Source organism: Janthinobacterium sp. HH106 (genome assembly GCF_001758725.1).
GTDB lineage: Bacteria > Pseudomonadota > Gammaproteobacteria > Burkholderiales > Burkholderiaceae_D > Janthinobacterium.
Map to the genome: position 1 here is coordinate 57228 of NZ_LRIC01000030.1, position 113417 is coordinate 170644.

Genomic DNA, 113417 nt, shown 5'->3' on the forward strand with positions numbered 1-113417 from the left:
AGCAATGAAACCTTACTTATTACGAGAGGCGCTCGCCATGGCGGCGCGCCCGACCCCAAGGCACTAAGGAAGCACATGCCCATTAACGAGAGGCGTTCGCTGTGGCGGCGCGCCAAACCCTACCTGGCGGTGTTCGATCCGCCGCTGATGATCATCATCCTGATGCTGCTGTGCACCAGCCTGCTGACCCTGTATTCGGCCAGCATCGGCATCCCCGGCAAGATCGAGGACCATCTGCGCAACATCATGCTGTGCTTTTTCGTCATGTGGGTGGCGGCCAACGTCACGCCGCAGATGATGATGCGCATCGCCGTGCCGGCGTACACGGTATCGGTGATCTTGCTGGTGGCCGTGGCGCTGTTCGGCACCATCAAGCTCGGTGCGCGGCGCTGGCTGCATATCGGCGTGATCGACATCCAGCCGTCCGAATTCCTGAAGATCGCCACGCCGCTGATGCTGGCCTGGTTCTTCCAGCATAATGCGGGCGCCCTGCGCTGGAAATCGTTCCTGATGGCGGCCGTGCTGCTGCTGGTGCCCGTCTACCTGATCGCGCGCCAGCCCGACCTGGGCACGGCGCTGCTGGTGGTGGCGGCCGGCTTTACCGTCATCTTCCTGGCCGGCCTGTCGTGGAAGGTGCTGGCCGGCTTGCTGATCACCTTTGTTTCCTGCCTGCCGATCGCCTGGTCGCACCTGCATGATTACCAGCGCGACCGCGTGATGATGCTGATCGACCCGACCAAGGACCCGCTGGGCAAGGGCTTCCATATCATCCAGTCCATCATCGCCATCGGTTCCGGCGGCATGACGGGCAAGGGCTGGACGCACGGCACGCAGGCTCACCTGGAATTCGTTCCGGAGCGCACCACCGACTTCATCTTCGCCGTGTATTCGGAGGAGTTCGGCCTGGTCGGTAATCTGATTTTGATGCTGATGTATTTATTGCTGGTGGGACGGGGGATGATGATCGCCGCCAACGCCCCCAGTTTTTTCACTCGCCTGCTGGCAGGAGCGATAACTATGATTTTCTTTACGTATGCGTTTGTCAACATGGGCATGGTCAGCGGCATCGTGCCGGTGGTCGGCGTTCCCCTTCCATTCCTCAGCTATGGCGGCACCGCGCTGCTGACCCTGGGCGTGGCCACCGGCATCCTGATGAGCATTCAGCGCCACCGCAAGCTGGTGCAGACCTGATGCGGGCGCCTATCGATACCTTCGCCATGCGCGGGCTGAGCCTTGCCGCCTTGCTGACCCTGGCCGCCTGCGGCACCGCGCCGCAAAAGCCCGCGTCGAACAACGTGCCGCTGCCGTCGGGCGGCAAGGTCAAGGTGCCCGTGCGCCAGGATCCCACCTTGCCGGTCTTGCCGGCGGCCGGCTCCGGGCGCGGCGGCTACTACAAGGATGACGGCCCGGGCGACAATCCGCCGGCCAACCTGCGCGACGTGCCCGACGCGGAAGTGCGCAACGAGCCGTATTCGACGCGCTCGAACCGCCCGTATGTCGTCTTCGGCAAGACGTACACGCCGATCACCGACAACGAGCCGTTCAAGCAAAAGGGCACGGGCACTTGGTATGGCAAGAAATTCCATGGCCAGCGCACCTCGTCGGGCGAAATCTACGATATGTACAAGATGACGGCGGCCCATCCGACCTTGCCGATCCCATCGTATGCGCGCGTGACGAGCATCGACAGCGGCGAGCAGGTGATCGTGCGCATCAACGACCGCGGCCCGTTCCACGCCACGCGCGTGATCGACGTGTCCTACACGGCGGCGCTGAAACTGGGCTTTCTCGGCAAGGGCAGCCACCAGGTGGTCGTCGAACGCCTGCTGCCGGCCGATATCGATGCCATCCTGGCGGCCCGCGCGGCGCCCAAGCCGGTGCCGTCGGTGGTGGCCATTTCCATCGATACGCCGGCCGACAGCGAACCGGAAATGCGCGCCGTGGTGCAGCCTGAAATCACCGCGCTGTCAGCGGTCGATGCCACCGTGGCCGCACCCGCGCCAGCGGCGCTGGCCACCGGCTTCTATCTGCAGCTGGGCGCCTATTCGCGTGCGGACAATGCGGAAGCGGGCCGCGCGCAACTGGCGCCGTATGCGCAAACGCTGGGCAATCTTGATGTGGTGCCGGCCGGCCCGTTGTTCCGCCTGTACGGCGGACCGTTCACGAGTCGCACCGATGCGGCGCGCGCGGCGGCCAGCCTGCCGGCGTCGGCGGGTGTCAAACCGATCGTCATTGAGAAATGAGCGTAGGTCGGATTAGCGTGCAAGCGCGTAATCCGACACCATGGTTGGCGTCGCTGGCGTTGTCGGATTACGCGCAAGCGCTAATCCGACCTACCTGGCTGAATCACAGTGAGCATCGCAGGTTGCCTATGTCGGACGCGCAGTAGGTTTGGTCCGGCGCTTATTTACAGGAGCGCAGTTCCTGCTCGTCGAACTGCTTCGTGATCTCGGCCAGCCGCGCGCGCGTGGCGGCGTCGAGGTCGCGGAACTGGTAGGCGAATTGCTTGCTGGCGCTGTAGCGCGGCGCGACGCGGGCGCTGTGCACGCCCTGTTTGTTGAGCGATGCCAGTTGGCTTTGCGCGCTCGTTTCCGACTTGAATACGCCCAGTGAAATGCCCCAGCGCAGCGGGCTGTTTTCGTTCATGATGAAGTAATTCGTCACGCCCAGCTGCTTCAATTCGCCGGCCTTGCGGTCGGCGCCTTCCTTGCTGCCCTGCGGCGGGATATACACCATGTAGCTGGAAATGTCCTGGCCGGCGACGTTCCGGCGCGACTGGCGGTCGCCCAGGCTCAGCGCGGCCACTTGCGCTTCGAAGCGGCGGCCATCGGCCAGCAGGAAATTGCCCACTTCCGTGCACGCATACGATGGCGGCGGCGCCGGGGTTTCTGCGGGGACCGGCGCAGGCGCTGTGGCCACGGCCGGTGCGGTCGCCTGCTCCTGCGTCAGCAAGGTGAGCTTGCCCGCCTGCAGCTGGTTTTTCAGGCGCGCCGGTTCGCGCGTCTCGCTGCGAAAACTGCCCAGATAACCCTGGCCGATGGCCAGCACCAGCAGGTTGACGCCGGCCAGCAGCCAGAAGACGAATTTCAGCATACGTGGTTTCCTTGTGTTCCTGCGGCCCCGGCGCGCGCGGCCGCCTGCAGGCCGATCATAACGATATTGTCGACCAGGTGCAGCGGCACCGCCAGCGCCAGGGCCGGTGCGATGCGCAGTGCGGCGCCGCCCGACAACAGGCAGGCGCTGGCGCCGTGCATGCGCACGGCCCGTTCGATGGCGCCCGCCTGCGCCGCCAGGCAGCCGGAGAGGATGGCGTCGTCCGTATTGTCGGCAAAGCCGGCCGGCAGCACGGCATCGCTGGCGATGTGCGGCAGCTGCGCCGTGTTGCGCGCCAGCGAACTGGCCATCAGTCCCAGTCCCGGCAAGATCATCCCGCCGAGGAAAACGCCGTCGGCCGTGATGGCGTCGATGGTGGTGGCGGTGCCGCAATTGGCGACGATGACGGCCTGGCCAGGCGCCAGCGCGTGCGCGCCGATGGCGGCGGCAAAGCGGTCGCAGCCCAGCTGCGACGGCGCGCGGTAGCCGTTCGTCAGTCCGGCCAGCTGCGGCAGCGAGACAAAGTCACGCGGCGCGACCGGCAGCATGGCGCGCAGGCGCGTGCCGATGACGGCGCCCGCCACGTTCGACAGCAGCGCTTCGCTGATGGCAAGAGTCGCCCAGTGCGCGGCCAGGGTGTCGATCTGTGCATGCGCGACGGCGCCGCTGGCCAGCCAGCCGCCGGGGGCGCTGTCGGCGGCCACGAGCGCCCATTTGATGCGCGTATTGCCGGCGTCGATCAGCAGCAGCATGCGCTCACTCCCCGGCCAGGCGCAAGGACACGTCGCCCGACATGACTTCCTGCAGGCCGCCGTCGGTGCGCAGCAGCAAACGGCCCAGCTGATCGACGCCGGCCGCCACGCCTTGCTGCAGCAGCTGGCCGTTGTCGAGGATTTTCACGTGCTGGCCCTGCCACGCGTGCAGCAGGTTCCAGCGTTCCGCAAACGGCGCAAAGCCCGTGTCGTCGAATTCGGCCAGCACGCCGGCCAGGCGGCTCAGCAGCGCCGCCACCAGGGTGTTGCGCTCCATCTGCGCCAGCCAGGGCACGGCCGAGACGCTGCGGCCGATCTGCCGTTCCAGCGCATCGGGCATCAAGAGATTGATGCCGCAGCCGATGACGGCCCACACGCCGCCGCTATCGTCGCCCTGTGCCTGCTGCGTCTCGACGAGGATGCCGGCCAGCTTGTGGCCATCCTTGAGCAGGTCGTTCGGCCATTTCAGTTGCACCGGCACGCCCAGCGCCGTCATGCTTTCGGCCAGCGCCACGCCGACGGCCAGCGGCAGGCCGACCAGCTGGTGCAGCGGCCCCTTGAAGCGCCAGGCCAGCGAGAACATCAGGCTGGCGTCCGCCTGCGACACCCACGGCCGTCCGGCGCGCCCGCGTCCGGCCGTCTGCTGGCCGGCGATGCGCAGGGTCGGGCCGGCCAGGCTGGCGCAGCGCGCCAGCAGGTCGGCGTTGGTCGATCCCGTTTCATCGACCACTTCGATGGCCACGTGCGAGGCGCCGGTGGCGCAATGGGCGGCGATGGCCGCGCTGTTCAAGTCTGAGTGCTTCGTCATGTTGGTCAGTTCAGTTGCGCGCCTTGTGCGGCGCATTCGCGAAGGCCCGGTCGTAGACGGCATTGGGCAATGCGCGCAGCAGCTTGGCGACGACGCCCATCTGCCACGGGATCACGCGGTAGCTGTCGCCGTCGGCGATGGCGCGCGCGGCGCGCACGGCGAATTTTTCGGCCGGCATCAGGAAGGGCATGCGGTAGGCGTTGTGGCGCGTCATCGGCGTGTCGATGTAGCCGGGCGTGATGGTGACGACCTTGATGCCCGCCGGTTTCAATTCCAGGCGCAGCGATTCGCAGTAGCTGATGACGGCCGCCTTCGAGGCGCTGTAGGCTTCGGCGCCGGGCAGGCCGCGGATGCCGGCCACGCTGCCGATGCCCACCAGGCGTCCGCTGCCCTGGCTTTTCATTGTGGAGATAAAAGGCGCGAAAGTGGCGACGGTGGCCGTGACGTTGATGGCGATGAGGCGCGCGAAGGCGTCGAGGTCTTCCGCGTGTTCGCTCAGAGTGCCATAGGACACGCCGGCGCTGGCGATGACGACGTCGATGCCGCCGGCGTGGGCGATGAAGTCCTGTGCTGCGCCTTTCAGTGCGGCGTGGTCGCACACGTCGACGGCGTAGGCGCGGTGGCGTTCAGGGTGGGGCAGGGAAGCGATCAGTTGCTGCAGCGCGTCGCCGCGGCGGGCCAGCAAGCCCAGTTGGGCACCCCGGCGCGCGTACTGCAGCGCCAGGGCGGCACCCAGTCCGCTCGACGCGCCCGTGATGAAAACGCGATGCATCAGGCGATGCCCGGGCGCGCCAGGGAAGTGGCCATGCTTATTTCTTTTCCGCTTTGGCTTTCGCGACCAGCACGTCCATCACGGTGAGCGCCTGGGCGTTCAGCTGCTCTTCGTTCTTGGCCGACTTGCTGCCCTGATCGGCTTGCGAAGGCGAGGTGATGTAGCGGCCGTCGATGGCGATCATGGGCCAGAACGTCACGTTATAGCCCTGCATCATGGCGTCCGCGCGGCGCACGCGGGCCGAGACGCCCATCGAACGGTAGGTGTCGATAAACTTCTGGCGGTCCACGCCCTGCTTGGCGATGAAGTCGAAGACGGCGTCGTCGGTATTCAGGCGGTTGCGTTCCACGTGCATGGCGTGGAAGACGCTGGTGTGCAGCTTGTCGACCAGGCCCATGGCTTGCAGGGTGAAGAACAGCCGCTGTTGCGGCGCCACGCTCTCGTCGCGCGACACGTGCACGCGCTTGAAGACGATGTTGTCGCCCTGTTTCTTGACCCAGGCGGCCAGTTGCGGCTCGAGCACGTTGCAATGCGGGCAGTAATAGGCGAAGAATTCCGTCACTTCGATTTTCTTGCCCGATTCCGTCGCCTGCGGCGTGGGCAGGGTTTCGTATTCGACGCCGTTCTTCGGCTCGGCCGGCGAGGCCGATGCGCCCATGGCGGCGGTGCACAGTGCGGCGGCGATCAGGATGTTTTTCAGAAAACGCATGCTGGTTCCTTATTTTTGGTTGCGGACGACGGCGACATCGATGCCGTTTTCAGACAGTTTGGTGCGCGCGCGGTTCATCGCTTCGAGCTGGTTGAACGGCCCGACGCGCACGCGGTGCAGCACGCCGGCATCGGTGCTGCGGTCGCTGATGGCCGCTTCGAAGCCGAGCAGCGCCAGTTTGCCGCGCGTGCTTTCGGCGTCCGACATGTCATGGAAGGCGCCGGCCTGCAGATAATAAATCCATTTGTCGCTGGCTGCATCGGCCTTGGCTTCTTTCACGTCGGCCTTCGCTTGCGGTGCTGGCGCCGCTGGTGCGGCCGCCGGCGTTTTCGGCGCCGGCTTGTCCTTCAAGGTACCGATCAATTCCTGCAGCGCGTCCGGCGGCGGTGCCTTCGGCTGCTGCGCGGGTGCTGGCGCCGGCGCCGGTGCGGCTGGCTGCGTCGGCGTGACGATCTCGCGCGGCTCCTTGGAGAAGTCGCGCGCCGCTTCCTTGGCCGCTTCCTTGTTGCCGTACATCGGCTTGTTCGGGTCGGCGATCTGGCCGGCCGTCGGTTCGGCCGATTTGCCGGCCTTGCCCGATTTGTCGGTGAAGGGCGAGGCGCCCTTGGTGATCACCAGGGCGACCACCACGGCGATGCCCAGGCCGATGACCAGGCCGATGATGATGCCGACCAGGGTATTGCCCTGCTGGCGCCGGGTCGAAGAGAAGCGGGAAGCATGATTCATTGACGGTTTGACCTTCGCGATTACATTTTGTTTGGCGCGGACACGCCGATCAGTGCCAGGCCGTTGCGCAGCACCTGGCGCGCGGCGACGACGAGGGCCAGGCGGGCCATCTTGACGGCGTCGTCCTCGACCAGCACTTTTTCGGCAAAGTAGAAGCTGTGCAGGTTGGCGGCCAGCTCGCGCAGGTAGAAGGCGACCTGGTGCGGTCCCAGTTCCGCTTGCGCGCGCGCCAGCATTTCCGGGTAGGCGGCCAGGGTTGCCAGCAGGGTCGCTTCGGTCGGTGCCGTCAGGGCGGACAGGTCGACCCCGGCGATAGTGTTTTCATCGCCGCCCCAGTTTTCCAGGATGCGGCAGATGCGCGCATGCGCGTACTGCACGTAATACACGGGGTTTTCATCGGTGGTTTTCAGCGCCACGTCGACGTCGAAGACGAATTCCGTGTCGGCCTTGCGCGAGATCAGGAAGAAGCGCACGGCGTCGCGGCCCTTGGCGATGTCGCCGCCGCCCGACCATTCGATCAGGTCGCGCACGGTCACGTAGGAGCCGGCGCGTTTCGAAATCTTGACTTCTTCGCCGTCCTTCATGACGGTGACCATCTTGTGCAGCACGTAGTCGGGGTAGCCTTGCGGGATGCCCATGTCGACGGCCTGCAGGCCGGCGCGCACGCGCGCGATGGTGCCGTGGTGGTCGCTGCCCTGGATATTGATGGCCTGCACGAAGCCGCGCTGCCATTTCACCAGGTGATACGCGACGTCGGGCACGAAATACGTGTAGGTGCCGTCCGTCTTGCGCATGACTCTGTCCTTGTCATCGCCGAAGTCGGTCGTGCGCAGCCACAGCGCGCCATCCTGCTCGTAGGTGTGGCCCGCCTTGATCAAGGTTTCCACCGCGCTGTTGACCTTGCCGTCCGCGTACAGCGACGATTCCAGGTAGTAATTGTCGAACTTCACGCCAAACGCCTGCAAGTCGATGTCCTGCTCGTTGCGCAGGTAGGTGACGGCGAACGGGCGGATCGAATCGATGTCTTCCACATTGCCGTTGGCCGTCGCTGGCAAGCCGTCGCTGGCCGCAACCGTCTTGCCGGCCTTGAAGTCGCTGGCGATGTCGGCGATGTAGTCGCCGTTGTAGGCGGACTCGGGCCATTCGGCGTCGCCGGGCTTGAAGCCGCGCGCGCGCGCCTGCACGGAGTTGGCCAGGGTCTGGATCTGCACGCCCGCGTCGTTGTAATAGAACTCGCGCGTCACCTGGTAGCCTTGCGCGTCGAACAGCGAGGACAGGGCGTCGCCCAGGGCCGCCTGGCGGCCATGGCCCACGTGCAGCGGACCGGTCGGGTTGGCCGAGACGAATTCCAGGATGACTTGCTTGCCGGCGCCTGCCGTGCTGCGGCCATAGCGATCGCTTTCGCCCAGGATGGTCTTGATGACGGCCTGCTTGGCGGCGGCGGAGACGCGCACGTTGATGAAGCCGGGACCGGCGATTTCCACTGCTTCGACCAGGCCCTTGCCGGCCGGGTTGGCCAGCACGGCCGTCACGATGGTTTGCGCCAGTTCGCGCGGGTTCTGTTTCAGCTGCTTGGCCAGTTGCATGGCGATATTGCAGGCGACGTCGCCATGCGATGCATCGCGTGGTCGCTCGAGCACCACGGTAGGCTCAAGCGAAGTGCCGGCCAGGACGGGAGCGAGGGCGGCCTGGAACAGGGCGATGATTTCTTGTTTCTGTTGGGCGAGCATGAGCAGGATGGCGGTGGAACCGCGTTAAGAATGAATAGAATGAATCGAAAAGCAAAACGGACGGCCATGACATCGCCGCCCAGACTGCGTTAATTATACTGGTTTGCTGCCGGGAACAATACGCTAGCCGGCAGTGTCCCCGTGCTGGCGCGTTTCACGATATTATCAGGACAGCATGCCCATGTTGGTGCGCGAAAACATCAGCATGGCGCATTCTGCTTGTATATATGCAGTTTTTTGCCGCAATTTACATGTATCGCTGCAATCGCTTGGGTCAGAGGACGCCACAAACGCTACAATCGACCCTTTATTGATGACGCGCGGCCGCGACTTTGCCTCCATGCAGCCCGCCGCGCGCAGCCACACCGGATAACTATGAACAAGCGCCCCACGCTGAAATTGAAAACCAAGCCGGCGCCAGGCCAGGCGCCTGCCGCACCGAAATTGCGTCCCAGCTACCATCCCGACCTGAAACCGGTCTTGCAGCCAGGCTTCCAACCCGATTTGCGCGCCGACTCGCTGGCGTTTTGCCTGCTGGGCGCGGCCAATGCCGTGGCGCAAGTGCGCACGGGCACGGCCCTGCCGCAGGCGCTGGCCAAGGTGTTTGCGCAATCGAACGCCAGCCCGCAGGCGCGCGGCGCCATCCAGGATATTTCCTACCGCACCATGCGTCAGCTGGGCCGCAGCGAAACGCTGGTCGGACTGATGACGTCGAAGGCGCCGGAGCCGCCGATGCTCGCAGCCCTGCTGTGCTGCGCGCTGTCCTTGATGTCGGCCGAGCCGGGCGAGCAGCCGTACGAAGAATTCACGGTGGTCGACCAGGCTGTCACGGTGGCCACCTCGCACCCTGACCTGGCGCACGCCAAGGGCATGGTCAACGCCGTCTTGCGCCGCTTCTTGCGCGAGCGCAAGTCCTTGCTGGAAGCGGCCTTGCAGCAACCTTTGGCGCAATGGAATTATCCGCAGTGGTGGATCGATTCGCTGCGCCTGGCTTACCCGCGCGACTGGCAAGCCATTTTGACGGCCGGCAATGCCGTGCCGCCATTGACCTTGCGCGTGAACCGCCGCAAGAGCACGGTCGAAGCCTACCTGGCCGTGTTGCAGGAAGCGGGTATCGCCGCGCGCCAGGTGGGACCGTTCGCCGTGCGACTGGACAAGCCGATCGGCGTGGCGCTGATCCCCGGCTTCGAGCAAGGTGTCGTCTCCGTGCAGGATGCTGGCGCGCAACTGGCCGCGCCGCTGCTGGATTTGCAGGACGGCATGCGCGTGCTCGATGCCTGTGCGGCGCCGGGCGGCAAGACGTGCCATATCCTGGAACTGGCCGACGTGCACGTGACGGCCATCGATGCGGACGCCAAGCGCCTGCCGCGCATCGCGGAAAACCTCGAGCGCCTGGGCCTGGACGCGACCTTGAAGGCGCAGGACGCGCAATCGAGCGCATGGTGGGACGGCCAGCAGTACGACCGCATCCTGGCCGATGTGCCGTGCACGGCCTCGGGCATCGTGCGCCGCCATCCCGATATCCGCTGGTTGCGCCGCAAGGGCGACGCGTTCCAACTTGCAACACTTTCATCCAAAATTCTGGACAACCTGTGGCAGATGCTGCGCCCCGATGGTAAATTGCTGTTCGTGACATGTTCGTTGTGGCCGCAAGAGTCCGAGGCACAGGCGGCGGCATTTGCGGTGCGCAATAATGCGACCCGATTGACAGCGCCTGGCCAGCTGTTGCCGACTGGCAGCGCGGAGCAGGACCACGACGGTTTGTTCTATGCGCTATTCCAAAAAAATGCGGCTTGAGCGATTCGTCGAACCTTTTCTCACGGACACTACCGGCACACTTGTGACAACACGACTCTTCCGACTCCTGGCCCTGCTGCTGATGCTGGCATGTACCATGCCACGCGCGCATGCCGCCGATATGGTCGAGATCACCCGTGCCTACATCGAGGCCAGCGAAGAGGGCTACAAGCTGGCCGCCACGTATTCCTTCGAGCTCAATCATGACCTCGACGATGCCGTGCAGCATGGCGTGCCGCTGTATTTCACGACGGAAATCGAACTGACCCGGCCCCGCTGGTACTGGTTCGATGAAAAAGCCATCGTGGCGCGCCAGACCAGCAAGCTGTCGTACAACGTGCTCACACGCCAGTACCATGTGTCGGGCGGCGGCTTGCAGCAAAGCTTTCCCACGCTCGACGATGCGCTGTTCCTGATCCGCCGTCCCAGCCGCTGGCTGGTGGCGCGGCGCGGCGAGCTGAAAGTGGGGCAGACGTATAACGTCACCTTGCGCATGGGCATGGACCGCGATTACCTGCCCAAGCCGATACAGGTCAATGCCTTCAATAACAGCGACTGGCGCCTGGCTTCGAATAAAAAAACCTTCTTGTATACGGCGGAGTAGTGAGTCAAGCATTGCGCTATCTGCTGGTGGTGGGCGGCGGCATAGTCAGTATCCTGCTGTTCCTGCTGGCATCGGCTTCCGATAATTCCGGCTTTTTCGACCGTTACTACACCTGGCTGCTGGGCCTGAACGCGGCCGTGGCCGTGTCCCTGCTGGCGCTGGTGGGCATTTCCCTGGGGCGCCTGTACGCGCGCTACAAGAGCGGCAAGTTCGGCTCCAAGCTGATGACGCGCCTGGTGATGCTGTTCGCCGCCGTCGGCATCCTGCCGGGCCTGGTGATTTTCCTTGTCTCTGTGCAATTTGTCTCCCACTCGATCGAATCCTGGTTCAACGTCAAGATCGAAGCGGCGCTGGAATCGGGGATTGAGCTGGGCCGTGCCGGCCTCGATGCGGCCCTGGTCGAGCTCGACCACCGGGGCCACAAGGCCGTCGAAGAAATGGGCGCCGACCCGGTGGCCGGCCCGGCCGTGCTGACCAGCCTGCTGCGCGAAGAGGGCATGCAAAATGCCATGCTCGTCAGCGGCGACGGCGTGCTGCTGGCCAGCGCCGGGCCGCACAGCGCGGCCGACTTGCCGACGCCGGCCATGCTGGTGCAGGCAGCCTTGCCGGCCGGCTATGCCTCCGCCGAAGGGGGACTGGAATTGCACGACGACGGCACGGAGTCGGGCGGCGGCGGTTTCCGCTCGGGCTTGCCGGCGTCGCTGGAAACGGCGGCCAGCCTGCGCCTGCGCGTGCTGGTGGCCGTGCCGGGACCGTCCGTCTCGCCCCGCTACCTGCAACTGCTGCAATCGGTGCCGCCCAAGCTGGCGACGAATGGCGAGGTGCTGCGCGCCGCCTACAGCGAGTACAAGGAACGTTTCGTCGCGCGCGTGGGACTGCGCAAGATGTACATGGAAATCCTCACCTTGACTTTGCTGCTGGCTATCTTTGGCGCCATCGGCAGTGCTTTCCTGATCGCGGGCAACCTGGCCCAGCCCCTGCTGCTGCTGGCCGAGGGCACGCGCGCCGTGGCCGAGGGCGACCTGTCGCCGCGCCCCATCGTCGCCACCAAGGATGAACTGGGTACCTTGACGCAATCGTTCAACATCATGACGCGCCAGCTGCTCGATGCGCGCACGGCCGTGGAAAGCAACCGCGCCGCGCTGCAAAACGCCAAGGCCCACCTGGAATCGGTACTGGCGAATATGTCGGCCGGCGTGATGGTGCTCGATGGCGACTTTAAACTGGTGACCTGCAATGAATCGGTCGAGCGCATCCTCCAGCATTCCGGGATGAGCATGGTGGGCCAGCCGCTGGCGCAGATTGCTGGAATGGAAGAATTTGGCGGCGCCATCATCAGCGCCTTCACGGCGCAAAGCGCGCAATCGGCGTCGGGCCGCAACCAGCAGCGCCTGCATTGGCAGCGCCAGATCGAGATTCCGCGCCGTCTGGGCAGCAGTGCCGACGAGCATGACATCACCTTGCTGGCGCGCGGCTCGCGCCTGCCGCTGGAGTCGGGCAGCGGCTACATCGTCGTGTTCGATGATATTTCCGACGTCATTTCCGCGCAGCGCTCGATCGCCTGGGGCGAGGTGGCGCGCCGCCTGGCGCATGAAATCAAGAATCCGCTCACGCCGATCCAGCTGTCGGCCGAACGCCTGCAGATGAAGCTCGAAGGCAAGCTGGAGCAGCCCGATGCAGACCTGCTCAGCCGCGCCACCACCACCATCGTCAAGCAGGTCGATGCGATGAAGCGCATGGTCGACGACTTCCGCGACTATGCGCGCACGCCGCCGGCCGTGCTCGTGCCCCTGCGCCTGAACGAGCTGATCGAAGAGATCCTGAACCTGTACCTGCGCGGCGACGATGGCGACATCATCCACCCGCTGCTGGCGCCGAATCTGCCGATGGTGATGGGCGATCCGACCCAGTTGCGCCAGGTGATCCATAACCTGCTGCAGAACGCGCAGGACGCCATGGCCGACCTGCCGCCGGATTCGCCGCATCCGCGGATTGACGTAAGGACGGAAGCAATTCATTATCGCAGTGCGGACGGCGGCGTGAATATCGCCGTGCGGCTGGCCATCACCGACAATGGTCCTGGTTTTGCGCCAAAAATCTTGGCGCGCGCCTTCGAGCCGTATGTGACCTCGAAAGCCCGCGGCACGGGATTGGGCCTGGCGATGGTCAAGAAAATTATCGATGAACACGGCGGACGCATCGATATCGAGAACCGGGTCGACGGCAATGGCGCTTCGGTGGTCATTTTGCTGTTAAAGTTAGCTCCCGACACTCCTGCCCAGGAATTCCTGGCGTGAGGGTCTGGTTTAGTATTTAAAACACTAATAAAATCATAGTTGTCCGCCGTGTACATCTTGTGCGCGACGGCCGGCGAAATGAGGAAGGCAAGACACGAATGGCAAACATACTCGTAGTGGATGATGAAATGGGTATCCGTGAGTTGCTCTCGGAAATTCTGGGCGACGAAGGACATGCTATCCAGCTGGCCGAAAATGCGCAGCAGGCGCGCGAAGCGCGTGCCGCCGGTGCGCCGGATCTGGTATTGCTGGATATCTGGATGCCCGACACCGATGGCGTCACCTTGCTCAAGGAGTGGCAGCGCGATGGCTTGCTGACCATGCCGGTGATCATGATGTCGGGCCACGCCACCATCGATACGGCGGTCGAGGCGACGCGCATCGGCGCCATGAATTTCCTGGAAAAACCGATTGCCTTGCAAAAACTGCTGAAAGCGGTCCAGCAAGGCTTGACGCGGGCACAGGAAACCGTGCGCGCGCCGAGCGTGGCGCCGCGTCCCGCGGCACCCGTGGTGACCGAGGAAAGCAGCCATTCCGTGCCCAGCTTTGGCGGCAGCGCGCCGCAACAGCTGATGGTGCGTCCAGGCATCGCCGTACCGGCGGTGGCCGAAGGCCATGGCTACAACCTGTCGTTCGACTTGCCGCTGCGCGAGGCGCGCGATGCGTTCGAGCGCATGTATTTCGAACACCACCTGGGCCGCGAAGGCGGCAGCATGACCCGCGTGGCAGAAAAAACGGGCCTCGAACGCACCCATTTGTACCGCAAACTGAAACAGCTGGGCGTCGAACCGGGCAAGCTGGCCAAGAAAGGCCTGTGACGTCAGCCGTACGGCGTCCGACGCCGCTGACCCTGGTCAGCGGTGCTTGCGCGGCCGGGCGCGAGGCGGCCATCGCGCAAGCCTTGCAGCCTGACCAGCCGGCCGCCGTGATCCTCGAGGGTCTCGCTGACGGCAACGCCATCCTGGCCGACCTGGCCGAACAAATTTCTCCTTCTCCATCGTTTCCACTGCAACTGTTGCGTATTGCGCCCGGCTGCCTGTGCTGCAGCGGCAATCTCGTATTGCGTGTAACATTAAATCGTCTGCTGCGCCATCCACCCGCGCGCCTGTTCATCAGCCTGGCCGACGCCTCGCATATCGAACAGCTGCGCACCTGGCTGACGGCCAGTCCCTACGATGTCCTGCTGGTGCTGGAACCGGACCTGCTTGTTTCCTGAACGCGGCTTTCTGACGGTATTACCGCAGTCGCAGTTTGCATCTCGTTACAACTCTGTAGCCCGCAGGGTGGCCCGGCCGCTTGAAATGGCGGCGTGGGGACCCCACCTCTGTCCTGAAACCGCAAGAGTTTCTCTTGCTTGAGCGAAGGATGCAAAATGAACCTGATCTATAACAGCGAACAATACAGCGTCGTGGAATTCGGCGTCGATGGCGACCTGGAAGCCCTGCGCTTCGGCGGCTATGAAATCGTCGACAAGGGCGGCAAACGCGAGACTTTCATCGCGGGAGTCCTCGCGCAAAACTTCCGCCGCGACGTCACGGAATTGATCGCCAGCGAACCGAGCATGGAAGAGATCGATGAATTTTTGGGCAGCTATGATTCCCTCATGAGCCAGCCGGTCCTGTTGCACTGATTCTGGCTGTCTGATGGCCATCGCCACCATACCAATCCGCAAGGCGGCGTGGTATGGTGGGCATGTTATCCCGCTGCAAACAGACCATGTGCCAACTTCTCGGAATGAATTGCAATGTCCCCACGGATATTGTCTTTAGTTTTACCGGCTTCGCCATGCGCGGCGGCCATACCGATACCCACCATGACGGCTGGGGCATCGCCTTTTTCGAGGGCGCCGGCGTGCGCCATTTCGTCGATCACCAGGCAGCCATCGCCTCGCCCGTGGCCGAACTGATCAAGCGCTACCCCATCAAGTCGCGCAATGTCATCGCGCACATCCGCAAGGCCACGCAAGGCCAGGTGGCGCTGGAAAACTGCCACCCGTTCGTGCGCGAACTGTGGGGCCGCTACTGGGTCTTTGCCCACAATGGCGATTTGAAGGAGTTCAACCCCGTGCTGACGGGTAGCTACCGCCCCGTCGGCTGCACGGACAGCGAACTGGCTTTCTGCTACCTGCTGCAGGAGCTGCACGCGCGCTTCGGCGACGCCCCGCCGGCCTTGCCGCAACTGCATGCCGCGCTGGCGGAGCTGTTGCCAGGCATCGCTGCCCACGGCACGTTCAACATGATGCTGTCGAGCGGCGAGGCGTTGTTTGCCCATTGCTCGACCAGTTTGCACTATCTGGTGCGACAACATCCGTTTCCAACTGCTAAACTCTCCGATGAAGACCTGAGCGTGGACTTTTCCCAGGTGACGACGCCCCAGGACAGAGTGGCCGTGATCGTTACCCAGCCGCTGACGACGAATGAACAATGGACGGCGTTTGCGCCCGGCGAATTGAAATTATTTGTCGATGGGATGGTGCAAGACACGCCAGTGGCCTGATTTTTGACGACAATAGCCTTGATTACTGCCAAAATACCCACAGCGCGGGCGAAATTCAGCTAAAGTATTGTCAATAGTGAACCTTGATGCGGGCGCCGCGCGGCCGGTGTCACTCGACGTGATTGATGAAGAGTTAATGATCGATATTTCCAGCAACGACATCACCCCGAAACCCTTGCGCGTGCGCGAGTTCTATCTGGGGCGACAACCTATCCTCGACCGCAACCAGGCCCTGTTCGGCTATGAGTTGCTATTTCGCAACGCTCCGGTCGGTCCCGCCAACATTACCAGCGACCTGTCCGCCACGGCCTCCGTGATCGCCCACGCTTCCCAGCTGGGCATGGAAAAAGTCATCGGTGACGCGCTCGGTTTCGTCAACGTCGACGCCGACGTGATCATGAGCGACATCTTCGTTTTCCTGCCGCGCGAAAAAGTCGTGCTGGAAATCGTCGAATCGATGCCCGTCACGCCGGAAGTGCGCGCGCGCATCAGCGAACTGGTGGGCCACGGCTTTACTTTCGCGCTGGAAAACGTCGTCTCCGATACGGCGCAAGTGCAGGAACTGTTGCCGTTGGTGCAATACGTCAAGATGGACATGAGCACGGTCGACCCGAAAGTGCTGGCAGCGCTGGCGCCCCGTTTCAAGCAGGAAAACAAGAAACTGGTGGCGGAGAAGGTCGAGACGCGCGAAGAATTCAAGTCGGGCCTGGACCTGGGCTTCGATTATTTCCAGGGTTATTACTTTGCCAAGCCCGCCATCATGACGGGCAAGAAGCTGTCGCCATCGCAACTGGCCGTCATGGAACTGATGACACTGGTGACCTCCGATGCCGACAACATGGACATCGAGCGCGCCATCAAGCGCGACGTGTCGCTGGCCCTGAACCTGTTGCGCCTGGTCAATACGCCGGCCGTGGGTGCGCGCCAGCGCATCGATTCGCTGAGCCAGGCCGTGACCGTGCTGGGCCGCCGCCAGCTGCAGCGCTGGCTGCAAATCATGCTGTACGCGGAGCCAAGCAAGCGTGGCCATAGTATGACGCCGCTGCTGATGCTGGCGACCACGCGCGGCCGTTTGCTCGAATTGCTCGCGCATAAACTGCGCCCGAACCATGCCCATTCGGCCGATATCGCCTTTACGGTCGGCATCATGTCGCTGATGGATACCCTGTTCGGCGTGCCGATGTCGGAAATCCTCAGCCAGATCGAAGTGATCGACGAAGTGGCCGAAGCGCTGCTGTCGCGCGAAGGCTTCTACGGCGACCTGCTGCGCCTGGCCGAATGCATCGAACGCATCGAAGACATGGAAGGCGAGATCGTGCCGACCTTGCGCGACCTGGCCATGTCGCCGGACGACCTGGTGGAACTGGAAATGGCGGCCTATGAATGGAGCGATAACGTAGTGCGTTATGCGCTGTAAGTTGGATTAGGTGGGGCCGCCGAGGCCCAAAGGGCCGTAATCCGACACAACATTGTTGGCACTGACCGGTGTTGTCGGATTACGCGCAAGCGCTAATCCGACCTACCCGCTGTAACGTCCCGGATTTCCACTTTTAAAAAACCCTGCACGGCATGCCGTGGCAGGGTTTTTTTACGCCGGTAGCTGCGCTACGCGGCAGCGCCGGGCCAGTGCTTGTGCAGTTCGGGGTCGGTGCGCAGCTCCCACAGGGCCAGCACGGCGACGGCGATACCGACGATCAGCTCGTTCCACATGACGACGCGCTGATCTGCCAGCCGCAGCACCCACGGCGAGGCGGCGACCCAGACGCCCACCAGCAGGTTGACGACGACGGCCCAGAAATAGGTCTTGTACAGATCGAAGGCGGCCAGCACGGCGATGACCAGGCCCGAGACAAAGGCGTTGATCATCTGCGGCGAGCCTTCGGGATAGGAAAAGGCCCAGGGCGAGACGAGCAGCCACAGGCCCAGCAACAGGATCACTTGGTCCTGCCAGCGTTTCAGTTTGAAGTTGGTTGCCATATTACCTCCTTGCCGGTTGGGGAACGGGCCGGAGCGGGCATGCAGCATGCCGGCCGGCATACTGCGTTAGTGCGCTGCGGCGCGCGAAAAGTTCCGCGCGCCGCAGCGCAAGGCGATGGTGCTTACGACAAGTTGGGCGCCAGCCAGCGTTCCACGTCCTCGATCTTGGCGCCACGGCGCTTGGCCATGTCTTCCACCTGGTCCATGCCGATCTTGCCGACGACGAAGTATTTCGACTCCGGATGGGCGAAATAGAAGCCGGAGACGGCCGCGCCTGGGAACATGGCATACGATTCCGTCAGCTGCATGCCGATTTCCTCGGCCTGCATGACCTCGAACATCTCTTTCTTGACCGTGTGCTCGGGGCAGGCAGGGTAGCCGGGCGCCGGGCGGATGCCCACGTATTTCTCGGCGATCATGTCGTCGTTGCCCAAGTGTTCATCGGGCACGTAGCCCCACAAATCCTTGCGCACGCGTTCGTGCAGGTACTCGGCAAACGCCTCGGCCAGGCGGTCCGCCAGGGATTTGAGCATGATGGACGAGTAATCGTCGTGCGCATCCTCGAAGCGCTTTTCATACTTTTCGATGCCCAGGCCGGACGTGACGGCAAACATGCCGATGTAATCCTTCACGCCAGACGCCTTCGGCGCAATGAAGTCGGCCAGGCACTGGTTCGGACGCTGCACGCCGTCGACCACGGGTTTGACGCCTTGCTGGCGCATGCCGTAATACGTGAACGCCACCGTACTGCGCGTATCATCGGTGTACACCTCGATATCGTCGTCATTGACGCTGTTTGCTGGCAGCAAGGACACGACGCCGTTGGCCGTCAGCCAGCGTCCGTCGATGAGTTTTTTCAGCAAGGCCTGGCCTTCTGCGTACACCTTGGTGGCCGCGTCGCCCACCACTTCATCCGTCAAGATGGCGGGGAAGGGGCCGGCCAGGTCCCAGGTCTGGAAGAATGGGCCCCAGTCGATGTAGTTGGCCAGGGTGGCCAGGTCGACATTTTTAAACACGCGGCGGCCGATGAACTTCGGCTTTACGGGCGTGCAGGCGCCGTCGAACGGCACGACCATCTTGTTGGCGCGCGCCTGCGCCAGCGGCAGGATGGGCAGGGCCTTCTTGTTGGCGTGCTGCTCGCGGATGCGCGCATAGTCGAGTTCGATGTCTTCCACGTATTTGTCGCGCTGTTCCGGCGTCAGCAGCGATTGCGCCACGGACACGGAACGCGAAGCGTCCGGCACGTAGATCACGGGGCCTTCGTAGTTGTGCGCGATTTTCACGGCCGTGTGGGCGCGACTGGTGGTGGCGCCGCCGATCAAGAGGGGAATCTTGAGCATGCGGAAGTGTTCGTCGCGCTGCATTTCCTTGGCGACATACGCCATTTCTTCCAGCGACGGCGTGATCAGGCCCGACAGACCGATGATGTCGGCGTTTTCCACCTTGGCGCGGGCCAGGATTTCCGAGCACGGCACCATCACGCCCATGTTGACCACTTCGAAGTTATTGCATTGCAAGACTACCGTGACGATATTCTTGCCGATGTCATGCACGTCGCCTTTCACGGTCGCCATGATGATCTTGCCCTTCGGCTTGGCGACGATGCCCGTGCGCTGCTCTTCGAGCAGCTTTTCTTCCTCGATAAATGGAATCAGATGGGCCACGGCCTGCTTCATCACGCGCGCCGATTTCACCACTTGCGGCAGGAACATCTTGCCTTGGCCAAACAGGTCGCCTACCACGTCCATGCCGGCCATCAGCGGTCCCTCGATCACGTGGATGGGGCGCCCGCCATTGTGCAGCAGTTCCTGGCGCGCCTCTTCCGTGTCTTCCACGATGAATTGCGTGATGCCATGCACGAGCGCGTGCGACAGGCGTTCCTGTACCGTGCCTTCGCGCCAGGCCAGGGTTTGCGCTTCGGCCTTGCCGCCCGCCTTCAGGGTGCCGGCAAATTCGATCATGCGCTCGGTCGAGTCTTCGCGGCGGTTCAGCACCACGTCTTCCACGCGCTCGCGCAATTCCGGGTCCAGGTTGTCGTACACGCCCACCATGCCGGCGTTGACGATGCCCATGGTCATGCCGGCCTTGATGGCGTGGTACAGGAAGACGGTATGGATGGCTTCGCGGGCGGGATCGTTGCCGCGGAAACTGAAGGACACGTTCGACACGCCGCCCGAGATCTTCGCGTACGGCAAGTTTTCCTTGATCCAGCGCGTAGCGTTGATGAAATCGACGGCGTAGTTGTTGTGCTCTTCGATGCCGGTGGCCACGGCAAAGATGTTCGGGTCGAAAATGATGTCTTCCGGCGGGAAGTCCAGCGCATCGATCAGCAAATGATAGGCGCGCGAACAAATCTCGATCTTGCGCTCGAAGGTGTCGGCTTGCCCTTTTTCATCGAAAGCCATGACGATGACGGCCGCGCCGTAGCGGCGGCACAGTTTCGCCTGGCGCAGGAATTCTTCCTCGCCTTCTTTCATGGAAATCGAGTTGACGATGGCCTTGCCCTGCACGCATTTGAGGCCCGCTTCGATGACCGACCATTTCGACGAGTCGACCATGATGGGCACACGCGAAATATCGGGTTCCGAGGCGATCAGGTTCAGGAAACGCGTCATGGCGGCCAGCGAATCGAGCATCGCCTCATCCATATTGATGTCGATCACTTGCGCGCCGTTTTCCACCTGCTGGCGCGCCACGGACAAGGCTTCGTCGTATTGCTCGTTGAGAATCATGCGCGCGAACGCCTTGGAACCCGTGACGTTGGTGCGCTCGCCCACGTTGACGAACAGCGACTCGTCATTGACGACGAACGGTTCCAGGCCCGCCAGGCGCAAGTCGTGCGACGGGGCCGGCACGGTGCGCGGTGTATTTTTCGACAGCAACTCGCCGATGGCGGCGATGTGCTCGGGCGTGGTGCCGCAGCAGCCGCCCGCCATGTTCAAAAAGCCCGCGTCGGCAAATTCGCGCAGCAGGGCGGATGTGTCGGCTGGCAACTCGTCGAAGCCTGTGTCGCTCATGGGATTGGGCAAGCCCGCGTTCGGGTAGATGCAAACAAACGTGTCGGCGATCTTGGCCAGTTCTTCCGCATACGGGCGCATCAGGGCGGCGCCCAGCGCGCAGTTCAGGCCGATGGTCAGCGGTTTCGCGTGGCGCACGGAATTCCAGAAGGCGGGTACGGTCTGGCCCGACAAAATGCGGCCCGAGGCGTCCGTGACGGTGCCCGAAATCATCAAGGGCAGGCGCACGACGGTCGGATTCTGTTCGTAGAACAGGTCGATGGCGAACAGGGCCGCCTTGCAGTTCAAGGTATCGAAAATGGTTTCCACCAGCAGCACGTCGGCGCCCCCTTCCACCAGGCCCTGCGTCTGCTGCAGGTAGGCGGCCACCAGCTGGTCGAAACTGACGTTGCGCGCGGCCGGGTCGTTGACGTCGGGCGAGATCGATGCCGTCTTTGGCGTCGGTCCCAGGGCGCCCGCGACGAAGCGCGGCTTGTCCGGGGTGGAATACTTGTCGCAGGCGGCACGCGCCAGTTTCGCCGCCTGGACGTTCATTTCATAGGCCAGGTGGGCCATGTGGTAATCGTCTTGCGCGATCGTCGTGGCGCCGAAGGTATTCGTTTCGATCAGGTCGGCGCCCGCCGCCAGGTAGCGCTCGTGGATTTCCTGGATGATGTGCGGCTGCGTGAGGGTCAGCAGCTCATTGTTGCCCTTGACGAACAGTTCGCGCGCGCCGCTGTCGGCCGGCGCGGCGAAATCGATGAAGCGGCCGGCGGGACCGCCACGGTACGCTTCTTCGTCGAGCTTGTACTGCTGGATGATCGTGCCCATGGCGCCGTCGAGGATCATGATCCGCTGCGCCAGGATGGCGCGCAAGGTGGCTTCGGTCGGGGACATGGCGGGGATCACGGTATCGTTCATTTCATGCTTTCAATAGGCAAACGGGCGGCGGCGCGGCGACAAGACAGTACGAGGCGGTTGCGGGCCAGCAGGATCAGCTGACGGAGTGTGCCCGCCGGGTAGGGCAGGCAGAAGGTGGCAATCGCCTGAATCACCGGGTCTAAAATTATACGGCATCAGGCTGCTTTGGTTTTAAGCAAAAGCGGCCGTTCGCCTCGCGGCAGGCTTGCTTGCAACAGATCGGCTTGCGCCGCGCCTGATTCTGAAATGACATTCCTGAAAATCTTACTCAAAGTGTTAATTCTTCCGCCAAAATTGCCAGGAAGATATGTCCTCCAGGCTGTGGAAAAATTTCCACATTATTGGCGCCATAGCAGCCTGTTTTAATGGATTGTATGGCAATAGCTGCAAAGGAAAATAATTTTGATTCAAGGCCATGTAGGTGGGGGCGAATAATTCTTAGATAAATATTTCCAGACGAATACTTTATTATTATCAAAACCAATTGAATCAAAAGCATTAATAGTTGTCTTTGGGAATCGAATTAACCGATAATATGGGTTCTTAGAAATCACATTCTCACCAAAAGTCACCAATATGTCACATTTCTCTCGTGTCCTCCCCGGCATCGCGCTGCACCAACATGGTTGCCATCCATGAAAAACCATCTGCTTGTTGCATTGTTTCTTGTGCTGGGCCTGTCCGCTTGCGGCGGTGGCGGCGGTGGTGACACGGCGGTGGCGACCACGTCGGGCAATCCTGCCGTGGTTCCTGCCGTAACGGCCGTCTCGGCGGCGAATGTCGCCGTGGGCGGCAGGCTGGTGGTGACGGGCACGAATCTGAGCCGCGTGACGGCTTTCCAGGTAGGCGGCGTGAACGTTGCCGCCAGTGCCAGCAGCGACACCAGCGTGACCCTGGCCATGCCGGGCACCCCTGTGACGGGCGCCTTGAGCCTCGTCAGCGCCAGCGGCACGGCGACCACCAGTTATAACGTCAATGTGTACTTGCCGCTGAGCGTGAGCAGCATCGCGCCAGCGACGGGCGGCGTCGGTTCCAGCGTGACGATCGCGGGCGGCGGCATGGGCGCCGTGACGGCGGTGCAGTTCGGCAGTGGCGCGGCGGCAACGCCGCAAAGCCAGACAGCCGGCAGCGTGACGGTAGTGGTGCCTGCGGGCGCAGCGACAGGCGCGCTGACGGTGCGCGGTCCGTACAACGATGTGATTAGCAGCGACACGTACACGGTCCTGGCCAGCGTGGCAGTGACGTCGATCACGTCGGCCGTCAACGGCGCGACCTTGTCGGTGACGCTGCAGGGCAGCAATCTGGACCAGGTCAGCTCGGCAACGGTGGGCAGTACGCCAGCCGTCATCGTCAGCGCCAGTAGCAGCCAGCTGCTGCTGTCTGCGCCAGCGTCGGCAACGGGCAACGTGATGCTGTCGGCCGCTTCGCGCATCGCCGTGAATGCGGGCACGGTGTCGGCCTTTACCTTGGGCAGCATTGATTTCGCGCAGGTACTGAACTTGAATTCCAGCGATGCCGCCTTGCGTTTGACGCGCGGCAAGCCGGCCGCCGTGCGCGTCTCCGTGCTGGCCACGCAAACAGGCCAGACCAGCCCGACCGTGATCTTGAATGCGACGGCCGCCAATGGCGGCAACCTGGGCAGCATCACCATGAGCGGCCCATCGGTCTTGCCGACGGTGAAAAGCGATTACAGTTTCAACGGCAATTTCAGCGCCGTCCTGCCAGCTGGCTGGATCTTGCCCGGCGTGCGCGTGCGCGTGACGGCAGTGGGCAATGACGGCGTGCAAGTGAGCCAGGAAGCGGCGCCCGTGGTGGGCAGCGCAGCGAAAATTCACCTGGTGCTGGTACCACTGAGCACCGATGATGGTGTGGCGCAATTGCCGGACGCCGAGGTGATCCGTGCTGCACTGACGCGCGTGTATCCGTATGCGGCGGAAAATATCAGCATCACCACGCGCACGGCGCTGAGCCTGCCAGGCAGCAGCACGGCCGACAGCTGGTGGAGCGATGCCTTGGACAAGCTGGAAAACCAGCGCGCGCTGGAAGACCGCGGCGCCTATTATTATGGTTTCGTGCCGAGAATGTCTTCCACGCGCACCGCCGGCCTGGCCTACATCAACCCGACGGGCAGCAGCAATGCCTTCACGGCGGCCATCGGCCTCGATGCCAGGTTCAACAGCATTGCCTCCGTCGATCCCTTTGGCAATAGCTGGCCTGAATGGCTGACCACGCTTGTGCATGAGCTGGGCCATAACCACTCGCTGCAGCACGTCGCCTGCGGCGGTCCAGCCAGTGCGGCCACCGACTACCCGTATCCGAATGGCGAACTGGGCCCGCAACCGCTGTACAACAGCGACTATGCGGGCAGCATTGGCCAGTTGAGCAAGGCCGTGTATGGCGCTACGCCGATGAAGGACGTGATGAGCTATTGCAGCGGTGCCTGGTTCTCCGACTACAGCTATGTGCGGGTACAGCAATTCCTGGAAAGGCGCAGCACGCAGGTGACGGGCAGCAATGTGCTGGCCGCCAGCATGTCCGTGGCCGAGAACGGCTATCTGACCATTTCCGGCCGCATCACGCCGGCCGGTGTGGGGCTGCGTCCCGCCGTTGCCTCGTCTGCGCGCATCGGCCCCGCTGCCGGCGGCAGCGGCCATGCATATACCCTGCGCGTGCTGACGGCGTCGGGACAGACTATCGACTTGCCTTTTGATGGCGTTTCCGTGGCTGATCATGGCGGCAACGCCATGAGCCATTTCCGCGTCAGCTTCGCCAACCCGGGCGACATCAGCGACGTGCAAGTGCTGCAAAATGGCAAGGCTCTAGCCAAGCTGGAGCGCTCTGCGCGCCGCAGCAGGGCCGCCGCCAACGATGCCACGTTCGATGCGACACAAAGTGGCGGCAAGCTGGCGCTGGTCTGGAATGCCGATGCGGAACCCTACGCCGCCGTGCTGCACGTGGCCGCCGATGGCCGCAAGACGGTGGTCGCCAGTGACTTGACGGGTGGCAAAGCCAGCGTCGACGTCAGCGCCTTGCCGGCCGGCGGCCGTTTCGAGGTCAGCCTGTCGTCGTCCGTGGGCGCACGCCTGATGAGGGTGCAGCGCCGCTAAGCCAGCGGGCTCGATGCAACGAGGGCTTGCCGCGGCAAGCCCTTTTTGTGTGTGTGGAATATGCACAGATCCTGTACCTGGCGAGGGCTGCCGTTTCACCTCCCACCTGCCTAGAATGGGGCTTCATCCACTTGCGGAGCATCCCATGCCCATTCTGAACCTGCGTTTGTCCACCACGCCCGATGCGCGCCAGTCGGCCGCCATCGCCGCCACCTTGAGCACCTTGACGGCGCAGTTGCTGCACAAGGCGCCCGAACTGACGTCGGTGGCGATCAGCCATCTTGACGCGGCGCACTGGTTTGTCGGCGGGCCATCCCTGCAGGTGCAGGGCAAGGCCAGCTTTTTCCTCGATATCCTGATCAGCGATGAAACGAATACGGCGGCGGAAAAGGCCGCGTATATCGCCGCCGTGTTCGCCGCCATGCATGAGCATCTCGGCGCCTTGCATGACGTCAGCTACATCCACGTGCACGATGCGCGCCAGGCGGCCTGGGGCTACGGCGGCTTGACGCAGCAGTTCCGCGCCGTGCGCAAGGCGCTGCAGCCGGCCTGATCAATCCCAGCGGTGATTTTGATAGTGTTGCACGGCAAAATCGACGAAGACCCTGACCTTCGGCGACAGCTGGCGGCTGTGCGGATACAGCGCGTACAAGGTGCGTGGGCGCAAGGTGTAGCCGGGCAAGACTTCCACCAGCTGGCCGCTGCGCAGCGCGTCGCGCACGATGAAGCCGGCCGCGCCGGCAATGCCCATGCCGCCCACGGCAGCCTCGCGCAGGGCCACGCTGGTATTGGCTTGCAGGCTGCCGCGCACGGCTACCTTGTGCACGGCACCGCCCGCATCCGTGAACGACCACTCGGCCGGCTTCTCGCCGGAGCTGTACATCAGGCAATTGTGCTGTGCCAGGTCTTGCGGCGTGGCCGGATGGCCATGGCGGGCCAGGTAGGCGGGCGAGGCGACGGCCAAGGTGCGGCTGCTGCCCAGCTGGCGCGCCACCAGGGTGGAGTCGGGCAAGCCGCGCGCCAGGCGCAGCGCCACGTCGAAGCCATCGTCGATCAGGTCGACGATGCGGTCATTGCAGACGAGATCGATGTGGATGTGCGGGTAGTGGCGCGTAAAGTCGGGCAGCCAGGCGGCCAGTTCCAGGGTGCCGAAGGCCATCGGCGCATTGATGCGCAGGCTGCCGGACGGCTGCGCCTGGTGCATGGCGACGGCGCGGTCGGCCGCATCGAGGGCGTCGAGGATGTCGCGGCTGGCCAGATAGTATTCCTGGCCGGCAGCCGTCAGGGCGAAGCGGCGCGTGGTGCGGTTGAGCAATTGGGCGCCCAGCTGGCTTTCCAGCTGGCGGATCTGGCGCGACACGATGGAGTGGGAAATGCCGAGCGCGGCGCCGGCGGCCGTGAAACTGCCCAGTTCCACGACGCGGCGCAAGGCGCGCAGGGCGGTCAGCTGGTCCATGGGCGCTTGCCGCCGGTATCGATGGCTTAATTAAACGAAACGCTTGCCTTCGAGGGGGAATCCCTTGATGAACTCGGCTGCGGGCAGGCGCTTGCCGCCCGGTTTTTGCAGTTCCGTCAGGCGCAGCGAGCCATTGCCGCAGGCCACGACGATGCCATGCTGGGCGTCGGCCGCCAGCACCTGGCCCGGCGCTTCCTTGCTGTCCGCGTCGAGTACCTCGGCGGCCCAGATCTTGATGGTGACGCCATCGACCTGGCCGCAGGCGCCGGGAAACGGATTGAAGGCGCGGATTTTCAGGCCCAGTTCCAGCGCCGGCAAGCTGAAATCGAGCGCCGCTTCTTCCTTGGCGATCTTTGCCGCATAGGTGACGCCCGCTTCCGGCTGCGGCACCGCTTCCAGCGGCTGCTGTTGCATCTTGCGCAGGGTCTCGACGATCATCTTGCCGCCGAGGGTGGCCAATTTGTCGTGCAGGGTGGCGGTGGAGTCGCCCGCCTCGATGGGCGTGCGCTCGATGGCCAGCATGGGGCCCGTATCGAGGCCTTCTTCCATCTGCATGATGGTCACGCCCGTTTCATCGTCGCCGGCCTCGATGGCGCGGTGGATCGGCGCGGCGCCGCGCCAGCGCGGCAGCAATGAACCGTGGATATTGATGCAGGGTTTGATGTCGAGCGTACTGCGCGGCAAGATCAAGCCGTAGGCCGCCACCACCATCACATCGTAATCGGTGGCCAGCAGGCGCTCGTGGGCCGCTTTTGCCTCGGCGGCGCGCTGCGGGTCCTTGCTGTCCATGCGCAAGGACAGCGGCTGCAGCACCTCGATGCCGTGCTGCTGCGCGTACTGCTTGACGGCCGAGGCGTGCAGCTGCATGCCGCGTCCGGCAGGACGGTCGGGCTGGGTCAGCACCAGCGGAATCTCGAATCCCGCTTCGTGCAAGTCTTTCAGGGCCGTGGCGGCGAATTCAGGCGTGCCTGCGAAGATCACTTTCATAGCGTTCCTTGACGTGAGGTGCGCAGGCCCGGGCCGGAGGCGCCAGGCTGGCGTGGTGTTACGACTATTGTTGCTTAGTCTATCAGCAGCGGCTTAGAAACGACGGTTCTGTGCGCGCAAGCTCGCTTCGCGCTCGAGACCGCGTATTTCCTTGATCATCTTGGTCTTGATGCGGTTGCGCTTGAGCGGCGACAGGTATTCGACGAATACCTTGCCCAGCAAGTGATCCATCTCATGCTGGATGCAGACGGCCAGCAAGCCATCGGCTTCCAGCTCGTACTGCTTGCCGTGGCGGTCCAGGGCGCGCACCTTGATGCGGGCCGGACGCTCGACGCCGTCATACACGCCGGGCACGGACAGACAGCCTTCGTCGTAGACCTGCTTTTCTTCGCTGGCCCAGGTGATTTCCGGGTTGATGAATACTTGCAGCTGGTTTTTTTCTTCGGTGGTGTCGATCACCATCATCTGGATATGCTCGTCCACTTGCGACGCGGCCAGGCCGACGCCCGGGGCGTCGTACATGGTTTCGGCCATGTCGTCGATCAGGGTTTGCAGGCGTGCGTCAAATTCGGTGACGGGCTTGGCGATCGTGTGCAGGCGAGGATCGGGGTAACGCAGGATATTTAATATGGACATACGGATTCGACTGGTTAAGGTGGGCGCCGGTGCGCCGGATTATTCATGCCTGGGCCATGCGAACGATGGCAGGGCTATTTTATTTTTGAGTACGCTACGGTTGGGCGCGTGTGGCGCAACGGCGCGGCAGATGCGTTTGCCAGTGCGCTATTCGTTTGCTGCAAAGGGAAATTTTATCACAGACGCCCATGGCCCTGTGGACGGCGGGCCGTTTTGCGGCGTCATTGCACGCATCCTTGCGCGCGTCGGTATCGCGTGCGCGCCATGGCGCTAGCATGGGATGCCACAGTACATAACGAGGTTGTCATGCATGCACTTGCAACGATGGCGGACACGGCCACGGAACTGGCGGGCTGGCTGCGCCTCCAGCATCTGCCCGGTGTGGGGCCGGTGGCGGCGCGCGCCTTGCTGGCCCGCTTCGGCTTGCCGCCGCAAATCTTTGCCACGCCGTTCGACATCCTGCGCGAGGTGGTGCCGGCCAGCGTGGCGCGCGCCATCGTGCAGCCGCCCAAGCCGGTGGCCAACAGCCAGCTGGCGCTGACCCTGCAATGGCTGCAGCGGCCCGGCAATACCGTGCTGACCCTGGCCGATGCCGCGTATCCGCCCCTGCTGCTGGAAATCGCCGATCCGCCGCTGTTGTTATATGTGCGGGGACGGGCGGAACTGCTGTCGCGTCCGGGCGTGGCCATCATCGGCAGCCGCAATGCCAGCGCGCAAGGCATGCAGAACGCGGCCGCCTTTGCGCAAGCGCTGAGCGCGGCAGGCTTGACCATCATTTCAGGGCTGGCGCTCGGCATCGACACGCACGCGCACGAGGGCGGCTTGCGCGGCGCGGGCGCCACCGTCGCCGTGATCGGCACGGGCGCCGATTTGGTGTATCCACGCCGCAACGTTGATCTGGCGCAAAGAATTGCCGAACAGGGCTGCATCGTCAGCGAGTACGCGCTAGGGCTGCCTGCAATGCCGGGGAATTTTCCGCGCCGCAACCGCCTGATCAGCGGCCTGGCGCGCGGCGTGCTGGTGATCGAGGCGGCGGCCCAGTCGGGTTCCCTGATCACGGCGCGCCTGGCGGGCGAGCAGGGGCGCGACGTGTATGCCTTGCCCGGCTCCATCCATGCGACTTTGGCCAAGGGTTGCCATGCACTCATCAAGCAGGGTGCCAAGCTGGTCGAATCGGCCGATGACGTGCTGCAAGAGCTGCAGTGGCTGGGCGGCGTCCCCGGAGTGCCGGCCGCGGTGGAGGACGAACCGCCGCTGCTGGCCGCGCTGGGCCACGATCCCCACGACGCCGATACCCTGGCCGCGCGCAGCGGCCTGGCCATGGGCGCGCTGATGGGGCAATTGCTGGCGCTGGAGCTGGCGGGCCTGGTGGAACGCTTGCCGGGAGGACTGTTTCAACGCTGCAAATGACAGCTTGTCACTTGTGTGGCGGCCTTGCCGCACGGGCGCGCTTTGTCTGCGCGCACCCTTGTGTCTTAGCGAGCTTAGCTGCTAGAGTAGAGCCATGTTCGATATCCTGGTGTACCTCTACGAGACTTACTATCGCCCCGATGCCTGCCCCGAGCCGGCAGTCCTGGCGCGCAAACTGTCGGCCGTCGGTTTCGACGACGTGGAGATTTCCGAAGCGCTCGTGTGGCTGACGGACTTGAACGCCATGGCCGGCGCCGAACAAACCCTGACGGCCAGTTCCACGGGCACGCGCTTCTACGTGCAGCAGGAAAGCGACGTGCTGGGCACGGCCGCCATCGGCTTCATCCAGTTCCTGGAAAGCGCCAAGGTGCTGTCGCCGCTGCAGCGCGAAATCGTCATCGAACGGGCGCTGGCGCTCGACGAGGCGCCCGTGTCGCTGGGCAAGCTGAAAGTCATCGTGCTGATGCTGTTGTGGAGCCAGGGCAAGGAACCGGACGCCTTGATGTTCGACGATTTATTCGTCGACGACGAAGACCTGCCTCCCCGCCTGCTACACTAATATAATACAGCGCTTGCTGGCTGCTCCTCCAGCCGTCGGCCTGACACCCCGGCGCCGCTGCCGCGCCATCCCCTTTAAGATGCACAGCACCGGCGCGCACGCCAGTCCATTGTGTTTGCGCCTGCGCATTCTTGCTTGCAGATAACTTGCCGAATTCTTCAATAGGCGCTTATCATTGGCCGCTTGACAAGACCACAAGTCACAAGGCCTTGCGCAGACAAAAGCGTCGGCGCCTGGCAATGCACTGTATGATGCGCATGCTGAAACTATCCTAGAGCATTTTTCGAGACCAAAAAATATGACAAAAACCCTCATCATCGCCGAGAAGCCTTCTGTCGCGAACGATATCGCGAAGACGCTTGGCGGCTTCACCAAGCACGATGAGTACTTTGAATCGGATGAATACGTCCTGTCGTCGGCGGTCGGCCACTTGCTGGAGATCGCCGTACCGGAAGAATTCGACGTGAAGCGCGGCAAATGGAGTTTCGCGCACTTGCCGATGATTCCACCGTATTTCGCGCTCAATCCCATCCCGAAGACGGAAGCGCGCCTCAAAGTATTAAACAAGCTGATCAAACGTAAAGACGTTTCCACCCTCATCAACGCATGCGATGCGGGGCGCGAAGGCGAGCTGATTTTCCGTCTGATCGCGCAAAACGCCAAGGCCAAGCAACCGGTCAAGCGCCTGTGGCTGCAGTCGATGACGCCGGGTGCCATCCGCGACGGTTTTGCGCACCTGCGCAGCGACGAAGAAATGCTGCCGCTGGCCGACGCGGCCCGCTGCCGTTCGGAAGCCGATTGGTTGATCGGCATCAATGGCACGCGCGCCATGACAGCGTTTAATTCGAAAGAAGGCGGTTTTTACCTGACCACCGTGGGCCGCGTGCAAACGCCGACCCTGTCCATCGTGGTCGAACGCGAAGACAAGATCAAGAAATTCGTGCCGCGCGACTTCTGGGAAGTGCGCGCCGAATTCGTCTGCGCGGCCGGCATCTATGAAGGCCGCTGGCTCGACACGAAGTTCAAGAAGGACGAGAACGACCCCGAGAAGCGCGCAGAGCGCCTGTGGAGCAAGACGGCTGCCGACTCGATCGCCACCGCCTGCCGCGGCCGCCAAGGCATCGTCACGGAAGAATCGAAACCGACCACCTCGATGGCGCCGGGCCTGTTCGACCTGACCAGTCTGCAGCGCGAAGCGAACTCGCGTTTCGGCTTCTCCGCCAAGAATACCCTGGGCCTGGCACAGGCGCTGTATGAAAAGCACAAGGTCTTGACGTATCCGCGTACCGATTCGCGTCACCTGCCGGAAGACTACATGCCGACCGTGCTGCAGGCGCTGGAAACGGTCAAGGAAAACAGCAACTACCACCAGTTCGCCAAGCAGATCATCGACAAGGGCTGGGTCAAGCCGAACAAGCGCATCTTCGACAACACGAAAATCTCGGATCACTTCGCGATCATCCCGACGACGATCGCGCCAAAGAATTTGTCCGAGCCGGAACAGAAGTTGTACGACCTGGTCACGCGCCGCTTCATGGCCGTGTTCTTCCCGCCTGCGGAATTCCAGGTCACCACGCGCTATACGGAAGTGTCCGGCCATCAGTTCAAGACTGAAGGCAAGGTCATGACCAATCCGGGCTGGCTGGCCATCTACGGCAAGGAAGCGTCGACGGACGCCGACAAGGAAAGCAATGGCAACGGCAACCTGGTGCCCGTCGCCAAGGGCGAGAAAGTGCAGACGGAAAGCGTCAGCGCCAACGGCCTGGTGACGAAACCGCCCGCGCGCTTCACGGAAGCGACCTTGCTGTCGGCCATGGAAGGCGCCGGCAAGCTGATCGACGACGACGAGCTGCGCGACGCGATGGCCGGCAAGGGTCTTGGCACCCCGGCGACGCGCGCGGCCACCATCGAGGGCTTGCTGACGGAACGCTACCTGATCCGCGAAGGTCGCGAACTGATCCCGACGGCCAAGGCATCGCAGCTGATGACTTTGCTCAAAGGCCTGGGCGTCAATGAATTGACGGCGCCTGAGCTGACGGGCGAGTGGGAATACAAGCTGTCGCAGATGGAAAAAGGCAAGATTTCGCGTGAAGAATTCATGCGCGAAATCGCGCAGATGACGCAAATCATCGTCAAACGCGCCAAGGAATACGACAACGACACGATTCCCGGCGACTACGCGACCCTGGAAACGCCATGCCCGAATTGCGGCGGCGTGGTGAAGGAAAACTACCGCCGTTTCGCCTGCACCAAGTGCGAATTCTCGATGAGCAAGACGCCGGGTTCGCGCCAGTTTGAAATCGCCGAAGTGGAGCAATTGCTGAAGGACCGCACCATCGGCCCGCTGCAAGGCTTCCGCTCGAAGATGGGCCGTCCGTTCGCCGCCATCCTGCGCATCGTGCGTGATGAAGAGATCAAGAATTTCAAGCTGGAATTCGATTTCGGCCAGAACGACGAGAGCGAAGATGGCGAAGGCGTCGATTTCACGGGCCAGACGCCCGTGGGACCGTGCCCCAAGTGCAATGCCGGCGTGTACGAAATGGGCCTGGCCTATGTGTGCGAACACAGCGTAGCCAAGCCGAAGACGTGCGATTTCCGCAGCGGTCGCATCATCTTGCAGCAGGAAATCTTGCCGGAACAAATGGCAAAACTGCTCAACGATGGCAAGACGGACTTGCTGCCGGGCTTCGTATCGCAGCGCACGCGCCGTCCGTTCAAGGCTTTCCTCGTGCGGGGCAAGGATGGCAAAGTGAGCTTCGAGTTTGAAGAGCGCAAGGCCAAGCCGGGTGCGAAGACAAAGGCTGCCGAGGTCGAAGGCGAAGAAGGCGCGGCGCCAGCGAAGAAAACGGCCGTCAAGAAAGCGGCAGCCGTCAAAAAGGCACCGGCCAAGAAGGCCACGGCCGTGAAAAAGCCGGCCGCCAAGAAGGCGCCGGCGAAGAAGGCGGCAACGGCCGAGTAATCGGACGCCAGCCAGGCAAAAGCCAGGGATTTCCCTGGCTTTTTTTATGTCCCGAGGCTGGCTTAGTCCAGGTAGTCGGAGTACTCGCGCTGCGCGTAATTCTGCAGGTTGGCCCACGGCTGCGCCTTGCTGACGGTCGGCTGCAGCTTGACGTCGACCCGGCGATAGAAGGTATTCGCGCGGTCGCCGCTTTCGATGATCAGGGGAATCTGCTTTTGTTCATCCCACAGGATGCGCTGGAACACGCCGTTCTTTTCCACTTCGCGCCAGCGCGCCCCCGTCACGTTCGATGCCTGTTTCGACAGCGGCATGGCGGCCACCAGTTTCGGGTCCAGCAGATAAAAACTGTTTTCCCAGGAACCGTCGAAATTGACGTTTTCGTACTCGGCCTTGGGAATCGAGACGACGATCTTGTCGTGCGCATCGATGTATTCCACGCGCACGGTGTTCTTTTCCAGCATCACGTGGCGCGGGATCAGCACGGGATTGAAGTGCTTGTGTTCATGCTGCGTGGCCGCAGTCGACGTTTTCAGGGCCACCTTGGTGTTGTCGCCATGCTTGTGGCCCGCATGCGCGTCCGTCGACGGCGCCAGCACGCGCTCGACCCACACGTGGCCGGGGCGGCGCAGCATCTTTTCTTCGTAGCGGCTTTCGCGCGTCACGCCTTCCGGCGTCAGGACGCGGCTGTAATAGGTGATGCCCAGGTCCAGGTCGGCAGGAGCAGCAGCGGTGGGGGCGGCTTGGGTGCTGGCGGCAAAGCCGGCGGCGAGGAGGACGGCGATCAGGGACGATTTCATGGTGGTGCCTTTACGTGCAGAGGGGCGGAGGGCATACGCCATCCGCCCCGGTGGGGTTGCCGTGTTGATGTGGATCAGAAGCCGAAGGCCGCCTTCAGCAAATCAAATACCTTGGTGTTGTCCAGGGTGCCCTTGAAGGTCTTCGCGCCGGCGCCCGTGGCCAGCAGCTTGACGTCGCCGCCGCCATGGGTTTCGCTGGCCAGGCGCACGCCTGTTTCTTGCAGGTAGTTGTCTTTCAGCGCCGTGGCGCTGTCGACGTTGCTGCGCAAGTCAGGGCGGTTCGGGCCATTGCCGAATACCAAAGTGGTGTAGGTGTTGCCATCGGCATCCTTGCTTGGCTGGTTATCCTTGTAGCCGCGGTTGATGTCGAGGATATTGTTGCCGCGCTTGCCGTAGCCGTTGAAGGCCAGCGTGTGGTCATGGTCGGCCGTGACGACGATCAGGGTATTGGCCAGGGTCGGGTCGGTTTCCTTGATCTTGGCGATGGCCGCCTTGATGGCGTCGTCGAAGGCGATGGTGTCCGTCAGCGCGCGCTTGGCATTGATGCCGTGCAAGGCGTGGTCGATGCGGCCGCCTTCGACCATCAGGAAGTAGCCGTTCGTGTTTTTCGACAGCAAGTCGATGGCTTTCAGCGTCATTTCCGACAGGCTAGGCTGGGTCGCGCCTTCGCCCAGCGGCGGCGTGGCCGTACGGTCCAGTTCATATTCGAGGTGGCTGCGGGTGCTGTACAGGCCGATGAATTTCTTGCCGCTCGGCGCGGCCGCCATTTCCGCTTTCGTCGCGGCCACGGTGTAGCCCTTGGCGGCAAACTCCGTCAGCAGGTTGCGGCCATCGGCGCGGCCGTATTTGTTGCTCGTCGACCAAGGCGTGAAGTGGTTGCGGCCGCCACCCATCAGCACGTCGACGCCATCGCCGAGGGCTGCGTTGTAGCCGGCGCCGCCTGGCGCCGTTTGCGCGGCGATCGCGTATTGCGCATTGCGGTTGCAGATGTGCGAGAACGTCGTCGCCGGCGTGGCGTGCGTCAGTTCCGTGGTAGTGATGGCACCCACGGCCTTGCCCTTGGCTTTCGCCAGTTCCAGGATGGTCGGCACGGTCTTGCCGCCGGCCGGGCAATTGTCCACGCCCAGGTTGCCGTTGGCATCGCGGCCGGGTTCCTTGGCGATCGTGTCTTGCGCCATCGAGATGACTTCATTGTTCATCTTGACGCCGGTCATGTAGGCGGCCATCGATGGCGCGCTGTCCGTCGTTTGCGCATCGTTCGAGAACGTCTTGATGCGCGCCGTGCGTTCCAGCGTATCCATGGTCAGGCTGCCGTCTTCCTTGTACTGGTAGATGCGCGCGGCCGTCACGACGGACGGGCCCATGCCGTCGCCGAGGAAGAAGATGACGTTCTTCGCGTCGGCGGCGTAGGCGCTGGCGACGCTGGCGGCCACGAGCGTGGTCAGCAAGGAGAGTTTCAGGGCGGGTTTCAATGCGAGTTTCATATGCTTGTCCAATTCTTGTCTCTTGGGGATTACAGACCGCCGGCGGTCTTGACCAGGCCGAATACTTTGGTGTTGTCGATGGTGCCCAGGAAGGTTTCCGAACCCTTGCCGATGGCGCCCAGGAAGACGTCGGTGCCGCCGTGGGTTTCATTGCCTGCCGTGGTGCGGATCACCGCTTCCTGGTGATAGGTATTGGCGCTGGTGACGGTTTCATCGAGGCTGGCCATGGCGGCGCGGCTCGACTGCGTGCGGTTTTCGCCATTGCCGAAGCCGATGATCGAATACGGTGCGCCGTCCAGGTCTTTCTCGACCGCGCCGGTGACGTAGTTCTTCACCACGCCCAGCACGCCAGGGTTGCCGGCAGCCGTCTTGCCCGTGCGCTTGGCGTAGCCGTTCAGCACCAGGGTATGGTCATGGTCGGCCGTGACGACGATCAGGGTATTGGCCAGGGTCGGATCGGTGAGCTTGGCTTTTTCGATGGCGGCCTTGATGGCGTTGTCGAACGCGACTGTGTCTTGCAGCGCTTTCTTGGCGGTTGTTTCGTGCAGCGCATGGTCGATGCGGCCGCCTTCGACCATCAGGAAGTAACCCTTCTTGTTCTTCGCCAGCACGTCCATGGCTTTGGTGGTCATTTCCGCCAGGCTAGGCTCCTTGGCCGCATCGCGGTCCAGGTCGTAGCTCATGTGGCTGGAAGTGAACACGCCGAACAAACGGTCCGTCTTGGCCGGATCGACGGCCTTGAAGTCGGTGGCGTTGTTGGCGACCGTGTAACTCTTCGCTTTCAGTTCGGCCACCAGGTCGCGGTCGTCGGAACGCTTGCCGCCATCCTTGAACGGTTTGAAGAATTGCGCGCCGCCACCGAGGACCACTTCCAGGCCGGTGGTGCCCAGTGCGCTGTTGTAGCCCGTGCCGCCCGGCACCAGGGCCGCGGCGATATCGTTTTCCAGGTCGCGGTGGCAGATGTGCGCGTAGGTCGCGGCCGGCGTGGCGTGCGTCACGCGCGCCGTGCTGACGACGCCGGCGGCAAAGCCCTTGGCCTTGGCCAGTTCCAGCAAGGTGGTGGCGGGCGTGCCGTTGCCGGTGCCGCATTTATTGACCAGCTTGTTGCCGTTCGCATCCGTGCCCGGATCGATGGCGACCGTGTTGGCCGACATCGAGATGACTTCATTGTTCATCTTGACGCCGGTCATGTAGGCGGCCATCGATGGCGCGCTGTCGGTCACTTGCGCGTCGTTCGAGAACGTCTTGACGAAGGCCGTTTCCGGCAGGGTGTCCATGGTCAGCGAACCGTCTTCGCCCACCGAATAGATGCGCGCGGCCGTCATGGTGGTCAGGCCCATGCCATCGCCGAGGAAGAAGATGACGTTTTTCGGCGGCGCTTCAGCCACTACCTCTTCTTTTTTTGCATCGCTGCCGCAGGCGGCCAGCATCAGGGTGATGGCGACGCTGCAGCCAGCGACGGAAATTTTTCTGCGTGTCATGTGGTTCATCCGGCTAGGTTTGAAAGAGCTAGCAAGATAGCAATCCAATGTGACACCCTCATGACGCTGTGACATGTTTTGTGACGGCGCCACACCGCCGCAGCGGCGTGGCTTTCGCGCACGTCTACGCCGGAAAAATACGCCGTACCGTGCCCGCCATCGGTAGATTGCATCGAAATGAGCAACAAACTATTGCGTTTTAACTAGTTTTTCTACCGAATCAAGCAACGTAAGATGCCGTCATCCCAATCATTTTGTGAAGGCAGATCATGTTCTCCAAATCCATCAGCAGCGTTCTTGTTTCCACCCTGTTTGCCGCCGGCGCCGCCTCGGCCGCCGCCAGCGCCCCCTTGACCCTGGAAGTCTTCAACCCGGGCGAAGCGGCGATTTTCCCCGTCGCTTCCGTGCTGGTGGCGGGCAAGCATGACGCCGTGCTGATCGATGCGCAGTTTTCGCGCGCCGAAGCGCAAAAGCTGGTGGAGAAGATCCGCGCCAGCGGCAAGAAACTGACGACCGTGTACATCAGCCACAGCGACCCCGATTTTTACTTTGGCCTCGATGTGATCAAGGCAGCTTTCCCGAAGGCAAAGATCGTCGCCACGCCGGAAACGGTGGCCGAGATCCGCCGCAAGGCTGACGCCAAGGTCGCCTACTGGGGGCCTATCCTGAAAGACAATGCGCCGCACGGCATCGTCATTCCCGAAGCCTTGAAAGGCAAGCGCATCAGCCTGGAAGGCCAGTCGCTCGATATCGCCGGCCCGACGCCAGCGCGCACCTATGTGTGGATTCCATCAATCAAGGCCGTCGTCGGCGGAGTCGTGCTGTTTGGTAACTTGCACGTGTGGACGGCCGATACGCAAAGCCTGCAATCGCGCCAGGACTGGCTCAAGACCCTCGACGGCATCGCGGCGCTGCAGCCCGTCACCGTCGTGCCTGGCCACTTCAAGGTCGGTTCGCCCCTGACGCCCGACAGCATCGGCTTTACGCGCGACTACCTGGTGACGTTTGAAGCGGAAACGGCCAAGGCCGCCAACTCGGCCGCCCTGATCGCCGCCATGAAACAGCACTACCCGCAACTCGGCCTCGATGGCGCGCTGGAAACGAGCGCCAAGGTGGCCAAGGGTGAAATGAAATGGTAAGCGGAAAGGCCGGCATGCCCACATTGCACTACATTTTCGACCCCCTGTGCGGCTGGTGCTACGGAGCGGCGCCGCTGGTCGAGGCGGCGCGCGCCGTGCCCGGCCTGACGGTGGCGTTCCACGGCGGCGGCATGATGACGGGCAGCAATCGCCGCCAGATCACGCCCGCCTGGCGCGGCTATGTGCTGCCGCACGACCGGCGCATCGAGCAATTGTCGGGCCAGCCTTTCGGCGACGCCTATATCAACGGCTTGCTGAACGACACGACGGCCATGATGGATTCCGAACCGCCGATCACGGCCATCCTGGCGGCTGAATCGCTGGCCGGCAAGGGCCTGGACATGCTGCAGCGCGTGCAGCGCGCCCATTACATGGACGGCTTGCGCATCGCCGACGTGCCCGTGCTGGTGTCCTTGGCGCAAGAGCTGGGCATGGACGGGGCCGCATTCGGGGCGGAATATGCCCGGCAGGCGGGCGCTGCCACGCAACAGCACATCGACGCCAGCCGGGCCTTGCTGGCGCAGGTGGGCGGGCAGGGCTTTCCCACGTTCGTGCTCGACGATGGCAGCGGCAAGCTGTCCGTGATCGATATCGGCGGCTTCCTGGGCCAGCCTGCGAAGTTGCAGGCGGAACTCGGTGGCGTGTGCGATGCTCACGGCTGTGCATTGTAAATAGCTATCAGTTCGATAAAATCAATTAGCTTTTCCTTTGTTGTTGACCTCGTTACACTAGGTTTCATCAGTCAACAACGAAGGAAAAGCAGTCATGAGCCAACAGCCGCCATTCAGTACCGCCTCGGGCATCCCCGTCGCCGACAACCAGAATTCCATCAGCGCCGGTCCCCGTGGCCCGCTGCTGCTGCAAGACTTCCATCTGATCGAAAAACTCCAGCATTTCAACCGCGAGCGCATCCCCGAGCGCGTCGTGCACGCCAAAGGCTCGGGCGCTTACGGCACCTTTACCGTCACGCACGACATTTCGCGCTATACCAAGGCCAAGCTGTTCAGTGAAGTGGGCAAGCAGACGGCCACCTTCGCCCGTTTCTCCACCGTCGGCGGCGAACGCGGCAGTGCGGATACGGAACGCGACCCGCGCGGCTTCGCCGTGCGTTTTTATACGGAAGAGGGTAACTGGGACCTGGTCGGCAACAACACGCCGATGTTCTTCATCAAGGACCCGATCAAGTTCCCCGATTTCGTCCACACGCAAAAGCGCGATCCGCAAAGCAATCTGAAATCGGCCGAGATGATGTTCGACTTCTGGAGCCATGCGCCGGAAAGCCTGCACCAGGTCACCATGCTGTTCTCGGACCGCGGCACGCCGGACGGCTACCGCCACATGGACGGCTTCGGCAGCCACACGTATAGCCTGATCAATGCGGACGGCCAGCGCGTGTTCGTGAAATGGCACTTCAAGACGCGCCAGGGCATCAAGAATTTGCCTGCGGCGGAAGCGGGCCGCCTGGCCGGTGCCGATCCCGACTACGCCCAGCGCGACCTGTTCGGCGCCATCGAACGCGGCGATTTCCCCCAGTGGGAAGTCAAGCTGCAGGTGGCGACGCAGGAGCAGCTCGATGCCTGGGAGCAGCGCACGGGCTGGAACCCGTTCGACCTGACGAAGGTGTGGCCGCACGCGGACTTCCCGCTGTTGCCCGTCGGTATTTTCGAGCTGAACCGCAACCCGGACAATTACCACGCGGAAGTCGAGCAAGCCGCCTTTTCGCCGGCCAACGCCGTGCCCGGCATGGGATACTCGCCGGACAAGATGCTGCAAGGCCGCTTGTTCGCCTACCACGACGCCCAGCTGTACCGCGTCGGCACGAACCACCAGCATTTGCCCGTGAATGCGGCCCGTTGCCCCTTCCATAACCAGCAGCGCGATGGCGGCATGGCGATTCACAATGGCGGCGCGGCGCAGAATTACGCGAACGTGGCGGCGGCAGGCACGCAGCCGCAAGGGCTGGGCCATGGCGAAGGGGAGCTGGCGCTGGCTGGCGGCGCGGCCCGCTACGATGGGCGCGGCGTGGAAGACGATTACACGCAAGCCGGCAATCTGTTTCGCTTGATGTCGGCCCAGGCCAGGCAAAACCTGTTCGACAACCTGGCCGGCCCCCTGAGTCAGGTGCGGCCGGAAACCTTGCAGCGTCAGCTCGCTCACTTCGACCAGGCCGACCCAGCCTACGGCGCCGGCGTGCGGGCCGCCTTGCAGGCCCGCGGCGTGGCACTGTAATTGTGTGTGGCAGGCGGAATAAGCTGGTTCCGCCTGTTTGATGCAGCACAAATGAGAGCTTATTAGAGTTGGATGCTAAATATTGCCGTATGGACATATTTGCCTTCCATGCGTAGACTTGTCGGTCTGATGATCGCGCCGCCTTCCTGGCGGCGTCCTGACTAGAAAGTCTTGCAATATGAATATGGCGAAGCTGTGCGTGCATGGGGATGACCCCACGCTCAAATCCATCCTCGAAGTCTTGCCTACCGATCCGGAGCGGCAATGGCGCAAGGGCGAGGCGAAGGGCGCGAATCGCGTGCATCTCGATTCCGGCTTCGACGTGCTGATCGCACAGGCGCCCAAATCGCAAGTGTTGCCCTCGCGCATACGCAGCTACCTGGCCGAATGCCGTTCGCGCGGCGTGACGTTCACCATGCCGCGCATCGTGGCCGAGCTGCAACTGGAGCTGAATGGCGACGACACGGTCGACGCGCCGCTCGACTTGAGCCTGGCCGACATGCAGCACCTGACGGAAATGGGCATCAGCCTGAGCCTGGTGACGCGCTGCGCCGCAGCCTGATTCCCGTGTGACACGCAAAAAAATGGCCGCCCATCAACGGGCGGCCATTTTTCGTCATGGTTCGTCGAGCTCGACGGTGACCATATTGTCATCGGGCTTGCGGTCGATCAGTTTGTTGTCCGGATCGATGCCCGCCTTGCCGGGGCGGCTGCCGACGATGACGGTGTAGCTCGCTTCACGGGCCGTCATGCGCAGGCGTTCGCGCAGCAGCGGATGGCCATTCGCGTCGTCGACGCCGATCTCGATCCAGTCATGCAGCGGTGCGTCGTGTTCCTCGCCCTGTTCGCCGGCCGTCAATTTGCTTGCCTGCACCTTCATGGTGACGGCGTACTTGCCATCGCTGCGTTTCGTGGCCGTGGCCGACAGGGCGCGGTTGTCGAACAGCACGATTTTCTCGAACAGGTCGTCGATCAGGTAAGCCTGCTCGGGCGGCGTGACCTGGCGCAAGCCCTGGACAAGTGCCGTCACGCTCGCATACGGCGGGCCTTTCTGGCCGTAGGTCTTGAGCAGCTCGCGCAGCACGCCGTTGACCTTGTCCTCGCCGATGATGTCTTGCAGCAAGTACATGGCCAGGCTGCCCTTGTGATAGTGGATGTAGGCCTGGTTTTCATTCTCGGCCAGCGGCAATTCCTTCTTGCGCTCTTCGCTGCGACCCATCAGGTATTGATTCAGGTCATAGCGCAGGAAACGGCGCATCTTGGCCGGTCCCACGGTCTTCTTCATCACCATCAGGGCCGAATATTCGGCCAGGGTTTCGCTGAGCACGGTGGCGCCCCGCGTATTGCCGCCCACCAGTTGATGCGCCCACCACTGGTGCGCCACTTCATGCGCCGTGATGTAGAACGGATAGTCGATGTCCTTCGGGTTCTTGTCGTCCACCTTGGCAATAAAACCCAGGCCTTCCGAGTACGGTATCGTGTTCGGGAACGATTGCGCAAACGTGGCGTAGCGGGGGAATTCGACGATGCGCAGGATCTTGTGCTGGTAGGGGCCGAAGTTCTTCGTGTAGTACTCGAGCGCTTCCTTGCTGCCGCGCACGAAACGCTCGAGGTTGTATTCATGGCCAGGATGGTAATACACGTCGATGGCCACGTCTTGCCAGCGCTCGTGCTTGACGGCGTAGCGGGCCGACTGGAACGCGTAGAAGTTCAGGATCGGCTGGTCCATCGTGTAATGGAAGTAATGGCGGCCCTTGGCGATCCAGTCGTTGTCCAGCATGCCCGGCGCGATGGCCGTCTGGCCGTCGACGGTGCTGACGGTGGCGTCAAAGTTGATGCGGTCGGCGTCGTTGCTGACGTAATTGTCGGCCAATCCCTTCGCATCATCGCGCGGCAAGGCCCGTTCGCGCGCGGGCAAGCCGTGTTTCTTGCGGTCGCGCGGGTCCGTCAATTCCTGCTGCGGCTGGTAACCGATGTGCGGCAGCACGGCATTCGTGAAGAAAGTGCCGTTGGCCACCACGGGCGTATCCTGGCCCAGGCCGAAGATGCCGCGCGGCGCATAGCGGATGTCGAAATCGAGGCCCAGGGTGGCGCCCGGCGCCAGCGGCGCGGCCAGGCGGTAGCTGTAAAAGCCCAGCTTGCCGTCATCGAGGCCGGGATGCACGCGCGTATCGAAACGCAGGCGCATGGTGGCCGTCGGGTCTTGTTGCACAAAAATGTGGCTGATCGGCAGGCTGGTCTTGTTTTGCAGCAGATAGCGGCCCGTGACGGCCAAGGTGCGCTGCGCCGGGTAGATGGCCACGTCGAGTTTCACGTCGGTGATTCTCGGCTGCGGCGTGGCGGCAAACTTGCGGTACTGGCGCTCGATGCTGGCGCGGTCCGCATCGCGGGAAAATTCGGACTGGTAATCGTTGGCCACGTGGAACACGTAAAACAGCACGCCGCCGGCGCCGACGAAGATCAGGGCGCCGCCGGCAAAGCTGGCCAGCACGCCATGCGTGAGGCCGTGGCGCGCCAGGCGCAGGCGGATGCGCCAGCTGTCCTGCGCGCCGCGGGGCCAGAACAGCAGCGACAGCACCGTCAGCATGACGGCCGCGCCGCTCCAGTACAGCAAGTACCAGCGCTCGCGCAACACAAAGTGGCCGGCGCCGTTCATGGCCGAATACACGACCTCCGGCGTGCTGCCGTACAGCAGCAGCGGGTCGCCGAGGCCCAGCGAGGAAAAGCTGATGCTGGCGATGTGGTACAGAATCATGGCGAAATACGCCAGGTATTTCTGATTGATCAGCACTTGCACGAAGATGGCCAGCACGGCGACCAGCGCATAGTAGGGCAGGTGCGACAGGAACAGCGATTCCACGTACAGGCCGGGGTCGAGGCGGTAATAGCCCTTGAAGACCTGGATCGACATGCCGCACAGCATGATGACCAGGCTTAGCAAGGCTTGCAGGCCGACCAGCGCACACAGTTTCGACAGCAGGGGCAGCCAGTTCGGCACGGGCAGGGCGTCGAGCATCAGATGCGTGCCCGCTTCCCGTTCGCGCCACACCAGCTCGCCCGCGTAGAAGGTGGTAATGATCAGCATGAACAGGGCGAACGAGGCGCTGACCATGTCCAGCACCTTTTCCGTCACGGGATAGGTATTCGTGCCGTAGATGGAGCCCATGTCCAGCGCGCCCGCATACATGGTCAGCACGCCGGCCAGCACGATGACGACGAAATAGATGTTCTTGATGGTCTCGCGCAGGTTCAGCCAGCTCATCTTGAGGAGCAGGACGGCCAGGTTGCGCTGCGCGAAGTCCGGCGTTTCCTGCGTGGACAGCGAAGCGTTCGACAGGCGCTGCGGCGCCTCGCCCTCGCTGCGGCGCCGGGCGGCGCCCGCGTCCGTCGTCGCGTGGAACTGGAAGCGCCAGTAGCCGAGCAGCAAGGCCACGAGGGCGAAGCCGGACCAGATGGCGCGGTTCAGCAGGTACACGCCTTCCAGCGTTACCAGGCGCGTGTTGCGTTCCGCGTTCGGCCAGTATTCCGTCAGGCGTATCAGCGCCGTGGTGCCGAAAGGATCGATCAGGGCGGCCAGGGTCTTGTAGTCGAGGTCGCGCGCCAGCGACGGCGCCACCAGGTAGCCGATCAGCATGACTACCGAGCTGATGTACACGGGCAGCATGCGCCGCGTCAGGGCCGCGATGACGAAGAAGATGGCGCCGAAGATGAACAGGTTGGGCAGCAGGGTAAAGACGTAGGGCATCAGGTAGGCCAGCGCCCGTTGCGGCCCCAGCCGTTCGGGATCGATGCCGGGCAGCCAGGCGCCCAGCCAGGCACCGATCACGATGCTGGAAAACACCACCGCCAGCACCAGGTAGGCGCCGAGGAAGCGGCCGAAGACGTACTGGTATTTTTTGATCGGTGCGCTGAAGAAGAAATGCTGCATGCCGTATTCGAAATCCTGCTGCACCGAGCGGCCCATCATGGCGGCCACCACCACGGCGCCGAAGCAGCCCAGCAGGCTGCACGTGAACGCCAGCGAACGGGGGGCGTTGATCAGGAACTTGCCGCCGAAACTGATGCTCGCTTCCTTGAAGACGCCGCCGGCGGCCGCCATCCACAGCATGGCCAGCGCCAGGAACATGGCGAAATACACCCAGGTCGACAGCAGCTTGAGCCGCTGTCGTGCTTCAAAGCGGGCGATGGCAAACATGGCCGCCCCCTCAGTCGCATTGCGGGGCGACGCGGTGGCGCCCGGCAATGGTGGCGAAATACAGGTCTTCCAGGTCGCCGATGGCTTCCTCGAAGCCGTCGCCCGGGTCGTCGTCGCTGTAGACGTGGATCAGGGTGCGGCCCGACAGCAAGCGCGTGGAAATGACGGCGTGGCGCTGCTGGAAGCTGGCCAGTTCTTTCTTTTCGACGAAGCGCGCCCAGATCTTGCAGCTGACTTCATCGATCAGTTCCTGGGTCTTGCCGCACAGCAGCAAATGGCCCTTGTTGATGATGGCCATGTTGGCGCACAGGTCGGCCACGTCGGACACGATGTGGGTCGACAGGATCACCGTCTTGTCTTCGCCGATGTCGGACAGCAGATTGTGGAAGCGGACTCTCTCCTGCGGGTCGAGGCCGGCCGTCGGCTCGTCGACGATGATCAGTTTCGGGTCGCCCAGCAGGGCTTGCGCGATGCCGAAGCGCTGGCGCATGCCGCCGGAAAAGCCGCCCAGGCGCTGGTGGCGCACGTCGAACAGATTGGTTTGCTGCAATAGCCCATCGACGACTTCGCGCCGGCGCGCCCGCTGCGACAAGCCTTTTAACATGGCGAAGTGGTCGAGCAGCTCGTAGGCCGTCACTTTCGGGTACAGGCCGAAGTCCTGCGGCAGGTAGCCCAGCATGCGGCGGATCTCGTCCTTGTCGTCGAGCACGTCGTAGTCGCCGAAGAAGATGGAGCCGGAATCGCATTCCTGCAAGGTGGCCAGGGTGCGCATCAGGGTCGATTTGCCGGCGCCGTTCGGGCCCAGCAAGCCGAACATCCCGGGCGGTATCGTCAGCGAAACGTTGTCCAGCGCCACCACGCCATTCGCGTAGGTCTTCGACAATTTACGGATCTGCAATTCCATACAACTCCTAACTCATGTGTTGCTGCCCGATGCGACAGGGCTACTCTATGCTGGCATTGTATTGAATTTAGGACGCACTGGGCAGTTGCATGCGATACACGGCATTTTCGCGTGCCCAGAGTGCAGTTGGCGAGGGCGGATGGCGGGCCGGTCCTGGTCTTGTCGGCCGCGCCACGAGAGTGTCAGTTACGGAACAAAACCGATTCCCGGTTAAACCACCAGCGGCACAGCATCAGCAGCGCGCCGGCGATCACCGTCGTCGAGGCCAGGATCACGCCGAACATGCGGTAATCCATGGTGCCTTTCACCAGTTCCTTCATGGCCAGCGACACGTTCGTCAGCGGCACCATGGCCCACATCCAGTTCAGCTCGACGCCGGGCAGCATGGCCGTCACCGTGGGCAGGATGACAAACAGCATCAGCGGCGTGATCATGCCGGCCGCCTCCTTGTAGCTCTTCGCGTAGATCGAGATCGACAGCAGCAGCGAGGCGAAGATGGCGGCCGTCGGCACCAGCATCAGGGTCACCATGGCCAGGTCGGGCAAGCCGATACTGTGCACGAGGATGGCCATGTGGCCTTCCAGCGAGCTGCCGAAGATGGCCAGCAGGACGCCCATGCTGCCCACCATCAGCACGGCGGAGGTCATGCCCACCGTAAACAGCACGAGGAACTTGGCCAGCACGATGGCGCTGCGCGGCACGGGCGCCAGCAGCAGGGTTTCCAGCGTGCCCCGTTCCTTTTCGCCGGCGCCCAGGTCGATGGCCGGATACATGGCTGCCGTCAGGCACACCATCAGCAGCAGATACGGCACCATGCCGCCGATGATGGCGCCCATCTGTTCGCGCTCGTTGGCCGTCGATTGCTTGTCGAGCACGATGGGATTGAGCGCATAGGCCAGCTGGGCAGGGCTCAGGTTCAGGGCGGACAAGGCTCCTTCGCGCAGGCTGGCGTTGTAGGCGTCGACGATTTCGCGCACGCGCTGGTGCGTCACGTCCACCGAGCTGGCGCTGTTGTAGTGCAGGGTCACCTTGGCTTGCGCCTGCTGCTTCAGCGCTTGTTCAAAATGCGGCGGGATGACGACGGCAAACTTGATGGTATCGTCGCCGATGGCGCGGCGGATGTCCGCCTCGCTGGCCAGCGGTACTTCGCGCAGGTTGTGCTGCTGCGCAAACCGCGCGCTCAGGCCCGGCGAATGGTCCTTGCCGAACAGCGCGTAGCGCAGTTCCGCCGTCTTGGCGTTCTTGAACATATTGCTGGAAACATAAGCGAAGCCGCCAAAGATCAGCGGCATGGCAAAGATGGGGATGAGGATGGTGAAAATCAGCGTCTTGCGGTCGCGCGTGAGTTCCAGCAACTCTTTCAGATAAATGGTCCACATGGCTCAGGCTCCCTGGTTGATGACGCTGACAAAGGCGTCGTACAGATCGGTACTGCCGCCCATGTGGCGCAGTTCGTCGACCGTGCCATGGAAGGCGGTGGTGCCGCGGTTGATGATGCAGACGCGGTCGCACAGCTTTTCCACCTCGTGCAGGTGGTGCGTGGAAAAGATCAGCGGCACGCGCAGCGCCTTGTAGCTGGCGATGAAGTCGAGCAGGATCTTGGCCGACATCACGTCCAGGCCCGTGGTCGGCTCGTCGAGGATGACCACTTGCGGCTCGTGCACGACGGTGCGGGCGATCGCGCACTTCTGTTTCATGCCCGTCGACAATTGATCGGCCCGCTTGCCGCCGTATTCCTCCATGTGCAGCAGGGAAAACAGTTCGTCGCAGCGGCGTTTCAGCTTGTCGGCCGGCATGCCATGCAGGCGGCCAAAGTATTCCACGTTCTCGCGCGCCGTCAGCCGGCCGTACAAACCCGTCGAGCCGGACAAAAAACCGATGCTCTGGCGCGCCACCAGCGGCTGGCGCAGCACGTCGACGCCATTGACGAGGGCGCTGCCCGCGTCCGCCTGCAAGGCCGTCGACAGCAGGCGCAGGGTGGTCGTCTTGCCGGCGCCATTCGGGCCCAGCAAGCCCAGCACTTCGCCGGGGGCGCAGCTGAAACTGACGTCGCGCACGGCGTGGAACCAGCCCTCATGTTCGCGCGGATCGCTCACGTGCACGCCCTTGCCCTTGTGGGGCGGCATGCGGAAACGTTTTGCCAGGTGCTTGACCTCTATCATGTGTTTCATCCATTCAACGGTGAACAACGAGAGTAGCATGCAAAAAATGTAACTTGCAAGGTGGAAATATCGTTTGGTCTATTGAAAAAAACAGCATCTTCATGCAAGCTGGCCCGGTGGCGCCGGCGGACGGCGCGGGAGAGCGTAATGCAAACGATCGATCAGGCGATGCAGGACAAGGTATTGGCCGTGGCGCGCGCTGGCATGACCAGTGCCGAAGCCATCGGTTTCTTCCGCGTCAGCCTGGGGCTGTACTATCTGGCTGGCCTGATGACGGAGCAAACCCTCGATTTCAAGCAGATCGACGCGAAGTACAACCGTTTTATTTACCACTCGCTAGGCGGCGGGCACAGCATCGCCAGCGTGCTGCAATTCATGAGCGGCGAGAAAGTCTTGCGCGTGCTGCAATCGGAGCGTTTTCGCGCCGCGTTTGCCCAGCATTGCCCGGACATTCCCGTCGACAGTATTTCTTTCCTGGTTTCACTGAACCTGGGCGTGGCGAAAAGCCTGTCCGGGCTCGATGCCGTCGGCCCCGTGGTGGACTGGATCGAGCAGGAAAAAGCGCGCACAGGTCAATAAAGCCCCGTTCGGCCCGCGCGCGGCGTGGGGACGGCTGGCCCTGATCGTCCTATAATTCATGTTTTCCCTTACATGAATAGCTCACGATGACCGCGAACCGCCACTTTGACCCCCTGGATCGTTTGATTGTTGGCGCCGACAAGGCCTTGCGCGTCATCGCGGGCGTGGCTTCGGCCTCGCGCCCCACGCCGGCCGCGCATGCGCCCGATGCGGAGCTGAGCCCGGCCGAGCAGCGTCACAGCGCCGGCTTGATGCGCGTCAACCATGTGGGCGAAGTGTGCGCGCAAGCCTTGTACAACTCGCAGGCGCGCTATGCGCACAGCCCGGCCATCCGCGCCCAGTTCGACGAGGCGGGACGCGAAGAGGAAGACCACCTGGCCTGGACGGCGCAGCGCCTGACGGAGCTGGGCTCGCGTCTGAGCCTGCTCAATCCCTTGTGGTATGCGGGTTCGTTTGCGCTGGGCACCATCGCCGCGCGCATGGGCGACGGCCGCAGCCTGGGTTTTGTGGTGGAAACGGAACGCCAGGTGGAAGCGCACCTGGCCAGCCACCTGCAGGAATTGCCGCCGCAGGATGCCAAGTCGCGCGCCATCGTCAAGCAGATGGCCATCGACGAGGTGGAACACGGCGCCGCCGCCCAGCGATTGGGCGCCATCGATACGCCAGCGCCCGTGAAGGCGTTGATGGGCCTGATGGGGAAGGTCATGACCAAGACGGCGTATTACTTGTAGGTCGGATTAGCGCGGCAATGCCGCGCGTAATCCGACACATTGTTGGCGTTACGGGTGTCGTCGGATTACGCGCTCACGCGCTAATCCGACCTACTCCTCGATGATTTCGAAGGAATGCGTAATTTCCGCAGTTTTCGCCAGCATGATCGACGCCGAGCAATATTTGTCATGCGACAATGAAACGGCCCGTTCCACGGCCGTCGGTTTCAGGGCCTTGCCCCGTACCGTGAAGTGGAAGTGGATCTTGGTAAAGACTTTCGGATCGGTGTCGGCGCGCTCGGCCTTCAGGGTCACTTCGCAGCCGTTGACGGCTTCGCGGCCCCGTTTCAGGATCAGCACCACGTCATAGGCGGTGCAGCCGCCCGTGCCCAGCAAGACCATTTCCATGGGGCGTGGCGCCAGGTTGTGGCCGCCGCCATCGGGCGCGCCATCCATGGTCACCAGGTGGCCGGAACCGGTTTCTGCCCGAAAACTCATGCCCGACGGGCCATTCCAGCTGACTTTGCATTCCATCGTACTCTCCGAAAATTGTAAGCGTTTTGTATTGTAATAGAGGAATGCTCATCCATGTGCCGGCCGCCAGCCCGCAGCCGGGCTGTATTGCGGCTTGACGCGGCAGGGCAAAGCCGCTTATACTTGTCGGCTTTCCGTTCGCTCAGGAAAAGTAAATAAGGCAGAGTCCGCACAGCAACATCGGCGGAACCACCATTTGAGCGTGTAATCTATTAGGAAGTCAACATGAAAACATTTTCCGCTAAAGGACATGAAGTCCAGCGCGATTGGTTCGTGGTTGACGCGACGGACAAAGTCCTCGGACGTGTTGCCAGCGAAGTGGCACTCCGACTGCGCGGCAAACACAAACCAGAATTTACTCCTCACGTCGATACCGGCGACTTCATCGTCGTCATCAACGCAGGCAAACTGCGTGTGACCGGTACCAAAGCTACTGAGAAAATTTACTACCGTCACTCTGGCTATCCAGGCGGCATCTACGAAACCAACTTCCAGAAAATGCAACAGCGTTTTCCAGGTCGCGCGCTTGAGAAAGCGGTCAAGGGCATGCTGCCTAAAGGCCCACTCGGCTACGCAATGATCAAGAAGCTGAAAGTGTACGCGGAAGGTTCCCATCCGCACGCTGCTCAGCAACCTAAAGCACTTGTTCTCTAAGGAACTGACATGATCGGTAATTACAATTATGGAACCGGCCGTCGCAAAAGTGCAGTGGCTCGGGTTTTTATCAAAGTTGGCACAGGCTTGATCGTTGTTAACGGCAAACCAGCAAACGAATACTTTTCGCGCGAAACGGGTCTGATGGTCATCCGTCAACCTCTGGAACTGACCGGCAATGTCGAGCGTTTCGACATCAAAGTCAACGTCCATGGCGGCGGTGAGTCGGGCCAGGCTGGTGCAGTTCGTCACGGCATCACCCGCGCTCTGATCGACTACGATGCAGCGTTGAAACCGGAACTGGCGAAAGCCGGCTTCGTGACCCGCGATGCACGTGAAGTCGAGCGTAAAAAAGTTGGTCTGCGCAAAGCACGTCGCGCAAAGCAATTCTCGAAGCGTTAATTTCTACGCTACAGCACCTTGCGGGGTGCTGGTCGAAAAGCCGCTGGACTTCGGTCCCGCGGCTTTTTTGCATTTCAGCGTGACTCTGCGTTGCGCTGTAAAATACGCGGAAAACCCGCAGGGGGAGCGTTTCCCTTCATCTTTATGCAATCTATACACAAGGAAAGAACATGATCAAAGTTGGCATCGTCGGCGGCACTGGATACACGGGCGTGGAGTTGCTGCGCTTGCTCGCTACCCATCCAGATGTCGAGTTGACGGCGATTACCTCGCGCAAGGAAGATGGCTTGCCCGTTGCCGACATGTATCCTTCCCTGCGTGGCCACGTCAAGCTGGCGTTTTCCTCGCCGGACAAGGCGAACCTGGAGCAGTGCGACGTGGTCTTCTTCGCGACCCCGCATGGTGTTGCGATGGCGCAAGCTCCAGCCCTGCTGGCCGCCGGCGTGAAAGTCATCGACCTGGCCGCTGACTTCCGCCTGAAAGACCAGGCCAAGTTCGAGCAGTGGTACAAGATTCCCCACACGGCCCCCGAGCTGATAGCCGAGGCCGTGTATGGCTTGCCGGAACTGAACCGCGAAGACATCAAGCAGGCCAGGCTGATCGCCAACCCCGGTTGCTACCCGACCACCATGCAGCTGGGCTTTTACCCGCTGCTCAAGGCGGGTCTGGTCAATGCGGGCGGCTTGATCGCCGACTGCAAGTCGGGCGTGTCCGGCGCCGGCCGCAAGGCGGAAATCGGCATCCTGTTCTCGGAAAGCAGCGACAGCTTCAAGGCCTATGGCGTGGCAGGCCACCGACACCTGCCGGAAACGACGGCGCAACTGCAGCGTTTCACGGATGAGAAAGTGGCGCTGACCTTCACGCCGCATCTGGTGCCGATGATCCGCGGCATGCATTCGACCCTGTACGCGCAGCTGAACAAGGATGTCAGCAATGAAGAATTGCAAGCCTTGTTCGAAACGCAATACAAGGACGAGCCTTTCGTCGACGTGATGCCATTCGGCTCGCACCCGGAAACCCGTTCCACGCGCGGCTCGAACATGCTGCGCCTGGCCTTGCACCGCCCTGAAGGCGGCAATACCGTCATCGTGCTGGTGGTGCAGGATAACCTGGTCAAGGGCGCTTCGGGCCAGGCCGTGCAGTGCATGAACTTGATGTTTGGCTTGAAAGAAACGGCAGGTTTGCAACATATCGCCTTGCTGCCGTAAAAATAGGCAGCCGTGCTTGCGCGGGTCCGGCGCCTTTTTGCCGGACCTGTGCTAAATTGGACTGCCACGTATACCAACAGGATGACGTTCATGTTCGAGCGCAACGCGAAAAACCCCATCGACACCCTGATTGGCGCTTCCACGCGGATCGAAGGCGACTTGCTGTTTTGCGGCGGCTTGCGCATCGATGGCCATGTGCGCGGCAACGTCACGGGCGAGGCGGGCGAGCCCACGCATATAGTGCTGGGCGAGGCAGGGCGCATCGATGGCGAGGTGCGCTGCTCGAGCCTGGTTGTCAGCGGCGAGATCAATGGCCCTGTGTATGTGTCCGAAATGCTTGAAATCCAGCCCAAAGCCCGCATTGTAGGAGAGGTCTATTACAAGGTGCTGGAAATGCACAGCGGCGCATTGGTGCAGGGCAAGCTCAGCCGCCACGACAGCGCCGACCCCGTGCTGCACCTGGCCGTATCGGAAATGTGAGCAGGAACAACACCGGCCAACCGCCTCTGCGGCCGCCGCAGCGCGAGTTGTGCCAACAGTCTATAATGAGGCTATGTTTTCTGAGGAGTCTGAAATGAATGCAGTCGCTGAAATGCAAGATGTGATCCCTTCGCCTATCATCTTTACCGATAGCGCCGCTGAAAAAGTCGCGCAGCTGATCGAAGAAGAAGGCAATCCCGACCTGAAATTGCGCGTCTTCGTGCAGGGCGGCGGCTGTTCCGGCTTCCAGTATGGCTTCACCTTTGACGAAATCGTCAACGAAGATGACACCACCATGGTCAAGAACGGCGTCCAGCTGTTGATCGACTCCATGAGCTACCAGTACCTGGTCGGCGCGGAAATCGACTACAAGGATGACCTGGAAGGCGCGCAGTTCGTGATCAAGAATCCGACGGCTACCTCCACCTGCGGTTGCGGTTCGTCGTTCTCGGTATAAGCTGGCACACCTGAGAAAACGTCCATGGCGGCGTTGCATTGCCTCGCCGTACTCTTCGTACTGTCTTTGGCAATGCGCCTTGCCCTGAACGTTTTTCAGGCGCGCCAGTTTACAGGCGCAATATAAAAATAGCGGATCATCGATCCGCTATTTGTGTTTCTGCGCCCGCTTAGCGCGGGTAGAGCGCGCCCAGCACCCGCAAGCCCTGCGCACCCGTCACGGCCGGCAAGTTGCCCGGCTTGCGCTGAGTAAAGCGCCAGGCCAGCCAGGCAAACGCCAGTGCCTCGACCTGGCTGGGCGCCACGCCCAAGGCCTCCGTCGACTCCACCGCCATGCCCGGCAATTCCCGGGCCAGCGCCGCCATCAGGCTGGCGTTCTGCGCGCCGCCGCCGCACACATACACGGTTTCCGCCTGCGCTCCGTCGCGCGCGATGGCCTGCGCCAGGCTGACGGCCGTCAGCTGCGTCAAGGTCGCCTGCACGTCGGCGGCTTGGGCGCCACAGTGATTCGCCAGCTTGCCTTGCAGCCAATCCGCGTGGAACAGGTCGCGGCCCGTGCTTTTCGGCGCCGGCAAGTCAAAATAGGGATCGTCGAGCAAATCCGCCAGCAGGGCAGGCAAGACTTTGCCCGTGGCGGCCCAGGCGCCGTTGGCATCATACGGCTGGCCCAGATGCCGCAAGGCCCAGCCGTCCATCAGCGCATTGCCGGGACCCGTGTCGTAGCCCGTTACCGCGCCGTCCGCGTGCAGCACGCTGATATTGCTGATGCCGCCGATATTGGCCAGCACGCGCGTGTGGCCGGGCAAGTTGAAAATGGCCTGGTGAAAAGCGGGCACCAGCGGCGCGCCCTGGCCGCCGGCCGCCACGTCGCGGCTGCGCAAGTCGGCGATGACGTCGATGCCCGTCAGTTCCGCCAGCAGGGCCGGGTTGTTCAACTGGCGCGTAAAGCCCAGCTCGGGGCGGTGGCGGATGGTCTGGCCATGCGCGCCGATGGCGGCGATGGCGTCCGGGCCGATGCCCGCGTCGCTCAACAGCAGGGCGACGCAGTCGGCGTAGTGGCGCACGAGCTGATTGGCCGCCAGCGCTTCGCGTTCGATTTCATTCTGGCCGGCACTTTGCAAGGCCATCAGGTCGGCGCGCAGGCTGGCGGGAAAGGGAATGTAGGCGTCGCCCAGGCTGCGCGTGCCGCCATCGTCGGAAAAGTCGACCAGCGCGCCATCGACGCCATCGAGGCTGGTGCCAGACATCAGACCGATATACAGCATGGGGGTTGTCCTTGAATGCATAAGTGATGGGGTGCATTGTGCCGCATTTGTGCCGTGCGCACGCGGGAAAAAACAAAGGCACCGGCCATCTGCATGGGCGGTGCCTTTATGGGTTGCCCGAAGGCAGTGTTGCAATGTCGTTTAACGCGACGCCAGTGCCGTGTCGTTCGGACGCAGCAGGGTGAAGCGGTGCATCATGTCGGCGGAGACCATGCGGAAGCGGCTCAGCTCGGCAGCCGTCAATGGCGCCTGGGCTTGTACGTTCAGCTTGCTTGGATCTTGTGCCACGCCGCCGACGCGGAATTCATAGTGCAAATGGGCGCCCGTGGACCAGCCGGTGGTGCCGACGTAGCCGATCACATCGCCCTGGCTGACTTTTTGACCTTTTTTCAGGCCCGAAGCGAAGCGGCTCATGTGGGCGTAGGCGGTGCTGTAGTTGGCCCAGTGTTTCAGGACAACAACATTGCCATAGCCGTTCTGGCTGCCGACGGAATCGACCACGCCATCACCGGAAGCGCGGATGGGCGTGCCCGTTGCTGCGGCGAAATCGATGCCCTTGTGCGCTTTCCAGTTGCCGGAAATCGGGTGCACGCGCATGGAGAAGCCGGACGAGATGCGGGAAAATTCGAGGGGGGATTTCAGGAAGGCTTTTTTGAGGGACTTGCCGTCGAAGCTGTAGTAACCGCCGCCTTGCTTGCTGGCTGGGTCTTCGAACCAAACGGACTGGTAAGTCGTGCCGCGGTTGGTGAATTCACCGGCCAGGATGCGGCCCGCTCGGACAAATTCGCCATCTTGCCAGAATGTTTCGTAGACAACATTAAACGAGTCGCCGCGTTTCAGGTCGGAGCGGAAGTCGATATTGGTCGAGAACATTTCCACGATTTGCGCGGAAATCGAGTCTGGCAGGCGGGTACCGTCCAGGCTGGAGTCGGTGGCGGCGAACAGGGTGGAAGTAATCTTGCGCGCGTGCATTTCAACGCGGCGTTCCAGCTGGGCTGCCACTTCCGTGGCCACGAACTTGTCGCCCTTGCGGGTAATCAGGATGTTCTTGACCGATTTGTCGGTGCCGTCGACGAGGGTGGCGCGCATCCAGTTGAGGTCGCCGTTTTCGGTCGTTTGCGCTTGCACGCGCTTGCCCGATTTCAGCAACATCACGCCGCGCGCGATCTTGTCGGTTTTGATGAAATTGGCGGCCGCCGGATCATCCACGCCGAGACGGGTCAGCAGGGTGGCGAGGGTATCGCCAGCGCGGACTTTTTCTTCGTGGGTGAAATTCTGGTCTACCTGTTCCATCGCGGAAATTTGCGAGGCGAGATCAGGCATTTCCAGGTTCTGGGCGATGGACGTGACCGGCAAGTCCGATGCGTCGGGCGCCATGGGCGACACAGCGACCGCGCCGAAGGCGGCCACGGCGAGCAGCACCGCGGATGCGCCAATAATGCGCGCCTTGCGTGTCGTCGTCAGCTGTGTGTACAAGCGTGAGCCTGTGATTTTATGTATAGGGTTCATGCAATCAGTTAAAATTTGCCCTTGAACGTGACCTGAACTAGTGCTCTTTGTTATTGTTATTTTGGTTCGTTTTCATACGGCAAGATTGATGGGATCGAGCATTATAGCAAACTCCGCAAACCTACCACCATTTTGAGATTTATAGTCAAATTTTATGGAAATCAACACCACCGCATCGCCTACAAAGGCTAACGCCGCTCAGACCGCGCTTCCACTGTCGGACAGAGTACAAGAAGCCCTCGCGATTACCAAGCGTGGCGTCGACGAACTCTTGATCGAAAGCGAATTTGCGCAAAAATTAGCGCGCTCCGAGAAAACTGGTGTTCCACTGCGCATCAAACTGGGCCTGGACCCGACTGCACCCGACTTGCATCTGGGCCACACTGTCGTGCTGAACAAGATGCGCCAGCTGCAAAACCTCGGCCATCAAGTCATTTTCCTCATCGGCGATTTTACTTCCATGATCGGCGACCCTTCGGGCCGCAACGTCACGCGCCCGCCGCTGACCAAGGAACAGATCGAGATTAACGCGATGACGTATTTCGCGCAAGCATCTTTAGTGTTGGATGCCAGCAAGACGGAAATCCGTTATAACTCCGAGTGGTGCGATCCGCTGGGCGCGCGCGGCATCATCCAGCTCGCTTCCCACTACACGGTGGCGCGCATGATCGAGCGCGACGACTTCACCAAGCGCTTCCAGGGCGGCATTCCGATTTCCGTGCATGAATTCCTGTACCCGCTGATGCAAGGCTACGACTCGGTGGCCCTGAAATCGGACCTGGAACTGGGCGGCACGGACCAGAAGTTCAACCTGCTGGTGGGCCGCGAACTGCAAAAGCAGTACGGACAGGAGCAGCAGTGTATTTTGACCATGCCGCTGCTGGAAGGTTTGGATGGCGTGGAAAAAATGTCCAAGTCGAAGAATAACTACATCGGCATCACGGAACCGGGCAACACCATGTTCGCCAAGCTGATGAGTATTTCCGACGTCATGATGTGGCGCTACTACGAGCTGCTGTCGTGGCGCTCGATCGCCGAACTGGCCCAGCTGAAGCGCGAAGTCGAGGAAGGGCGCAATCCGCGCGACGCCAAGGTTGCGCTGGCGCAAGAAATCGTCGCCCGTTTCCACTCGCAGCAGGCGGCCGAAGATGCGCTGGCCGACTTCGTCAACCGCTCGAAGGGCGGCATTCCCGACGATATCCCGGCAGTAACCCTGGCCGGCGCCCCGCTGGGCATCCCGCAATTGCTGAAACAGGCGGGCCTGTGCCCGTCGACATCGGAAGCCATGCGCAAGATCGACCAGGGCGGCGTGCGTATCGACGGCACCGTCATCAGCGACAAGGGCCTGCAAGTGGCGGCCGGCGAATTCGTGTTGCAAGTTGGCAAGCGCAGTTTCGCGCGCGTCACCTTGACGGCATGATCGCGCTGCTGCAGAGAGTCACGCAGGCGAAAGTCGACGTCGGCGGCGCCACCGTCGGCGCCATCGACGCCGGCCTGATGGTGCTCGTGTGCGCGGAGCGGGGCGATACGGAAAAGGAAGCGGACGCCCTGCTGACCAAACTGCTCGGCTATCGCGTGTTTGCCGACGAAGCGGGCAAGATGAACCGCAGCGTGACGGACGTGGCCGGCGGCTTGCTGCTGGTGCCGCAGTTCACCCTGGCGGCCGATACCAAGTCCGGCACGCGCCCGTCGTTTACGCCGGCGGCCGCGCCGCAGGACGGCTTGCGCCTGTTCACGCATTTCGTGGACCAGGCGCGCGGCCGCCATGCGACCGTGCAAACGGGGCAGTTCGGTGCCGACATGCAGGTGTCGCTCACCAATGACGGCCCCGTCACATTCTGGCTGCAGGTGAACGCTAAATAAGCGTCAAACAATAACTATAAAGAGGAGCAAGCGATGAAATTGTGGAGCGAGACGTTTCGTGATGGCGGCCTGATGCCGGCCGACTATGCCTTTGCCGAGATCGATCCGGCCAGCCGCGTGCGCCTCGCCGGCAACCGCAATCCCCATCTGGCCTGGGACGAGGTGCCCAACGGCACCGAGTCGCTGGCCCTGTTCTGCATCGATCCCGATGCGCCGCAAGACGCCCGCCTGGCCAACCGCGACGACCAGTCCCTGCCGCTGACGGCGCTGCGCGGCGACTTTTATCACTGGAGTTTGCTCGACGTGCCGCCCGCCATGCGTTCTATTGCCGCCGGCGAATTTTCCAGCGGCATCACGCCGCGCGGCAAGGCTGCAGGTACTGGACTGCGCCAGGGCATCAACGACTACACGGGCTGGTTTGCCGGCGATGCCGCCATGGCCGGCGATTATTACGGCTATGATGGCCCGTGCCCGCCGTGGAATGACGAGCGCATCCACCACTATATTTTCCGCCTGTATGCGCTCGACGTGCCGCGCCTGGAGCTGCCCGAGCGTTTTACGGGGCAGCAAGCCCATGCCGCGCTCTACGGCCACATCCTCGACGAAGTCCAGCTCGTCGTCGCCTACTCGCTCAATCCCGAGTTGGCACTTACCCTGAAGAAATAACGCATGAGCACCACGATTTTATTGATACGCCATGGCGAAACGGCCTGGAATGCGGGCCGCCGCCTGCAGGGCCATATCGACATCGCCCTGAACGAGGCGGGCCTGGCGCAAGCGGCCGCGCTGGGGCAGGCGCTGGCCGACGAAGCACTGGCCGCCATCATCGCCAGCGATCTGCAGCGCGCGCAGCAGACGGCGCAAGCCGTTGCTCAGTTGAAAGATTTGCCCGTGCAGACCGACCCCTTGCTGCGCGAGCGCTGCTATGGCGCTTTCGAAGGCTTGCTGTATGCGGATATCGCCGCGCGCTATCCGCACGAGTATGCGCAATGGCAATCGCGCCAGATCGACGCCGTGATGCCGTCGGGCGAGCGCGACGCGGAGAGCTTCCGCCAGTTTTACGCACGCGCGAATGGCGCCATCGCCCGCTGGGCCGAACGCTATGACGGCCAGACGATCGCCATCGTGGCGCACGGCGGCGTGCTCGAGTGCGCTTACCGCGAGGCGGTCGGCATGACGCTCGACAGTCCGCGCGACTTCCAGGTCAAAAATGCCAGCGTCAACCGCTTCTCGTATGCGGACGGCAAGCTGCATTTAGTGCACTGGGGAAATATCGAGCACCTGAGCGCGCCCGCGATGGACGAGCTGGGGTAAGAGTGCCCTAAGCGGCGCCATCCTCACTCTGACGCACTGATCCAAAAAAATAGTGCTTATTAAATAGGCAGGGAATCGGTTAAAATAGCAGGTTCCTCCGTCCATTCCAGGTTCTTCAGTGCAAATCGGCCCTCACATTCTGCGCAACAATGTTTTCGTCGCTCCCATGGCGGGCGTGACGGATCGGCCTTTCCGCCAGTTGTGCAAGCAGCTGGGTGCCGGCTATGCCGTGTCGGAGATGGCGGCGTCGAATCCGCGCCTGTGGGCAACGGAAAAAAGCGCGCGCCGCACGGATCACGACGGCGAAATGGAGCCGAAAGCCGTGCAGATCGCCGGCGCCGATCCGCAAGACCTGGCCGACTGCGCCAGGTTCAACGTGGACAGGGGCGCGCAGATCATCGACATCAACATGGGGTGCCCCGTCAAAAAGGTGTGCAACAGCTGGTGCGGTTCGGCCCTGCTGCAAGATGAAAGCCTGGTCGAAAAGATCCTGCACGCCGTCGTCAACGCCGTCGACGTGCCGGTCACCCTGAAGTTTCGCACGGGCTGGAACCGTTCCAACAAGAATGCCCTGACCATCGCCCGCATCGCCGAGCAAGCGGGCATCCAGATGCTGACCCTGCACGGCCGTACGCGTGCCGATGGCTACAAGGGCGATGCCGAATATGAAACGATTGCCGCCGTGAAAGCATCGGTGGGCATTCCCGTGGTGGCCAACGGCGACATTACCAGTCCGGAAAAGGCCCGTTTTGTGCTGGATCAAACGGGCGCCGATGCCGTCATGATCGGCCGCGCGGCGCAGGGCCGGCCGTGGATTTGCCGCGAGATCGACCATTTCCTGCGCACCGGCACCTTGTTGCCGGCGCCGTATGTGGATGAAGTGCGGACCTTGATGGACGAGCATTTGCGCGCCCATTATGCGTTTTATGGCGAGTTTCTCGGCGTGCGCACGGCGCGCAAGCACATCGGCTGGTATGTCAAGGATCTGGAAGGCGGCGAAGCGTTCCGCCAGGAAATGAACTTGCTGGAGTCGACGGATGCGCAGTTGCTGGCCGTCGATCAATTTTTTGAGTCGCAATGGAAATTTGGCGAACGGTTACAATATCGCCTCGCCGAATCCAGTGAAAGTGGCCTGATCGATACGATCAAACCTGCGGCCACGGCAGCATGAGCAGATAGCAACAAGCAGGGTAAATCAGTTAGCAGCAGTACAAGGGCGAACGCCTATACAGAGCGTCATGCAATATTAATTACAACATCGAGGCAAGAGGGCAGCACGCGGACCGCATGAGCGGCGCGGCGCCGGATGGCCAGGTGTTCAGCCGGTTGAAGCATAAAAATGAGCAAAGAAAGCATTCAGGAAGTCGTACAGAAAAGTCTAGAAGATTACTTCAATGACCTGGGCGAACAGCAAGCATCGAATATCTACGACATGGTCGTGCTGACCGTGGAAAAGCCCATCCTGGAAGTCGTGATGACACGCGCCGATGGCAACCAGTCGCACGCCGCGCAGATGCTGGGCATCAACCGCAATACCCTGCGCAAGAAATTGCAGGAGCACGGTTTGCTGTAATGCCGGCATGCAAGTGACGCCAAGATTTGAATCCGCCGCAGCGGGCCCGGCCTGATAGCTGATTGCTGCGCCATTCGCCAAGAACACTTAACCACCTAGCCACAGCCATGATCAAACAAGCTCTCCTCTCCGTTTCCGACAAGACCGGCGTTCTCGACTTCGCCCGCGCCCTGTCCGCCCTCGGAGTCAACCTCCTGTCCACCGGCGGCACCGCCAAATTGCTGGCAGACAACGGTGTTCCTGTCACGGAAGTTGCCGATTACACGGGTTTCCCGGAGATGCTCGATGGCCGTGTGAAGACCCTGCACCCGAAAGTGCACGGCGGTATCCTGGCGCGCCGCGATTTCCCTGAGCACATGTCGAAACTGGTCGAGCACGACATGCCGACCATCGACATGGTGGTGGTCAACCTGTACCCGTTCCAGGGCACGGTCGCCAAGGCCGATTGCACGCTGGAAGACGCGATCGAAAACATCGATATCGGCGGCCCGACCATGCTGCGTTCGGCGGCCAAGAACCACAAGGATGTGGTCGTCATCTGCGACCCGACCGACTACGACGCGGTGCTGGCGGAAATGCGCTCGGCCGACGGCCAGGCCGGCGACGTCAGCTATGACACCAAGTTCATGCTGGCGAAAAAAGTCTTTGCGCACACGGCGCAATACGACGGCGCCATCACCAACTACCTGACGAGCCTGGGCCCGACGAAGGTGCACGCCGAGCGCGGCGCCTATCCGCAAATCCTGAACGTTGCATTTGAGAAAGTGCAAGACATGCGCTACGGCGAGAACCCGCACCAGAGCGCCGCCTTCTACCGTGACCTCGTCGCCACCGATGGCGCGCTGGCCAACTACCGCCAGTTGCAGGGCAAGGAATTGTCGTACAACAACATCGCCGATGCCGATGCGGCCTGGGAATGCGTGAAGAGCATGGGCGGCTTCGAGCAAAGCGCCGCCTGCGTCATCGTCAAGCATGCGAACCCGTGCGGCGTGGCCTTGGGCAAGAACGCAGCGGAAGCGTACGCGCGCGCCCTGCAGACGGACCCGACCTCGGCATTCGGCGGCATCATCGCCTTCAACACGGAACTCGACGGCGCCACCGCCGGCGAAATCGCCAAGCTGTTCGTGGAAGTGCTGATCGCCCCGTCGTTCTCCGCCGAAGCGAAACAAATTCTGTCGAGCAAGCAAAACGTGCGCATGCTGGAAATTCCGCTGGGCAGCGGCGTGCACGCCATGGACTTCAAGCGCGTCGGTGGCGGCTTGCTGGTGCAATCGCCGGACGCGAAAAACGTCGGCATCGGCGACTTGCGCGTGGTGAGCAAGCTGCAGCCGACGCCGCAGCAACTGGCCGACCTGATGTTCGCCTGGAAAGTGGCGAAATTCGTCAAGTCGAACGCCATCGTTTTCTGCGGCAATAACATGACCCTGGGCGTGGGCGCAGGCCAGATGAGCCGTATCGACTCGGCCCGCATCGCTTCCATCAAGGCGCAAAACGCGGGCCTGTCGCTGACCGGTTCCGTGGTGGCGTCGGACGCCTTCTTCCCGTTCCGCGACGGCCTCGACGTTGTCGTCGACGCGGGCGCGACCTGCGTGATCCACCCGGGCGGCTCCATGCGCGACCAGGAAGTGATCGATGCGGCGGACGAGCGCGGCGTCGTCATGTTGTATACCGGAACGCGTCACTTCCGTCATTGATAGTGAAGAGAGTAGGTCGGATTAGCGGGGCCGAAGGCCGCGCGTAATCCGACAAGCGCAGTTGGCGACGCATGTCGGATTACGCGTACCGCTAATCCGACCTACAGCTCTCGATAAGGTACTCAGCGGCAGGCACCGGTTATTCACCGGTGCCTGCCGTATTCATTATAGAATCTGGCGATGATTATTCTTGGCATCGATCCTGGCCTGCGCACGACCGGCTTTGGGGTCATTGAAAAACACGGCAACAAGCTGCGCTATATCGCGTCGGGCACCGTCAAGACGGGTTCCGAAGGGGAATTGCCGCCGCGCCTGAAGATCATCCTGCGGGGCGTGAGCGAAATCGTCGGCACCTACCAGCCCGATTGCGCGGCCATCGAAAAAGTGTTTGTCAACGTCAACCCCCAATCGACCTTGCTGCTGGGCCAGGCACGGGGCGCGGCCATTTGCGCGCTGGTCCACGCCGACCTGTCGGTGGCCGAATACACGGCCCTGCAAGTGAAACAGGCCGTCACGGGCCACGGCAAGGCGGCCAAGGAGCAGGTGCAGGACATGGTTTCCCGGCTGCTGTCGCTGCCCGGCTTGCCCGGTACGGATGCGGCCGATGCGCTGGGCGTGGCCATTTGCCACGCCAACAGCATCGATGCGCTGGCCATGCTCGGCGCGCTGGCGCCGCAATTGCAGGGCTTGCGCATGAAGCGCGGCCGCCTCGTTGGATAAAGCATCAATCTGAAATTTAACATTAGGAACACGCGATGATAGGCCGTCTCTCCGGTATTTTGCTTGAAAAAAATCCGCCACAATTGCTGGTCGATTGCCAGGGCGTCGGCTATGAAGTCGACGTGCCGATGAGCACCTTTTACAACCTGCCCCACGTGGGCGAAAAAGTCGTACTGTTCACGCACCAGGCCATCCGCGAAGATGCGCACCTGCTGTTTGGCTTCGGCAATGCGGCCGAGCGGGCCGTGTTCCGCCAGTTGATCAAGATCACGGGCGTGGGCGCGCGCATGGCCTTGTCGATTCTCTCGGGCATGACGATTGCCGACCTGGCCCAAGCCATTACCTTGCAGGATTCCGGCCGCCTGGTGAAAGTGCCTGGCATCGGCAAGAAGACGGCCGAACGGCTGCTGCTGGAATTGAAGGGCAAGCTGGGGGCCGATATCGGCGCCGGCGGCGCGCACGCGGCGCCCGATGCCCAATCGGACATCCTCAATGCGCTGGTCGCGCTCGGCTATTCCGACAAGGAAGCGCTGGCCGCCGTGAAAAACGTGCCGGCCGGCAGCGGCGTGTCGGACGGCATCAAACTGGCGCTGAAAGCGCTGTCGAAAGGCTGATAGGGCATGAGCATCCAGACCGACAGCTTCACGGAACAGCGCATCATCGACGCGGCGCCCATCTCGCACAACGAAGAGGCGATCGAACGGGCCTTGCGCCCGAAGCAGCTCGACGAGTACGTGGGACAGGAAAAGATCCGCGACCAGCTGGAAATTTTTATTACGGCCGCGCGCCAGCGCAAGGAAGCGCTCGACCATACCTTGCTGTTCGGCCCGCCTGGCTTGGGCAAGACGACCCTGGCGCACATCATCGCGCGCGAAATGGGCGTCAATCTGCGCCAGACCTCCGGCCCCGTGCTCGAGCGCCCGGGCGACCTGGCGGCAATCCTGACGAACCTGGAAGCGAACGACGTCCTGTTCATCGATGAAATCCACCGCCTGTCCCCCGTCGTCGAAGAGATTTTATATCCGGCCCTTGAGGATTATCAAATCGATATCATGATCGGCGAAGGCCCGGCCGCCCGCTCCGTCAAGCTCGATCTGCAGCCGTTTACATTAGTGGGCGCCACCACGCGCGCCGGCATGCTGACCAATCCGCTGCGCGACCGCTTCGGCATCGTCGCCCGGCTGGAGTTCTACAACACGGGTGAGCTGACGAAGATCGTCACGCGCAGCGCGGCCCTGCTGAAAGCGCCGATCGACCCGGAAGGCGCGCATGAGATTGCCCAGCGCGCGCGCGGCACGCCGCGCATCGCCAACCGCCTGCTGCGCCGCGTGCGCGATTTCGCCGAGGTCAAAAGCAATGGCGAGATCACCAAGGTGGTGGCCGACCGCGCGCTGGCCATGCTCGACGTCGATTCCGCCGGCTTCGACGTGATGGACCGCAAGCTGCTCGAAGCCGTGCTGTTCAAGTTCGGCGGCGGCCCCGTCGGCATCGGCAATCTGGCCGCCGCCATCGGCGAAGCGGCCGATACCATCGAAGACGTGCTGGAACCGTACCTGATACAGCAAGGTTTCTTGCAGCGCACGCCGCGTGGCCGTGTCGCCACGCCGGCCGCCTACCTGCACTTCGGCGTCAGCGCGCCGCGCATGGGCCCGGGCGGCGAAGCGTGGGAACTGTGATGGCGGAAGGCAGCCAGCAGGCCATGCCCGGCATGCAGATCTGGATCGACGCCGATGCCTGTCCCGTGGTCATCAAGGAGATTTTGTACAGAGTCGCCGACCGGCTGGAATTGCCGCTTACTCTGGTCGCCAACCAGGGCTTGCGCGTGCCGCCCTCGCGTTTCATCCGCACCGTGCAAGTGCCGTCCGGCGCCGACGTGGCCGACCAGGAAATCGTGCGGCTGCTCAATCCCGGCGACCTCGTCATCACGGGCGACATCCCGCTGGCGGCCGACGTGCTGGCCAAGGGCGGTTTCGCGCTGAACCCGCGCGGCGAGCTTTATACGAAAGACAATATCGCCCAGCAATTGACGATGCGCGCCTTCATGGAAGAATTGCGCAGCGGCGGCGTCGACACGGGCGGCCCGGCCGCCTTCAGCCAGTCGGACCGGCAGCAGTTTGCCAACAGCCTGGACCGGCATCTGAGCAAGCATCACCGCAAGCCGGCACCAGCGCAATAAGCTGTGGACGAAAAAACTGTGGACGAAAAAAAACCGGCGCAAGCCGGTTTTTTGTGCGCGTAAAACTTAACGCATGACTTTGCGCGTGCCCACGACTTCCACCGTCACGCGGCGGTTCTTGGCGCGGCCGGCGGCACTCGTGTTGTCGGCCACGGGCTGGGTTTCTCCCTTGCCTTCCGTGTAGACGCGGCTCGTCTCGACACCCTGCGCCACCAGATAAGCCTTGACGGCTTCGGCGCGGCGCAAGGAGAGCTTCTGGTTGTAGGCATCCGGACCGACGGCATCCGTATGGCCGACTGTGACGATGACTTCCAGGTCCATGCCCGTCAGTTGACCGAGCAGCTGGTCCAGTGCCGCCTTGCCTTGCGGCTTGAGCGTCGATTGATCGAAATCAAACAGCGCTTCGGAAGCAAACGACACTTTTTCCGACACGGGGGCTGGCGCCGGCTTGGCCTCGATCACCGGTGCCGGCATGGCGACGACGGGGGCGACTTCGGGCGCCGGCTGGTAGGCGGGCGTGGCGCTGGCCGGACGGCCCAGTTTATACACGAGGCTGACGGAATACAGGTCCGCATCGCCGCGGTTGCCGACGGCGTCGTTCAGGCGATAACGCTCGACTTCGCCACGCAGGGCCAGCGCTTCGCTGAACTTGTATTCGAGGCCCAGGCCCAGCTTGGCGTTGAGCTTGCGCTCGCTGGCATGGGTATTGGTCGAACCCAGCAGGCGGTTGCCGCTGAACTCCGTGTTGGCCTTCGTGTAATGCATGCCGACACGGCCCAGCAACGACAGGCGCTGCGACAGCGGCAGCTGGCCCAGCAAGTCCAGGTTCACGCCGCGAAAAACCGCTTGTCCGTTCAGTACGCCGTTGCCGCTGGTGGTCGACTTGAAATCGAACTTGCCCAGGTCAAAGTAACCGGCTTCCAGGGCGAAATATTGGTTCAGTTGGCGGCCGACAAACAGTTTATAGCCGGTGTCGCGCTGGTCCTTGCTGAAACCGGTGACGGTTTCGCCGTTGGCGGCCAGGCTGGCGCGCAGGCGCGGCTCGTCAATGGTGGCGCGCGACTGGCCCGCGCCCGCGCCGATGTACCAGGCGCTGTTGGCCCAGTCCGGGTTGATGAAGGTGTTGTCCTGCGCCTGCGCCGATTGGGCCGCCAGCAAGGCGCCGGCCATTACGCTCAGGGCGCCCAGTGTGTGTGCGATAGTCATGGTCATGTCCCGATTATTTGGTGATCTGATTGTTGCGCAGGGTAACGGCGGCGGCCGTCAGCACGCGGCCATTGAGCAGGGTCGTATTGTCGCCCACCGTGATGGCGGCCGACTGGCCCAGGATATTGCCCTTGAAGATGCTGTTGGCGGCCAGGGTGGTCGGGCCGACGGGCAGCCAGCTGACGTTGTCGGCCGTGGCGCCATTGTTCAGGGCAACCACCGAGTTGACGGTCGAGTTCAAGGTCAGGGCCGTGCGGAAGATGTACACGCCAGGACCGTTCAGGGTCAGGGTGCCCGTGATGCTGATGGCGCCCGCATAGCAATACACGCCGGGACCGAAGGTTTGGCCGCCGAGGTCGATGCCGCCGGCAAAGCTGACGTCGCACGTACGGCTGTTGCCATCCGTGATTGCCGCTTGCAAATCCGTCATGGCGCCGGCCAGGATGGCGCCCGACTTGTAGTTGGTAAAGCCTGCCGCCTGGGTCGGATCGACCGTTTGCGAAGGTGAGCCGACGTCGCCCGTGATCAGCGTGGTGCCGCCCGAATTGTTCGTGATCGAGGTACCTGCCAGCACGCCGAAAGGTGCCGCGCGGCCCAGGAAGATCGGGTTCAGGACGGGCGGGATGGCGACAGCGGTGACGGTCAGCAGCGCGCTGCCCGACTGGCCGCCGGCCGTGGCGGTGATGCTGCTGGTGCCGGTGGCAACACCGGTGGCGATGCCCGTGTTCAGTACCGTGGCATTGGCAACGGTGCCCGAGGTCCAGGCGGCGCTGTTGGTGACGATGGCGTTCGAGCTGTCGGAATAAGTGGCGGTGGCAATGAATTGCTGCGTGGCGCCGACAGCGATGCTGGCGGTGGCCGGCGTGACGGCAATGCTGACGATGCTGGTGGCCGGCACGGTGATGGTGGTGCTGGCCGTCTTGCCGTTGAAGCTGGCGTTCATGACGCTGGTGCCAAAGGCAACGCCGGTGACGAGGCCGCCGCTGGCGACGGTGGCGAAAGCGGGCGTGACGGCAAGGAAGCTGCTGCTGGCCGTGACGTCAGCCGTGCTGTTGTCCGAGTAGGTGGCAATGACGGCCAGCTGGCGCGTCGCGGCGACGGGCACGATGGGGCTTTGCGGCGTGACGGCGATAGCCAGCAAGGTCGCTGGCGTGACGGTCAACTGGGCCGCTGCGCTCTTGCCGCCAAACGCGGCACTGATGTTGCTGTTGCCGGCAGCGATGCCGGTGCTCAAGCCTGTGGCGGCATTGACTGTCGCGCTGGCCGGTGTGGCCGACGCCCAGGCCGCCTTGGCGCTGACGTCTTGCGACGAGCCGTCGCTATACGTGGCGATGGCCGTGAATTGCTGGCCCGCACCGATGGTGACCGTGGCCGTGGCTGGCGTGACGGCCAGGCTGGACAAGGTGGCGCCCGGCAAGCCGAGGATGGGATCGCGTCCCTGGTCGCCGCCGCCGCAACCGGCAAGGGCGGCCATGGCCAGCAAACCTGCCGAGACGAGCAGCGGATTCAGATATCGCTTGAAGAGGTTCATATAGTTCCTTTGTGCATGGCAATCATTGCCGGGCATCCGCGGATGAGGTCATCCGGCAGAGCCATGCCGCTTTTCGCTACAGGCGATGGCGTCACAGGCATGCACTATTTCATTTAGGAAACTTCAAGTATGTTCGGTGGCGCGCATAGCCTGCCTTTGGCAGGAAAATGGCGCAAACGCGAGCGATTCGGCCTGGAAAACAACGGCCGTGTGCGGAATACAGACACAAAAAAGCCGGCGCAGCGGCCGGCTTCGACAGGGCATACGTGTGCTGCTTAGTCTTCGCGTACCCACGTCTGCGAGCGGCCAAACATCGGCACGCCGACATAGCCGCGCACTTGCAGCTTGGTGCCGCCTTCAATCAGTTCGGCCTTGCTCTTGTAGGTCTTGCCATTGGCCGGGTCCATGATTTCGCCGCCCGTCCATTCCTTGCCGTCATATTTCAGGCCGGACAGGATCACCAGGCCGACGATGGGCTGGTCCTTGTTGGCGCCCGTGCACTTGTCGCACTTCGGATTTTGCTCTTCATTCGGGGCGCGGAACAGCTTGTCGATCTTGCCTTGCAAGACGCCGTTGCTTTCCGTGATGACGACGAGGGATTTCGGCTTGCCGCTGGCATCGTCGATGGTTTTCCAGGTGCCGACAGGGGTGTGGTTGTCATCGCGCGCGATGGCGCTGCCGGCGATGGCCAGGGCGGCCACCAGTACGCTTGCTTGAATGCTTGCTGTGAATACTTTATGCATCGCTAGTCTCCAATGGTTTTTTTTGATCGGGTCACGAACAGTTTATATACCAAGGCAAGACCAGCGGTGCTGCGCGGCGTCACGGATAACGCCGCGCAATCCTTCCAAACCTGCCTTATGCGCTGGCTAGTTTAGCAAACTGTTCGCGCAGTTTTTCAATTGTCGCCGAAAAACTGAGCAAACGCTCGTTTTCTTGCGCAACGATGGCGGCCGGGGCGCGCGCGACGAAGCTTTCATTGCCTAATTTGCTGTTTACTTTGGCAATTTCCGCTTCGATGCGGGCGATTTCCTTGCCCAGGCGCTCGCGTTCGGCCGCCACGTCGATTTCCACTTTCAGCATCAGCTTGGTGGTGCCGACGATGGCGACGGCGGCCGGCGAGTCCGGCAGCGCATCGACGATCTGCACTTCAGCCAGCTTGCCCAGCGACTGGATGTACGGTGCGTACGACGCCAGCGCAGCTTTTTCCGCCGCATTGCCCGCTTCGACGATCAGCGGCACGCGCACGGATGGCGAGATCTGCATTTCGCCGCGCAGGTTGCGCGTCGCGTCCGTCAAGGCCTTCAGCTGCTGCATCCACGCTTCGGCCGACTCATCGATCTTGTCGGTGTTGGCGATCGGATACGGCTGCATCATGATCGAATCACCCTCAGCTTTCAGGGTCTTGCCGGCCAGCGGCGCCACCGTCTGCCACAGGGCTTCCGTGACAAACGGGATGATCGGATGGGCCAGGCGCAGCACCACTTCCAGCACGCGCAGCAGGGTGTGGCGGGTGGCGCGCTGCTGGCCTTCCGTGCCCTGCTGCACTTGCACCTTGGCTACTTCCAGGTACCAGTCGCAATACTCGTCCCAGACGAATTTGTAGATGGTGGCGGCGATATTGTCGAAACGGAAGTCTTCAAAGCCCTTGGCCACGTCCAGTTCCGCTTTTTGCAGCAGCGAGATGATCCACTTGTCCGCTTGCGACAGGTCGGCGTCGTTCGGGGTGCAATCCTTGCCTTCCGTATTCATCATGACGAAACGGGTGGCGTTCCACATCTTGTTGCAGAAGTTGCGGTAGCCTTCGCAGCGGCCCAGGTCGAAGTTGATGTTGCGGCCCAGCGAGGCATAGCTGGCCATGGTGAAGCGCACGGCATCCGTGCCGTAGGCGGAAATGCCTTCCGGGAATTCCTTGCGCGTCGCCTTGGTGATCTTTTCCGCGTCGCGCGGGTTCATCAGGCCCGTGGTGCGCTTGACGATCAAGCCTTCCAGGTCGATGCCGTCGATCAGGTCGATCGGGTCCAGGGTGTTGCCCTTCGACTTGGACATTTTTTGGCCCGTCGAGTCGCGTACCAGGCCGTGCACGTAGACGGTTTCAAACGGCACCTTGCCCGTGAAGTGCGCCGTCATCATGACCATGCGCGCGACCCAGAAGAAGATGATGTCGAAACCCGTCACCAGCACGGACGAGGGCAGGAAAGCCTTCATGTCCGGAGTTTCTTCAGGCCAACCCATCGTCGAGAACGGCACGAGAGCCGACGAGAACCACGTGTCGAGCACGTCGTCGTCGCGTTTCAATGGGCCCGTGCTGCCGGCGGCCTGCGCCTTGGCGATGGCTTCCGCTTCTGTCTTGGCAACGAAGATATTGCCCTTGTCGTCGTACCAGGCCGGAATTTGATGGCCCCACCACAGCTGGCGCGAGATGCACCAGTCCTGGATGTTGTTGAGCCACTGGTTGTAGGTGGTGCTCCAGTTTTCCGGCACGAACTTGATTTCGCCGTTGGCGACCTTGTCCAGCGCCGTCTCGGCGATCGACTTGCCTGGGAAGAAGGTGCCTTCCGGCGCCGGTTTGCTCATGGCGACGAACCACTGGTCCGTCAGCATCGGCTCGATGACGACGCCCGTGCGGTCGCCGCGCGGCACCATCAATTTATGCGGCTTGACCTGTTCCAGCAAGCCTTGCGCGTCGAGGTCGGCGACGATCTGCTTGCGCGCGGCGAAGCGGTCCATGCCGCGATACGCTTCCGGCGCGTCGTCGGTGATCTTCGCGTCCAGGGTCAGGATGACGATCTGCGCCAGTTTGTGGCGTTGGCCGACGGCGTAATCGTTCATATCGTGCGCCGGGGTGATCTTGACGCAACCGGTGCCGAATTCCTTGTCGACGTATTCGTCGGCGATGATGGGGATTTCGCGGTCCGTCAGCGGCAGTTTGAGCATCTTGCCCACCAGCGCCGTGTAGCGCTCGTCCGTCGGATCGACGGCCACGGCCACGTCGCCCAGCATGGTTTCAGGACGCGTGGTGGCTACCGTCAGGAAACCGCTGCCGTCGGCCAGCGGGTATTTGATGTACCACATGGAGCCGTCTTCTTCTTCCGACACCACTTCCAGGTCGGACACGGCCGTGCCGAGCACGGGGTCCCAGTTGACGAGGCGCTTGCCGCGGTAGATCAGGCCTTGCTCGAACAGGCGCACGAAGACGTCGGTGACGACTTTCGAGCGCGGTTCATCCATCGTGAAGTATTCGCGCTGCCAGTCGGCCGAGGCGCCCAGGCGGCGCATCTGCCCGGTGATGATGGAACCGGATTTTTCTTTCCATTCCCACACTTTTTCCACGAATTTCTCGCGGCCCAGGTCATGGCGCGAAATCTTTTGCGCGTCCAGCTGGCGTTGCACGACGATTTGCGTGGCGATGCCCGCGTGGTCGGTGCCGGGAATCCAGGCCGTGTTGTGGCCCAGCATGCGGTGGTAGCGGGTCAGGCCATCCATGATGGTCTGGTTGAACGCATGGCCCATGTGCAAGGTGCCGGTGACGTTCGGCGGCGGCAACTGGATGCTGAAGGAAGGTTTTCCGGCATCGAGGGTGGCGGTAAAGTAACCGCGCTGTTCCCACTCGGTGCGCCAGAATTGTTCAATGTCGGCGGGCTCGAAAGACTTGGCTAATTCCATGATTTGGCGTGTGATTGGCAAAAGGAACCATTATAGATGACGCGGCAACGCCTGCAGCGTGGCAAGCGGCCTTTTTCAGTGTTTTGGCGGCTTTGCGGGCCGTTTGGCCGCAACAGAACGGAGATAAGCGCGCTGCCGATGTTATAATGCCGGCCTCGGCGCCTCCTGCCCCATCCTTGCGGACGGCGCCAGCAGACGCGGTTGCATTAAAGTTTCATATCCAGCACTCGTCCGCGTCTCACGGCCAGCGCATCTGCGATGCCAGCCACCTTCAGCGCGTCCCCTTCGGGCCGGGCGCCTGAGCCACGCGCACCGCCAGCGGTGCACCATTCACGGCGGAATCAAAGCGGCACGTCCATTGCACGCCGCTGCCGCCACAGCTTAGCCAGGATCTGTTGTCCGGCGCGTCGTCTTTTGATACGGCATACCCCGCTTGGCGCCTTGCCGCCTGCGGCCTTGCCGTGGCCGCCGCTTTCCTGGTTGCGCTTTTACAAGGAAATCATCATGAAAAAAATCGCCATCGTTGCCGGTCTTGCCACCACTCTGGGCGCCTTGCCTGCCGCCCAAGCCCAGTCGTCCGTTGATGTCTATGGTCTGATGGACGCGGGCCTGGTACAGGAAGGCGGCATCAGCAAGCTCACCAGTGGCATATCGGCCGGCTCGCGCCTGGGCCTGCGCGGCACGGAGTCGCTGGGCAATGGCTGGCAAGCCGTGTTCACCCTGGAAGCGGGCGTGCAGGGCGATACGGGCCGCTCGGACCAGGCGGGGCAATTGTTCGGCCGCCAGGCGTTTGTCGGCCTCGACAGCCCGCTGGGCATGCTGACCGTGGGCCGCCAGTACAACCTGCAAAGCCAGGCGTTGACCGACGTGGCCGACCCGTTCGAAGGCGGCTATGCCGGCGCGGCGACCAACCTGGCCGGCTATTCGGCCACGCGCATCGACAATACCGTGCGCTACACCTCGCCGGAATGGCGCGGCGTGACGGGCACCGTCATGTATGGCGCCGGCGAACACACGGGTGTGGCGGCGGACCAGCGCTCGCTGGGTCTGGCCCTCGGCTATGTCAACGGTCCGTTGACCTTGCGCCTGGCGCGCCAGAGCCGTGCGGGCGAGCCGGGTAAGGCCGACGCGAACAACACGATTCTGGCCGGTAACTACAACTTCGGCGTGGCCACGGCGTTTGCCGGCTATGGCCGCAACACGGGCGAGGGCAGCACCATGTTCTTCGCGGAAAACCCATATGGCGCGGCGCAGGCGCCCACCGCGTCGAACGACAGCCGCGACGCCATCGTTGGCGTCTCCGTGCCGCTGGGCGCGACGACTTTGCTGGCCTCGTATGTGCGCAAGGATGACCGCGACAGCGCCAACCGCGATGCGCAGCAGCTGGCCATCGGCGCCACGTACGCCTTGTCCAAGCGCAGCAAGGTGTATCTTGCCTACGCGCATATCCGCAACCGCAACGACGCCGCCTACATGGTGGGCAATGCCACGGAAGTGGGCACGGGCAACCGCGCCTTCAACGTCGGCTTGCGCCACGCGTTTTAACGCCTGGTCAACCCATCGCCAGGGCCGGCAACATGCTGCCTTGGCGTAATAATGCTTCGAAGGCGGGCGCGGCCAGGGGGCGGCTGAACAGATAGCCCTGCATCTGGTCGCAGCCATGCTGGCGCAGGAAGGCCAGCTGCTGCGCCGTTTCCACGCCTTCGGCGATCACTTTCAGGCGCAGACTGTGCGCCAGCGAAATAATGGCGCGCACGATGGCCGCATCGTCGTCGCTGTGCGTGATGTCGCTGACGAAGGTTTTGTCGATCTTTAATACATCGATGGGGAAGTGGCGCAGGTAGGCCAGGCTGGAATAGCCGGTGCCGAAGTCGTCGATGGACAGTTGCACGCCCAGCGCCTTCAGGTTGGCCATGATGGCGGTGGCTTGCTCCACGTTATGCATGACCATGCTTTCCGTTAATTCCAGTTCCAGATGGGCGGCGTCGAGACCTGTCTCGGCCAGCGCCTGTGCCACAGCGTGCAGCAGATTTCTTTGCTTGAATTGTCGTGCCGACAGGTTCACGGCCAGGCGCAGCGGACCATGGCCTGCCAGCTGCCAGGCGCGTGTCTGGGCGCACGCCGTGCGCAGGACCCAGTCGCCGATGGGCGTGATCAAGCCCATTTCCTCGGCAAGGCCGATGAAGCTGGCAGGTGGAATACGCCCCAGTTGCGGATGTTGCCAGCGCAGCAGCGCTTCCATGCCCACCACCGCGCCGCTGGCCAGATCCAGCTGGGGCTGGTATTCGAGGTGAAACTGCCCGCGTTCCAGGGCGTGGCGCAATTCGCTCTCGAGTCCCAGTTGTTCCAGGGTGCCTGAATTCATGCCCGAGGCATAGAATTGCCAGTGGCCCCGTCCCTGTTCCTTGGCGCGGTACATGGCGATGTCGGCGTGCTTGATCAAGGTGTCGGCATTCTGGCCATCGTCGGGATACACGGCCACGCCCATGCAGCAGCTGAGAAAAAATTCATATTCGCCCAGTTGCAGCGGCTGCGCCACGGCGTCCTGGATGCGCTGCAGGATGGCGGCGCCCGGTTCGCCAGCGCCATGCTGTGGCAACAGCAGCACGAATTCGTCGCCGCCCAGGCGTGCCACCGTGTCGACTTCACGCGTGGCGTCGCGCAGGCGCTCGGCCACGTTTTTCAGCACCAGGTCGCCCGCATCGTGGCCCAGGGTGTCGTTGACGAATTTAAAGCGGTCGAGATCGATGAACACCACCCACAGGGGCTGGCCGCTGCGCCGCGTCACGGCCATCGCCTGTTCCAGCCGTTCGCGCAGCAGGGCGCGGTTGGCCAGCCCCGTCAGGATATCGTGCCGGGCCTGGAATTCCAGTTCCTGCTCGAAGCGCATGACGGTGCTGATGTCGTATTGCGCCACGACAAAGTGGCTGACGGCGCCATCGCCATCGTCGCGCACGGGCGCGACGAACAGCTCGCTCCAATAAGTGCTGCCATCCTTGCGGAAATTGCGCACGATGGCCTTGCCTTCGCGCTGTTCGCGCAGTGCGGCCGTAATCTGATGCATGTCTTGCCGCCCCTGCTCCGGACCCTGCAAGTCTTCCAGGCGCTGGCCGATGACTTCGCCGGCCGCATAGCCGGTGATGCGCTCGAAGGCGGGATTGACGTATTCGATCAGGTAGCCGGGTGCGTCGGCGCTGCACAGGATGATGGCGTTGGCCGACACTTCGATGATGCGTTCGCGCAAACGCAGCGACTTTTCATTGCGCATGCGCGCCGCGATGTCTTCGGACAGGCGCAAATTGGCAAACTGCAGCGCCGCCGTGCGTTCGCCCGTGATGCGGGCAATCACGAAATTGCGCGACACCAGCTGGTATACATAGGCCGTTGCCAGCAGGCTCGACAGCAGTCCGCCCAGCAGCACATACAGCGAACCGCGATGGTTGGCATCGGGCGCCATGCCTTTGGCCGGCAGCAGGGCCGCGCCCAGCGTATGCCCGCTGGCGTAGTACTGCAGCAACAGCTTGCTGCTTTCCGACTCGATCTGGCGTGCCGAGGCGTAGCACAGGGCCGTCAGGCACAGCCCGACCGTCAGGGTGATCAGGGCCGAGATGGAGACGGAAATGGAGATACGTTTGAAGAATGATTGCATGATGGCGTCCGGTAGCAGCGCCGGCGCCGATCCATGATCCGGCAGCTCTGGCAGTGACTGACTGTAGGGCGGCAGGCGCCGCGGGGTCCGTTCGCTGGCGAACGGACAAGCATGCTTGCAAGAAATATAGTCGGGCCACTGTGCAGGCGCTGTGTTACGCTGCTGCATATGGCGCCCCTCGTTCGGACGTCTTTCACTTCTCTCCCTAGCTGACGACTGGAAACCAGGAAAACTGCCCATGTCGAGTCCGCATGCCCAGCTGCACAACCCGAATCAAAACCATTTACTCGCCGCCATGCTCGACGCCGATTTCGCGCGCCTGGCTCCCCATCTGGAGCAAGTCTCCATGCTGCTGGGCGATGTGATCTACGACTCGGGCGACAAGCTGCAGTATGTATACTTCCCCACCACGGCCATCGTTTCCATCCATTACCTGCTGGAAAACGGCGGCTCGTCCGAGATCGCCGGCGTCGGCAACGAGGGCATCGTGGGCGTGTCGCTGTTCATGGGCGGCAACTCGACACCGAGCCGCGCCGTCGTGCAGACAGGCGGCGTCGGCTACCGGCTCAAGGCCCACCTGCTGATGGAAGAGTTCGACCGCGCCGGCCCCGTCATGCGTTTGCTGCTGCGTTATACGCAAGCGCTGATCACGCAAATGTCGCAAACGGCCGTGTGCAACCGCCACCATACGGTGGAGCAGCAGCTGTGCCGCTGGCTGCTGCTGACCATGGACCGCCTGCCGAACCGCGAGCTGACCATGACGCAGGAACTCATCGCCAACATGCTGGGCGTGCGCCGCGAAGGCGTCACGGAAGCGGCGGGGCGATTGCAGACGTGCGGCTTCATCAGCTACCGGCGTGGCCATATCTCCGTGCTGGACCGCGCCGGCCTCGAAGGCCATGTGTGCGAATGCTATGGCGTCGTGAAGAAGGAATTCACGCGCCTGCTGTCGGACGTGCGCCAGCGCCAAGGCCGCTAAACGCCGCATTTCCCTCTCTTTTATTATTGTCCTAGCCCAGGCTACCTATGTACTCAGTTGAAAATCACCCTACTCGCGCCCCTTCGCGCTGGCCCATGACATTGGCATTCTCGTTCAGCGCCATCGTATTGGTGGTCATCGGCGTGCTGGCCTGGCGCGCGCCGCCTTTTGATGCGGCGATCCTGATCGAGGCCCTGGTATGCCTGCTGTTGCTGATGCTGGTGGCGCTGTACCGGCGCACGGTGTCGGCCAGCCTGCCGCGCCAGCTGCTCAAGGCGGGCGCCTTGCAGGATGCGATTTTCAACAGCGCCAATTTCTCGTGCATCGCCACCGATGCGCAGGGCGTGATCCAGATCTTCAACGTGGGCGCCGAACGCATGCTCGGCTACGCAGCCAGCGACGTGGTCGACAAACTGACGCCGGCCGGTATTTCCGACGCGCAAGAAATCGTCACCCGCGCCGCCGCCCTCAGCGCCGAGCTCGACACCGTCATCACGCCGGGCGTGGAAGCGCTCGTGTTCAAGGCCACGCGCGGCATCGAAGACATCTATGAGCTGACCCACATCCGCAAGGATGGCAGCCGCTTCCCCGCCATCGTCTCCGTGACGGCCTTGCGCGACGCGCAGAGCAAGGTCATCGGCTATCTGCTGATCGGCACCGACAACACGGTGCGCAAGCAGGTCGAGGCGGAACAGGCGCTGCTGGACCAGCGCCTGCGCGAACAGCAGGCGTACACGCGCTCGCTGGTCGAGACCAATAATGCCGAGTTGAAAAAGGCGCGACTGGTGGCGGAAAAGGCCAACCGCGCCAAGTCCGAATTCCTGTCGAGCATGAGCCATGAATTGCGCACGCCCTTGAATGCCGTGCTGGGCTTTGCCCAGCTCATGGCGTCCGACGTGCCGCCGCCCAGCCCGCCGCAGCAGCGTTCGATCGAGCAAATCCTCAAGGGCGGCTGGTACCTGTTGCGCTTGATTAATGAAATTCTCGACCTGGCCATGATCGAATCGGGCAAGGTCACCCTGTCCCAGGAAGCGATGTCGCTGCTCGACGTGCTGCAGGATTGCCAGGCCATGATCGCGCCGCAGGCGGAAAAGCGCGGCATCCGCATGCATTTCCCCCGCTGCGGCAAGGCGTTCTATGTGCATGCGGACCGCACGCGCGTGAAACAGGTGATGATCAACCTGCTGTCGAACGCCATCAAGTACAACCAGGGCGGCGGCGCCGTCACCGTCGAATGCAGCCGGCATGGCGAGCGCGTGCGCGTGAGCGTGCGCGACAGCGGCGCCGGCCTCGACGCGGCCCAGGTGGCGCAGCTGTTCCAGCCGTTTAATCGCCTGGGACAGGAAAACAGCACGGAAGAGGGCACGGGCATCGGCCTGGTCGTCACCAAGCAACTGGTCGAATTGATGGGCGGCACCATCGGCGTCGACAGCACCGTCGGCGTGGGCACCACGTTCTGGTTCGAGCTGGCCGCCAGCAGCGCACCGGAACTGGTGCTGGGCGACGGCGATGCGCTGCCGCAGGTGCAGGAACCGCAGGAAAGCCAGCGCACTTTGCTGTACGTGGAAGACAATCCCGCCAACCTGGCGCTGGTCGAGCAATTGATCGCCCGCCGCAGCGACTTGAAACTGCTGACGGCCATCGATGCGCATCTGGGCATCGACCTGGCGCGCACCTACCAGCCCGACGTGATCTTGATGGATATCAACCTGCCCGGCATCAGCGGCTATGGCGCGCTGCATATCCTGCATGATGATCCCCTCACCAGCCACATCCCCGTCATGGCCTTGTCGGCCAATGCCGTGCCGCGCGACATCGAGAAAGGCTTGCAAGCGGGCTTCTTCCGCTATCTCACCAAGCCGATCAAGGTGGTCGAATTCATGGATGCGCTCGATGTAGCCCTGCACCATGCAGCCGCGCACGGCCTGGCCGACGACACTCACGCAATACGCTAATTCAGCAATCAATTTTAGGAATACCGCCATGCTTCAAGCCACCGAGATCCTGAACGCCAGCATCCTCATCGTCGATGACCAGGAGGCCAACGTCATGCTGCTCGAACAGGTGCTGCGCAATGCCGGCTACACGCGCATCACGTCCACCATGGACCCGCAAGCCGTGCGTGCGCTGCATCAGCAGCACCGCTACGACCTGATCCTGCTCGACTTGCAGATGCCGGAAATGGATGGCTTCGAAGTCATGGAAGGCTTGCGCGACCTCGAGGCGGGCAGCTACCTGCCCGTGCTGGTGATCACGGCCCAGCCCGGCCACAAGCTGCGCGCCCTGCAAGCGGGCGCCAAGGATTTCGTCAGCAAGCCCTTCGACCTGGTGGAAGTCAAGACGCGCATCCACAACATGCTGGAAGTGCGCTTGCTGTACCAGAAGCTGGCCGAATACAACAAGTCGCTGGAACAGATGGTGGAAGACCGCACGGCGGAGCTGCGCGAAAGCGAAGCGCGCTTTCAGCGTTTCACGGAACTGTCGTCCGACTGGTACTGGGAACAGGATGCGCAGGGCAATTTGACGCGCTTTTCCGGCCCCGTGGCCGAGATGCTGGGCATCGGCAGCGAGGAAGAGCCGCAGCGCTGGAATGCCGCCGAGCGCGCCTTGCTCGACGCAAAAATTGCCGCGCGCGAACCGTTTCTCGACTTCATCTACAGCCGCGCCAACCTCGACGGCAGCACGCAGTACCTGCAGGTCAGCGGCGAACCGATGTTCGACAATGGCAGCCGCTTCATCGGCTACCGCGGCATCGGCCTCGATGTCACGGAGCGCTTGCGGGGAGCGTGATTTATACTTGGTGTTATTGATATTGACCAGGAAAAATCATGACTGACAAATCACCACCGCAATACTGGTTCCCCGCCAAGACCTATGGCTGGGGCTGGGGCTTGCCCATCACCTGGCAGGGCTGGCTGGTGTTCCTGGCCGCGCTGGCGCTGTTCGCCTGCGGCGCCTTCCTGTTCCCGCCGCAAACCATGCTCGTCGGCTACATCGTGTATGAAGTGGCCATCGTCGCCGTGCTCATTTTCATCTGCCAGCTGAAGGGCGAACCGACCGCCTGGCGCTGGGGCAAGAAGAAATAATCGTGACGCCATCTGCTGCATTGCAGCAGATGCGCAAAGACGACACCTGCAAGAAATCATCTGGCCACGCGGCGCGAACCGCGTATAATTGGCTCGCTGCCGCAAGGCGGCAAACGCTAGGGGTCCTGCCTTTCGCTGTGGAAACACAGTGCAAGCGCGGGTGAGAAATACCCTCCGAACCTGATCTGGATAATGCCAGCGAAGGGAAGCTTTAGGATGAACGCACCCCGCCTTTCCGCGTGCGTAATTCCGAACCTCCTTAGCTGGCTCCAGGCTTAAAAATAGTCTAGCCAAGGAGCCAAAATGAACGCCAACCCGAAATTCCTCTCCGCCACCGCCACGGTCGACGAAGCCGCCATCGCGCCGCTGCCCAATTCGCGCAAGATCTACGTGCAGGGCAGCCGCCCCGACATCCGCGTACCCATGCGCGAGATCAGCCAGTCCGACACGGAAGCATCGTTCGGCGGCGAAAAGAATCCGCCGATCTACGTCTACGATACCTCCGGCCCGTACACGGACCCGGACGTGCGGATCGACATCCGCTCGGGCCTCGATACGCCGCGCCTGCCATGGATCATGGAGCGGGCCGATACGGAAGAGTTGCCCGGCCCCACTTCCGACTACGGCATCGCCCGCCTGGCGGACCCGAAGCTGGCCGAGCTGCGTTTCAATCTGCACCGCAAGCCGCGCCGCGCCATTGCCGGCAAGAATGTTACACAGATGCATTACGCGCGCCAGGGCATCATCACGCCGGAAATGGAATTCGTCGCCATCCGCGAAAACATGCGCCGCCAGGAATATCTGCGTGAACTGAAAGCTTCCGGCCCCATGGGCGAGCGCCTGGCCGACCTGATGGGCCGCCAGCACCCGGGCCAGTCGTTCGGCGCCAGCATCCCGGCCGAGATCACGCCGGAATTCGTGCGCGAGGAAATCGCCCGCGGCCGCGCCATCATTCCCGCCAACATCAACCACCCGGAAGTCGAGCCGATGATCATCGGCCGCAATTTCCTCGTGAAAATCAACGCCAACATCGGCAATTCCGCCGTCACCTCGTCGATCGGCGAGGAAGTGGAAAAGATGACCTGGGCCATCCGCTGGGGCGGCGATAACGTGATGGACTTGTCTACCGGCAAGCATATCCACGAAACGCGCGAATGGATCGTGCGCAACAGCCCCGTGCCCATCGGCACCGTGCCCATTTACCAGGCCTTGGAAAAGGTCAACGGCAAGGCCGAGGATCTGACGTGGGAAATCTTCCGCGACACTTTGATCGAGCAGGCCGAGCAGGGCGTCGACTACTTCACCATCCACGCGGGCGTGCTGCTGCGCTACGTTCCGATGACGGCCAAGCGCCTGACGGGCATCGTTTCGCGCGGCGGCTCCATCATGGCCAAATGGTGCCTGGCGCACCACCAGGAATCGTTCCTGTACACGCATTTCGAAGAAATCTGCGAAATCATGAAGGCGTATGACGTGTCGTTCTCGCTGGGCGACGGCTTGCGTCCCGGTTCCATCTACGACGCCAACGACGAGGCGCAGCTGGGCGAATTGAAGACCCTGGGCGAGCTGACGCAGGTTGCCTGGAAGCACGACGTGCAAGTGATGATCGAGGGCCCGGGCCACGTGCCCATGCAACTCATTAAAGAAAACATGGACTTGCAGTTGGAGCAGTGCGGCGAAGCGCCGTTCTACACCCTGGGGCCGCTGACGACGGACATCGCGCCCGGCTACGACCACATCACTTCGGGCATCGGCGCGGCCATGATCGGCTGGTATGGCACGGCCATGCTGTGCTACGTGACGCCGAAGGAACACCTGGGCTTGCCCAACAAGGCGGACGTCAAGGACGGCATCATCACGTACAAGATCGCGGCGCATGCGGCCGACCTGGCGAAAGGCCATCCGGGCGCGCAGATCCGCGACAACGCGCTGTCGAAAGCCCGCTTCGAATTCCGCTGGGACGACCAGTTCAACATCGGCCTGGACCCGGACAAGGCGCGCGAATTCCACGATGAAACCTTGCCCAAGGATTCAGCCAAGGTGGCGCATTTCTGCTCCATGTGCGGCCCCCATTTCTGTTCGATGAAGATCACGCAGGAAGTGCGCGAATACGCGGCCGGTATGGGCATCGCGGAAGACAAGGCGCTCCAGCAGGGCATGGAAATCAAGGCCATCGAGTTCATCAAGAACGGCGCCGAGCTGTACCGCAAGGTCTGAAGGAGAGCGTGATGCCTGCATTGATATCCATCACGCTCAACGGCGCACCGCACCAGGTGCCGCCGGGGCAGACACTCGATCAATTGATTGCCGCGCTGTCGCTGGAAAACCAGGCGCTGGCGCTGGCCGTCAACCGCAACGTCGTGCCGCGCAAGGCGTGGCCAGGACAGGTCTTGCAAACGCAAGACCAAGTGGAAATTGTACGCGCCATTGGCGGTGGCTGAAAACGTCCAAGCAAACCTACTGCGCGTCGTGCTTTGCGGCCTGTGATGCTCACCGGCTCGGCGCCCCCGTGCTCTAGCACGGTTGCGCGTCTCGGCCACAAATCATCGCCGCTCGCTACGGTTTTCTTCGGACGTTTAAAAACTTAAGGAAAAGCACATGAATACCGCAACACATGACGACCTGCTGACCATCGCAGGCAAGCAATACCAATCGCGCTTGCTGGTGGGCAGCGGCAAGTACAAGGACTTGCCGCAGACGCGCGAAGCGACGGACGCTGCCGAGGCGCAGATCATCACGGTGGCGATCCGCAGGGTCAACATTGGCCAGGACCCGAACGCGCCCAGCCTGCTGGACTTCGTGCCGCCCGACCAGTACACGATACTGCCGAACACGGCCGGCTGCTACAACGCGAAAGACGCCGTCTACACCCTGCAGCTGGCGCGTGAACTGCTGGGCGGGCGCAACCTGGTGAAGCTGGAAGTGCTGGGTGATGAAAAGACCCTGTTCCCGCACATGCCGGAAACGTTGATTGCGGCCGAAGCGCTGGTCAAGGATGGTTTCGACGTGATGGTCTACTGCAGCGACGACCCCATCCAGGCGAAGATTCTGGAAGAGATCGGCTGCGTGGCCGTCATGCCGCTGGCGTCCCTGATCGGCTCGGGCATGGGCATCCTGAATCCGTGGAACTTGTCCTTGATCATCGACCAGGCGAAAGTCCCCGTGCTCGTCGATGCGGGCGTGGGCACGGCGTCGGATGCGGCCATCGCCATGGAACTGGGCTGCGATGGCGTGCTGATGAACACGGCCATTGCCGGCGCGCGCGACCCCGTGCGCATGGCGCGTGCCATGAAGCTGGCCGTGCGGGCCGGGCGCGAAGCGTTTCTGGCGGGACGCATGCCGCGCAAATTTGCCGCTTCCCCATCGTCGCCGATGGCGGGCCGCCTGGCGTGATGGTGCCAACGTTGCCGACGGTGCTGGTGTTTGCCGGCGCCGACCCGTCGGGCGGCGCCGGCATCGCCGCCGATATTGTCGCGATTGCCGCGCAGGGCGCGCATGCCTTGCCCGTGATCACGGCGCTGACGGTGCAGGACAATGACCGCGTGTTTGCTGTCGAGCCGGTGGCGCCGGAGCTGCTGCGCCGGCAGGCGCTGGCGCTGATCGACAAGATCGCCATCGATGCCGTGAAGATCGGCATTCCCGGCAGCGCCGCGAATGCGGCCGTCATCGCGCAGCTGATCGCGCAATTGCGCCAAAGCCGGCCGGACTTGCCCGTGGTGCTCGATCCCGTGCTGGCCAGCGGCCATGGCGACGTGCTCAGCCGGGATGATGCCGTGCTGGCGCTGGCGCCCTTGCTGCCGGTGACTACCGTGATCGTACCGAACGGGCCCGAAGCGCTGGCTCTCGGTGGCGAAGCAGCGTTGCGCGCGCAAGGCTGTGGCCACGTGCTGGTGACGGGCGGCCATGGCGAGGGCGAGACGATCATCAACCGCTGGTTTGACGCCGCTGGCGGGGAGCGCGAATGGCGCTGGCCGCGCCTGCCCGGAGAATTTCACGGCAGCGGCTGCACCCTGGCCTCGGCCATCGCGGCGCGCCTGGCACTGGGACAGGCATTGCCTGAAGCGCTTGATCTGGCGCAAAGCTATTGCCATGCGGCCCTGACCGGCGCGTATGCGATTGCGCCAGGTCAGCTTATGCCGCAACGATTCATTCAATAAGGAAACATCATGCGTGGACTGTATCTGGTTACCCCGAATTGGGACGACACCGACCGCCTGCTCGACATCACGGAACAGGCCTTGCACGGCGGCGTGGCCCTGCTGCAATACCGCCACAAGAGCGCCGAGGCGCAGCAGCGGCGCGAGCAGGCGGGCGCCTTGCTGGCCCTGGCCCGCAAGTATGGCGTGCCCTTCATCATCAATGACTTTATCGAGCTGTGCGAAGAACTCGACGCCGATGGCGTGCACGTGGGCGGCCTGGACGCGTCCGTGGCGCAGGTGCGCGCGCGCCTGGGCAAGGACAAGATCGTCGGCGCTTCCTGCTATGGCGACATGGCCCTGGCCAGGACGGCCGAGGCCGGCGGCGCCAGCTATGTGGCCTTCGGCGGCTTTTATCCTTCGCTGGTGAAAAAGTATCCGGTGACCACGCCCCTGGACATCGTGCTGCAGGCGAAACGCGAGATCGCCTTGCCCTGCGTGGTGATCGGCGGCATGACGCCGGAGAACGCGGCGCCGCTGGTGGCGCGCGGCGCCGACATGGTGGCGGCCATCAGCAGCGTCTTTAATAATGCATACGAGGCGGACGATGTGAATATTGCGGTGCAGCAATTCAATCAATTATTCGCGGCATGAGCATGGACATACGGGGCTGATTTGGGGCAATAATCGGCATATAATAAGAACATCATTCATTACCGAGGTTCCCCACCCATGAGTCAGCCAGCCGCCGCGAAACGCCTTATCCTGATCGTTGACGATGACCAGCTCCTGTTGGAATTCCTCGGCGAAGTCCTGCGCCATGCCGGCTACGAGACGGCCCTGGCCCATTCGGCCGAAGTGGCGCTGCAGCTGATCGCTCAGCGCGAGCCGGACCTGGCTTTGCTCGACATCCACATGCCGGGCATGTCCGGCCTGGAACTGGCCAAGCGTCTGCATGGCGAGACGGGCGTGCCGTTCATGTTCCTGTCCGGCAGCGGTGACAGCGAATCGGGCAAGCAGGCGGCTGCCTACGGCGCCGTCGGCTACGTGGTGAAACCCGTCGATGAAGGCCGCTTGATGCCCGCGTTCGAAGCGGGCCTGGCCCGTGCCGACGAGATCCGCCAGCTGCGGCGTACCGAGCTGAACCTGAACGCGGCCCTGGCCGCCGGACGCGAAACGAGTTTGGCCGTTGGATTGCTGATGGGCAAGTTCCAGACGGACCGCAACACGGCGTTCGAAGTGCTGCGCGACCATGCCCGTTCCAGCCGCCGCAAGATCAATGAAATCGCCAGCCAGCTGCTGCTGGCCGAGGAAACCCTGAACGGCTTGCACGGCGCCTTCCTCAACCGGGCCAAGAAGAACGTCTGAGAAAATCTGCTGCGCGGTGCGATTTGCGGCCGGCGATGCTCACTGTGCATGCGCACAGCTGCGCTTCTCGGCCACAACTCACATCCGCTCGCTACGATTTTGTCAGACGTCGTGGCGTTCCGAACGGGCGTGCACTCGTCATCGGCGAATTGTCTTGCTATCATGGTTAATGCTGGCGCGCTGTAGCGCACCTTAAAATTTAGACAGGACACACATGAAAACCAAAGCAGCGATTGCCTGGAAGGCGGGCGCCCCGCTGACCATCGAAGAAGTCGACCTGGCCGGCCCGCGCGAGGGCGAAGTACTGGTCGAGATCAAGGCCACGGGCATTTGCCACACCGATTACTACACCCTGTCGGGCGCCGATCCGGAAGGCATCTTCCCGTCGATTCTCGGCCATGAAGGCGCCGGCATCGTCGTCGACGTGGGCCCGGGCGTGAAAAGCCTGAAGAAGGATGACCACGTCATCCCGCTGTACACGCCGGAATGCCGCCAGTGCAAATTCTGCCTGTCGCAAAAGACCAACCTGTGCCAGTCGATACGCTCGACCCAGGGCCGCGGCCTGATGCCGGACGCCACCTCGCGCTTTTCCATCGACGGCAAGCCCATCTTCCACTACATGGGCACCTCCACCTTCTCGAACTACATCGTCGTGCCGGAAATCGCGCTCGCAAAAATCCGCGAAGACGCACCGTTCGACAAGGTCTGCTACATCGGCTGCGGCGTCACCACCGGCGTGGGCGCCGTGCTGTTTACGGCCAAGGTCGAGGCGGGCGCGAATGTCGTCGTGTTCGGCCTGGGCGGCATCGGCCTGAACGTGATCCAGGCGGCGAAGATGGTCGGCGCCGATAAAATCATCGGCGTCGACATCAACCCGGCGCGCCAGGACATCGCCCGCAAGTTCGGCATGACGCATTTCGTCAACGCCAACGAAGTGGACAACGTCGTCGACACCATCGTGCAGCTGACGGACGGCGGCGCCGACTATTCGTTTGAATGCATCGGCAACACCACCACCATGCGCCAGTCGCTCGAGTGCTGCCACAAGGGCTGGGGCCAGTCCATCATCATCGGCGTGGCGGCGGCCGGCCAGGAAATTTCCACCCGTCCATTCCAGCTGGTGACGGGGCGCGTGTGGAAAGGTTCCGCCTTCGGCGGCGCGCGCGGCCGCACGGACGTGCCGAAGATCGTCGACTGGTACATGGAAGGCAAGCTCAATATCGACGACTTGATCACGCACCGTCTGAAGCTCGACGACATCAATCAGGGTTTCGACCTGATGAAAAGCGGCGAATCGATCCGCTCCGTCGTGCTGTATTAATTGAAATACGCCGTACCACGGCGTTTTTGCGGAGGCTGCGGCCTCCGTTTTTTTTGCCCGCGTGCCATCCATCGTCCATGTCTGCCATCCAGGCAGGTCTTTTTGCAGCCTGTCGCACCGCGCTGGAGCCGTGCGCCATCCATCGCTACAGTCAATGCTCCACTAATTTTGCGACGAGGCAGCCATGTCCACTTCCCACCGTTTGATCCTCAGCCTGGCCGGTATCCTGCTTGGCGGCAGCGCGCTGGCCGTGCAGCCGCCGCAGCCGCCCGCGCCGCCGGCCGCACCGGCCGCGCCGAGCAAGCAGATCAATATTTCCATGGGCAGCGGCGATGGCTATGCGCTCGTCGACAGCAGCGAGGATAGCGTGACCATGGCCGGCACCGATGTCGACGGCCAGCAGATCAAGCAGCTGCAGCGTTCGCTCAAGGGACAGTTCCTGTGGTTCCGCGACCAGGGCAAGGGCTATGTGACGCAGGATGCCGCGCTGCTGGCCCGCGTGCGCGACGCCTGGAAGCCGTCGCAAGACCTGGGCTTTCAGATGAGTGGCCTGGGCAAGCAGATGAGCGAACATGGCAAGGCGATGGGCGAACTGGGCAGCAAGATGGGCGCCCATGGCGCGGCGCAGGCGAACGTCGGTGCGCGCGATGTGGCGCAACTGCAGGCGCTGGGCCGCCAGCAGCAGGAACTGGGCCGCAAGATGGGCGAGGCGGCGCGCCGCCAGGCGCAGGCCACCACGGAGATGGCGCGCCGCGCGGCCGGACGCGAGGTGGAACGCCTGCAGCAGCAGATGGAAGATGCGCAGGACGCCATGGAAGAGGTCAACGACCGCATTGCCGCCGCGCAAGAACGCGAGGCGGACAAGGTGGATGCGCTGTCGCGCCAGATGAATCAGCGCGGCAAGCCGATGGAAACCCTGGGCAAGCAGATGGAAGCGCTGGGACGCCAGCAGGAAAAGGCCACCAAGGCAGCGGACAAGACCACGCGCCAGGTGATCGCCCAGGCGCTCAGCGAGGGCAAGGCCAAGCCGGTGCGCTAGACTTGCTTCCATACGGCGGCCACGGCCCGGTATTGCGCCGGCAGCTGCGCCCTGGCCTCGTCTTCGCTCGCATACACCTCATCCTGCAGCGTTTCCCAGCGAGCGTCGCAGCTGAAACGGTAGACGCGCGCCTCGCCCGCATACTGGCACACGGCCAGGCCGTGGATGGCGACGGGGGCGGTGCCGTCTTCACTGGCGACGTGGCCGAAGGGCTGGTCGGACCAGCCCCAGGTCAGTACGCGGGCGCCGTCGAGGTGGGTGGGTGGTGTCATGGGGATACAGGCCATTGTGTCGGGATGCCGATTGTAGCGCGCGTGGGTAAAATGGCGCGACCGCTGGACAAATGCACAGTATTTTTAGCCATGCCGGTATAATCACGGGATGCAAAATCTTCTTCACAACCTCAATCCCGAACAATTGGCTGCCGTCACCCTGCCGGCCCAGCATGCGCTGATCCTGGCCGGCGCCGGTTCGGGCAAGACCCGCGTGCTGACCACCCGCATCGCGTGGCTGATCCAGACCCAGCAGGTATCGCCGCCCGGCATCCTGGCCGTGACCTTTACGAATAAAGCCGCCAAGGAAATGCTCACGCGCCTGTCGGCCATGCTGCCGATCAACACGCGCGGCATGTGGATCGGCACCTTCCACGGCCTGTGCAACCGCTTGCTGCGCACGCACTACCGCGATGCGGCCTTGCCGCAGACGTTCCAGATCCTCGATTCCCAGGATCAGCTATCCGTGATCAAGCGCTTGTTGAAGGCGAACAACATTGATGATGAGAAATTCCCGCCGAAGACGGTGATGTATTTCATCAACAACGCCAAGGACCAGGGCTTGCGCGCCACGGACGTGGAAGCGTATGACGCGCATGAGCGCAAGATGGTCGAGCTGTACCAGTTGTACGACGACCAGTGCCAGCGCGAAGGCGTCGTCGATTTTGCGGAATTGCTGCTGCGCACGTACGAGTTGCTCAGCCGCAATCAACCGTTGCGCGAGCACTACCAGGCGCGCTTCCGCCACATCCTCGTCGACGAGTTCCAGGATACGAACAACCTGCAATACAACTGGTTGAAATTGCTGGCCGGCCACGGCAGCCGCGATGGCGGCGCCCTGTTTGCCGTCGGCGACGATGACCAGAGCATCTACGCCTTCCGCGGCGCGAATGTCGGCAACATGAGCGCCTTCGAGCATGAGTTCCAGGTCAAGAACTTGATCAAGCTGGAGCAGAACTACCGCTCGCACGGCCACATCCTCGACAGTGCCAACGTGTTGATCGCGAACAATAGCAAGCGCCTGGGCAAGAATTTGCGCACGGACGCGGGCCATGGCGAGCAGGTGCGCGTGTATGAAGCCAGTTCCGACTTGCAGGAAGCGCAGTGGATCATCGAAGAAGCGAAAAGCCTGATCGCCGATGGCGCCTCGCGCAGCGAAATCGCCATTCTGTACCGCTCGAACGCGCAGTCGCGCGTGATCGAACATGCGCTGTTCTCGGCCGCGATTCCGTACCACGTGTATGGCGGCCAGCGCTACTTCCAGCGCGCCGAGGTCAAGCACGCGATTGCTTATTTGCAATTGATGGACAATCCGCACAATGACTCCGCTTTCTTGCGCGTGGTCAATTTCCCCACGCGCGGCATCGGCATGCGTTCGATCGAGCAATTGCAGGCCGCGTCGGAACAGTATGGCATTTCGCTGTACGCATCCGTGCCCTACGTGGCGGGCAAGGCGGGCAGCGTGCTGGCCGGTTTCGTGAAACTGATCGAAGGCGTGCGCTTCGAAACGCAGCAATTATCTCTGCCGGAAATGGTCAGAGTCGTGCTGGAAGCGAGTACCTTGCTCCAGCATTATCAGAATGAAAAGGAAGGCGCCGACCGCATCGAGAATCTGGAGCAGATGGTCAGCGCGGCCAGCCAATTCATTTCCGAGGAAGGTTTTGGACAGGGCGCACCGGCCCACCTGGGGCCTGCCGCCCAGGCGCAGTCGGGCGCGCCCGTCGTCAACCAGGATGGCATCGAAATCCTCGATGCCGACGCGCCGCTGCCGGCCGTGATGTCGCCGCTCTCCGCCTTCCTCTCGCACGCGTCGCTGGAAGCGGGCGACAACCAGGCGCAGGCGGGCCAGGATGCGCTGCAGATGATGACGGTACATTCGGCCAAAGGCCTGGAATTCGACAATGTGTTCATCACGGGCCTGGAAGAGGGCCTGTTCCCGCACGAAAGCAGTTCGAAGGAAGACAATGGCGTGGAAGAGGAGCGCCGGCTGATGTACGTGGCCATCACGCGCGCGCGCAAGCGGCTCTACATGAGCTTCTCGCAGACGCGCATGCTGCACGGCCAGACGCGCTACAACATGAAGTCGCGCTTCTTCGACGAGTTGCCGGAAGAGTCCTTGAAATGGCTGTCGCCGAAAGTACAGGCCAACTGGTTCGGCAACCGCAAGTCGGCCTGGGACGAGGCGCCCAAGGTGGCCAGCCTCGGTTCGGACAATGCGATTGCGCAAAAGATCGCGCAAAAAGCCACGGGCGGCGGCTGGCGCATCGGCGAATCGGTGGCGCACGCCAAGTTCGGTGAAGGCGTGATCGTCAATATCGAAGGCGGCGGCGGCAATGCGCGCGCGCAGATCAACTTCGGACAGCACGGCATGAAGGTGCTGGACCTGGGGATTGCCAAGCTGGAACGTCTGGGACGGTGATGTGGTACGCGGGATGGCTGACGATGGCGTCGGATTACGCCTTCGGCTAATCCGACCTACGCCAGGAACGGTGATCTGGTCTGGCGCGTAGGTCGGATTAGCGTAGCGTCATCCGACATCATTGTTGGCCTCGCAGCGTCGGATTACGCGGCGTGCCGCCGCTAATCCGACCTACGCTGTGGCATTGCAAGGCATTCGAGAGCGCGTAGGTCGGATTAGCGCAGCGTAATCCGACATCATTGTTGGCGTTGCAAGGCATTCGATATATAAAAAAGGGGCAGCCTGCGCAGGCTGCCCCTTTTTATATCTGGCCGGTGATCACTCTCCGGTCTTGTCCAACGACACCGTCTTGCTCTCATCGACGGGCAGGCCGAAGATTTGCCGGTAGGCGGCGTAGAACGAGCAATGCATGATGATGGTGAGTATCATCGACAGGGGCATCATCAGCTGCATCATCAGCGGCGTGCGGCCAAAGATGACGGCCAGTAACTGGCTGGTGACGACGCTGATGGCGAACCAGGTGGCGGCGAAGACGATGAAGGCCGACAGCGAACGCCAGACGGCGAAAAAGCTGAAGAACAGCGCCTTGCCCAGGCCGGTTTGGCGCCAGTAGATCAGCGGCGCGGCAAAGCAGAAGGCCATGGCGGCCGGCACGTACAGCACGATGGCCAGCAGGATGCCCAGACCCAGGCGCGAGTCGGGGATGGCGGCGCGTGCCGCTTCTTCCGTCAGTTGCCCGGTGACCAGTTTCCACAGCAAGCCGTCGTCCACCAGGGTCGAGGCGCCGATGGCAACGATGGCCATCAGGATGTACAGCACGCCCAGGCCGAACAGGGAAGGAAACGCGGGTTTGCGGAAGCCCGAAATCAAGAGGCTGGGCAGGACGCGCTTGCCCTGGTCGATATTCAGGCAACCTTGCACGAAGGCCACGGAAAACACGGGCACCAGGATAACGGGCAGCAATTGGCCCAGCACGGGCACGATGCTGACGGCCAGCATGCAGAACATATAGCCGAGAAACAGCATCGACATGCCGCCAGGTTGCTTGCGAAACAGGGCGAATCCCTGTTTCACCCATTGCCAACCTGTACTTGCAGGTAATTTTTCCATGTTTAAAACAGTTCCGGAGCAGGTGTGGCGATACGTTCGCGCAGAATGCGTTCGAAATGCGTGGGATCGTGCGGTGTCAGCATTTCCGCTTCGCGCGGCTGGTAATAATCGTACAGGCGCGACAGCCAGAAACGCAGCGCGGCGGCGCGCAGCATCGGTTGCCATGCCGTTTGTTCTTCGTGCGTAAACGGGCGCACGGCCTGGTAGGCGTCGAGCAGGGCGCGCACGCGCACCTTGTCGAGCACGCCCGTGGCCAGGTCCACGCACCAGTCGTTGACGGTGACGGCCACGTCGAACAGCCAGGTGTCGCAGCCGGCAAAGTAAAAGTCGAAAAAGCCCGTCAGGCGCTCGCCGTCAAACATGACGTTGTTGCGGAACAAGTCGGCATGCACGGGACCGCGCGGGATGGCTTTATACGTATCGCAGGCGGCAAAGGCGTCCTGGAAGTGGATTTCCGCGCGCAGCAGGTGCGCCCTGGCATCGTCGAGATGGTGCAAGACCAGCGGCGTGGTGGCGTTCCACCAGTCCAGGCCCCGCAAATTCGGCTGCTGCAGGGGGAAGTCCTGCGCCGCCAGGTGCATCTTCGCCAGCATGGCGCCCACGGCCGCGCAATGCACGGCTTGCGGCGCCATCTGCGAGCTGCCGTCGAGTTTGCTGACGATGGCGGCCGGCTTGCCTTGCAGGGCCGTCACCAGTTCGCCGTCCACATTGGCGATCGGTGCGGGCACCAGCACGCCCCGGTCCGCCAAATGGCGCATCAGTTGCAGATAGAACGGCAATTGCGCGAAGCTGAGGTTTTCAAAGATCGTCAGCACAAACTCGCCGCGCTCCGTGCTCAGGAAGAAATTGCTGTTTTCGATGCCGGACGCGATGCCCTTGAGCGCCAGAGGTTTGCCGAGTGGAAACTGCGTGATCCACTGGCCGATATCGTCCAGGTGTAGCGCGGTAAAAACTGCCATGGGAAAGAGAGGAATGGTCTAAAAGGTCAAAAAAAGCCGGCTGCCCCCGCGCATGGCCGGGGCAGGGCAGAAGAGAGTGGCTGCTTACTTCGCTGGTGCGGGCGGTGCTGGCGCGTCCGCTGCCTCTTCGTCGCGTTGTTTCTGTTTCTTCTTGCCCAGATCAAATTCCAGTACTTTCCATTGCGGGCCGCGCAGGGCGCCGCTGTGGGCCTGGTCGCCGCCGGCGGCCGGCTTCATGTAATAGGTGCTGCCGCCGCTGGTGACTTTCACTTCGCTGGTGACGCCCGCTTCGCGTTTTTCGGTAATCTGCTGCTTGGCGGCGGCCGGCGCCACGGTGATGGGCGCTTCGCCCATTTCCTCGATACGTTCCAGTTGTGGCGGCGCGTCGCTCGGTTTGGTTGGCGTCTGGGCGCTGGCAATGGCTGAACATGCCAGCAGGGGCAGGGCGAGGAATGTCCAGAGTGTCGATGTACGCATCATGATGGGTTCGCTTCCATGTGTGGGACTGCAGCGCGTGCAGTGGTGTAATGCCGTCAATTTATCTATAAGGCATTGTAACAAACTGATAGGCAATGCTGTTTAAATGAACGGAAATGGCTGGCAGCGGCGGCACGCATGCCAGTTCGGGGCCGCCAGGGTGGCAAAAACGCCAGGAGCGGCACGCATTGCGGCCGGTGGCGCGGCCCTAAACTCTGCGATAATTGGACGATATTCCACCCGCCCGCCGCTGTACTTCCTGGGCGGGCGCGCTCACCTTATTTTATTGGCATTATGCAAAACACCCTGCTGTTAGTCGACGGTTCCAGTTACCTCTATCGTGCCTTCCATGCGCTGCCCGACCTGCGCAGCCCGGACGGTTACCCCACGGGCGCCATGCACGGCATGGTCAACATGCTGCGCCGCCTGCGCGCCGATTACCCGGCCGCCTACATCGCCTGCGTGTTCGATGCCAAGGGTAAAACTTTCCGCGATGACATGTATCCCGAGTACAAGGCCACGCGCGCCTCGATGCCGGACGACCTGCGTTTGCAGATCGAACCGATCCATGAAGCCGTGCGCGCCATGGGCTGGCCGATCCTGATGGTCGACGGCGTCGAAGCGGACGATGTGATCGGCACCCTGGCCGTGCAGGCGGCCGCCGCCGGCATGAACGTGGTGGTGTCCACGGGCGACAAGGATCTGGCACAGCTGGTCAACAGCCAGGTGATGCTGATCAATACCATGAGCAATGAAAAGCTCGACGAAGCGGCCGTGCTGGCCAAGTTCGGCGTGCCGCCCAACCGCATCATCGATTATCTGTCGCTGATCGGCGATACGGTCGACAACGTGCCGGGCGTGTCGAAATGCGGGCCGAAAACGGCCGTCAAGTGGCTGACCCTGTACGACAGCCTGGAAGGCGTGATGGAAAACGCGGCCAAGGTGGGCGGCGCCGTCGGTGAAAACCTGCGCACGGCCCTGCCATGGCTGCCGCAGGCGCGCGCCTTGATCACCGTCAAGACCGATTGCGATCTGTCCGGCCATATGACGACGATCGCCGATTCGCTGGTGGCGAAACACGAAGACAAGGAAGCGCTGCTGGCCTTCTTCAACCGCTACGGCTTCAAGGCCCTGCTGCGCGAACTGGGCGCCACGCCGCCGCCGATGTCGCCCGTCGGAGCGCCGCCTGCCGCCGGCGTTTCCGTCGTCAACACGACGGGCGACATGTTCGCCGATGCCGCGCCAGCGGTGGAAGCCGAGTATGAAACCGTGCTGACGGATGCCCAGCTCGACAAATGGATCGCGCTGATCGATGCGGCTGCCCTGACGGCCGTCGACACGGAAACCACCTCGCTGGAACCGATGACGGCGCAAATGGTCGGCATTTCCCTCTCCGTGGCCGAGCACGCCGCCTGTTACATCCCGCTGGCCCACGACTACGCGGGCGCGCCGGAACAGTTGACGCGCGAACACGTGCTGGCGAAACTGCGCCCGTGGCTCGAAGATGAAACCAAGCCCAAGCTGGGGCAGAACCTGAAGTATGACAGCCACATCTTCGCCAACCATGGCGTGACGTTGCGCGGCATCGCCCACGACACCTTGCTCGAATCGTATGTATTCGAGTCGCACAAGAAGCACGACATGGACAGCCTGGCCCTGCGCCACCTGAACTACACGACCATCCCGTTCGAGGACGTGTGCGGCAAGGGCGCCAAGCAGATCACGTTCAATCAAGTCGAGGTGGAGCAGGCGGCCAAGTATGCGGCCGAGGATGCCGACGTGACCTTGCGTTTGCACAATGCCATGTGGGGCAATGTGGCGAACGATGAAAAACTCACCTTCATCTATGAAAAGATCGAGATGCCGACGGCCGTGGTCTTGCAAAAGATCGAGCGCAACGGCGTGCTGATCGACGACGAATTGCTCAACATCCAGTCGGCCGAGCTGGCCGTCAAAATCCTGGAGCTGGAAAAGAAGGCGTATGAACTGGCCGAGCAGCCGTTTAATTTAGGCTCGCCCAAGCAGATCGGCGAAATCTTCTTCGAGAAATTGAAGCTGCCGGTGGTCAAGAAAACCCCGACGGGCGCGCCGTCGACGGATGAAGAAGTGCTGCAAAAGCTGGCCGAGGATTATCCGCTGCCGAAAGTGCTGCTCGAATACCGCGGCATGGCCAAGCTGAAGTCGACGTATACCGATAAATTGCCGAAGATGATCAACGTCACGACGGGCCGCGTGCATACGAACTATGCGCAAGCCGTGGCCGTGACGGGGCGCCTGGCGTCGAACGACCCGAATTTGCAGAATATTCCCATCCGCAGCGCGGAAGGCCGCCGCATCCGCGAAGCGTTCATTGCGCCGCCGGGCAGCCACATCGTTTCGGCCGACTATTCGCAGATCGAATTGCGCATCATGGCGCATATCTCGGGCGATGAAGCGATGCTGCGCGCGTTTGCCGACGGCATCGACATTCACCGTGCCACGGCCGCTGAAATCTTTGGCGTGCCGGCCGCGGAAGTGCAGAGCGAGCAGCGCCGCTACGCCAAGGTCATCAACTTCGGTTTGATCTACGGCATGAGCGCATTCGGCCTGGCCGGTAACCTGGGCGTGGACCGCACGGCCGCGCAAAGCTATATCGACCGTTACTTTGCCCGTTTTTCCGGAGTGAAACAGTACATGGAAGACACGCGCCAGCAAGCCAAGGCGCGCGGCTACGTGGAAACCGTGTTTGGCCGCCGTTTGTGGTTGCCAGAAATTAATTCGCCGAACGGCCCGCGCCGCCAGGGTGCGGAACGGGCCGCGATCAACGCGCCGATGCAGGGCACCGCCGCCGACCTCATCAAGCTGGCCATGATCGCCGTGCAAGGCTGGCTGGAAACGGACGGCTTGCAGACGAAGATGATCATGCAGGTGCACGATGAACTGGTGCTGGAAGTGCCGGATGCGGAACTGGAACTGGTCAAGCGCAAGCTGCCGGAACTGATGGCCGGCGTGGCCGCGCTGAAAGTGCCGTTGACGGCCGAGGTAGGCGTCGGCAGGAATTGGGACGAAGCGCATTGATGCTGTGTCGGCTTACGCGGGGCATGCCCCGCTAAGCCGACCTACATGTTTAATTCAGCAATGACCGTAAGCCGAACACATGTTTACTTGAGCAATGACCGTAGGCCGGCTTAGCGCAGCGTAAGCCGACATTGTTTGTCAACACACCTTTCAGGAGTAACGCATGAGCGACATGATCACCGATTGTGAAAGTTTGCTGGGCCAGAGCAGCGTGTCCGGGCCGGACGGCCGGCGCGGTTTCCTGAAGGTGGCGCTGGGCGCGGGCTTTGCCATGGCCGTGCTGCCCGTGGCGGCGCAAAACGTCATCAAGACGGATTCCGCCGGACTCGTCACGGGCACCATGTCGGTGATGGTCGATGGCCAGGCCGTGCCCGTGTATGCGGCCCAGCCGGAAGGCAAGACGGGTTTGCCCGTGGTATTGGTTATTTCGGAAATCTTTGGCGTGCATGAACATATCGCCGACATGGCGCGCCGCTTCGCCAAGCAGGGTTACCTGGCGCTGGCGCCCGACCTGTTCGTGCGCCAGGGCGATCCCACCAAGGTGGCCAGCATCCCGGAATTGATGAAAGGCATCATCGCCAAGACGCCGGATGCGCAAGTGATGGCGGACCTCGATGCGGTTGTTGCGTGGGCGAAACAGAATGGCGGCGACACGAGCCGCCTGGGCATCACGGGCTTTTGCTGGGGCGGCCGCATCACGTGGCTGTACGCGGCGCACAATCCGGCCGTCAAGGCGGGCGTGGCCTGGTATGGCCGCCTCGTGGGCGAAGCGACTGCCTTGCAGCCGAGCAACCCCATCGACATCGCCGCCACCTTGAAAGTGCCCGTGCTGGGCTTGTATGGCGGCAAGGATACGGGCATCACGCAGGAATCGATCGCCAAGATGAAAGAGGCGCTGGCCAAGGGCGGCAACCAGTCGGAATTCGTCGTGTATCCCGATGCGGGCCACGCCTTCAATGCCGATTACCGCCCCAGCTATGTGGCGGCCGATGCGAAAGACGGCTATGCGCGCTGCCTGGCCTGGTTCAAAAAGCATGGCGTTGCATGAGGTTGCAAGCTGAACGGCGCTAAAAGTGCCTGATTGCCACATTTTTTTCCAGAAGTTGCCGCGAAAGGCGCACCGGGCTGTAAAATGCCCGGTTCGCGTCAATGCAGTACAATTGCATCTTCAATGCGCCACGCTGCCGCCAAGCGCGCACAAGATTGAATAATAAGCAACATCATACAGATCAAGCCAGACGCCAGCATTGCGGGCGCCCGTAGGCCGGCGCCATTTTGAGGTAAGAAAATCATCGATCCCGTCCTTATATCCATTTTGCTCGCGACCACGATCGCGGGCGTCTTCAGCATTACTGCGGCGGCGATCTTTTCGTTTGCATTCCTGTCCAAGGTGGTCGAGCGCATGGTCAGCTTGTCCGTCGGCATCATGTTGTCGACGTCCTTGCTGCATGCCTTGCCCGAAGCGTTCGAATCGCAGGCGGACCCGCGCAGCCTGTTCGCCACCTTGCTGGCGGGCTTGCTGGCCTTTTTCATGCTGGAAAAATTCGCCATCCTGCGCCATTCGCACCACCACGAAGGCGACGGCCACCACCATGCGCACGGCCACGACAAGCACGAGGCGGGCAAGGCCGGCTGGATGATTTTAGTGGGCGACGGCATGCACAACTTTACGGACGGCATCCTGATCGCGGCCGCCTTCCTGGCCGACCCGAAGCTGGGCCTGGTCACGGGCCTGGCCATCATCGCGCATGAAATCCCGCAGGAAATCGGCGATTTTATTGTACTGCTCAACGCCGGCTTCTCGCGCCTGCGCGCCTATGTCTTCAATCTGCTGTGCAGCCTGATGGCGGTGGCCGGCGGCCTGCTCGGCTATTTCACCCTGGACCGCGCCAGCAATCTGATCCCGTACGTGCTCGTGTTCGCCTCGTCCGGCTTCATCTATATCGCCTTGTCCGACCTGATGCCGCAGATGCAGCGCCGCGCCACCTTGCGCGAAACCATCCCGCAAGTGCTGCTGATCGCGCTGGGCGTATGTATCGTGCTGTTCCTGACGCACAAGCGCCACGGCGGTTGATGCACTGATTCGGTGCCGCAGTACCACTTATGCTATATTGTCTTTCTGACTAACTTGCACAGAAAGGAGGAAAATATCATGGAAGAAAACTTGTTGCTCGCCTTGTGGCGCGCACGCTCTTTTAGCGCATTTGCCAGCTCTTGCCCACGTTCTATCGCGCTGCGATAACCTGGCCAGAGCAAAGTTACCCTCCTCTACGAGTCCTTTCCTGGTACTCCGTTGTCGTTAGCGCTCCTGTTAACGCGGATGCTTGCATCCCGAACAAAGACAAGAGCCATGACTACCCTGATTTCTACCCAAGCTTTACAACTGGATACCCACGACGGTTTCCTCTTCAACGAACTCGCCTTTACCTTGCGCCAGGGCGACCGCATCGGCTTGATCGGCCACAATGGCTGCGGCAAATCCACCTTGCTGGGCCTGCTCAGCGGCACGCGGGAAGCCACTGCCGGCACCATCCACTATGCCCGTGCCTGCCGCCTGCAGCACGTGGAGCAGCACTTGCCGCCGGAACTTGCCAGCCTGAGCCTGTACGACGCCTTGCTGGCGCCCGTGCTGGAGCAGCCCGAGCTGCATTGGCGTGTCGACAGCCTGCTGGCCGAGTTAGGCTTCGAGCACGAGACGGCGCAAGTGCCCGTGCATTCCCTGTCCGGCGGCCAGCACACGCGCCTGCTGCTGGGACGCGCCCTGCTGCAGGAGCCGAACGTGCTGCTGCTCGACGAGCCGAGCAATCATCTGGACTTGCCGTCGCTGCTGTGGCTGGAGCAATTCCTGCTGCGCTGGCGCGGCGCCTTCATCCTCGTCTCGCACGACCAGCGCCTGCTCGACAACGTGGCCACGCGCAGCTGGATCTTGCGCGATAGCCGCCTCTACGATTTCGACTTGCCGTGCGGCCCCGCGCTGGCGGCCCTGGCCGAAGCCGATCTTGCCGCTGCCGCCCGCCATGCGGCCGAACAGAAGGAAATCGACCGCCTGTCCGCCAGCAGCGCCCGCCTGGCCCTGTGGGGCCGCACCTACGACAATGAAGACCTGGCGCGCAAGGCCAAGACCATGCAGCGGCGCATCGACAAATTGAAGGATGCGCAATCGTTCGTCAGCGATGGCGCACCGTGGCGTTTGAGTTTGCGCGGCAAGCCGCTGGCGGCCGACCAGTTGCTGGCGCTCGATGCCCTGGACGTGCGCGCCGTGCCCGCTTCCCCGCTGCTGTTCCACACCGGCCAGCTGTGGCTGAAACCGGGCGACCGAGTCGCCTTGCTGGGCGCCAACGGCAGCGGCAAGTCGTCCTTGCTGCGCCTGTGCTGGCAGGCGATCCAGGAACAGGAGGAACGTGCGGACTTGCGCTACCACCACGCCGCCAACATCGGCTATTACGACCAGTCGCTCAGGCAACTGGCCGATACGGCCGATTTATCCGACGCCCTGTACCCGTTTGCCGTGCAGAACGAAGCGGCGCGCAGCCAGGTGGCGCGCAAGCAAGCGTTGATCTCGGCCGGTTTCCCGTATGCGCGCCATGGCCAGACGGTGGCGACCCTGAGCGGCGGCGAGCGGGCGCGGCTGCTGTTCCTGGGCCTGTCCCTGGCCAGTTATCACTTGCTGCTGCTGGACGAGCCCAGCAACCACCTGGACATGCAGGGCAAGGCGGAACTGGGGCAAGCCTTGCGCGGCTTTGCAGGCGGCTGCCTGCTGGTGTCGCACGACCGCGACCTGATCGAAACGGCCTGCAACCGCTTTTGGGTAGTGGCCGATGGCCGGCTGGAAGAGTGGCCGGATGCGGCCAGCGCGTATGCACGCCTGAGTGCCGAGGATGGACAGGCGCCGTTGCCGGTGCCGCGCGTGGAAACGGCTGCGCTTGCGCCAGCGCAAACCGACGTTGATGTTCAACTGGAACGCTTGTGCGAACTGGAGCAATTGCTGGCGGAAGACTTGGCGAGAAAACCGCGCCACCAGAAGCCGGCCAGCCAGCAGGCGTGGCAGGCGGAACTGGCGCAGTTGAATCAATCGCTGGGGATAAGTTCATAGTTATCCACGGGTAAAAAAATGGCGGACCATCTGGTCCGCCATTTTTTAATTACCCGTCGCCACAGGCCGCGCCGGATCGGCGCACCATTCGCTCCACGAGCCCGGATACAGGGACGCGCCGGGCAAGCCGGCCACTTCCAGGGCCAGCAGGTTGTGGCATGCCGTCACGCCGGAGCCGCACTGCATGACGGCCGCTTGCGGTGCGTCAAACAGGGCGCTGAAATCGCGCCGCAGTGCTTCCGCGCTTTTAAAGCGGCCGTCCGCCTGCAAGTTATCCTTGAAGAAACGGTTTTTCGCGCCCGGGATGTGGCCGCCCACGGGGTCGATGGTTTCGTTTTCGCCGCGGTAGCGGTCGGGGGCGCGCGCGTCGATCACCGTCAAGGCTTGCGTTTCCAGGTTGGCGACGACGTCCTGCACGTTGACCGTGCGCACCAGGCTGGCTTTTTCCGTCAGCTTGCCGACAGGGCGCGGTGCCACGGGCGTGACCAGCGGCAAACCCTGCGCCTGCCAGGCGGCCAGGCCGCCGTCGAGCACGGCCACATTCGGGTGGCCGACCCAGCGCAGCAGCCACCACAAACGGGCGGCGAACATGCCGCCCTGGCCATCGTACGCCACCACTTGCGTGTCGTCATTGATACCCCAGCCGCGCAGGGTGGCCAGCAGCGCGTTGCGGTCGGGCAAGGGATGCCGGCCCGTAAATGCCGGGCCACGGGCCGTCTTGGGGCCGGACAAGGCCGTGTCGATGTCGGCGAACTGCGCGTTCTGGATGTGGCCGGCGGCAAACGCGTCGCTGCCCGCCGTGGGGTTGAGCAAGTCGTGGCGGCAATCGAGGATCACCCAGTCGCTGTCATTCAGGTGGTCGGCCAGTTCGCTGGCCTGTAACAAGGTGGTGTACATCAGCAACGCTCCTTTACACTTCGCTGGCGATGGGATCCGTGCGCGCGATGGCGGCGCCACGGGCCGTGTTGCGGGTATTGTAATAGGTGGCGGCGATGCCCGAGGCGAGAATGATGCCGATGCCCGTCCAGCCATGCCAGTCGAACAGGTCGCCAAAGATCACCACGCCCCAGAAGCTGGAAAAGACGATGCCTGTGTACTGTAAATTGGCAACCACGAGGGTCTTGCCCAGGCGATAGGAGCGCGTCATGGCCATCTGCGCCATGGTGGCGCACAAGCCGATGGCGGCCAGCAAGCCGATGCCGTAGGCGCTCGTGTGCATGTGCCAGACGACGGGGCCGCCGCCGGCGCTGGCCACGTGGCCGATCACGCCGGCCAGGAAATTGACGACCGAGAAATAGAACACGACCCGGTATTCGGGCTCGCCCAGCAAGCCCAGTTTGCGCACCTGCAAGTAGGCGAGGGCCGACAGCATGCCGGAAATCAAGGCCGTGATGGCGCCGGCCAGCTGGTCCGTCTCGAACACAGGTTGCAGCAGCAGGGTCACGCCGACAAAGCTCATGGCAATCGCTGCCACCAGCGGCCACTCGACCTGTTGCATGCCTTTCCACCAGCCGCCGGCGAGTAAAATCACGGCGATCCAGATGGGCGCCATGTAATTGAGGGTCATGGCCGTGGCCAGCGGCAGGATGGCGATGGCATAAAACCACAGCCACAGGGCGATCACGCCCACCACGCCGCGCCACAGATGCTGGCCCGGCATCGTGGTTTTAAAGCTGCCGCCCTGGTACAGAATCGTGCAGCTCATGACGATCATGCCGATGATGCCGCGGTACATGACGATTTCGGACGTCGAATACAGATCCGACGCCAGTTTCACGCACACGCCCATGATGGCGAACATAAAGCTGGCAAACAGCATCCAAAGTGACTGCATGAGTAATCCTGACGATGAAAATGAAAAAGGCCGCGCAATGCGGCCCCTTGAGGAACTACAGTTCGATATTGCTGCGGTACCACTCGTGGAAGTGCTGCATGCCGTCTTCCATGGGCGATTGGTAAGGGCCCACTTCGTTCACGCCGCGCGCAATCAGAACCTTGCGGCCCGCATCCATGCGCTGGGCGATTTCATCGTCCTCGACACAGGTTTCCATGTAGGCAGCCCGTTCCGCTTCGACGAAGTCGCGCTCGAACAGTACGATTTCTTCGGGGTAATAGAACTCTACCACGTTGCGCGTTTTTTGCGGGCCGTCGGGCCACAGGGTCGAGACGACCAGCACGTGCGGATACCATTCGACCATGATGTTCGGATACAGGGTCAGCCAGATGGCGCCATACGGCGGCGCTTCGCCGCCGCGGAATTGCAGCACCTGCTCCTGCCATTTCTTGTAGGCAGGCGAGCCGGCCTGCTGCAGGCCGCGGTGCACGCCCACCGTCTGCACGCTGTAATCCTTGCCGAATTCCCAGCGCAGGTCGTCGCAGCTGACGAAGCTGCCCAGGCCCGGGTGGAACGGTTCGACGTGATAATCCTCGAGGTAGACTTCGATGAAGGTCTTCCAGTTGTAGTCGCACTCGTGGATTTCCACGTGGTCGAACATGTAGCCGGAAAAATCGAGGTCTTTCGAGACGGACAAATCTTTCAATTTTTCCATCACGTTGTAGCCATTTTGCTCGAACAGCAAGCCATTCCAGCTTTGCAGCGGCGTTTTCGACAGGTTCAGGCACGGCGTCTCGGGGAAATGCGGCGCGCCGATCAATTCACCCTTGAGGTCGTAGGTCCAGCGGTGCAGCGGGCAGACGATGTTATTTGCGTTGCCGCGGCCATTGAACATCAGCGCCTGCCGGTGGCGGCACACGTTGGACAGCACTTCGATGCCATTGGCGTTGCGCACGAGCATGCGCCCTTCGTTCTCAGACGCCAGGGTCGCAAAATCGCCGGTTTCCGGCACCATCAGCTCGTGCCCGACATAGCGCGGGCCGGCTTGGAACAATTGCTGCATTTCACGCTGCAACAGCGTTTCGTCAAAATAGACGTGGACCGGAAGTTGCGCGTTTGAACGCGCCAGCTTGGCGTGAGTAGCCAGATCGGACATCCCAACCCCCCATAAATGTACAACGGTCAGCAGTGCCCCAGGCCATTCCCTGGGCAACCGCTACAGAGAGAAAGAATCCGCAAAGACCTGAATTCAAATTTGTTGAAACGGTATTTCGGACAGAACCGGCGATTATAGCGCGTATCGGCCTCGGCATTATCAAACCCGCCCGGTAAATGCACTACTTTAATGAGAAACATTGTCATTTGGCGTGCAATTTCCGGTAGCAAGGGGCGATTCGGCTAAAATCCACTGACAAGCTGGCAACGCTATTGACTTTGAGCGCGCCGATTGCGCTTAAGTTTTCACTTAATAGTGTGGTTTGTTCTAAAATAACGCTTCTATGCTGGCCGGGAGTCCCCGGCGTCTCCCTACAAGCCCCTCGTGCCACGAAGAGATCTGAGTCTATGTCGAAGAAATTAACTGCCGCTGCCGCAGCGCCGGCCTCGTTTGAAGAGGCGATGGCGGAACTGGCGCAGCTGGTAACGCAAATGGAAGCGGGCCAGTTGCCGCTGGAAGCATCAGTCGCGGCGTACCAGCGCGGCTCGGAACTGGTCAAGTATTGCGCTACCCAGCTCGACAGTGTCGAAGCGCAGGTGAAAGTACTGGAAGGCGACATGTTGAAACCGTTCGTGGATGCCGGCGAGGCCGCCCAATGATGGCCAATGTGCAACAAGACAGCGTGACCTTCGGCGACTGGATGCAAGCGACCCAGTCCGGCTTGGAAGGCCGGCTCGACCAATTCCTGCCGGCGGCAGACGTCGTGCCGCACAAGCTGCACGCGGCCATGCGCTACGCGCTGCTGGGCGGTGGCAAGCGCGTGCGCCCGCTGCTGGTGATGGCGGCCGGTGAGCTGTTTGACGCCGATCAAGACACGCTCGCGCGCGCCGCTTGCGCGCTGGAAATGATTCACGTGTATTCGCTCGTGCATGACGACATGCCGTGCATGGATGACGATGCCTTGCGCCGTGGCAAGCCCACCGTGCACATCGCCTACGATGAAGCGACGGCCCTGCTGGTCGGCGACGCGCTGCAATCGCAGGCGTTCATGCTGCTGGCCGACGGTGCGGCGATTCCTCCCGCGCGGCAGATGGCGATGATCCGGCTGCTGGCGCACGCGTCCGGGTCAAGCGGCATGTGCGGCGGCCAGGCGATCGACCTCGACAGCGTGGGCCAGGCCTTGACCTTGCCGCAGCTGGAACAGATGCATCAACTGAAAACGGGCGCCTTGCTGCGCGCAGCCGTGATCCTCGGCGCGCTGGCGGGCAAGGATTTGACGGCGGACGAGATGACGGCGCTGAACGCGTATGCGCGCGCCGTCGGTCTGGCGTTCCAGGTGGTCGACGACGTGCTCGACGCGACGGCCGATTCGGCCACCCTGGGCAAGACGGCGGGCAAGGATGCGGCCGCCAACAAGCCTACCTACGTATCGATACTGGGGCTGGAACCATCGCGGGCCCTGGCAGAACAATTGCGGTGCGACGCCCATGCGGCGCTGGCGCCATTCGGGGACAAGGCACGCCGTTTGCGCGAGCTGGCGGACCTGGTCGTGCAGCGGAAGGCATAAATGAAACTGTTAGAAACCATCAATGAACCAGCGCAAGTGCGCAAGCTGGCCCGCTCGCAACTGGTGCCGCTGGCGCAGGAATTGCGCAGCTTCCTGCTCGATTCCGTTTCCAAGACGGGCGGCCACTTGTCGTCCAACCTGGGCACGGTCGAGCTGACCGTCGCGCTGCACTACGTCTTCAACACGCCGCACGACCGCATCGTCTGGGACGTGGGCCACCAGACCTATTCGCACAAGATCCTGACGGGCCGCCGCGAGCGCATGCACACCTTGCGCCAGAAAGACGGCATTTCCGGCTTCCCGAAGCGCGATGAGAGCGAATACGACACCTTCGGCACGGCGCACTCGTCGACGTCGATCTCGGCCGCGCTGGGCATGGCCCAGGCCGCCAAGATCAAGGGCGACCCGCTGCATGCGATCGCCGTGATCGGCGACGGCTCGATGACGGCCGGCATGGCCTTCGAGGCGATGAACAATGCGGGCGTGCAGGAAGACGTCAACCTGCTGGTGATCCTGAACGACAACGACATGTCGATCTCGCCGCCCGTGGGCGCGCTGAACCGCCACCTGGCGCGATTGATGTCGGGCCAGTTCTATGCGGCGGCGAAAAATGTCGGCAAGTCCGTCCTGCCCGGCCCCGTGCTGGAACTGGCGAAGCGCTTCGAAGAGCACGCCAAGGGCATGGTCGTGCCCGCCACCATGTTCGAGGAATTCGGTTTCAATTACATCGGCCCCATCGACGGCCACGACCTCGATTCGCTGATCCCGACCTTGCAAAATATCAAGCAACTGAAGGGTCCGCAATTCCTGCACGTGGTGACCAAGAAGGGGCAGGGCTACAAGCTGGCCGAAGCGGAACCGATCCTGTACCACGGCACGCCGAAGTTCAATCCCTTGGAAGGCATCAAGCCGGCCACGGCACCGGGCAAGATGACGTACACGGAAGTGTTCGGCAACTGGCTGTGCGACATGGCGGCGCACGACAAGCGCCTGGTGGGCATCACGCCGGCCATGCGCGAAGGCTCGGGCATGGTCAAGTTCGAACAGCAATTCCCGAACCGCTATTTCGACGTCGGTATCGCCGAGCAGCATTCCGTGACGTTTGGCGCCGGCCTGGCCTGCGAAGGCTTGAAACCCGTCGTGGCCATTTACTCGACCTTTTTGCAGCGCGCCTACGACCAGCTGATCCACGACGTGGCCCTGCAAAACCTGGACGTGACGTTCGCGCTGGACCGTGCCGGCCTGGTGGGCGCCGACGGCGCCACGCACGCGGGCAATTACGACATGGCGTTCCTGCGCTGCATCCCGAACATGGTCGTCATGGCTGCGTCCGATGAAAACGAATGTCGCCAAATGCTGACGACGGGCTACCATTATCCGGGCCCGGCCGCCATCCGCTATCCGCGCGGCGCCGGTGCCGGCGTGGCCATCGTGCCGGAACTGACCAGCATCGAGATCGGCAAGGGCGAGATCAAGCGTCACGGCAAGCGCATCGCCATCCTGGCCTTCGGTTCGATGGTGGCGCCGAGCGTGGTGGCTGGTGACAAGCTCGACGCGACGGTGGCCAACATGCGCTTCGTCAAGCCGCTCGACGTGGCACTGGTGAAGCAGCTTGCTGCCGAGCATGATTGCCTGGTGACGGTGGAAGAGGGCTGCATCATGGGCGGCGCCGGTTCGGCCGTGGCCGAAGCGCTGGCGGCGGAAGGCATCGTCAAGCCGATTTTGATGCTGGGCTTGCCCGACACCTTCATCGACCATGGCGACCCCGTGCAACTGCTGAAAAGCGTGGGCCTGGACGCCACCGGCATCGCCGCGTCGATCGAGCAGCGTTTTGGCGGCTCCCAGCCGCGCCTGGCTGTCGTCAGCTAAGTTGGCTTACAGAATGAAAAGCGGCACTGCGGTGCCGCTTTTTTTGCGCCTGCGGGGTTTTTACGCTGCACTGCAACATTTTTCGTCCGGGAATGCTACGATGACGCTTTGATACCCCTTTCAAAGCCGATCTTGCATTTCAGGAAACTCCACCGCCGTTCGCGCATGCTGGCAAGCCGCTGGCTGACGGGCATGCACGCCTATACCGACACCCTGGCGCAGCGCCGTCCCCTGTGGATGGTCAGCCTGGCCATCGACGAAACGAACTTGTCCGAAGGCTTGCGGGCCGCTTGCGCCTCGAGCGCCATGCTGCTCTTGGGCTTGCTGTTCGACCATCCCGATTTTTCCTGGGCCGCCATCGGCGCCTTCTGGACCTGCCTGGCCGACGCGGCCGGTACGCGGCGCATGCGTTTCGTGTCGATGGTGGGTTTCGGCCTGCTGTCGACCGTGGCCGGCGGCCTGACGGCGCTGGCGGCCGGCCATGGCTTGGTGACGGCGGCCATCGCCGTGCTGCTGTTTTCCTGGGCCGGCGCGCTGGCGCGCATCTGGGGCGCGGCCACGGCGCAGGTGGCCATCCTGGCGGCCACGGCCTGCGTGGTGATGGTCACGCATCCATTGCAATCGATGACGCAGACGGCGCCTTTCCTGGGGCTGTACATGTTCGGCTGCCTGTTCGCCACCGTGCTCAGTTTTACGGTCTGGCGCATCCATCCGTTCGGCCCGAGCAGGCGCGCCATCCGCGCCGCGTATTCGCGCCTGGCCGGCATCGCGCGCGACAATGCGCGCTTCCTGCAACTGGGCCCCGCATTGCCGGACGCGGCCGCGCATGGCGCCAGCTACCGTTCGCAGGCGCGCGCCGCGCTGGAAGCGGCACGGGTGGCGCTGGCCGCCGTGCCGCCCGCGCGCGCGGGCCGCAGCGCCCTGTACGACAATCTGCTGCTCGCGCTCAGCGACGCCGAGCGCATCTTCGCCTATCTGATCGCCGTCACGCATACGTGCGAGCGCGAGCAGCACCGGCTGCGCCAGGACCCGCGCGCGCGGCGCAGCCTGGAAGTGATGGCCGTGCTGCTGCGCCGCCTCGGGCAAGCCGTGCAGCGCCAGCCGGAAACGCCGCCCCTGGAATTGCAGCGCCGCCTGGCCGGCTGCGGACGGCGCCTGGAAGCGGCGCTGGGCGCCTTGCTGCCCTTGCGCCTGAACGTGGAATTCATGGAGCTGGGCTTGCCGCGCGCGACGCAGCTGCCGTGGCGCGAGGCGGCCTTCCTGGCGCTGGGGCAGGCGTGGCAAACGGCGAAAGTCAACGCCACGCCGCAGTCGCTGAGCTGGCGCCACGCGGCGCGCGTGTCACTGGCGACGACGGCCGGCTTCCTGCTGGTCGAGGCGCTGCATATTCCGTTCGGCTACTGGGCCACCATGGCCACCTTATTGATATTGCAGCCGTCGGTGTCCACCACCTGGCCGCGCGGCATCGAACGCGTGGCGGGCAGCGTGCTGGGCGCCGTGCTGGCCGTGCTGATCGGCCTCGTCATCTACACGCCGCTGGGCATCTCGCTGGTGGTGTTTCCCCTGATTGTCGCCACGATGGCCTTGCGCCGCGTCAGCTACAGCCTGCACGTGCTGTTCATGACGCCCGCCTTCGTGCTGGTGGCCGACTATGCGGCGCCGGCCAGCGAGATGGTGTATGCGATGAGCCGCCTGGGCAACAACGTGCTCGGCTGCGTGTTGGCCCTGCTGGCCACGTTCTTCCTGTGGCCGGACCGCGAGGCGGACGACCTGGACCAGCGTCTGGCGAAAGCCGTGTCGGCCAACCTGAAATACCTGCTGGCCGTGCTGGCGGCCGGTGGCAAATGGGATAGCGCCATCGCGCGCCTGCGCCGCGAGGCGGGGTTGGCCAGCAATAACGCGGAACAGGTCTTGCAGCGCTTGCGCATCGAGCGCCGCCTCGACCGCAGCAGCGGCGTGGGCCTGGCAGCGCTGCGCACCTTGCCGCTGCTGCGCCGCGTGGCGGGCAGCACGGCGCGTATCAGTCTGAGCCCGCAGGCCGAGCCGGCGCCGCCCGAATTGCAACGCTGGATCGCCGAGGTCAGCGGGGAAATCGATGCGCTGCTGCGCGGTGACGCCGATGCCGGCGCGCCTGGCCCCTGCGTTGCCGAGGGCTTGACGGCCCTGCAAGCCGACGCGGTGGCCCAGGTGCAGCTGCTGCGGGGATTATTGCGCGAACATGTGCATGCGCAGCCCGTGAGCCTGCCTGTGCCGGCCTGAATATAGCCGCCGGCCGGCTGCGCCCGCAACCGGCCTCTCCTGCTTACGGCGCCGATATTGTATAGACGTTTGACGCCTCCCAATCTCTCCAAATTCCACATTCCATGCGCTTTGCCGGTATATTTTCCAAACTGGAAATTTATCGAAATGAAACGTTGACTCTAAAATAAGTGCGGTCTATATTCGTTTTCGTAGCAAGCAAAGATGACATTTCTTACGACTGGTCTGCCGCGATTGCCTGAGGCAATCGCTCACATGGAGAGTAGTAAATGAAAAAGATTGCAGCATTTATTTTCACCCTGGGATTGAGCGCTTCCTATGCCATGGCTTCCGATATCGGCTGCTCTACCTGCGAGGAAGAGCTGCGGGAATGCACGATGCAAAATGGCGACAGATCCCCATTTTGCATCGGCAGTTACAAAGCCTGCCTGAGGGTCTGCGACATCGCTTCCTGATTTCCGTGCATTGCCAGGCGGCGGGCAAGCGCATGCTGCGCCGGCCGCCCTCGATCATCTACGTCTCTGATACCTATGATGCAGAAAAAAATGAAAACCATCGCCATGTATGGCCTGATCCTCGCTGCTGGCCTGGGCAGCGGTTATGGCCTGTCCTTGTTGCCGGGCTTGTTCAAGTCGAATTACACCGAGGGCAATTACGCGGCGTATTTCCCTAACGCCCAGGCGAAAGTGGTCTTGTACGGTACGGACTGGTGCGGCTACTGCGCCAAGACGCGCGCGTACTTCAAGGAAAACAAGATCGAATTCGTCGATCTCGATATCGAGAAATCACCGGAAGCGAAAAAAGCCCATGCGGAACTTGGCGGCGGCGGCGTGCCTGTTGTGCTGATCGGCAACCGCAAGATCCAGGGTTTTAATGCGGGCGCGCTGGAAGCGGCGCTGAAGAAAATCTGACGTTCCCACTTGTTAACTTGAAAGGCTGACCATGTTCAAAAAGATTGCCGCTTTCCTGTTTGCCGCCGGCGCCGCCCTGTCTTTCAGTGTCCAGGCTGGCGGCCCTGACTGCACCTTTGTCTGCGAGCGCAACTTGCTCGATTGCGTGGAATTCGGCCAGCCGGCCTGCATGGAAAATTATCAGGCTTGCCAGAAGGAATGCCTGCGCCCGCCGCATAACTGACGCGCGGAAGCACTTATGGATGACGCGTAAGGGACGGCGCGCCATGGATGTTGCTCATCGTCTCACAATTCAACAGGAGTGCTTATGTTCAAAAAACTGGGTTTCTTTTTGTTTGCCATGGGCGTCAGCGCCTCGTATGCGATGGCCAGCAGTACCGCCGACATTTCGGAATGCCAATCCGAGTGCTATATGGCGCTCGACGCCTGTGTCATGGAGTTCAGTGTGCCTTCATGCGTGCGTGTCAATAAGGCGTGTCTGCAGGCCTGCGGCTAGCAAGCGCCTGTCAGCTTGATGCAACACGGCGATGCCTGTCAAACTGCATCGCCGTTTTTTATTTAGCCCCGCGTGCGGTCATGCCGCCACAGCACGTCGCTGCCGCCGGCAAAGCGGTTGAGCACGCGCGACAGCACGAACAGCAGGTCCGACAATCGGTTCACGTACTGGCGCGGATGTTCGTGCAAGGGCTCCGCATTGGCCAGGGCGACGATGCTGCGCTCGGCGCGGCGGCAGACGGTGCGGCACACGTGCGCGAGCGAGGCGGCGCGCGAGCCGGCCGGCAGGATGAATTCGGAGAGGGCCGGCAAGTCCGCATTGTATTTCGCCAGCAGGTCGTCGAGGCGCAGCACGTGCTCTTCCTTGATCAGCTGGTAGCCGGGGATGCAGATTTCTCCGCCCAGGTCGAACAGGTCGTGCTGGATGGCCACCAGCTCCTCGCGCAAGGCGTCGGGCATGGCTTCGCACAGCAGCAAGCCGATGTTGGAATTGAGTTCGTCCACGTCGCCCATGGCGTGGATGCGGGCGCTGTCCTTGCTGGTGCGGCTGCCGTCGCCCAGGCCGGTGCTGCCATTGTCGCCCGTGCGCGTGGCGATTTTCGAAAGTCTGTTGCCCATGATGCTGATCCTGTAAAGAAGAATGGGGGCAGCATACGACACTGTGCGCCGCCCGGCGCCGGATTTGCAGGCAAATCGGACAAAAAATGCGGTGCGCGCCACTTTTGTGCTTACAATCGTTGCACGCCCATGCCTCTTGCCATCCATCTTATGCTCAATGCCGCCCCTGAATCCGGATTGACCGCCGCGCGCCAGCAAGCCGTCGTCGCGGCCCTGCTGGCCGTGCTGCCGGCCCGCTGCGTGCTGTCCGACGCGGAAGACACGCGCCCGTACGAATGCGACGGCCTGGCCGCCTACCGCCAGCTGCCGATGGTGGTCACCCTGCCCGACACGGAGGAACAGGTCATCGCCATCCTCGGCGTCTGCCGCGAACTTGGCGTGCCGATCGTGCCGCGCGGCGCGGGCACGGGGCTGTCGGGCGGCGCCTTGCCGATTGCCGACGGCGTGGTGCTGTCGACGGCGCGCCTGAACCGCATCGTGCGCCTCGACGCGTATGCGCGCACGGCCGTGGTGCAGCCGGGTGTGCGCAACCTGGCCATTTCCGAAGCGGCGGCGCCCCACGCGCTGTACTACGCGCCCGACCCGTCCTCGCAGATCGCCTGCAGCATCGGCGGCAACGTGGCGGAAAACTCGGGCGGCGTGCATTGCCTCAAATACGGCCTGACCGTGCACAATGTGCTGCGCGTGCGCGTCGTCACCATCGACGGCGACGTGCTAGAACTGGGCGGCGAATGCCTCGATTCGCCCGGCCTGGACCTGCTGGCCGTCTTCATCGGCTCCGAAGGCATGCTGGGCATCGTCACGGAAGTGACGGTGAAACTGATACCGAAGCCGGCGACGGCGCGGGTCATCATGGCCTCGTTCGGCGACGTCGTCACGGGCGGCAATGCCGTGGCCAACGTGATCGCCGCCGGCATCATCCCGGCCGGCCTGGAAATGATGGACCAGACCTCGTCGCGCATGGTCGAACCGTTCGTCAAGGCCGGCTACGACACCGACGCGGCGGCCATTTTGCTGTGCGAAGCGGACGGCACGCACGAGGAAGTGGAAGAGGAAATCGCCCGCATGACGGCCGTGCTGGAAGGGGCGGGCGCCAGCGCCATTGCCGTCTCGCAGTCGGAAGCGGAGCGCATGAAGTTCTGGTCCGGCCGCAAGAACGCGTTTCCCGCCGCGGGACGCATCTCGCCCGACTACTACTGCATGGACGGCACCATCCCGCGCAAGCGCCTGGCGGAAGTGCTGACGGGCATCGCCGCCATGGAAACGACGCATGGCTTGCGCTGCGCCAACGTGTTCCACGCGGGCGACGGCAATCTGCACCCGCTGATCCTGTTCGACGCCAACCAGCCCGGCGAATTCGAGCGCGCCGAGGCGTTTGGCGCGGACATCCTGGCCCTGTGCGTGGCCGTGGGCGGCACCATCACGGGCGAACATGGCGTGGGCATGGAAAAGATCAATTCCATGTGCGTGCAATTTACGCGCGCCGAACTCGATGCCTTCTTTGCCGTCAAGCGCGCCTTCGATCCCCATGCCTTGCTGAACCCGGACAAGGCGATTCCCACCTTGAACCGCTGCGCCGAATTCGGCAAGATGCATGTGACGGCGGGACGCCTGCCGTTCGCCAACCTGCCCCGTTTTTAATTTTCCGGAGACCCCATTGCAAGCGATAGCGGAACAATTCAGGCAGCAGATTCTGGCGTCCAGCGCGGCGGGCAAGCCCTTGCGCCTGCGCGGCGGCGGCACGAAAGACTGGTATGGCCAGCAGCTCGATGGCGAGGTGCTCGACACGCGCGCGTATGCGGGTATCATCGATTATGAACCGACGGAGCTGGTGATCACGGCCCGCTGCGGCACGCCGCTCGCCGAGATCGAGGCGGCGCTGGCCGCGCGCAACCAGATGCTGGCTTTCGAGCCGCCCCATTTCGGCGCTGGCGCCACGCTGGGCGGCGTCGTCGCCAGCGCCTTGTCCGGGCCGCGCCGGGCCAGCGCGGGCGCGCTGCGTGATTTCGTGCTGGGCGCCGTGCTGATGGATGGCCATGGCGAACGCCTGGCCTTTGGCGGGCAGGTCATGAAAAACGTGGCCGGCTACGATGTCTCGCGCCTGCTGGCGGGGGCCATGGGCACGCTGGGCCTGATCCTGGAAGTGTCGCTGAAGGTGCTGCCCCTGCCGCTGCGCGAAGCGACCTTGCGCGTGGCGTGCGCGGAAATCGCCGCCTTGCGCATGCTCAATGAATGGGCCGGTCAACCGCTGCCCATTTCGGCCAGCTGCTGGCACGATGGCGTCTTGAGCGTACGCCTGTCCGGCGCCGAGGCGGCCGTGTCGGCGGCGTTGCATGCGCTGGGCGGCGAGGTGCTGGCGCCCGATGACGCGGCCGCCTTCTGGATGTCCGTGCGCGAGCAGACGCACGCCTTCTTTGCGGGCGCGGGCAGCTTGTGGCGGCTGTCGCTGCCGCCGCACGCCAGCGCCGTGATCGTCAAGGGGCGCCAGCTGATCGAGTGGGGCGGGGCGCAGCGCTGGCTCAAGCTCGACGCCGACGCCGATGCGGCCGGGGCGCTAGACATCCGCCAGGCGGTGGCCGCCGCTGGCGGCCACGCCACCCTGTTCCGCGGCGGCGACAAGGCCGTGGGCGTATTCCATCCGCTGGCGCCGGCCGTTGAAAAAATCCACCAGCGCCTGCGGCAGGCTTTCGACGCGGCTGGCATCTTCAACCCGCACAGAATGTATTGAGCGCGCATGCAAACCAATCTCGCCGATTTCATCAAGAACACGCCGGCAGGCGACGAAGCCGAAGCCATCCTGCGCGCCTGCGTGCATTGCGGCTTTTGCACGGCCACCTGTCCCACCTACCAGCTGCTGGGCGACGAACTCGATGGCCCGCGCGGGCGCATCTACCTGATCAAGCAGGTCTTGGAAGGCGCGCCCGTCACGGCCAAGACGCAGACGCACCTGGACCGCTGTCTGACCTGCCGCAACTGCGAGTCGACCTGTCCTTCGGGCGTGCAGTACGGGCGCCTGGTCGACATCGGCCGTAACGTCGTCGAGCAGCGCGTACAGCGCCCCTTGCGCGAACGCGCGCTGCGCTTCGCCCTGAAGGAAGCCTTGCCGCGCCGCTGGCTGTTTACGCCCGTGTACAAGGCGGGTCAGGCGCTGCGCCCGCTGCTCTCGAAAAGCTTGCAGGACAAATTGCGGCCAGGCGCCGCAGCCGGTGCATGGCCGGTGCGCCGGCACGCGCGCACCATGTTGCTGCTCGACGGCTGCGTGCAGCCGGCCATGTCGCCGAACATCAATGCGGCCACGGCGCGCGTGCTCGATGCGCTCGGGGTACAGCTGATCGTCGCGCCGAAGGCGGGCTGCTGCGGCGCGCTGCGCCATCACCTGAACGACCAGGACGCGGCGCTGGACGACATGCGCCGCAATATCGACGCCTGGTGGCCCTATGTCAACGGCATGGACAGCGCCGAAGCCATCGTCATGACGGCGTCCGGCTGCGGCGCCACGGTGAAGGAATACGGCCATCTGCTGGCGCACGATGCGCAGTATGCGCAGAAGGCGCGGCGCATCGCTGAACTGACGCGCGATCTGTCCGAGATCATGCCGGCCTTTGAAAACGAGCTGGCGGCGCTGCTGAAGGGGCGCATAGTGAAAAAGGTGGCGTACCACCCGCCGTGCACCCTGCAGCACGGCCAGCAGATCCGCGGCAAGGTGGAGCAGGTGCTGCGCGCCGTCGGCGTCGACGTGCGCCTGTGCGCGGACAGCCATTTATGCTGCGGTTCGGCCGGCACGTATTCGATCCTGCAGCCGGAACTGTCGCAGCAGCTGCGCGACAACAAGGTGGCGAACCTGGAAGCGTGCGAGCCGGAGATGATCGTGTCGGCGAATATCGGCTGCCTGAGCCATTTGCAGTCCGGCACGCAGACGCCCGTGCGGCACTGGATCGAGCTGATCGACTCGGCCTTGACGCCTAAATAGGTATTTCGCTGTACTGCGCGATGCGCCATTGCGGGGCGGGGATGAACGTG

The 113417-nt window shown here is 62.7% G+C and carries 105 protein-coding genes and 1 riboswitch (2 of these 106 cut by a window edge); of the genes, 67 read left to right on the forward strand and 38 right to left on the reverse strand.

The genetic code is table 11. The features are described from left to right. From mrdA to JAB8_RS13265, 3 genes are all read left to right on the forward strand, one after another. A protein-coding gene (mrdA, locus tag JAB8_RS13255) for a penicillin-binding protein 2 (protein WP_070289957.1) crosses the window boundary here: on the forward strand, window positions 1-8 show its 3' portion. Its footprint begins 1966 nt before the window's first position; 8 of the gene's 1974 nt are visible here — the last part of the coding sequence; its start codon lies off the left edge, out of view; it ends in the stop codon at window positions 6-8. Window positions 9-75: 67 nt separating this feature from the next. Beyond that, on the forward strand, window positions 76-1191 hold the full coding sequence (gene rodA, locus JAB8_RS13260; RefSeq protein ID WP_070222781.1) for a rod shape-determining protein RodA: 1116 nt from the start codon (window positions 76-78) through the stop codon (window positions 1189-1191). After that, entirely contained in the window at window positions 1191-2243 is a 1053-nt protein-coding gene (locus JAB8_RS13265) for a septal ring lytic transglycosylase RlpA family protein (RefSeq protein ID WP_070289958.1), read from the forward strand. Before rodA ends, JAB8_RS13265 begins: the two co-directional genes overlap by 1 nt. Before the next feature lie 160 nt (window positions 2244-2403). Here JAB8_RS13265 and JAB8_RS13270 read toward each other — a convergent pair whose 3' ends face one another. Genes JAB8_RS13270 through argS form a run of 7 tightly spaced genes read right to left on the reverse strand, consistent with a single transcriptional unit; the run spans window position 2404 to window position 8590 of the window. Then, entirely contained in the window at window positions 2404-3093 is a 690-nt protein-coding gene (locus JAB8_RS13270) for an SPOR domain-containing protein (RefSeq protein WP_070289959.1), read from the reverse strand. Then, window positions 3087-3845, reverse strand: a complete 759-nt coding sequence (locus JAB8_RS13275) for a type III pantothenate kinase (protein ID WP_070289961.1) — start codon at window positions 3843-3845, stop codon at window positions 3087-3089. The genes JAB8_RS13270 and JAB8_RS13275 overlap by 7 nt, the downstream gene beginning before the upstream one ends. A 4-nt stretch (window positions 3846-3849) precedes the next feature. After that, window positions 3850-4653, reverse strand: a complete 804-nt coding sequence (locus JAB8_RS13280; protein ID WP_070222772.1) for a biotin--[acetyl-CoA-carboxylase] ligase — start codon at window positions 4651-4653, stop codon at window positions 3850-3852. A 10-nt stretch (window positions 4654-4663) separates the two neighbouring features. Further along, a complete protein-coding gene (locus JAB8_RS13285) occupies window positions 4664-5425 on the reverse strand; it encodes an SDR family oxidoreductase (protein WP_070289963.1) in 762 nt (253 codons plus the stop codon). A gap of 37 nt (window positions 5426-5462) precedes the next feature. Then, window positions 5463-6134 carry a thiol:disulfide interchange protein DsbA/DsbL gene (locus JAB8_RS13290; protein ID WP_070289964.1) on the reverse strand — a complete coding sequence of 224 codons (672 nt, stop codon included), beginning with the start codon at window positions 6132-6134 and terminating at the stop codon, window positions 5463-5465. Between the two features lie 9 nt (window positions 6135-6143). Further along, window positions 6144-6860 (reverse strand): SPOR domain-containing protein, encoded by a 717-nt coding sequence (locus JAB8_RS13295; RefSeq protein ID WP_070289966.1) that lies wholly within the window; start codon window positions 6858-6860, stop codon window positions 6144-6146. Between the two features lie 20 nt (window positions 6861-6880). Then, on the reverse strand, window positions 6881-8590 hold the full coding sequence (gene argS / locus JAB8_RS13300) for an arginine--tRNA ligase (protein ID WP_070289968.1): 1710 nt from the start codon (window positions 8588-8590) through the stop codon (window positions 6881-6883). A 375-nt stretch (window positions 8591-8965) separates the two neighbouring features. Between argS and rsmB the strand changes: the two genes are divergently transcribed. The 8 genes from rsmB (at window position 8966) to JAB8_RS13340 (ending at window position 17201) form a co-directional block, all read left to right on the forward strand. Beyond that, the gene (rsmB, locus tag JAB8_RS13305) at window positions 8966-10387 is read left to right on the forward strand and encodes a 16S rRNA (cytosine(967)-C(5))-methyltransferase RsmB (RefSeq protein ID WP_070289970.1); all 1422 of its coding nucleotides are present in this window, start codon (window positions 8966-8968) and stop codon (window positions 10385-10387) included. 97 nt (window positions 10388-10484) lie between these two features. After that, window positions 10485-10991 (forward strand): DUF4390 domain-containing protein, encoded by a 507-nt coding sequence (locus tag JAB8_RS13310; protein ID WP_226939765.1) that lies wholly within the window; start codon window positions 10485-10487, stop codon window positions 10989-10991. After that, window positions 10991-13288 (forward strand): ATP-binding protein, encoded by a 2298-nt coding sequence (locus JAB8_RS13315; RefSeq protein ID WP_070222758.1) that lies wholly within the window; start codon window positions 10991-10993, stop codon window positions 13286-13288. Before JAB8_RS13310 ends, JAB8_RS13315 begins: the two co-directional genes overlap by 1 nt. Before the next feature lie 98 nt (window positions 13289-13386). Continuing rightward, a complete protein-coding gene (locus tag JAB8_RS13320; RefSeq protein WP_070289972.1) occupies window positions 13387-14106 on the forward strand; it encodes a response regulator in 720 nt (239 codons plus the stop codon). Continuing rightward, window positions 14103-14504 carry a GTPase gene (locus JAB8_RS13325; RefSeq protein ID WP_070289974.1) on the forward strand — a complete coding sequence of 134 codons (402 nt, stop codon included), beginning with the start codon at window positions 14103-14105 and terminating at the stop codon, window positions 14502-14504. Before JAB8_RS13320 ends, JAB8_RS13325 begins: the two co-directional genes overlap by 4 nt. 156 nt (window positions 14505-14660) lie before the next feature. Then, window positions 14661-14918, forward strand: coding sequence for a DUF3567 domain-containing protein (locus JAB8_RS13330; protein ID WP_070222752.1), 258 nt, complete (start codon window positions 14661-14663; stop codon window positions 14916-14918). Window positions 14919-15004: 86 nt separating this feature from the next. Beyond that, window positions 15005-15784: a class II glutamine amidotransferase gene (locus JAB8_RS13335; protein WP_071650236.1), complete on the forward strand. Its 780-nt coding sequence runs from the start codon at window positions 15005-15007 to the stop codon at window positions 15782-15784. Between the two features lie 136 nt (window positions 15785-15920). After that, window positions 15921-17201 carry an EAL domain-containing protein gene (locus JAB8_RS13340; RefSeq protein ID WP_035824533.1) on the forward strand — a complete coding sequence of 427 codons (1281 nt, stop codon included), beginning with the start codon at window positions 15921-15923 and terminating at the stop codon, window positions 17199-17201. Between the two features lie 188 nt (window positions 17202-17389). Here the strand turns inward: JAB8_RS13340 and JAB8_RS13345 are convergent, their stop codons facing one another. The 3 genes from JAB8_RS13345 to JAB8_RS29090 form a co-directional block, all read right to left on the reverse strand. After that, complete coding sequence (locus JAB8_RS13345) at window positions 17390-17761, reverse strand: SPW repeat protein (RefSeq protein WP_083287233.1); 372 nt, start codon at window positions 17759-17761, stop codon at window positions 17390-17392. Window positions 17762-17883: 122 nt separating this feature from the next. Further along, on the reverse strand, window positions 17884-21678 hold the full coding sequence (gene metH, locus JAB8_RS13350; RefSeq protein ID WP_175445195.1) for a methionine synthase: 3795 nt from the start codon (window positions 21676-21678) through the stop codon (window positions 17884-17886). 268 nt (window positions 21679-21946) lie between these two features. Then, complete coding sequence (locus JAB8_RS29090) at window positions 21947-22177, reverse strand: hypothetical protein (protein WP_139143043.1); 231 nt, start codon at window positions 22175-22177, stop codon at window positions 21947-21949. A gap of 136 nt (window positions 22178-22313) precedes the next feature. Between JAB8_RS29090 and JAB8_RS13355 the strand changes: the two genes are divergently transcribed. Together JAB8_RS13355 and JAB8_RS13360 are read left to right on the forward strand one after the other, a co-directional pair. Next, entirely contained in the window at window positions 22314-24785 is a 2472-nt protein-coding gene (locus JAB8_RS13355) for an IPT/TIG domain-containing protein (protein ID WP_139143044.1), read from the forward strand. Window positions 24786-24930: 145 nt separating this feature from the next. After that, the gene (locus JAB8_RS13360; protein ID WP_070289978.1) at window positions 24931-25338 is read left to right on the forward strand and encodes a 4-oxalocrotonate tautomerase family protein; all 408 of its coding nucleotides are present in this window, start codon (window positions 24931-24933) and stop codon (window positions 25336-25338) included. On the opposite strand, the gene JAB8_RS13365 is transcribed toward JAB8_RS13360, so the two are convergent. From JAB8_RS13365 to def, 3 genes are all read right to left on the reverse strand, one after another. Then, the gene (locus tag JAB8_RS13365; RefSeq protein ID WP_070289980.1) at window positions 25339-26241 is read right to left on the reverse strand and encodes a LysR family transcriptional regulator; all 903 of its coding nucleotides are present in this window, start codon (window positions 26239-26241) and stop codon (window positions 25339-25341) included. A gap of 30 nt (window positions 26242-26271) precedes the next feature. Then, the gene (gene fmt / locus JAB8_RS13370; protein ID WP_070289982.1) at window positions 26272-27228 is read right to left on the reverse strand and encodes a methionyl-tRNA formyltransferase; all 957 of its coding nucleotides are present in this window, start codon (window positions 27226-27228) and stop codon (window positions 26272-26274) included. A 93-nt stretch (window positions 27229-27321) separates the two neighbouring features. Beyond that, window positions 27322-27864, reverse strand: a complete 543-nt coding sequence (gene def / locus JAB8_RS13375) for a peptide deformylase (RefSeq protein ID WP_034749294.1) — start codon at window positions 27862-27864, stop codon at window positions 27322-27324. 306 nt (window positions 27865-28170) lie between these two features. On the opposite strand from def, the gene dprA reads away from it, so the two are divergent. From dprA to JAB8_RS13390, 3 genes are all read left to right on the forward strand, one after another. Further along, window positions 28171-29274 carry a DNA-processing protein DprA gene (gene dprA / locus JAB8_RS13380; protein ID WP_070222740.1) on the forward strand — a complete coding sequence of 368 codons (1104 nt, stop codon included), beginning with the start codon at window positions 28171-28173 and terminating at the stop codon, window positions 29272-29274. 94 nt (window positions 29275-29368) lie between these two features. Next, window positions 29369-29833 carry a DUF494 domain-containing protein gene (locus JAB8_RS13385; protein ID WP_070222738.1) on the forward strand — a complete coding sequence of 155 codons (465 nt, stop codon included), beginning with the start codon at window positions 29369-29371 and terminating at the stop codon, window positions 29831-29833. Window positions 29834-30131: 298 nt separating this feature from the next. After that, entirely contained in the window at window positions 30132-32792 is a 2661-nt protein-coding gene (locus tag JAB8_RS13390; RefSeq protein ID WP_070222736.1) for a DNA topoisomerase III, read from the forward strand. Window positions 32793-32854: 62 nt separating this feature from the next. Here the strand turns inward: JAB8_RS13390 and JAB8_RS13395 are convergent, their stop codons facing one another. The 3 genes from JAB8_RS13395 to JAB8_RS13405 form a co-directional block, all read right to left on the reverse strand. Further along, window positions 32855-33589, reverse strand: a complete 735-nt coding sequence (locus tag JAB8_RS13395; protein ID WP_070289984.1) for a hypothetical protein — start codon at window positions 33587-33589, stop codon at window positions 32855-32857. 74 nt (window positions 33590-33663) lie between these two features. Continuing rightward, window positions 33664-35073: an alkaline phosphatase gene (locus tag JAB8_RS13400; protein WP_071654413.1), complete on the reverse strand. Its 1410-nt coding sequence runs from the start codon at window positions 35071-35073 to the stop codon at window positions 33664-33666. Window positions 35074-35102: 29 nt separating this feature from the next. Next, window positions 35103-36503, reverse strand: a complete 1401-nt coding sequence (locus JAB8_RS13405; RefSeq protein WP_070290240.1) for an alkaline phosphatase — start codon at window positions 36501-36503, stop codon at window positions 35103-35105. 320 nt (window positions 36504-36823) lie between these two features. Between JAB8_RS13405 and JAB8_RS13410 the strand changes: the two genes are divergently transcribed. From JAB8_RS13410 to JAB8_RS13425, 4 genes are all read left to right on the forward strand, one after another. Continuing rightward, window positions 36824-37693: an MBL fold metallo-hydrolase gene (locus JAB8_RS13410; protein ID WP_070289986.1), complete on the forward strand. Its 870-nt coding sequence runs from the start codon at window positions 36824-36826 to the stop codon at window positions 37691-37693. Between the two features lie 14 nt (window positions 37694-37707). Beyond that, complete coding sequence (locus tag JAB8_RS13415) at window positions 37708-38364, forward strand: DsbA family protein (RefSeq protein ID WP_070289988.1); 657 nt, start codon at window positions 37708-37710, stop codon at window positions 38362-38364. A gap of 94 nt (window positions 38365-38458) precedes the next feature. Beyond that, window positions 38459-39922 carry a catalase gene (locus tag JAB8_RS13420; protein WP_070289990.1) on the forward strand — a complete coding sequence of 488 codons (1464 nt, stop codon included), beginning with the start codon at window positions 38459-38461 and terminating at the stop codon, window positions 39920-39922. A 178-nt stretch (window positions 39923-40100) separates the two neighbouring features. After that, window positions 40101-40484, forward strand: a complete 384-nt coding sequence (locus tag JAB8_RS13425) for a hypothetical protein (protein ID WP_070222728.1) — start codon at window positions 40101-40103, stop codon at window positions 40482-40484. A 54-nt stretch (window positions 40485-40538) separates the two neighbouring features. Here the strand turns inward: JAB8_RS13425 and JAB8_RS13430 are convergent, their stop codons facing one another. From JAB8_RS13430 to JAB8_RS13445, 4 genes are all read right to left on the reverse strand, one after another. Next, window positions 40539-44117, reverse strand: coding sequence for a M1 family aminopeptidase (locus JAB8_RS13430; RefSeq protein WP_070290242.1), 3579 nt, complete (start codon window positions 44115-44117; stop codon window positions 40539-40541). Window positions 44118-44127: 10 nt separating this feature from the next. Beyond that, on the reverse strand, window positions 44128-45021 hold the full coding sequence (locus tag JAB8_RS13435; protein ID WP_070222726.1) for an ABC transporter ATP-binding protein: 894 nt from the start codon (window positions 45019-45021) through the stop codon (window positions 44128-44130). 182 nt (window positions 45022-45203) lie between these two features. Then, complete coding sequence (locus JAB8_RS13440) at window positions 45204-46400, reverse strand: ABC transporter permease (RefSeq protein WP_070222724.1); 1197 nt, start codon at window positions 46398-46400, stop codon at window positions 45204-45206. A 3-nt stretch (window positions 46401-46403) separates the two neighbouring features. Next, window positions 46404-47183, reverse strand: a complete 780-nt coding sequence (locus tag JAB8_RS13445) for an ATP-binding cassette domain-containing protein (protein ID WP_070289992.1) — start codon at window positions 47181-47183, stop codon at window positions 46404-46406. Window positions 47184-47330: 147 nt separating this feature from the next. On the opposite strand from JAB8_RS13445, the gene JAB8_RS13450 reads away from it, so the two are divergent. Both JAB8_RS13450 and coq7 read left to right on the forward strand, forming a co-directional pair. Then, window positions 47331-47762: a hypothetical protein gene (locus JAB8_RS13450; protein WP_070289994.1), complete on the forward strand. Its 432-nt coding sequence runs from the start codon at window positions 47331-47333 to the stop codon at window positions 47760-47762. An 86-nt stretch (window positions 47763-47848) separates the two neighbouring features. Further along, window positions 47849-48493, forward strand: coding sequence for a 2-polyprenyl-3-methyl-6-methoxy-1,4-benzoquinone monooxygenase (gene coq7, locus JAB8_RS13455; RefSeq protein WP_070222718.1), 645 nt, complete (start codon window positions 47849-47851; stop codon window positions 48491-48493). A 90-nt stretch (window positions 48494-48583) separates the two neighbouring features. Here coq7 and JAB8_RS13460 read toward each other — a convergent pair whose 3' ends face one another. Beyond that, window positions 48584-49006, reverse strand: a complete 423-nt coding sequence (locus tag JAB8_RS13460; protein ID WP_070289996.1) for an OsmC family protein — start codon at window positions 49004-49006, stop codon at window positions 48584-48586. Between the two features lie 225 nt (window positions 49007-49231). Here JAB8_RS13460 and rplM point away from each other — a divergent pair, with 225 nt between their 5' ends. The 5 genes from rplM (at window position 49232) to erpA (ending at window position 52207) form a co-directional block, all read left to right on the forward strand. Next, the gene (gene rplM / locus JAB8_RS13465) at window positions 49232-49660 is read left to right on the forward strand and encodes a 50S ribosomal protein L13 (RefSeq protein WP_010393282.1); all 429 of its coding nucleotides are present in this window, start codon (window positions 49232-49234) and stop codon (window positions 49658-49660) included. 9 nt (window positions 49661-49669) lie between these two features. Then, complete coding sequence (gene rpsI / locus JAB8_RS13470) at window positions 49670-50062, forward strand: 30S ribosomal protein S9 (protein WP_010393285.1); 393 nt, start codon at window positions 49670-49672, stop codon at window positions 50060-50062. A gap of 170 nt (window positions 50063-50232) precedes the next feature. After that, window positions 50233-51270, forward strand: a complete 1038-nt coding sequence (gene argC / locus JAB8_RS13475; RefSeq protein ID WP_070222714.1) for an N-acetyl-gamma-glutamyl-phosphate reductase — start codon at window positions 50233-50235, stop codon at window positions 51268-51270. A 90-nt stretch (window positions 51271-51360) separates the two neighbouring features. Further along, complete coding sequence (locus JAB8_RS13480) at window positions 51361-51750, forward strand: polymer-forming cytoskeletal protein (RefSeq protein WP_070290243.1); 390 nt, start codon at window positions 51361-51363, stop codon at window positions 51748-51750. Between the two features lie 94 nt (window positions 51751-51844). Next, window positions 51845-52207: an iron-sulfur cluster insertion protein ErpA gene (gene erpA / locus JAB8_RS13485; protein WP_029496047.1), complete on the forward strand. Its 363-nt coding sequence runs from the start codon at window positions 51845-51847 to the stop codon at window positions 52205-52207. Between the two features lie 169 nt (window positions 52208-52376). On the opposite strand, the gene JAB8_RS13490 is transcribed toward erpA, so the two are convergent. Both JAB8_RS13490 and JAB8_RS13495 read right to left on the reverse strand, forming a co-directional pair. After that, complete coding sequence (locus JAB8_RS13490) at window positions 52377-53471, reverse strand: anhydro-N-acetylmuramic acid kinase (protein WP_070289998.1); 1095 nt, start codon at window positions 53469-53471, stop codon at window positions 52377-52379. A gap of 141 nt (window positions 53472-53612) precedes the next feature. After that, a complete protein-coding gene (locus JAB8_RS13495) occupies window positions 53613-54980 on the reverse strand; it encodes a M23 family metallopeptidase (protein WP_070289999.1) in 1368 nt (455 codons plus the stop codon). A 154-nt stretch (window positions 54981-55134) separates the two neighbouring features. Here JAB8_RS13495 and tyrS point away from each other — a divergent pair, with 154 nt between their 5' ends. The 11 genes from tyrS to JAB8_RS13550 all read left to right on the forward strand — a co-directional run bounded on the left by tyrS (window position 55135) and on the right by JAB8_RS13550 (window position 64320). Beyond that, window positions 55135-56400, forward strand: coding sequence for a tyrosine--tRNA ligase (gene tyrS / locus JAB8_RS13500; RefSeq protein WP_070290002.1), 1266 nt, complete (start codon window positions 55135-55137; stop codon window positions 56398-56400). Next, window positions 56397-56843, forward strand: coding sequence for a D-aminoacyl-tRNA deacylase (gene dtd / locus JAB8_RS13505; RefSeq protein ID WP_070290004.1), 447 nt, complete (start codon window positions 56397-56399; stop codon window positions 56841-56843). Before tyrS ends, dtd begins: the two co-directional genes overlap by 4 nt. 33 nt (window positions 56844-56876) lie before the next feature. Then, window positions 56877-57509, forward strand: coding sequence for a YbhB/YbcL family Raf kinase inhibitor-like protein (locus JAB8_RS13510; protein WP_070290006.1), 633 nt, complete (start codon window positions 56877-56879; stop codon window positions 57507-57509). Between the two features lie 3 nt (window positions 57510-57512). Beyond that, the gene (locus tag JAB8_RS13515; protein WP_070222701.1) at window positions 57513-58157 is read left to right on the forward strand and encodes a histidine phosphatase family protein; all 645 of its coding nucleotides are present in this window, start codon (window positions 57513-57515) and stop codon (window positions 58155-58157) included. A 118-nt stretch (window positions 58158-58275) separates the two neighbouring features. Beyond that, window positions 58276-59328, forward strand: coding sequence for a tRNA dihydrouridine synthase DusB (gene dusB, locus JAB8_RS13520; RefSeq protein WP_071653823.1), 1053 nt, complete (start codon window positions 58276-58278; stop codon window positions 59326-59328). A 168-nt stretch (window positions 59329-59496) separates the two neighbouring features. Continuing rightward, the gene (locus tag JAB8_RS13525) at window positions 59497-59730 is read left to right on the forward strand and encodes a helix-turn-helix domain-containing protein (protein WP_008445162.1); all 234 of its coding nucleotides are present in this window, start codon (window positions 59497-59499) and stop codon (window positions 59728-59730) included. Between the two features lie 107 nt (window positions 59731-59837). After that, window positions 59838-61424 (forward strand): bifunctional phosphoribosylaminoimidazolecarboxamide formyltransferase/IMP cyclohydrolase, encoded by a 1587-nt coding sequence (purH, locus tag JAB8_RS13530; RefSeq protein ID WP_070290015.1) that lies wholly within the window; start codon window positions 59838-59840, stop codon window positions 61422-61424. A gap of 180 nt (window positions 61425-61604) precedes the next feature. Continuing rightward, the gene (gene ruvC / locus JAB8_RS13535; RefSeq protein ID WP_070290017.1) at window positions 61605-62144 is read left to right on the forward strand and encodes a crossover junction endodeoxyribonuclease RuvC; all 540 of its coding nucleotides are present in this window, start codon (window positions 61605-61607) and stop codon (window positions 62142-62144) included. 35 nt (window positions 62145-62179) lie between these two features. After that, window positions 62180-62758, forward strand: coding sequence for a Holliday junction branch migration protein RuvA (ruvA, locus tag JAB8_RS13540; RefSeq protein WP_070222695.1), 579 nt, complete (start codon window positions 62180-62182; stop codon window positions 62756-62758). Between the two features lie 6 nt (window positions 62759-62764). Next, complete coding sequence (ruvB, locus tag JAB8_RS13545) at window positions 62765-63820, forward strand: Holliday junction branch migration DNA helicase RuvB (protein ID WP_034749202.1); 1056 nt, start codon at window positions 62765-62767, stop codon at window positions 63818-63820. Window positions 63821-63852: 32 nt separating this feature from the next. Continuing rightward, window positions 63853-64320 carry a YaiI/YqxD family protein gene (locus tag JAB8_RS13550; protein ID WP_070290244.1) on the forward strand — a complete coding sequence of 156 codons (468 nt, stop codon included), beginning with the start codon at window positions 63853-63855 and terminating at the stop codon, window positions 64318-64320. Between the two features lie 66 nt (window positions 64321-64386). Here the strand turns inward: JAB8_RS13550 and JAB8_RS13555 are convergent, their stop codons facing one another. The 4 genes from JAB8_RS13555 to JAB8_RS13570 form a co-directional block, all read right to left on the reverse strand. Then, a complete protein-coding gene (locus tag JAB8_RS13555; RefSeq protein ID WP_070290246.1) occupies window positions 64387-65526 on the reverse strand; it encodes an OmpA family protein in 1140 nt (379 codons plus the stop codon). 13 nt (window positions 65527-65539) lie between these two features. Next, on the reverse strand, window positions 65540-67057 hold the full coding sequence (locus JAB8_RS30160) for an ice-binding family protein (RefSeq protein ID WP_070290019.1): 1518 nt from the start codon (window positions 67055-67057) through the stop codon (window positions 65540-65542). Between the two features lie 275 nt (window positions 67058-67332). After that, window positions 67333-67800 carry a DUF2147 domain-containing protein gene (locus JAB8_RS13565; protein WP_070222691.1) on the reverse strand — a complete coding sequence of 156 codons (468 nt, stop codon included), beginning with the start codon at window positions 67798-67800 and terminating at the stop codon, window positions 67333-67335. Window positions 67801-67915: 115 nt separating this feature from the next. Continuing rightward, window positions 67916-70723: a valine--tRNA ligase gene (locus tag JAB8_RS13570; RefSeq protein ID WP_070290021.1), complete on the reverse strand. Its 2808-nt coding sequence runs from the start codon at window positions 70721-70723 to the stop codon at window positions 67916-67918. Between the two features lie 504 nt (window positions 70724-71227). Between JAB8_RS13570 and JAB8_RS13575 the strand changes: the two genes are divergently transcribed. Then, window positions 71228-72268 carry a porin gene (locus tag JAB8_RS13575; RefSeq protein ID WP_070290247.1) on the forward strand — a complete coding sequence of 347 codons (1041 nt, stop codon included), beginning with the start codon at window positions 71228-71230 and terminating at the stop codon, window positions 72266-72268. A 7-nt stretch (window positions 72269-72275) separates the two neighbouring features. Here JAB8_RS13575 and JAB8_RS13580 read toward each other — a convergent pair whose 3' ends face one another. Further along, complete coding sequence (locus tag JAB8_RS13580; protein ID WP_070290023.1) at window positions 72276-74372, reverse strand: EAL domain-containing protein; 2097 nt, start codon at window positions 74370-74372, stop codon at window positions 72276-72278. Between the two features lie 238 nt (window positions 74373-74610). On the opposite strand from JAB8_RS13580, the gene JAB8_RS13585 reads away from it, so the two are divergent. The 12 genes from JAB8_RS13585 to JAB8_RS13640 all read left to right on the forward strand — a co-directional run bounded on the left by JAB8_RS13585 (window position 74611) and on the right by JAB8_RS13640 (window position 86301). Beyond that, the gene (locus tag JAB8_RS13585) at window positions 74611-75351 is read left to right on the forward strand and encodes a Crp/Fnr family transcriptional regulator (RefSeq protein WP_070290025.1); all 741 of its coding nucleotides are present in this window, start codon (window positions 74611-74613) and stop codon (window positions 75349-75351) included. A gap of 215 nt (window positions 75352-75566) precedes the next feature. After that, window positions 75567-77306 (forward strand): ATP-binding protein, encoded by a 1740-nt coding sequence (locus JAB8_RS13590; protein WP_070222854.1) that lies wholly within the window; start codon window positions 75567-75569, stop codon window positions 77304-77306. Window positions 77307-77334: 28 nt separating this feature from the next. Further along, the gene (locus tag JAB8_RS13595) at window positions 77335-78141 is read left to right on the forward strand and encodes a response regulator (protein WP_070222683.1); all 807 of its coding nucleotides are present in this window, start codon (window positions 77335-77337) and stop codon (window positions 78139-78141) included. Between the two features lie 38 nt (window positions 78142-78179). Further along, window positions 78180-78437: a hypothetical protein gene (locus JAB8_RS13600; RefSeq protein ID WP_070290027.1), complete on the forward strand. Its 258-nt coding sequence runs from the start codon at window positions 78180-78182 to the stop codon at window positions 78435-78437. A gap of 108 nt (window positions 78438-78545) precedes the next feature. After that, window positions 78546-78661: riboswitch (TPP riboswitch) on the forward strand. 79 nt (window positions 78662-78740) lie between these two features. Beyond that, window positions 78741-80654 carry a phosphomethylpyrimidine synthase ThiC gene (gene thiC, locus JAB8_RS13605; RefSeq protein WP_070222679.1) on the forward strand — a complete coding sequence of 638 codons (1914 nt, stop codon included), beginning with the start codon at window positions 78741-78743 and terminating at the stop codon, window positions 80652-80654. A gap of 11 nt (window positions 80655-80665) precedes the next feature. Beyond that, window positions 80666-80878, forward strand: a complete 213-nt coding sequence (thiS, locus tag JAB8_RS13610; RefSeq protein ID WP_170846499.1) for a sulfur carrier protein ThiS — start codon at window positions 80666-80668, stop codon at window positions 80876-80878. A 157-nt stretch (window positions 80879-81035) separates the two neighbouring features. After that, on the forward strand, window positions 81036-81830 hold the full coding sequence (locus JAB8_RS13615; RefSeq protein ID WP_070290029.1) for a thiazole synthase: 795 nt from the start codon (window positions 81036-81038) through the stop codon (window positions 81828-81830). Continuing rightward, window positions 81830-82594 (forward strand): hydroxymethylpyrimidine/phosphomethylpyrimidine kinase, encoded by a 765-nt coding sequence (locus JAB8_RS13620; protein ID WP_070290031.1) that lies wholly within the window; start codon window positions 81830-81832, stop codon window positions 82592-82594. The genes JAB8_RS13615 and JAB8_RS13620 overlap by 1 nt, the downstream gene beginning before the upstream one ends. A gap of 9 nt (window positions 82595-82603) precedes the next feature. Continuing rightward, window positions 82604-83227 carry a thiamine phosphate synthase gene (gene thiE / locus JAB8_RS13625; RefSeq protein ID WP_070290033.1) on the forward strand — a complete coding sequence of 208 codons (624 nt, stop codon included), beginning with the start codon at window positions 82604-82606 and terminating at the stop codon, window positions 83225-83227. A gap of 78 nt (window positions 83228-83305) precedes the next feature. Further along, window positions 83306-83941: a response regulator gene (locus JAB8_RS13630; RefSeq protein ID WP_070290035.1), complete on the forward strand. Its 636-nt coding sequence runs from the start codon at window positions 83306-83308 to the stop codon at window positions 83939-83941. Window positions 83942-84155: 214 nt separating this feature from the next. Continuing rightward, the gene (locus JAB8_RS13635) at window positions 84156-85262 is read left to right on the forward strand and encodes an S-(hydroxymethyl)glutathione dehydrogenase/class III alcohol dehydrogenase (protein WP_070290037.1); all 1107 of its coding nucleotides are present in this window, start codon (window positions 84156-84158) and stop codon (window positions 85260-85262) included. Between the two features lie 184 nt (window positions 85263-85446). Beyond that, on the forward strand, window positions 85447-86301 hold the full coding sequence (locus JAB8_RS13640; protein ID WP_139143045.1) for a hypothetical protein: 855 nt from the start codon (window positions 85447-85449) through the stop codon (window positions 86299-86301). Here JAB8_RS13640 and JAB8_RS13645 read toward each other — a convergent pair. Continuing rightward, a complete protein-coding gene (locus JAB8_RS13645) occupies window positions 86298-86573 on the reverse strand; it encodes a hypothetical protein (protein WP_070290040.1) in 276 nt (91 codons plus the stop codon). The two genes, JAB8_RS13640 and JAB8_RS13645, sit on opposite strands and share 4 nt — an antisense overlap. A 109-nt stretch (window positions 86574-86682) precedes the next feature. Between JAB8_RS13645 and JAB8_RS13650 the strand changes: the two genes are divergently transcribed. Next, the gene (locus tag JAB8_RS13650; RefSeq protein ID WP_070278250.1) at window positions 86683-88992 is read left to right on the forward strand and encodes a UvrD-helicase domain-containing protein; all 2310 of its coding nucleotides are present in this window, start codon (window positions 86683-86685) and stop codon (window positions 88990-88992) included. 318 nt (window positions 88993-89310) lie between these two features. Here JAB8_RS13650 and JAB8_RS13655 read toward each other — a convergent pair whose 3' ends face one another. The 3 genes from JAB8_RS13655 to JAB8_RS13665 form a co-directional block, all read right to left on the reverse strand. Continuing rightward, window positions 89311-90102: a BPSS1780 family membrane protein gene (locus JAB8_RS13655; RefSeq protein ID WP_070290041.1), complete on the reverse strand. Its 792-nt coding sequence runs from the start codon at window positions 90100-90102 to the stop codon at window positions 89311-89313. Between the two features lie 2 nt (window positions 90103-90104). After that, window positions 90105-91061 (reverse strand): homoserine kinase, encoded by a 957-nt coding sequence (locus JAB8_RS13660; protein ID WP_070290042.1) that lies wholly within the window; start codon window positions 91059-91061, stop codon window positions 90105-90107. Window positions 91062-91145: 84 nt separating this feature from the next. Next, window positions 91146-91541, reverse strand: a complete 396-nt coding sequence (locus tag JAB8_RS13665) for a hypothetical protein (RefSeq protein ID WP_070290043.1) — start codon at window positions 91539-91541, stop codon at window positions 91146-91148. A gap of 291 nt (window positions 91542-91832) precedes the next feature. Between JAB8_RS13665 and polA the strand changes: the two genes are divergently transcribed. Further along, window positions 91833-94595, forward strand: a complete 2763-nt coding sequence (polA, locus tag JAB8_RS13670; protein ID WP_070290044.1) for a DNA polymerase I — start codon at window positions 91833-91835, stop codon at window positions 94593-94595. Window positions 94596-94758: 163 nt separating this feature from the next. After that, the gene (locus JAB8_RS13675) at window positions 94759-95643 is read left to right on the forward strand and encodes a dienelactone hydrolase family protein (RefSeq protein ID WP_070290045.1); all 885 of its coding nucleotides are present in this window, start codon (window positions 94759-94761) and stop codon (window positions 95641-95643) included. A 98-nt stretch (window positions 95644-95741) separates the two neighbouring features. Here the strand turns inward: JAB8_RS13675 and JAB8_RS29520 are convergent, their stop codons facing one another. Further along, on the reverse strand, window positions 95742-96023 hold the full coding sequence (locus JAB8_RS29520; protein ID WP_175444771.1) for a hypothetical protein: 282 nt from the start codon (window positions 96021-96023) through the stop codon (window positions 95742-95744). Between JAB8_RS29520 and JAB8_RS13680 the strand changes: the two genes are divergently transcribed. Next, window positions 95911-96669 (forward strand): ZIP family metal transporter, encoded by a 759-nt coding sequence (locus tag JAB8_RS13680; protein WP_070222636.1) that lies wholly within the window; start codon window positions 95911-95913, stop codon window positions 96667-96669. The genes JAB8_RS29520 and JAB8_RS13680 overlap by 113 nt on opposite strands. A 276-nt stretch (window positions 96670-96945) precedes the next feature. After that, window positions 96946-98688 (forward strand): ABC-F family ATP-binding cassette domain-containing protein, encoded by a 1743-nt coding sequence (locus JAB8_RS13685; protein ID WP_070290048.1) that lies wholly within the window; start codon window positions 96946-96948, stop codon window positions 98686-98688. A 45-nt stretch (window positions 98689-98733) separates the two neighbouring features. Here the strand turns inward: JAB8_RS13685 and JAB8_RS13690 are convergent, their stop codons facing one another. Genes JAB8_RS13690 through JAB8_RS13700 form a run of 3 tightly spaced genes read right to left on the reverse strand, consistent with a single transcriptional unit; the run spans window position 98734 to window position 101678 of the window. Continuing rightward, window positions 98734-99585 carry a sulfurtransferase gene (locus tag JAB8_RS13690; protein ID WP_070290050.1) on the reverse strand — a complete coding sequence of 284 codons (852 nt, stop codon included), beginning with the start codon at window positions 99583-99585 and terminating at the stop codon, window positions 98734-98736. 13 nt (window positions 99586-99598) lie between these two features. After that, window positions 99599-100522: a DMT family transporter gene (locus tag JAB8_RS13695; RefSeq protein ID WP_070290053.1), complete on the reverse strand. Its 924-nt coding sequence runs from the start codon at window positions 100520-100522 to the stop codon at window positions 99599-99601. Window positions 100523-100577: 55 nt separating this feature from the next. Beyond that, complete coding sequence (locus JAB8_RS13700) at window positions 100578-101678, reverse strand: aromatic ring-hydroxylating dioxygenase subunit alpha (RefSeq protein WP_070222628.1); 1101 nt, start codon at window positions 101676-101678, stop codon at window positions 100578-100580. A 407-nt stretch (window positions 101679-102085) separates the two neighbouring features. Here JAB8_RS13700 and JAB8_RS13705 point away from each other — a divergent pair, with 407 nt between their 5' ends. The 8 genes from JAB8_RS13705 to JAB8_RS13740 all read left to right on the forward strand — a co-directional run bounded on the left by JAB8_RS13705 (window position 102086) and on the right by JAB8_RS13740 (window position 108780). Next, complete coding sequence (locus JAB8_RS13705) at window positions 102086-102337, forward strand: exodeoxyribonuclease VII small subunit (RefSeq protein WP_046683420.1); 252 nt, start codon at window positions 102086-102088, stop codon at window positions 102335-102337. Next, complete coding sequence (locus JAB8_RS13710; RefSeq protein WP_254679515.1) at window positions 102334-103245, forward strand: polyprenyl synthetase family protein; 912 nt, start codon at window positions 102334-102336, stop codon at window positions 103243-103245. The genes JAB8_RS13705 and JAB8_RS13710 overlap by 4 nt, the downstream gene beginning before the upstream one ends. After that, on the forward strand, window positions 103246-105114 hold the full coding sequence (gene dxs, locus JAB8_RS13715) for a 1-deoxy-D-xylulose-5-phosphate synthase (RefSeq protein ID WP_070290055.1): 1869 nt from the start codon (window positions 103246-103248) through the stop codon (window positions 105112-105114). A 165-nt stretch (window positions 105115-105279) separates the two neighbouring features. Continuing rightward, window positions 105280-107373: an FUSC family protein gene (locus tag JAB8_RS13720; protein ID WP_070290057.1), complete on the forward strand. Its 2094-nt coding sequence runs from the start codon at window positions 105280-105282 to the stop codon at window positions 107371-107373. 269 nt (window positions 107374-107642) lie between these two features. Then, entirely contained in the window at window positions 107643-107828 is a 186-nt protein-coding gene (locus JAB8_RS13725; RefSeq protein WP_070290059.1) for a hypothetical protein, read from the forward strand. A gap of 90 nt (window positions 107829-107918) precedes the next feature. After that, window positions 107919-108284, forward strand: a complete 366-nt coding sequence (locus tag JAB8_RS13730) for a glutaredoxin family protein (RefSeq protein ID WP_230506351.1) — start codon at window positions 107919-107921, stop codon at window positions 108282-108284. 31 nt (window positions 108285-108315) lie between these two features. Next, entirely contained in the window at window positions 108316-108507 is a 192-nt protein-coding gene (locus tag JAB8_RS13735) for a hypothetical protein (protein ID WP_070290063.1), read from the forward strand. Between the two features lie 84 nt (window positions 108508-108591). Further along, window positions 108592-108780, forward strand: a complete 189-nt coding sequence (locus tag JAB8_RS13740) for a hypothetical protein (RefSeq protein ID WP_070222614.1) — start codon at window positions 108592-108594, stop codon at window positions 108778-108780. A 62-nt stretch (window positions 108781-108842) separates the two neighbouring features. On the opposite strand, the gene JAB8_RS13745 is transcribed toward JAB8_RS13740, so the two are convergent. After that, window positions 108843-109397, reverse strand: a complete 555-nt coding sequence (locus JAB8_RS13745; protein WP_070290065.1) for a cob(I)yrinic acid a,c-diamide adenosyltransferase — start codon at window positions 109395-109397, stop codon at window positions 108843-108845. A 150-nt stretch (window positions 109398-109547) separates the two neighbouring features. Between JAB8_RS13745 and JAB8_RS13750 the strand changes: the two genes are divergently transcribed. From JAB8_RS13750 to glcF, 3 genes are read left to right on the forward strand one after another with little or no spacing between them, the layout of a single operon-like run. Next, the gene (locus JAB8_RS13750; RefSeq protein WP_070290067.1) at window positions 109548-111038 is read left to right on the forward strand and encodes an FAD-linked oxidase C-terminal domain-containing protein; all 1491 of its coding nucleotides are present in this window, start codon (window positions 109548-109550) and stop codon (window positions 111036-111038) included. Window positions 111039-111054: 16 nt separating this feature from the next. After that, the gene (gene glcE, locus JAB8_RS13755) at window positions 111055-112125 is read left to right on the forward strand and encodes a glycolate oxidase subunit GlcE (RefSeq protein WP_070290069.1); all 1071 of its coding nucleotides are present in this window, start codon (window positions 111055-111057) and stop codon (window positions 112123-112125) included. A gap of 6 nt (window positions 112126-112131) precedes the next feature. Further along, entirely contained in the window at window positions 112132-113367 is a 1236-nt protein-coding gene (gene glcF, locus JAB8_RS13760; RefSeq protein WP_070222607.1) for a glycolate oxidase subunit GlcF, read from the forward strand. Here the strand turns inward: glcF and JAB8_RS13765 are convergent. After that, window positions 113360-113417 carry the end of an EAL domain-containing protein gene (locus JAB8_RS13765; protein ID WP_070222604.1) on the reverse strand. Its footprint extends 2051 nt past the window's final position, so only the last 58 of its 2109 coding nucleotides appear in the window; the start codon falls outside the window, past its right edge; its stop codon occupies window positions 113360-113362. The genes glcF and JAB8_RS13765 overlap by 8 nt on opposite strands.

What these genes read in the sequence shown, in the direction of transcription:
- rodA (WP_070222781.1), top strand. Translation starts at nt 76, where the DNA reads ATGCCCATTAACGAGAGGCGTTCGCTGTGGCGGCGCGCCAAACCCTAC.
- JAB8_RS13265 (WP_070289958.1), top strand. Translation starts at nt 1,191, where the DNA reads ATGCGGGCGCCTATCGATACCTTCGCCATGCGCGGGCTGAGCCTTGCC.
- JAB8_RS13270 (WP_070289959.1), bottom strand. Translation starts at nt 3,093, where the DNA reads ATGCTGAAATTCGTCTTCTGGCTGCTGGCCGGCGTCAACCTGCTGGTG.
- JAB8_RS13275 (WP_070289961.1), bottom strand. Translation starts at nt 3,845, where the DNA reads ATGCTGCTGCTGATCGACGCCGGCAATACGCGCATCAAATGGGCGCTC.
- JAB8_RS13280 (WP_070222772.1), bottom strand. Translation starts at nt 4,653, where the DNA reads ATGACGAAGCACTCAGACTTGAACAGCGCGGCCATCGCCGCCCATTGC.
- JAB8_RS13285 (WP_070289963.1), bottom strand. Translation starts at nt 5,425, where the DNA reads ATGCATCGCGTTTTCATCACGGGCGCGTCGAGCGGACTGGGTGCCGCC.
- JAB8_RS13290 (WP_070289964.1), bottom strand. Translation starts at nt 6,134, where the DNA reads ATGCGTTTTCTGAAAAACATCCTGATCGCCGCCGCACTGTGCACCGCC.
- JAB8_RS13295 (WP_070289966.1), bottom strand. Translation starts at nt 6,860, where the DNA reads ATGAATCATGCTTCCCGCTTCTCTTCGACCCGGCGCCAGCAGGGCAAT.
- argS (WP_070289968.1), bottom strand. Translation starts at nt 8,590, where the DNA reads ATGCTCGCCCAACAGAAACAAGAAATCATCGCCCTGTTCCAGGCCGCC.
- rsmB (WP_070289970.1), top strand. Translation starts at nt 8,966, where the DNA reads ATGAACAAGCGCCCCACGCTGAAATTGAAAACCAAGCCGGCGCCAGGC.
- JAB8_RS13310 (WP_226939765.1), top strand. Translation starts at nt 10,485, where the DNA reads ATGCCACGCGCGCATGCCGCCGATATGGTCGAGATCACCCGTGCCTAC.
- JAB8_RS13320 (WP_070289972.1), top strand. Translation starts at nt 13,387, where the DNA reads ATGGCAAACATACTCGTAGTGGATGATGAAATGGGTATCCGTGAGTTG.
- JAB8_RS13330 (WP_070222752.1), top strand. Translation starts at nt 14,661, where the DNA reads ATGAACCTGATCTATAACAGCGAACAATACAGCGTCGTGGAATTCGGC.
- JAB8_RS13335 (WP_071650236.1), top strand. Translation starts at nt 15,005, where the DNA reads ATGTGCCAACTTCTCGGAATGAATTGCAATGTCCCCACGGATATTGTC.
- JAB8_RS13340 (WP_035824533.1), top strand. Translation starts at nt 15,921, where the DNA reads ATGATCGATATTTCCAGCAACGACATCACCCCGAAACCCTTGCGCGTG.
- JAB8_RS13345 (WP_083287233.1), bottom strand. Translation starts at nt 17,761, where the DNA reads ATGGCAACCAACTTCAAACTGAAACGCTGGCAGGACCAAGTGATCCTG.
- metH (WP_175445195.1), bottom strand. Translation starts at nt 21,678, where the DNA reads ATGAACGATACCGTGATCCCCGCCATGTCCCCGACCGAAGCCACCTTG.
- JAB8_RS29090 (WP_139143043.1), bottom strand. Translation starts at nt 22,177, where the DNA reads ATGCTTTTGATTCAATTGGTTTTGATAATAATAAAGTATTCGTCTGGA.
- JAB8_RS13355 (WP_139143044.1), top strand. Translation starts at nt 22,314, where the DNA reads ATGAAAAACCATCTGCTTGTTGCATTGTTTCTTGTGCTGGGCCTGTCC.
- JAB8_RS13360 (WP_070289978.1), top strand. Translation starts at nt 24,931, where the DNA reads ATGCCCATTCTGAACCTGCGTTTGTCCACCACGCCCGATGCGCGCCAG.
- JAB8_RS13365 (WP_070289980.1), bottom strand. Translation starts at nt 26,241, where the DNA reads ATGGACCAGCTGACCGCCCTGCGCGCCTTGCGCCGCGTCGTGGAACTG.
- fmt (WP_070289982.1), bottom strand. Translation starts at nt 27,228, where the DNA reads ATGAAAGTGATCTTCGCAGGCACGCCTGAATTCGCCGCCACGGCCCTG.
- def (WP_034749294.1), bottom strand. Translation starts at nt 27,864, where the DNA reads ATGTCCATATTAAATATCCTGCGTTACCCCGATCCTCGCCTGCACACG.
- dprA (WP_070222740.1), top strand. Translation starts at nt 28,171, where the DNA reads ATGCATGCACTTGCAACGATGGCGGACACGGCCACGGAACTGGCGGGC.
- JAB8_RS13385 (WP_070222738.1), top strand. Translation starts at nt 29,369, where the DNA reads ATGTTCGATATCCTGGTGTACCTCTACGAGACTTACTATCGCCCCGAT.
- JAB8_RS13390 (WP_070222736.1), top strand. Translation starts at nt 30,132, where the DNA reads ATGACAAAAACCCTCATCATCGCCGAGAAGCCTTCTGTCGCGAACGAT.
- JAB8_RS13395 (WP_070289984.1), bottom strand. Translation starts at nt 33,589, where the DNA reads ATGAAATCGTCCCTGATCGCCGTCCTCCTCGCCGCCGGCTTTGCCGCC.
- JAB8_RS13400 (WP_071654413.1), bottom strand. Translation starts at nt 35,073, where the DNA reads ATGAAACTCGCATTGAAACCCGCCCTGAAACTCTCCTTGCTGACCACG.
- JAB8_RS13405 (WP_070290240.1), bottom strand. Translation starts at nt 36,503, where the DNA reads ATGCTGGCCGCCTGCGGCAGCGATGCAAAAAAAGAAGAGGTAGTGGCT.
- JAB8_RS13410 (WP_070289986.1), top strand. Translation starts at nt 36,824, where the DNA reads ATGTTCTCCAAATCCATCAGCAGCGTTCTTGTTTCCACCCTGTTTGCC.
- JAB8_RS13415 (WP_070289988.1), top strand. Translation starts at nt 37,708, where the DNA reads ATGCCCACATTGCACTACATTTTCGACCCCCTGTGCGGCTGGTGCTAC.
- JAB8_RS13420 (WP_070289990.1), top strand. Translation starts at nt 38,459, where the DNA reads ATGAGCCAACAGCCGCCATTCAGTACCGCCTCGGGCATCCCCGTCGCC.
- JAB8_RS13425 (WP_070222728.1), top strand. Translation starts at nt 40,101, where the DNA reads ATGAATATGGCGAAGCTGTGCGTGCATGGGGATGACCCCACGCTCAAA.
- JAB8_RS13430 (WP_070290242.1), bottom strand. Translation starts at nt 44,117, where the DNA reads ATGTTTGCCATCGCCCGCTTTGAAGCACGACAGCGGCTCAAGCTGCTG.
- JAB8_RS13435 (WP_070222726.1), bottom strand. Translation starts at nt 45,021, where the DNA reads ATGGAATTGCAGATCCGTAAATTGTCGAAGACCTACGCGAATGGCGTG.
- JAB8_RS13440 (WP_070222724.1), bottom strand. Translation starts at nt 46,400, where the DNA reads ATGTGGACCATTTATCTGAAAGAGTTGCTGGAACTCACGCGCGACCGC.
- JAB8_RS13445 (WP_070289992.1), bottom strand. Translation starts at nt 47,183, where the DNA reads ATGATAGAGGTCAAGCACCTGGCAAAACGTTTCCGCATGCCGCCCCAC.
- JAB8_RS13450 (WP_070289994.1), top strand. Translation starts at nt 47,331, where the DNA reads ATGCAAACGATCGATCAGGCGATGCAGGACAAGGTATTGGCCGTGGCG.
- coq7 (WP_070222718.1), top strand. Translation starts at nt 47,849, where the DNA reads ATGACCGCGAACCGCCACTTTGACCCCCTGGATCGTTTGATTGTTGGC.
- JAB8_RS13460 (WP_070289996.1), bottom strand. Translation starts at nt 49,006, where the DNA reads ATGGAATGCAAAGTCAGCTGGAATGGCCCGTCGGGCATGAGTTTTCGG.
- rplM (WP_010393282.1), top strand. Translation starts at nt 49,232, where the DNA reads ATGAAAACATTTTCCGCTAAAGGACATGAAGTCCAGCGCGATTGGTTC.
- rpsI (WP_010393285.1), top strand. Translation starts at nt 49,670, where the DNA reads ATGATCGGTAATTACAATTATGGAACCGGCCGTCGCAAAAGTGCAGTG.
- argC (WP_070222714.1), top strand. Translation starts at nt 50,233, where the DNA reads ATGATCAAAGTTGGCATCGTCGGCGGCACTGGATACACGGGCGTGGAG.
- JAB8_RS13480 (WP_070290243.1), top strand. Translation starts at nt 51,361, where the DNA reads ATGTTCGAGCGCAACGCGAAAAACCCCATCGACACCCTGATTGGCGCT.
- erpA (WP_029496047.1), top strand. Translation starts at nt 51,845, where the DNA reads ATGAATGCAGTCGCTGAAATGCAAGATGTGATCCCTTCGCCTATCATC.
- JAB8_RS13490 (WP_070289998.1), bottom strand. Translation starts at nt 53,471, where the DNA reads ATGCTGTATATCGGTCTGATGTCTGGCACCAGCCTCGATGGCGTCGAT.
- JAB8_RS13495 (WP_070289999.1), bottom strand. Translation starts at nt 54,980, where the DNA reads ATGAACCCTATACATAAAATCACAGGCTCACGCTTGTACACACAGCTG.
- tyrS (WP_070290002.1), top strand. Translation starts at nt 55,135, where the DNA reads ATGGAAATCAACACCACCGCATCGCCTACAAAGGCTAACGCCGCTCAG.
- dtd (WP_070290004.1), top strand. Translation starts at nt 56,397, where the DNA reads ATGATCGCGCTGCTGCAGAGAGTCACGCAGGCGAAAGTCGACGTCGGC.
- JAB8_RS13510 (WP_070290006.1), top strand. Translation starts at nt 56,877, where the DNA reads ATGAAATTGTGGAGCGAGACGTTTCGTGATGGCGGCCTGATGCCGGCC.
- JAB8_RS13515 (WP_070222701.1), top strand. Translation starts at nt 57,513, where the DNA reads ATGAGCACCACGATTTTATTGATACGCCATGGCGAAACGGCCTGGAAT.
- JAB8_RS13525 (WP_008445162.1), top strand. Translation starts at nt 59,497, where the DNA reads ATGAGCAAAGAAAGCATTCAGGAAGTCGTACAGAAAAGTCTAGAAGAT.
- purH (WP_070290015.1), top strand. Translation starts at nt 59,838, where the DNA reads ATGATCAAACAAGCTCTCCTCTCCGTTTCCGACAAGACCGGCGTTCTC.
- ruvC (WP_070290017.1), top strand. Translation starts at nt 61,605, where the DNA reads ATGATTATTCTTGGCATCGATCCTGGCCTGCGCACGACCGGCTTTGGG.
- ruvA (WP_070222695.1), top strand. Translation starts at nt 62,180, where the DNA reads ATGATAGGCCGTCTCTCCGGTATTTTGCTTGAAAAAAATCCGCCACAA.
- ruvB (WP_034749202.1), top strand. Translation starts at nt 62,765, where the DNA reads ATGAGCATCCAGACCGACAGCTTCACGGAACAGCGCATCATCGACGCG.
- JAB8_RS13550 (WP_070290244.1), top strand. Translation starts at nt 63,853, where the DNA reads ATGCAGATCTGGATCGACGCCGATGCCTGTCCCGTGGTCATCAAGGAG.
- JAB8_RS13555 (WP_070290246.1), bottom strand. Translation starts at nt 65,526, where the DNA reads ATGACTATCGCACACACACTGGGCGCCCTGAGCGTAATGGCCGGCGCC.
- JAB8_RS30160 (WP_070290019.1), bottom strand. Translation starts at nt 67,057, where the DNA reads ATGAACCTCTTCAAGCGATATCTGAATCCGCTGCTCGTCTCGGCAGGT.
- JAB8_RS13565 (WP_070222691.1), bottom strand. Translation starts at nt 67,800, where the DNA reads ATGCATAAAGTATTCACAGCAAGCATTCAAGCAAGCGTACTGGTGGCC.
- JAB8_RS13570 (WP_070290021.1), bottom strand. Translation starts at nt 70,723, where the DNA reads ATGGAATTAGCCAAGTCTTTCGAGCCCGCCGACATTGAACAATTCTGG.
- JAB8_RS13575 (WP_070290247.1), top strand. Translation starts at nt 71,228, where the DNA reads ATGAAAAAAATCGCCATCGTTGCCGGTCTTGCCACCACTCTGGGCGCC.
- JAB8_RS13580 (WP_070290023.1), bottom strand. Translation starts at nt 74,372, where the DNA reads ATGCAATCATTCTTCAAACGTATCTCCATTTCCGTCTCCATCTCGGCC.
- JAB8_RS13585 (WP_070290025.1), top strand. Translation starts at nt 74,611, where the DNA reads ATGTCGAGTCCGCATGCCCAGCTGCACAACCCGAATCAAAACCATTTA.
- JAB8_RS13590 (WP_070222854.1), top strand. Translation starts at nt 75,567, where the DNA reads ATGCTGGTGGCGCTGTACCGGCGCACGGTGTCGGCCAGCCTGCCGCGC.
- JAB8_RS13595 (WP_070222683.1), top strand. Translation starts at nt 77,335, where the DNA reads ATGCTTCAAGCCACCGAGATCCTGAACGCCAGCATCCTCATCGTCGAT.
- JAB8_RS13600 (WP_070290027.1), top strand. Translation starts at nt 78,180, where the DNA reads ATGACTGACAAATCACCACCGCAATACTGGTTCCCCGCCAAGACCTAT.
- thiC (WP_070222679.1), top strand. Translation starts at nt 78,741, where the DNA reads ATGAACGCCAACCCGAAATTCCTCTCCGCCACCGCCACGGTCGACGAA.
- thiS (WP_170846499.1), top strand. Translation starts at nt 80,666, where the DNA reads ATGCCTGCATTGATATCCATCACGCTCAACGGCGCACCGCACCAGGTG.
- JAB8_RS13615 (WP_070290029.1), top strand. Translation starts at nt 81,036, where the DNA reads ATGAATACCGCAACACATGACGACCTGCTGACCATCGCAGGCAAGCAA.
- JAB8_RS13620 (WP_070290031.1), top strand. Translation starts at nt 81,830, where the DNA reads ATGGTGCCAACGTTGCCGACGGTGCTGGTGTTTGCCGGCGCCGACCCG.
- thiE (WP_070290033.1), top strand. Translation starts at nt 82,604, where the DNA reads ATGCGTGGACTGTATCTGGTTACCCCGAATTGGGACGACACCGACCGC.
- JAB8_RS13630 (WP_070290035.1), top strand. Translation starts at nt 83,306, where the DNA reads ATGAGTCAGCCAGCCGCCGCGAAACGCCTTATCCTGATCGTTGACGAT.
- JAB8_RS13635 (WP_070290037.1), top strand. Translation starts at nt 84,156, where the DNA reads ATGAAAACCAAAGCAGCGATTGCCTGGAAGGCGGGCGCCCCGCTGACC.
- JAB8_RS13640 (WP_139143045.1), top strand. Translation starts at nt 85,447, where the DNA reads ATGTCCACTTCCCACCGTTTGATCCTCAGCCTGGCCGGTATCCTGCTT.
- JAB8_RS13645 (WP_070290040.1), bottom strand. Translation starts at nt 86,573, where the DNA reads ATGACACCACCCACCCACCTCGACGGCGCCCGCGTACTGACCTGGGGC.
- JAB8_RS13650 (WP_070278250.1), top strand. Translation starts at nt 86,683, where the DNA reads ATGCAAAATCTTCTTCACAACCTCAATCCCGAACAATTGGCTGCCGTC.
- JAB8_RS13655 (WP_070290041.1), bottom strand. Translation starts at nt 90,102, where the DNA reads ATGGAAAAATTACCTGCAAGTACAGGTTGGCAATGGGTGAAACAGGGA.
- JAB8_RS13660 (WP_070290042.1), bottom strand. Translation starts at nt 91,061, where the DNA reads ATGGCAGTTTTTACCGCGCTACACCTGGACGATATCGGCCAGTGGATC.
- JAB8_RS13665 (WP_070290043.1), bottom strand. Translation starts at nt 91,541, where the DNA reads ATGATGCGTACATCGACACTCTGGACATTCCTCGCCCTGCCCCTGCTG.
- polA (WP_070290044.1), top strand. Translation starts at nt 91,833, where the DNA reads ATGCAAAACACCCTGCTGTTAGTCGACGGTTCCAGTTACCTCTATCGT.
- JAB8_RS13675 (WP_070290045.1), top strand. Translation starts at nt 94,759, where the DNA reads ATGAGCGACATGATCACCGATTGTGAAAGTTTGCTGGGCCAGAGCAGC.
- JAB8_RS29520 (WP_175444771.1), bottom strand. Translation starts at nt 96,023, where the DNA reads ATGATGCCGACGGACAAGCTGACCATGCGCTCGACCACCTTGGACAGG.
- JAB8_RS13685 (WP_070290048.1), top strand. Translation starts at nt 96,946, where the DNA reads ATGACTACCCTGATTTCTACCCAAGCTTTACAACTGGATACCCACGAC.
- JAB8_RS13690 (WP_070290050.1), bottom strand. Translation starts at nt 99,585, where the DNA reads ATGTACACCACCTTGTTACAGGCCAGCGAACTGGCCGACCACCTGAAT.
- JAB8_RS13695 (WP_070290053.1), bottom strand. Translation starts at nt 100,522, where the DNA reads ATGCAGTCACTTTGGATGCTGTTTGCCAGCTTTATGTTCGCCATCATG.
- JAB8_RS13700 (WP_070222628.1), bottom strand. Translation starts at nt 101,678, where the DNA reads ATGTCCGATCTGGCTACTCACGCCAAGCTGGCGCGTTCAAACGCGCAA.
- JAB8_RS13705 (WP_046683420.1), top strand. Translation starts at nt 102,086, where the DNA reads ATGTCGAAGAAATTAACTGCCGCTGCCGCAGCGCCGGCCTCGTTTGAA.
- JAB8_RS13710 (WP_254679515.1), top strand. Translation starts at nt 102,334, where the DNA reads ATGATGGCCAATGTGCAACAAGACAGCGTGACCTTCGGCGACTGGATG.
- dxs (WP_070290055.1), top strand. Translation starts at nt 103,246, where the DNA reads ATGAAACTGTTAGAAACCATCAATGAACCAGCGCAAGTGCGCAAGCTG.
- JAB8_RS13720 (WP_070290057.1), top strand. Translation starts at nt 105,280, where the DNA reads ATGCTGGCAAGCCGCTGGCTGACGGGCATGCACGCCTATACCGACACC.
- JAB8_RS13725 (WP_070290059.1), top strand. Translation starts at nt 107,643, where the DNA reads ATGAAAAAGATTGCAGCATTTATTTTCACCCTGGGATTGAGCGCTTCC.
- JAB8_RS13730 (WP_230506351.1), top strand. Translation starts at nt 107,919, where the DNA reads ATGAAAACCATCGCCATGTATGGCCTGATCCTCGCTGCTGGCCTGGGC.
- JAB8_RS13735 (WP_070290063.1), top strand. Translation starts at nt 108,316, where the DNA reads ATGTTCAAAAAGATTGCCGCTTTCCTGTTTGCCGCCGGCGCCGCCCTG.
- JAB8_RS13740 (WP_070222614.1), top strand. Translation starts at nt 108,592, where the DNA reads ATGTTCAAAAAACTGGGTTTCTTTTTGTTTGCCATGGGCGTCAGCGCC.
- JAB8_RS13745 (WP_070290065.1), bottom strand. Translation starts at nt 109,397, where the DNA reads ATGGGCAACAGACTTTCGAAAATCGCCACGCGCACGGGCGACAATGGC.
- JAB8_RS13750 (WP_070290067.1), top strand. Translation starts at nt 109,548, where the DNA reads ATGCTCAATGCCGCCCCTGAATCCGGATTGACCGCCGCGCGCCAGCAA.
- glcF (WP_070222607.1), top strand. Translation starts at nt 112,132, where the DNA reads ATGCAAACCAATCTCGCCGATTTCATCAAGAACACGCCGGCAGGCGAC.